General features: G+C 70.4%; 95 protein-coding genes, 9 tRNA genes, 1 other RNA gene and 3 pseudogenes (2 of these 108 cut by a window edge). 40 read left to right on the top strand and 68 right to left on the bottom strand.

What is annotated here, in order from left to right; genetic code table 11:
* The 3 genes from ACIO3R_RS32050 to ACIO3R_RS32040 all read right to left on the bottom strand — a co-directional run.
* A protein-coding gene (locus tag ACIO3R_RS32050) for a YceI family protein (RefSeq protein ID WP_402110512.1) crosses the window boundary here: on the bottom strand, positions 1-150 show its 5' portion. It extends 669 nt beyond the left edge of the window; 150 of the gene's 819 nt are visible here — the first part of the coding sequence; its start codon is at positions 148-150; the stop codon falls past the left edge of the window.
* Between the two features lie 177 nt (positions 151-327).
* Positions 328-2,823 (bottom strand): DHA2 family efflux MFS transporter permease subunit, encoded by a 2,496-nt coding sequence (locus ACIO3R_RS32045; protein ID WP_402110510.1) that lies wholly within the window; start codon positions 2,821-2,823, stop codon positions 328-330.
* Between the two features lie 23 nt (positions 2,824-2,846).
* Complete coding sequence (locus ACIO3R_RS32040) at positions 2,847-3,368, bottom strand: MarR family winged helix-turn-helix transcriptional regulator (RefSeq protein WP_385036326.1); 522 nt, start codon at positions 3,366-3,368, stop codon at positions 2,847-2,849.
* Positions 3,369-3,931: 563 nt separating this feature from the next.
* Between ACIO3R_RS32040 and ACIO3R_RS32035 the strand changes: the two genes are divergently transcribed.
* Positions 3,932-4,144, top strand: coding sequence for a hypothetical protein (locus tag ACIO3R_RS32035; protein WP_362961489.1), 213 nt, complete (start codon positions 3,932-3,934; stop codon positions 4,142-4,144).
* A gap of 29 nt (positions 4,145-4,173) precedes the next feature.
* Here the strand turns inward: ACIO3R_RS32035 and ACIO3R_RS32030 are convergent, their stop codons facing one another.
* The 7 genes from ACIO3R_RS32030 to ACIO3R_RS32000 form a co-directional block, all read right to left on the bottom strand.
* Complete coding sequence (locus tag ACIO3R_RS32030; RefSeq protein WP_402110509.1) at positions 4,174-5,037, bottom strand: hypothetical protein; 864 nt, start codon at positions 5,035-5,037, stop codon at positions 4,174-4,176.
* Positions 5,038-5,094: 57 nt separating this feature from the next.
* Positions 5,095-5,961 (bottom strand): RNA polymerase sigma factor SigF, encoded by an 867-nt coding sequence (locus ACIO3R_RS32025; RefSeq protein ID WP_123460544.1) that lies wholly within the window; start codon positions 5,959-5,961, stop codon positions 5,095-5,097.
* A 234-nt stretch (positions 5,962-6,195) separates the two neighbouring features.
* The gene (locus ACIO3R_RS32020; protein ID WP_385036324.1) at positions 6,196-7,134 is read right to left on the bottom strand and encodes an RNA polymerase sigma factor SigF; all 939 of its coding nucleotides are present in this window, start codon (positions 7,132-7,134) and stop codon (positions 6,196-6,198) included.
* A gap of 203 nt (positions 7,135-7,337) precedes the next feature.
* Positions 7,338-7,631: a Dabb family protein gene (locus tag ACIO3R_RS32015; RefSeq protein ID WP_362961493.1), complete on the bottom strand. Its 294-nt coding sequence runs from the start codon at positions 7,629-7,631 to the stop codon at positions 7,338-7,340.
* 11 nt (positions 7,632-7,642) lie between these two features.
* The gene (locus ACIO3R_RS32010; RefSeq protein WP_185092260.1) at positions 7,643-7,807 is read right to left on the bottom strand and encodes a hypothetical protein; all 165 of its coding nucleotides are present in this window, start codon (positions 7,805-7,807) and stop codon (positions 7,643-7,645) included.
* Between the two features lie 793 nt (positions 7,808-8,600).
* Positions 8,601-9,794 carry an epoxide hydrolase family protein gene (locus ACIO3R_RS32005; protein WP_402110507.1) on the bottom strand — a complete coding sequence of 398 codons (1,194 nt, stop codon included), beginning with the start codon at positions 9,792-9,794 and terminating at the stop codon, positions 8,601-8,603.
* Positions 9,795-9,858: 64 nt separating this feature from the next.
* Positions 9,859-10,449, bottom strand: a complete 591-nt coding sequence (locus tag ACIO3R_RS32000) for a TetR/AcrR family transcriptional regulator (protein WP_402110505.1) — start codon at positions 10,447-10,449, stop codon at positions 9,859-9,861.
* A 75-nt stretch (positions 10,450-10,524) separates the two neighbouring features.
* Between ACIO3R_RS32000 and ACIO3R_RS31995 the strand changes: the two genes are divergently transcribed.
* Positions 10,525-11,154: a pentapeptide repeat-containing protein gene (locus ACIO3R_RS31995; protein WP_402110503.1), complete on the top strand. Its 630-nt coding sequence runs from the start codon at positions 10,525-10,527 to the stop codon at positions 11,152-11,154.
* Between the two features lie 181 nt (positions 11,155-11,335).
* On the opposite strand, the gene ACIO3R_RS31990 is transcribed toward ACIO3R_RS31995, so the two are convergent.
* The 4 genes from ACIO3R_RS31990 to ACIO3R_RS31975 all read right to left on the bottom strand — a co-directional run bounded on the left by ACIO3R_RS31990 (position 11,336) and on the right by ACIO3R_RS31975 (position 13,087).
* Positions 11,336-11,420 (bottom strand) — tRNA-Ser (locus ACIO3R_RS31990).
* Positions 11,421-11,498: 78 nt separating this feature from the next.
* On the bottom strand, positions 11,499-11,999 hold the full coding sequence (gene tadA, locus ACIO3R_RS31985; protein WP_385036323.1) for a tRNA adenosine(34) deaminase TadA: 501 nt from the start codon (positions 11,997-11,999) through the stop codon (positions 11,499-11,501).
* A 9-nt stretch (positions 12,000-12,008) separates the two neighbouring features.
* Complete coding sequence (locus ACIO3R_RS31980; protein ID WP_402110501.1) at positions 12,009-12,581, bottom strand: hypothetical protein; 573 nt, start codon at positions 12,579-12,581, stop codon at positions 12,009-12,011.
* Positions 12,582-12,862: 281 nt separating this feature from the next.
* Positions 12,863-13,087: a hypothetical protein gene (locus tag ACIO3R_RS31975; RefSeq protein WP_385036321.1), complete on the bottom strand. Its 225-nt coding sequence runs from the start codon at positions 13,085-13,087 to the stop codon at positions 12,863-12,865.
* 103 nt (positions 13,088-13,190) lie between these two features.
* Here ACIO3R_RS31975 and upp point away from each other — a divergent pair, with 103 nt between their 5' ends.
* Complete coding sequence (upp, locus tag ACIO3R_RS31970) at positions 13,191-13,826, top strand: uracil phosphoribosyltransferase (protein ID WP_219573448.1); 636 nt, start codon at positions 13,191-13,193, stop codon at positions 13,824-13,826.
* Positions 13,827-13,869: 43 nt separating this feature from the next.
* Here upp and ACIO3R_RS31965 read toward each other — a convergent pair whose 3' ends face one another.
* The 5 genes and pseudogenes from ACIO3R_RS31965 to ACIO3R_RS31945 all read right to left on the bottom strand — a co-directional run bounded on the left by ACIO3R_RS31965 (position 13,870) and on the right by ACIO3R_RS31945 (position 18,409).
* Positions 13,870-14,478, bottom strand: a complete 609-nt coding sequence (locus ACIO3R_RS31965) for a LytR C-terminal domain-containing protein (protein WP_385036329.1) — start codon at positions 14,476-14,478, stop codon at positions 13,870-13,872.
* Positions 14,479-14,622: 144 nt separating this feature from the next.
* Positions 14,623-14,919, bottom strand: coding sequence for a type II toxin-antitoxin system VapB family antitoxin (locus ACIO3R_RS31960; protein ID WP_073736427.1), 297 nt, complete (start codon positions 14,917-14,919; stop codon positions 14,623-14,625).
* Between the two features lie 149 nt (positions 14,920-15,068).
* Entirely contained in the window at positions 15,069-15,701 is a 633-nt protein-coding gene (locus tag ACIO3R_RS31955; protein ID WP_385348160.1) for an HhH-GPD-type base excision DNA repair protein, read from the bottom strand.
* Between the two features lie 104 nt (positions 15,702-15,805).
* A pseudogene (locus ACIO3R_RS31950) lies at positions 15,806-16,129 on the bottom strand (sigma factor); the annotation flags it as partial.
* Between the two features lie 147 nt (positions 16,130-16,276).
* On the bottom strand, positions 16,277-18,409 hold the full coding sequence (locus ACIO3R_RS31945; protein WP_402110542.1) for a TerD family protein: 2,133 nt from the start codon (positions 18,407-18,409) through the stop codon (positions 16,277-16,279).
* Between the two features lie 264 nt (positions 18,410-18,673).
* Here ACIO3R_RS31945 and ACIO3R_RS31940 point away from each other — a divergent pair, with 264 nt between their 5' ends.
* Positions 18,674-19,366: a hypothetical protein gene (locus ACIO3R_RS31940; protein ID WP_402110498.1), complete on the top strand. Its 693-nt coding sequence runs from the start codon at positions 18,674-18,676 to the stop codon at positions 19,364-19,366.
* 43 nt (positions 19,367-19,409) lie between these two features.
* Here the strand turns inward: ACIO3R_RS31940 and ACIO3R_RS31935 are convergent, their stop codons facing one another.
* The 11 genes from ACIO3R_RS31935 to ACIO3R_RS31885 form a co-directional block, all read right to left on the bottom strand.
* The gene (locus ACIO3R_RS31935; protein ID WP_402110496.1) at positions 19,410-21,410 is read right to left on the bottom strand and encodes a hypothetical protein; all 2,001 of its coding nucleotides are present in this window, start codon (positions 21,408-21,410) and stop codon (positions 19,410-19,412) included.
* Entirely contained in the window at positions 21,407-23,512 is a 2,106-nt protein-coding gene (locus ACIO3R_RS31930; RefSeq protein ID WP_402110494.1) for a hypothetical protein, read from the bottom strand. Before ACIO3R_RS31930 ends, ACIO3R_RS31935 begins: the two co-directional genes overlap by 4 nt.
* Complete coding sequence (locus ACIO3R_RS31925; RefSeq protein ID WP_402110493.1) at positions 23,509-26,100, bottom strand: hypothetical protein; 2,592 nt, start codon at positions 26,098-26,100, stop codon at positions 23,509-23,511. Before ACIO3R_RS31925 ends, ACIO3R_RS31930 begins: the two co-directional genes overlap by 4 nt.
* The gene (locus tag ACIO3R_RS31920; protein ID WP_402110491.1) at positions 26,097-29,870 is read right to left on the bottom strand and encodes a tubulin-like doman-containing protein; all 3,774 of its coding nucleotides are present in this window, start codon (positions 29,868-29,870) and stop codon (positions 26,097-26,099) included. Before ACIO3R_RS31920 ends, ACIO3R_RS31925 begins: the two co-directional genes overlap by 4 nt.
* A gap of 106 nt (positions 29,871-29,976) precedes the next feature.
* Positions 29,977-32,220: a VWA domain-containing protein gene (locus ACIO3R_RS31915; protein ID WP_402110489.1), complete on the bottom strand. Its 2,244-nt coding sequence runs from the start codon at positions 32,218-32,220 to the stop codon at positions 29,977-29,979.
* Positions 32,221-32,329: 109 nt separating this feature from the next.
* A complete protein-coding gene (locus ACIO3R_RS31910; protein WP_402110487.1) occupies positions 32,330-32,881 on the bottom strand; it encodes a Pycsar system effector family protein in 552 nt (183 codons plus the stop codon).
* Entirely contained in the window at positions 32,881-33,921 is a 1,041-nt protein-coding gene (locus tag ACIO3R_RS31905; protein WP_402110486.1) for a hypothetical protein, read from the bottom strand. Before ACIO3R_RS31905 ends, ACIO3R_RS31910 begins: the two co-directional genes overlap by 1 nt.
* A complete protein-coding gene (locus tag ACIO3R_RS31900) occupies positions 33,914-36,469 on the bottom strand; it encodes a hypothetical protein (protein WP_402110484.1) in 2,556 nt (851 codons plus the stop codon). The genes ACIO3R_RS31905 and ACIO3R_RS31900 overlap by 8 nt, the downstream gene beginning before the upstream one ends.
* Positions 36,470-36,474: 5 nt before the next feature.
* The gene (locus tag ACIO3R_RS31895) at positions 36,475-37,365 is read right to left on the bottom strand and encodes a hypothetical protein (protein WP_402110482.1); all 891 of its coding nucleotides are present in this window, start codon (positions 37,363-37,365) and stop codon (positions 36,475-36,477) included.
* A 95-nt stretch (positions 37,366-37,460) separates the two neighbouring features.
* Complete coding sequence (locus tag ACIO3R_RS31890) at positions 37,461-38,171, bottom strand: Crp/Fnr family transcriptional regulator (RefSeq protein ID WP_385035559.1); 711 nt, start codon at positions 38,169-38,171, stop codon at positions 37,461-37,463.
* Positions 38,172-38,612: 441 nt separating this feature from the next.
* A complete protein-coding gene (locus ACIO3R_RS31885; protein ID WP_402110479.1) occupies positions 38,613-39,023 on the bottom strand; it encodes a MerR family transcriptional regulator in 411 nt (136 codons plus the stop codon).
* 538 nt (positions 39,024-39,561) lie between these two features.
* Here ACIO3R_RS31885 and ACIO3R_RS31880 point away from each other — a divergent pair.
* Positions 39,562-41,043: a SulP family inorganic anion transporter gene (locus tag ACIO3R_RS31880; RefSeq protein WP_385035581.1), complete on the top strand. Its 1,482-nt coding sequence runs from the start codon at positions 39,562-39,564 to the stop codon at positions 41,041-41,043.
* A gap of 15 nt (positions 41,044-41,058) precedes the next feature.
* Here the strand turns inward: ACIO3R_RS31880 and ACIO3R_RS31875 are convergent, their stop codons facing one another.
* Positions 41,059-42,018 (bottom strand): phosphorothioated DNA-binding restriction endonuclease, encoded by a 960-nt coding sequence (locus ACIO3R_RS31875; protein ID WP_402110477.1) that lies wholly within the window; start codon positions 42,016-42,018, stop codon positions 41,059-41,061.
* 195 nt (positions 42,019-42,213) lie between these two features.
* The gene (locus tag ACIO3R_RS31870) at positions 42,214-42,972 is read right to left on the bottom strand and encodes a S1 family peptidase (RefSeq protein ID WP_385347885.1); all 759 of its coding nucleotides are present in this window, start codon (positions 42,970-42,972) and stop codon (positions 42,214-42,216) included.
* Positions 42,973-43,300: 328 nt separating this feature from the next.
* Between ACIO3R_RS31870 and ACIO3R_RS31865 the strand changes: the two genes are divergently transcribed.
* Positions 43,301-43,945, top strand: a complete 645-nt coding sequence (locus tag ACIO3R_RS31865) for a response regulator (protein WP_402110475.1) — start codon at positions 43,301-43,303, stop codon at positions 43,943-43,945.
* A gap of 68 nt (positions 43,946-44,013) precedes the next feature.
* Here the strand turns inward: ACIO3R_RS31865 and ACIO3R_RS31860 are convergent, their stop codons facing one another.
* From ACIO3R_RS31860 to ACIO3R_RS31825, 8 genes are all read right to left on the bottom strand, one after another.
* Positions 44,014-45,399: a sensor histidine kinase gene (locus ACIO3R_RS31860; protein ID WP_402110473.1), complete on the bottom strand. Its 1,386-nt coding sequence runs from the start codon at positions 45,397-45,399 to the stop codon at positions 44,014-44,016.
* A 519-nt stretch (positions 45,400-45,918) separates the two neighbouring features.
* Positions 45,919-46,695: an SDR family NAD(P)-dependent oxidoreductase gene (locus ACIO3R_RS31855; protein ID WP_402110472.1), complete on the bottom strand. Its 777-nt coding sequence runs from the start codon at positions 46,693-46,695 to the stop codon at positions 45,919-45,921.
* 224 nt (positions 46,696-46,919) lie between these two features.
* Positions 46,920-48,125, bottom strand: coding sequence for an ABC transporter permease (locus ACIO3R_RS31850; RefSeq protein ID WP_402110470.1), 1,206 nt, complete (start codon positions 48,123-48,125; stop codon positions 46,920-46,922).
* 89 nt (positions 48,126-48,214) lie between these two features.
* A complete protein-coding gene (locus tag ACIO3R_RS31845) occupies positions 48,215-48,916 on the bottom strand; it encodes an ABC transporter ATP-binding protein (RefSeq protein ID WP_371777164.1) in 702 nt (233 codons plus the stop codon).
* A complete protein-coding gene (locus ACIO3R_RS31840; protein WP_402110468.1) occupies positions 48,913-50,433 on the bottom strand; it encodes a peptidoglycan-binding protein in 1,521 nt (506 codons plus the stop codon). Before ACIO3R_RS31840 ends, ACIO3R_RS31845 begins: the two co-directional genes overlap by 4 nt.
* Positions 50,430-51,389 carry a hypothetical protein gene (locus tag ACIO3R_RS31835; RefSeq protein ID WP_402110467.1) on the bottom strand — a complete coding sequence of 320 codons (960 nt, stop codon included), beginning with the start codon at positions 51,387-51,389 and terminating at the stop codon, positions 50,430-50,432. The genes ACIO3R_RS31840 and ACIO3R_RS31835 overlap by 4 nt, the downstream gene beginning before the upstream one ends.
* A 64-nt stretch (positions 51,390-51,453) precedes the next feature.
* Positions 51,454-52,245: a hypothetical protein gene (locus ACIO3R_RS31830; RefSeq protein WP_402110466.1), complete on the bottom strand. Its 792-nt coding sequence runs from the start codon at positions 52,243-52,245 to the stop codon at positions 51,454-51,456.
* Between the two features lie 2 nt (positions 52,246-52,247).
* The gene (locus ACIO3R_RS31825; protein WP_385041530.1) at positions 52,248-52,847 is read right to left on the bottom strand and encodes a SigE family RNA polymerase sigma factor; all 600 of its coding nucleotides are present in this window, start codon (positions 52,845-52,847) and stop codon (positions 52,248-52,250) included.
* 949 nt (positions 52,848-53,796) lie between these two features.
* Here ACIO3R_RS31825 and ACIO3R_RS31820 point away from each other — a divergent pair.
* The 3 genes from ACIO3R_RS31820 to ACIO3R_RS31810 all read left to right on the top strand — a co-directional run bounded on the left by ACIO3R_RS31820 (position 53,797) and on the right by ACIO3R_RS31810 (position 57,101).
* Positions 53,797-55,680 (top strand): PrsW family glutamic-type intramembrane protease, encoded by a 1,884-nt coding sequence (locus ACIO3R_RS31820; protein ID WP_402110465.1) that lies wholly within the window; start codon positions 53,797-53,799, stop codon positions 55,678-55,680.
* Positions 55,681-55,837: 157 nt separating this feature from the next.
* On the top strand, positions 55,838-56,341 hold the full coding sequence (locus ACIO3R_RS31815; protein ID WP_402110463.1) for a hypothetical protein: 504 nt from the start codon (positions 55,838-55,840) through the stop codon (positions 56,339-56,341).
* 196 nt (positions 56,342-56,537) lie between these two features.
* Positions 56,538-57,101, top strand: coding sequence for an HD domain-containing protein (locus ACIO3R_RS31810; protein ID WP_402110461.1), 564 nt, complete (start codon positions 56,538-56,540; stop codon positions 57,099-57,101).
* On the opposite strand, the gene ACIO3R_RS31805 is transcribed toward ACIO3R_RS31810, so the two are convergent.
* Together ACIO3R_RS31805 and ACIO3R_RS31800 are read right to left on the bottom strand one after the other, a co-directional pair.
* Positions 57,089-57,556: an NUDIX domain-containing protein gene (locus ACIO3R_RS31805; RefSeq protein ID WP_364581320.1), complete on the bottom strand. Its 468-nt coding sequence runs from the start codon at positions 57,554-57,556 to the stop codon at positions 57,089-57,091. The two genes, ACIO3R_RS31810 and ACIO3R_RS31805, sit on opposite strands and share 13 nt — an antisense overlap.
* Positions 57,543-58,316: an XRE family transcriptional regulator gene (locus ACIO3R_RS31800; protein WP_402110459.1), complete on the bottom strand. Its 774-nt coding sequence runs from the start codon at positions 58,314-58,316 to the stop codon at positions 57,543-57,545. The genes ACIO3R_RS31805 and ACIO3R_RS31800 overlap by 14 nt, the downstream gene beginning before the upstream one ends.
* 98 nt (positions 58,317-58,414) lie before the next feature.
* Between ACIO3R_RS31800 and ACIO3R_RS31795 the strand changes: the two genes are divergently transcribed.
* Both ACIO3R_RS31795 and ACIO3R_RS31790 read left to right on the top strand, forming a co-directional pair.
* Entirely contained in the window at positions 58,415-59,107 is a 693-nt protein-coding gene (locus ACIO3R_RS31795) for an HAD family hydrolase (RefSeq protein WP_402110457.1), read from the top strand.
* Between the two features lie 108 nt (positions 59,108-59,215).
* Positions 59,216-60,118 (top strand): radical SAM protein, encoded by a 903-nt coding sequence (locus ACIO3R_RS31790; RefSeq protein ID WP_402110456.1) that lies wholly within the window; start codon positions 59,216-59,218, stop codon positions 60,116-60,118.
* 639 nt (positions 60,119-60,757) lie between these two features.
* Here the strand turns inward: ACIO3R_RS31790 and ACIO3R_RS31785 are convergent.
* From ACIO3R_RS31785 to ACIO3R_RS31760, 6 genes are all read right to left on the bottom strand, one after another.
* Entirely contained in the window at positions 60,758-62,443 is a 1,686-nt protein-coding gene (locus ACIO3R_RS31785) for an AIPR family protein (RefSeq protein WP_402110454.1), read from the bottom strand.
* Between the two features lie 508 nt (positions 62,444-62,951).
* The gene (locus ACIO3R_RS31780) at positions 62,952-63,494 is read right to left on the bottom strand and encodes an NUDIX hydrolase (protein WP_402110452.1); all 543 of its coding nucleotides are present in this window, start codon (positions 63,492-63,494) and stop codon (positions 62,952-62,954) included.
* A gap of 5 nt (positions 63,495-63,499) precedes the next feature.
* Positions 63,500-64,621: an adenosylhomocysteinase gene (locus ACIO3R_RS31775; RefSeq protein ID WP_402110451.1), complete on the bottom strand. Its 1,122-nt coding sequence runs from the start codon at positions 64,619-64,621 to the stop codon at positions 63,500-63,502.
* 51 nt (positions 64,622-64,672) lie between these two features.
* Complete coding sequence (locus tag ACIO3R_RS31770; RefSeq protein WP_402110449.1) at positions 64,673-65,143, bottom strand: hypothetical protein; 471 nt, start codon at positions 65,141-65,143, stop codon at positions 64,673-64,675.
* Complete coding sequence (locus tag ACIO3R_RS31765; RefSeq protein WP_402110540.1) at positions 65,140-65,541, bottom strand: ATP-binding protein; 402 nt, start codon at positions 65,539-65,541, stop codon at positions 65,140-65,142. Before ACIO3R_RS31765 ends, ACIO3R_RS31770 begins: the two co-directional genes overlap by 4 nt.
* Before the next feature lie 8 nt (positions 65,542-65,549).
* Positions 65,550-65,978, bottom strand: a complete 429-nt coding sequence (locus ACIO3R_RS31760) for a hypothetical protein (RefSeq protein WP_402110447.1) — start codon at positions 65,976-65,978, stop codon at positions 65,550-65,552.
* A 153-nt stretch (positions 65,979-66,131) separates the two neighbouring features.
* Between ACIO3R_RS31760 and ACIO3R_RS31755 the strand changes: the two genes are divergently transcribed.
* From ACIO3R_RS31755 to ACIO3R_RS31735, 5 genes and pseudogenes are all read left to right on the top strand, one after another.
* Positions 66,132-67,232, top strand: a complete 1,101-nt coding sequence (locus ACIO3R_RS31755; protein ID WP_402110445.1) for a helix-turn-helix domain-containing protein — start codon at positions 66,132-66,134, stop codon at positions 67,230-67,232.
* 14 nt (positions 67,233-67,246) lie between these two features.
* Positions 67,247-67,915, top strand: coding sequence for a YdcF family protein (locus tag ACIO3R_RS31750; RefSeq protein ID WP_402110443.1), 669 nt, complete (start codon positions 67,247-67,249; stop codon positions 67,913-67,915).
* Positions 67,881-68,309: pseudogene (locus ACIO3R_RS31745) on the top strand (WbqC family protein); the annotation flags it as partial. The gene ACIO3R_RS31750 and the pseudogene ACIO3R_RS31745, both read left to right, overlap by 35 nt.
* A 2-nt stretch (positions 68,310-68,311) precedes the next feature.
* A pseudogene (locus ACIO3R_RS31740) lies at positions 68,312-68,615 on the top strand (helix-turn-helix domain-containing protein).
* Complete coding sequence (locus ACIO3R_RS31735) at positions 68,612-70,369, top strand: tyrosine-type recombinase/integrase (RefSeq protein ID WP_402110442.1); 1,758 nt, start codon at positions 68,612-68,614, stop codon at positions 70,367-70,369. The pseudogene ACIO3R_RS31740 and the gene ACIO3R_RS31735 overlap by 4 nt, the downstream one beginning before the upstream one ends.
* A gap of 84 nt (positions 70,370-70,453) precedes the next feature.
* Here ACIO3R_RS31735 and ACIO3R_RS31730 read toward each other — a convergent pair whose 3' ends face one another.
* On the bottom strand, positions 70,454-72,787 hold the full coding sequence (locus ACIO3R_RS31730) for a hypothetical protein (protein ID WP_402110440.1): 2,334 nt from the start codon (positions 72,785-72,787) through the stop codon (positions 70,454-70,456).
* Between the two features lie 92 nt (positions 72,788-72,879).
* Between ACIO3R_RS31730 and ACIO3R_RS31725 the strand changes: the two genes are divergently transcribed.
* Positions 72,880-73,035, top strand: coding sequence for a hypothetical protein (locus ACIO3R_RS31725; RefSeq protein ID WP_402110438.1), 156 nt, complete (start codon positions 72,880-72,882; stop codon positions 73,033-73,035).
* A gap of 91 nt (positions 73,036-73,126) precedes the next feature.
* On the opposite strand, the gene ACIO3R_RS31720 is transcribed toward ACIO3R_RS31725, so the two are convergent.
* A tRNA-Ser gene (locus ACIO3R_RS31720) sits at positions 73,127-73,214 on the bottom strand.
* Between the two features lie 120 nt (positions 73,215-73,334).
* Between ACIO3R_RS31720 and ffs the strand changes: the two genes are divergently transcribed.
* The 6 genes from ffs (at position 73,335) to ACIO3R_RS31690 (ending at position 82,322) form a co-directional block, all read left to right on the top strand.
* Positions 73,335-73,431: signal recognition particle sRNA small type (gene ffs, locus ACIO3R_RS31715), an RNA gene on the top strand.
* A gap of 119 nt (positions 73,432-73,550) precedes the next feature.
* Positions 73,551-75,746 carry a DNA polymerase III subunit gamma and tau gene (locus ACIO3R_RS31710; RefSeq protein WP_402110436.1) on the top strand — a complete coding sequence of 732 codons (2,196 nt, stop codon included), beginning with the start codon at positions 73,551-73,553 and terminating at the stop codon, positions 75,744-75,746.
* Positions 75,747-75,962: 216 nt separating this feature from the next.
* Complete coding sequence (gene purD, locus ACIO3R_RS31705) at positions 75,963-77,213, top strand: phosphoribosylamine--glycine ligase (RefSeq protein ID WP_402110435.1); 1,251 nt, start codon at positions 75,963-75,965, stop codon at positions 77,211-77,213.
* 346 nt (positions 77,214-77,559) lie between these two features.
* On the top strand, positions 77,560-79,371 hold the full coding sequence (locus tag ACIO3R_RS31700; RefSeq protein WP_402110433.1) for a hypothetical protein: 1,812 nt from the start codon (positions 77,560-77,562) through the stop codon (positions 79,369-79,371).
* A 435-nt stretch (positions 79,372-79,806) separates the two neighbouring features.
* On the top strand, positions 79,807-81,270 hold the full coding sequence (locus ACIO3R_RS31695) for a N,N-dimethylformamidase beta subunit family domain-containing protein (protein ID WP_385039745.1): 1,464 nt from the start codon (positions 79,807-79,809) through the stop codon (positions 81,268-81,270).
* A gap of 137 nt (positions 81,271-81,407) precedes the next feature.
* Positions 81,408-82,322 (top strand): phosphoribosylaminoimidazolesuccinocarboxamide synthase, encoded by a 915-nt coding sequence (locus tag ACIO3R_RS31690; protein ID WP_402110431.1) that lies wholly within the window; start codon positions 81,408-81,410, stop codon positions 82,320-82,322.
* Between the two features lie 81 nt (positions 82,323-82,403).
* On the opposite strand, the gene ACIO3R_RS31685 is transcribed toward ACIO3R_RS31690, so the two are convergent.
* From ACIO3R_RS31685 to ACIO3R_RS31650, 8 genes are all read right to left on the bottom strand, one after another.
* Positions 82,404-82,476: transfer RNA gene (locus ACIO3R_RS31685), tRNA-Gly, on the bottom strand.
* A 22-nt stretch (positions 82,477-82,498) separates the two neighbouring features.
* Positions 82,499-83,110 (bottom strand): response regulator transcription factor, encoded by a 612-nt coding sequence (locus ACIO3R_RS31680; RefSeq protein WP_123460567.1) that lies wholly within the window; start codon positions 83,108-83,110, stop codon positions 82,499-82,501.
* Positions 83,107-84,474, bottom strand: coding sequence for a sensor histidine kinase (locus ACIO3R_RS31675; RefSeq protein ID WP_402110430.1), 1,368 nt, complete (start codon positions 84,472-84,474; stop codon positions 83,107-83,109). Before ACIO3R_RS31675 ends, ACIO3R_RS31680 begins: the two co-directional genes overlap by 4 nt.
* A 13-nt stretch (positions 84,475-84,487) precedes the next feature.
* A complete protein-coding gene (locus tag ACIO3R_RS31670; RefSeq protein ID WP_402110428.1) occupies positions 84,488-85,300 on the bottom strand; it encodes an ABC transporter permease in 813 nt (270 codons plus the stop codon).
* Positions 85,297-86,292: an ABC transporter ATP-binding protein gene (locus ACIO3R_RS31665; RefSeq protein WP_402110427.1), complete on the bottom strand. Its 996-nt coding sequence runs from the start codon at positions 86,290-86,292 to the stop codon at positions 85,297-85,299. Before ACIO3R_RS31665 ends, ACIO3R_RS31670 begins: the two co-directional genes overlap by 4 nt.
* A 153-nt stretch (positions 86,293-86,445) precedes the next feature.
* Positions 86,446-86,518, bottom strand: a tRNA-Gly gene (locus tag ACIO3R_RS31660).
* A gap of 81 nt (positions 86,519-86,599) precedes the next feature.
* Positions 86,600-86,671 (bottom strand) — tRNA-Gly (locus ACIO3R_RS31655).
* A gap of 165 nt (positions 86,672-86,836) precedes the next feature.
* Positions 86,837-87,172 carry an Lsr2 family protein gene (locus ACIO3R_RS31650; RefSeq protein WP_385041794.1) on the bottom strand — a complete coding sequence of 112 codons (336 nt, stop codon included), beginning with the start codon at positions 87,170-87,172 and terminating at the stop codon, positions 86,837-86,839.
* A 429-nt stretch (positions 87,173-87,601) separates the two neighbouring features.
* Here ACIO3R_RS31650 and purS point away from each other — a divergent pair, with 429 nt between their 5' ends.
* The 5 genes from purS (at position 87,602) to ACIO3R_RS31625 (ending at position 92,493) form a co-directional block, all read left to right on the top strand.
* Entirely contained in the window at positions 87,602-87,868 is a 267-nt protein-coding gene (gene purS, locus ACIO3R_RS31645) for a phosphoribosylformylglycinamidine synthase subunit PurS (RefSeq protein ID WP_078617732.1), read from the top strand.
* The gene (gene purQ, locus ACIO3R_RS31640) at positions 87,865-88,545 is read left to right on the top strand and encodes a phosphoribosylformylglycinamidine synthase subunit PurQ (protein WP_385041791.1); all 681 of its coding nucleotides are present in this window, start codon (positions 87,865-87,867) and stop codon (positions 88,543-88,545) included. The genes purS and purQ overlap by 4 nt, the downstream gene beginning before the upstream one ends.
* Positions 88,542-90,791 (top strand): phosphoribosylformylglycinamidine synthase subunit PurL, encoded by a 2,250-nt coding sequence (gene purL, locus ACIO3R_RS31635; protein WP_385347935.1) that lies wholly within the window; start codon positions 88,542-88,544, stop codon positions 90,789-90,791. The genes purQ and purL overlap by 4 nt, the downstream gene beginning before the upstream one ends.
* 159 nt (positions 90,792-90,950) lie before the next feature.
* Positions 90,951-91,484, top strand: a complete 534-nt coding sequence (locus tag ACIO3R_RS31630; protein WP_402110424.1) for an ArsR/SmtB family transcription factor — start codon at positions 90,951-90,953, stop codon at positions 91,482-91,484.
* Between the two features lie 100 nt (positions 91,485-91,584).
* Positions 91,585-92,493 (top strand): M23 family metallopeptidase, encoded by a 909-nt coding sequence (locus tag ACIO3R_RS31625; protein ID WP_402110423.1) that lies wholly within the window; start codon positions 91,585-91,587, stop codon positions 92,491-92,493.
* Here the strand turns inward: ACIO3R_RS31625 and ACIO3R_RS31620 are convergent.
* Entirely contained in the window at positions 92,481-94,271 is a 1,791-nt protein-coding gene (locus ACIO3R_RS31620) for an MFS transporter (RefSeq protein WP_402110421.1), read from the bottom strand. The genes ACIO3R_RS31625 and ACIO3R_RS31620 overlap by 13 nt on opposite strands.
* A gap of 118 nt (positions 94,272-94,389) precedes the next feature.
* Here ACIO3R_RS31620 and ACIO3R_RS31615 point away from each other — a divergent pair, with 118 nt between their 5' ends.
* The 4 genes from ACIO3R_RS31615 (at position 94,390) to purM (ending at position 99,096) form a co-directional block, all read left to right on the top strand.
* Positions 94,390-95,058 carry a TetR/AcrR family transcriptional regulator gene (locus ACIO3R_RS31615; protein WP_385041053.1) on the top strand — a complete coding sequence of 223 codons (669 nt, stop codon included), beginning with the start codon at positions 94,390-94,392 and terminating at the stop codon, positions 95,056-95,058.
* Positions 95,059-95,068: 10 nt separating this feature from the next.
* Positions 95,069-95,869 carry a sterol carrier family protein gene (locus ACIO3R_RS31610; RefSeq protein ID WP_385041050.1) on the top strand — a complete coding sequence of 267 codons (801 nt, stop codon included), beginning with the start codon at positions 95,069-95,071 and terminating at the stop codon, positions 95,867-95,869.
* A 566-nt stretch (positions 95,870-96,435) separates the two neighbouring features.
* On the top strand, positions 96,436-97,962 hold the full coding sequence (gene purF / locus ACIO3R_RS31605; protein WP_385041047.1) for an amidophosphoribosyltransferase: 1,527 nt from the start codon (positions 96,436-96,438) through the stop codon (positions 97,960-97,962).
* A 60-nt stretch (positions 97,963-98,022) separates the two neighbouring features.
* Positions 98,023-99,096 (top strand): phosphoribosylformylglycinamidine cyclo-ligase, encoded by a 1,074-nt coding sequence (purM, locus tag ACIO3R_RS31600; protein ID WP_385041044.1) that lies wholly within the window; start codon positions 98,023-98,025, stop codon positions 99,094-99,096.
* A 144-nt stretch (positions 99,097-99,240) separates the two neighbouring features.
* Here the strand turns inward: purM and ACIO3R_RS31595 are convergent, their stop codons facing one another.
* Positions 99,241-99,498 carry a DUF3073 domain-containing protein gene (locus tag ACIO3R_RS31595; protein WP_385036395.1) on the bottom strand — a complete coding sequence of 86 codons (258 nt, stop codon included), beginning with the start codon at positions 99,496-99,498 and terminating at the stop codon, positions 99,241-99,243.
* A gap of 314 nt (positions 99,499-99,812) precedes the next feature.
* Positions 99,813-100,904 carry a Leu/Phe/Val dehydrogenase gene (locus tag ACIO3R_RS31590; protein WP_402110417.1) on the bottom strand — a complete coding sequence of 364 codons (1,092 nt, stop codon included), beginning with the start codon at positions 100,902-100,904 and terminating at the stop codon, positions 99,813-99,815.
* Positions 100,905-101,086: 182 nt separating this feature from the next.
* On the opposite strand from ACIO3R_RS31590, the gene ACIO3R_RS31585 reads away from it, so the two are divergent.
* Complete coding sequence (locus ACIO3R_RS31585) at positions 101,087-101,932, top strand: hypothetical protein (protein ID WP_402110416.1); 846 nt, start codon at positions 101,087-101,089, stop codon at positions 101,930-101,932.
* A 512-nt stretch (positions 101,933-102,444) separates the two neighbouring features.
* Positions 102,445-102,651 (top strand): developmental transcriptional regulator BldC, encoded by a 207-nt coding sequence (bldC, locus tag ACIO3R_RS31580; RefSeq protein ID WP_003949541.1) that lies wholly within the window; start codon positions 102,445-102,447, stop codon positions 102,649-102,651.
* A gap of 515 nt (positions 102,652-103,166) precedes the next feature.
* On the opposite strand, the gene ACIO3R_RS31575 is transcribed toward bldC, so the two are convergent.
* From ACIO3R_RS31575 to hrpA, 3 genes are all read right to left on the bottom strand, one after another.
* Positions 103,167-103,679: a DUF6274 family protein gene (locus tag ACIO3R_RS31575; protein ID WP_402110414.1), complete on the bottom strand. Its 513-nt coding sequence runs from the start codon at positions 103,677-103,679 to the stop codon at positions 103,167-103,169.
* 140 nt (positions 103,680-103,819) lie between these two features.
* A tRNA-Asp gene (locus ACIO3R_RS31570) sits at positions 103,820-103,894 on the bottom strand.
* Between the two features lie 114 nt (positions 103,895-104,008).
* The gene (gene hrpA / locus ACIO3R_RS31565) at positions 104,009-107,929 is read right to left on the bottom strand and encodes an ATP-dependent RNA helicase HrpA (protein WP_385036399.1); all 3,921 of its coding nucleotides are present in this window, start codon (positions 107,927-107,929) and stop codon (positions 104,009-104,011) included.
* Between the two features lie 171 nt (positions 107,930-108,100).
* Here hrpA and ACIO3R_RS31560 point away from each other — a divergent pair, with 171 nt between their 5' ends.
* From ACIO3R_RS31560 to ACIO3R_RS31550, 3 genes are all read left to right on the top strand, one after another.
* Positions 108,101-108,526 carry a hypothetical protein gene (locus ACIO3R_RS31560; RefSeq protein ID WP_402110412.1) on the top strand — a complete coding sequence of 142 codons (426 nt, stop codon included), beginning with the start codon at positions 108,101-108,103 and terminating at the stop codon, positions 108,524-108,526.
* 61 nt (positions 108,527-108,587) lie between these two features.
* Positions 108,588-109,478 carry a DsbA family protein gene (locus tag ACIO3R_RS31555; RefSeq protein WP_402110411.1) on the top strand — a complete coding sequence of 297 codons (891 nt, stop codon included), beginning with the start codon at positions 108,588-108,590 and terminating at the stop codon, positions 109,476-109,478.
* Positions 109,475-110,341 carry a cytochrome c biogenesis CcdA family protein gene (locus tag ACIO3R_RS31550; RefSeq protein WP_402110409.1) on the top strand — a complete coding sequence of 289 codons (867 nt, stop codon included), beginning with the start codon at positions 109,475-109,477 and terminating at the stop codon, positions 110,339-110,341. The genes ACIO3R_RS31555 and ACIO3R_RS31550 overlap by 4 nt, the downstream gene beginning before the upstream one ends.
* 38 nt (positions 110,342-110,379) lie before the next feature.
* On the opposite strand, the gene ACIO3R_RS31545 is transcribed toward ACIO3R_RS31550, so the two are convergent.
* The 4 genes from ACIO3R_RS31545 to ACIO3R_RS31530 form a co-directional block, all read right to left on the bottom strand.
* Positions 110,380-110,456: transfer RNA gene (locus ACIO3R_RS31545), tRNA-Phe, on the bottom strand.
* A 22-nt stretch (positions 110,457-110,478) separates the two neighbouring features.
* Positions 110,479-110,553, bottom strand: a tRNA-Asp gene (locus tag ACIO3R_RS31540).
* 38 nt (positions 110,554-110,591) lie between these two features.
* Positions 110,592-110,664 (bottom strand) — tRNA-Glu (locus tag ACIO3R_RS31535).
* A gap of 81 nt (positions 110,665-110,745) precedes the next feature.
* The gene (locus ACIO3R_RS31530) at positions 110,746-112,278 is read right to left on the bottom strand and encodes a metallophosphoesterase (protein ID WP_402110408.1); all 1,533 of its coding nucleotides are present in this window, start codon (positions 112,276-112,278) and stop codon (positions 110,746-110,748) included.
* 85 nt (positions 112,279-112,363) lie between these two features.
* Here ACIO3R_RS31530 and ACIO3R_RS31525 point away from each other — a divergent pair, with 85 nt between their 5' ends.
* The 3 genes from ACIO3R_RS31525 to ACIO3R_RS31515 all read left to right on the top strand — a co-directional run.
* A complete protein-coding gene (locus ACIO3R_RS31525) occupies positions 112,364-112,714 on the top strand; it encodes a metallopeptidase family protein (protein WP_385036404.1) in 351 nt (116 codons plus the stop codon).
* Between the two features lie 278 nt (positions 112,715-112,992).
* Positions 112,993-113,475, top strand: coding sequence for a hypothetical protein (locus ACIO3R_RS31520; RefSeq protein ID WP_402110407.1), 483 nt, complete (start codon positions 112,993-112,995; stop codon positions 113,473-113,475).
* A gap of 211 nt (positions 113,476-113,686) precedes the next feature.
* On the top strand, positions 113,687-114,851 hold the start of the coding sequence (locus ACIO3R_RS31515) for a DEAD/DEAH box helicase (RefSeq protein ID WP_402110405.1). Its footprint extends 1,184 nt past the window's final position; the window shows 1,165 of its 2,349 coding nt (coding positions 1-1,165); its start codon is at positions 113,687-113,689; its stop codon lies beyond the right edge, outside the window.

Here is a 114,851-nt window from a genome sequence, read left to right as displayed (position 1 = left end):
GCCGGCGGACAGCTGGGTGTCGGCCCGCACCGCCCCGTCCTCGTCGGCGGCGGCCCGCAGCACCTGCGTACCGGTCATGTCGGTGACCGTCACGACCGCGTGCTGGACGGCCCAGCCGTCCCGCGTCCGTACCTGTGCGCGAAGTCCCATCCCGTTTTCTCTCCTTGCTCAATGACCCGCCCGCTCACGGAACGGGTCACTCAATGAGTCGGGCCCCGGGGCGGGGACGACAGGCCGTCCCCTGCCTGCCGTCCCCGCCACCGGGGCCCATTTCCACCTGCCCGGACAGCCTCTCCGCTCGAAGCGCCGTCCCGCCAGGGGTCTTGACTACTCGCCGGGGTGGGCGAGCTCGATGTCGTGGCCGTCGATTCCTCGGCCGGCCACGGTCAGGGCGCCCGCCACCGGCGGGTATCCGGTCGCGATGACCGAGTACTCGCCCGCGTCCAGGTCGGTGAAGGCGTACGCCCCGTCCTCCCCGGTCGTGGAGTTGGCGATCACGTTGCCCGCCGCGTCGATCAGTGTGACGCGGGCGTCCGGCAGCGGCCGCAGACCGGAACCGGCCCGCACGACACCCTGCACCAGCGCACCGGACCGCAGTGCGGCGTCGACCCGGGTGACACCCTGGCCGCCGACCTCCACGGGCAGCGCCATCGGGCGGAACCCGGCCGCGTTCACCGCGACGGTCACCGAACCGGGGACCAGCTCACCGAAGGTGAACTCGCCCGCCTCACCGGACTTGCCGGTGGCCAGTACGTCGCCGCGCACATCGGTCACGATGATCATGGCGCCCTCGACCGGCGTACCGCCCTCGGCGGCCCGCACGGTTCCGGCCAGCCCGCTCGTACCGGCGAGCAGGATGTCGTACGCGAGCGGCTCCTCGCCGACGACCACGGTGGACGCCTGCGGCTGGAAGCCGTCGGCGGACGCGATCAGCACGTACGAACCGGCGCCCGGGGCGTCCAGACCGTAGCTGCCGTCGGCCTGCGCGGCCGAGAGGCCCAGCTGCCGGCCGCCCAGCGAGATCAGCGTGACGGCGGCGTGCCCGACGGGCGTGCCCTCGGCGCCGCGCACCACACCGTGTACGGCGGTGCCCTGCGGCGTCGCCACCGGAGCGGCCTGAAGGGTGTCGACCGCGGTGACCCCGGCCGTTCCCTCGGAGACCGGTGCCGCGGTACCGGACGGGACCTCGGCGAGGACCGCCGTGCCGGCCGGCTCCGCCGCCGCTGCCTCGGGCCGGACCGGGGCGTCGTTCGCGGCGTTCGTCCTCAGCGCGACCTCCTTGATGAAGATCGTGATCACGAAGGCGAGCAGTGCGGCCGGAGCCGCGTACAGGAAGACGTCACCGACGCCGTGTCCGTAGGCGGCCTCGACGACCGTACGGATCGGTCCGGGCAGCGTGTCCAGGTTGGGGATGCCCCCGCCGCCGGCGTCCATGGCCGCGCCCTGGGGACCGAGGTCCGTGAGGCCGTCCTTGACGTAGTGGGTGACGCGGTTCGCCATGACGGCGCCCAGTGCCGAGACACCGATGGCACCACCGAGCGAACGGAAGAAGGTGACGACGGAGCTGGCAGAACCGAGGTCCTTGGGGTCGACCTGGTTCTGGGTGGCGAGTACCAGGTTCTGCATCATCATGCCGACGCCGAGACCCATCACGAACATGTAGACCGCGATCTGCCAGTACGCGGTGTCGTACCGGATCGTGCCGAGCATGCCGAGCCCGGCCGTGATCAGGAAGCCGCCGCTGACCAGCCAGGCCTTCCAGCGGCCCGTCTTGGTGATGACCTGGCCGGAGATGGTGGAGGAGAGGAACAGACCCGTGATCATCGGGATCGTCATCACACCGGACATCGTCGGCGACTTGCCGCGCGCCAGCTGGAAGTACTGGCTGAAGAAGACGGTGCCCGCGAACATCGCGATACCGACGAACAGCGAGGCCAGCGAGGCCAGCGTGATGGTGCGGTTGCGGAACAGCCGCAGCGGGATGATCGGCTCGCGGGCCCGGGACTCGGTGAAGACGAAGAGCAGGGCGAGGAGCACGGAGCCGGCCAGCATCACGCCGGTCTGCCAGGACATCCAGTCGTACTTGTCGCCGGCGAAGGTCACCCAGAGGAGCAGCAGGGAGACGGCGGAGCTGATGAAGAAGGCTCCGGTCCAGTCGACCTTGACCTCGCGCTTGACGACCGGGAGCTTCAGGGTCTTCTGGAGCACGACGAGGGCGATGGCCGCGAACGGCACGCCGACGTAGAAGCACCAGCGCCAGCCCATCCAGCTGGTGTCGGTGATGACGCCGCCGAGCAGCGGGCCGCCGACGGTGGCGACGGCGAAGACCGCGCCGAGGTAGCCGCTGTAGCGACCGCGCTCACGCGGGGCGATCATCGCGGCCATCACGATCTGGGCGAGGGCGGAGAGACCGCCGACGCCGATGCCCTGCACCACGCGGCAGGCGATCAGCATGCCGCTGCTGGTCGACATACCGGCGACGACCGAGCCGAGCACGTAGATGATCAGGGCTATCTGGACCAGCAGCTTCTTGCTGAACAGGTCGGAGAGCTTGCCCCACAGGGGGGTGGTCGCCGTCATGGCCAGCAGCGAGGCCGTGACGACCCAGGTGTAGGCGCTCTGACCGCCGCCGAGGTCGGAGATGATCTCCGGCAGGGCGTTGGTGACGACGGTGGACGACAGGATCGCGACGAACATGCCGAGCATCAGCCCGGTGAGTGCTTCCATGATCTGCCGGTGTGTCATCGGCGTGCCGTCGGAGGAATCGTTCCCTCCGTGCTTGGCGTGGCCGCCCCGCACACCGGTTGGTGTGGTCGTAGCCATTTAAATCCTTGTCTTTGCTTCTGTTACACGGGTGTACGGGTGTACGAGCCGTCGTTGCTGTCGGCCGGCCGGGTGCGGCAGTCGCCGCTGTGCCGTCCGGGGGCGCACCCGCCGGAGCTGCGACAGGAGAAACTGTCGCGCAACCGGGCCAGCAGCGTGTTGAGCTGCCCGACCTCTTCGTCGGACCAATCCTCGAGGTGGTGGGCGAACATTTCGGTGGTCCGGCGGTTCAGGTCGCCGAGCACGTCCTCGCCCGCGGGGGTCAGCCGCAGGATCCGGGAACGCTTGTCCGCCGGGTCCGGGGACCGCTCGATCCAGCCGCGTTCTGCCACGTGGGCGACGTGCCGGCTGGTCACCGACATGTCGACGTCGAGCAGTTCGGCCAGTCTGCTGATCCGCATTTCGCCGTGCCGGCTCAGCAGAGCCAGTACGGCCGCGGAGCCCGCGGGGCATTCGGCCGGCAGGGTGCGGGCGAGTCCTCGTTTCACTGCGCCGATGGCGCTCAGCTGCCGGGCCAGTTCCTCGTACTGACTCCGTGCGGCCACGGGACCCCCAGACATCTTCACACCGGTCATGTTGTTGCTTAGGGCAACCATAGAAGCCGTTGGTTGTTGCAGGCAAACGAAAAAGGGCTTGCATAAGTAAAGGAACGCAAAAGGCTCCGTAGGGCCGGAGTCAAAGCCGCAGCGTGTGCGGTGCGCGAGTGGTGGATGTGTGTCGTGCCACACAGGGGGCGCGGGCGCCCCGGTCCGGAGCCCGCTCTCCGGGGGGACCGGTCCGCCCGAGAGGCGACGCGGCCGAGCCCGCGAGCGGTGTGCGACGGCCCCTCGCGCGTATATACGGGAGGGCCGGCGGGCGGGGGCGGCCGCGATCCCCAAGTGGCCCGGTACGCAACGGTGTTGTGTGTGAGGTGGGGCGCCGAGCCCGGCGCGGCGCACGGTGCGGGGGGCCGACGGGCTCCGCACCGCGTCTTCGCGTCCTCGCCGCCGCACACCTGGGGCCCGCGCCCCTCGCCCGCGCCTTCCGCGCGGGTTTCCCCGCCGCGGCCTCGCGCCTTCACCGCCCCGGGGGTTGGGCGCCCGCGCCGAGTTCGCTAGGGTCCTGCGACATGGCACACAACCCCCACGCCCCGCAGGGTCCCGAGGGCACAAGCGACCCGGCAGGCAACACGCAGATGTTCCGCGCCTTCGTCGACGAGGGCGAGCCGCAGCGCCGGCAGCAGCCCGCGGCCGTGTCGTCCGGCCCGAGGACCGGACTGATCGCCATCGTCGTCGCGGTGATCGTCGTCCTCGGTGCGGTCGCCTGGCTCGCGCTCGGCTGACCGGCCCCCGGTCAGCCCGTCCCCATCCGTCACTTCCAGACGGCGGTGACGTCCCGGGTCTCGACATGCATGCCCAGGGGCACCCGCCAGGCGTCCACACAGACGGTGTACGTCTTCTTCCGCGCCGCTCCCGCGCCGATCGGTGCGGGCAGCGGCGCTGTCGATTCCCGGGTCGCCCAGTCGATCCCCAGCCCGCCGATGATGTGCGTGGCGAAGGTGACGGTGCCCGAACGCGCCGGTGATCCACCGGTGTTGCGGAACTCCACGGTGACCTTCTCGCACCAGCGCTTGTCCGCCGCCGCCCGCTCGGGCGCTCCCACCTTCAGCACGGCCGCCCCCGCGGGGGCGGTGGAGCCCGGCGCGGACGGGGTCGCGGGACCGGTGGAGCCGGAGCCACCGGAGCCGGAGCCGCCCGTGGGGCTCGCGCCGCCAGCGCCGCCGCCGCTCGTGCCGCTCGTGGGGCTGGAGCCGTCCGCCGTACGGCCCGGCGTACCCGGCCGCCCCGCGGCGCCGCCCGAACCACCCGCACCGCCGTCCCCGCCGCCCGCGCCCCCGGCACCGCCCGCACCGTGTGACGCGGCCGAGGAGCCCGGTGCGGGCGAGGCGCCGCCGCGTCCGCCGTCGCCGCCCGCGTCTCCCTTGCCGCCACCGTCCCCGCCACCGTCCCCGCGCCCGTCCCCGTCCAGCGGGACCAGCGTGACCTTCCCCGAGGGCGCCACCGCCCCCGAGGGGGCCTCTGCGGGGGCCGACCGCGCGGCACCGACGGCCGTGTAGCCGTCGCCGCCCGTCCCGTTGCCACAGCCTGCCAGCGCCGCGCCCAGGCACAGCACGGCCGCCGAGGCGGCGATCACGGTGCCCCGGCGGCCGGGCGGGCCGAATGTCTGACGTCGCATCGCGCCAGTGTGGCTGACGGTCCGTCAATTCGGAACCCTTGCGCGGCTGCGCGCGGGTCAGTCGGCGATGAGGCCCTCCCTGAGCTGGGCGAGCGTGCGGGTCAGCAGGCGCGAGACGTGCATCTGCGAGATGCCGACCTCCTCGCCGATCTGCGACTGGGTCATGTTGGCGAAGAACCGCAGCATGATGATCTGCCGCTCCCGGGGCGGGAGTTTGGCCAGCAGCGGCTTGAGGGACTCGCGGTACTCGACGCCCTCCAGCGCCGCGTCCTCGTATCCCAGCCGGTCGGCCAGCGAGCCCTCGCCGCCGTCGTCCTCGGGTGAGGGCGAGTCGAGCGAGGAGGCGGTGTAGGCGTTGCCGACGGCCAGGCCGTCGACGACGTCCTCCTCGGACACCCCGAGCGCCTTGGCCAGCTCCGGCACGGTCGGCGAGCGGTCGAGCTTCTGGGCGAGCTCGTCGCTGGTCTTGGTGAGGGCGAGCCGGAGCTCCTGGAGCCGGCGGGGCACACGTACCGACCACGAGGTGTCGCGGAAGAAGCGCTTGATCTCTCCGACGACGGTGGGCATCGCGAACGTGGGGAACTCCACGCCGCGTTCGCAGTCGAACCGGTCGATCGCCTTGATCAGGCCGATCGTGCCGACCTGGACGATGTCCTCCATGGGTTCGTTACGGCTGCGGAACCGTGCCGCGGCATAACGCACCAGCGGCAGGTTGAGCTCGATGAGTGTGTCCCGCACATAGGCACGCTCGGGGCTGTCCGTTCCATCGGGACCCGGTGCGGGACCCAGTGCGGCGAGCCGCACGAACAGCGAGCGGGACAGCGTGCGGGTGTCGATGGCTTCCGACGAGCTGGTGAGCACAACGGGTGCGGGTGCGCTCTTGGTGAGCGTGAGCACCTTCGAGCTGCCCTGTTCTGCGGACATGCCACCCCCTTGAGGTCGCGGACGGTCGCGGTGGCCGCGACCATCGGAGGAACGCAGCCTCCACCTGAATACCGGAGGGGAGGCGGCGGCAAACGCGGTTCCCGCAGAATGTCACATGTCGGCAACACGCTGTAGTGACTTGTCGACAAGTCTTGGGGGAGTCTGTGCACTTAACAAAGGGTTTGCCGCATGTGTTTCGGTGGGAACGCCCGAGGAGCGGTCTACCCGATCCGGCTACGCCTCGATCCTGTTTGCGGATCGCAGTCGGGCGAAACTTCTGGCGAGGAGCCTTGACACGTGCATCTGGGAGACACCCAGTTCCGCACTGATCTGGGACTGCGTCAGATTGCTGTAGTAGCGCAGCAGCAGGATCCGCTGCTCCCGCTCGGGCAGCTGGACGAGCAGGTGCCGGACCAGATCGCGGTGTTCGACCCCGGCCAGCGCCGGGTCCTCGTAGCCGAGCCGGTCCAGCAGGCCGGGCAGTCCGTCGCCCTCCTGGGCGGCTTCCAGTGAGGTCGCGTGGTACGAGCGCCCCGCCTCGATGCAGGCCAGCACCTCGTCCTCGGAGATCTTCAGCCGTTCGGCGATCTCCCCGGTGGTGGGTGAGCGGCCGTGAGCGGTCGTCAGGTCCTCGGTGGCGCCGGTGACCTGGACCCAGAGCTCGTGCAGCCGGCGCGGCACGTGGACTGTCCGTACGTTGTCCCGGAAGTACCGCTTGATCTCGCCGACCACGGTCGGCATCGCGAAGGTCGGGAACTGGACGCCCCGTTCGGGGTCGAACCGGTCGATGGCGTTGATCAGGCCGATCGTGCCGACCTGGACGACGTCCTCCATCGGCTCGTTGCGGCTCCTGAACCGCGCCGCGGCGTACCGCACGAGGGGGAGGTTCGCCTCGATCAGCGCCGTCCGGACCCGGCCGTGCTCCGCCGTCCCCGGCTCCAGCCCCTTGAGCTGCCCGAAGAGGACCTGGGTGAGCGCCCTGGTGTCCGCGCCCCTGGTCCGGGCGGGCGTGACGGTGTCGTCGGGCGTCTCGGTCTCGATCGTCTGCACCGCCGCTTGCGGCTGGACGGCCTGCGGCTGCTGGGCGGTCTGCTCCGTCCGGGCGGTCGGTGCCGTCTGGACGGCGGACGCCGTCGGGGTCGGCTGCCCCGTCTGGGCGGTCTGGGGAGGCACTTGAGGCGCTGTACTGGCCGGCACGGTGACGCCACCCCTTTGCGGTCAACTTCGGTCAACTCATCCGTCAAAAGCGGTCATAGCATCACAAGACATGTCCACTATGTGCAAGCACCCTATTGCGCCGTGTTGGCCTCGAATCGGTTTAAACACAAAGAAAAGCCCCTCACCGCTGTGGTGAGGGGCTCGCAGGGCCGAAGGGGTCAGAACGGGTAGTCGGCGATCACCCAGGTGGCGAACTCACGCCACTGACCGGCGGCCGCCTGGTGGGCCGGATGCTCGATGTAGCTCTTCAGCGCGGCCTCGTCGGCGACGGCGGAGTTGATGGCGAAGTCGTACGCGATCGGCCGGTCGGTGATGTTCCAGGCGCACTCCCAGAACTCCAGCCCGGGGACCTTGTCCGCCAGTTCCTGGAAGGCCCTGGCCCCCGCGACGACCCGCGGATCGTCCCGCTCGACGCCGTCGTTCAGCTTGAACAGGACCAGATGGCGGATCATGGGGGTTACTCCTACTTCACGAGCTCGGACATGAAGTCACCGACGCTCTGCGCGGCACTCGAAACGCCCTCGAACCCTACTTGGACGAGATCGGCGGCCCGTGCCGGGGACGTGATGATCGTGTAGAGCACGAAGACGACTATCAAGTAGAGAGCGATCTTCTTCGCTTGCACCATCGGCCCCTGGCTCCCCTTCGATCTCGTGCGCGGTCGGGCGAGTCTATCCGCACGAATGGCCGTATCCGCCTGCTGTTTCCGATCACTCATCCGGACTTTAGGGACCAAGGACCCGGAGATCGGGGCCCTTTGCCCGGCCTCGCGGCTTCTGTGGGCAGGCAGGATGGATGGCGAGCCCGGCGGATGTGGCAGGAAGTCCGCGGGGCGAGGAACAGGACCCCTCTGTGGGGTCCTCGCCGCGGCACCCCCCCGATCGCGGCGAGGGCTGGTAGGGCCTGTTCTCATCGGGGGAAGCGGCTTGTCCCCCCGATGCCGCTTCCCCCGACCTGAGCAGCAGCACAGCACCACACGCAGGCCCCGGCTCCTTCCCGAGCCGGGGCCCGCGTCGTTCCGTGGGGCAGGCGGAACGGGCAGGCGGAACGCAGAGAAGGGACCGACCCGAACGGGCCGGCCCCTTCATCCGTCTGCGGTGGCGGAGGGATGCGAACCCGCCTATGTGACCCGCCTCACCTGCGGTCTTTCCTGAGAGTGGGACATGCCACCGTGTTTCTGTCCTGCCGAGTCCTGCTCGATCGGCCTCCGACGGTTCCCGTGCGGTACGTGCCGCACGGTGATGACCGGTCCGGCCGGTACCTTCGGCCTGCCTGCGCGCCAGCCGAACGCCTCGCCCACGAGACCGCCGATGACCCGGGAGCCGATGATGCCGGTCATGAGACCGATCTGGACGTTGGCGACGATCGGGGCCCGCTTCTCGGGCGGCGCGAGCTCGGAGGCCGGCCCGGATGCCGGCTGATCACACCGCTTTCTTCCCGTGGCCAGTGTTCTGCGGGACTCCGGGCAGCGCGCGGAAGAAGGCCCGGATGTCCGAGGTGAGCAGGTCCGGTTCCTCCATGGCGGCGAAGTGGCCGCCGCGGGGCATCTCCGTCCAGTGCACGATGTGGTCGAGCTCTTCGGCGAAGGCCCTCACCGGGAGGGTGACGTCGTGCGGGAACACCGCGAAGCCGGTGGGGACTTCGGACACCTCCGCCTCGGCCCAGGTGCGGGCGGACTCCTTGTAGAGGCGGGCGGAGGAGCCGGCTGTTCCGGTCAGCCAGTAGAGCGTGACGTTGCTCAGCATGTGGTCGCGGTCGACCGCGCTCTCTGGGGTGCCGGTGGAGTCGGTCCATTCCTGGAACTTCTCGACGATCCACGCCAGCTGGCCGACCGGTGAGTCGCTCAGGGCGTAGGCGAGAGTCTGCGGCCGGGTGGACTGCAGGGCCACGTAGCCGGAGGTCTCCGTCTGGTGGCGGGTCCAGCTGCCCAGGCGTTCGCGGTCGAGTTCGCCGAGCGTGGAGGCGTCGCCCGTGGGGAAGGTCGGCGGGCTGTTGAGGTGGATGCCGATCAGTCGTTCGGGGGCGATGAGGCCGAGTTCCCTGGATATCCCCGAGCCGAAGTCGCCGCCTTGTGCGCCGTAGCGGTGGTAGCCGAGCCGTTCCATCAGCTCGGCCCAGGCGCGGGCGACGCGGCGGTAGTCCCAGTGGGTTTCCCGCGTCGGGCCCGAGAAGCCGAAGCCGGGAATGGACGGGATCACGACGTGGAAGGCGTCGGCGGGGTCACCGCCGTGGGCCCGGGGGTCGGTCAGCGGACCGATGACGTCGAGGAATTCGAGGACCGAGCCGGGCCAGCCGTGCGTCAGGATCAGCGGCATCGCGTCCGGTTCGGGGGAGGTCACGTGCAGGAAGTGCACCTGGGCGCCGTCGATCTCCGTGAGGAACTGCGGATACTCGTTCAGCCGCGCCTCATGAGCACGCCAGTCGTATGCGGTGCGCCAGTGCTCGGCGAGCTCGCGCAGGTACGCGGGAGGAACCCCGTACTCCCAGCCGGCGCCCGGAAGGTCGTCGGGCCAGCGGGTCCGTTCGAGGCGGTGGTTGAGGTCGTCGAGAGCGGCTTGCGGCAGTGCCGCCCGGAAGGGGCGGATGTCGGTGGGGCGGGTGGTCGGTGAGTTCATGACGAGTGCTTTCGAGCAGTGTGCGTAGTCCGGGCCGTGGGCCCGGGACCTGGTGGTGGGCCGTTTACGGGTTACGGGGGCGGACCCGGTCGAGCAGGGCGTCCTCCAGTTGGCGCAGGGGGAAACCGGCGTCCTCCGCGGCAAGGACGAGTCCGCCCCGGATTCCCGCCATGAGGACCAGCCGGTCGCCCTCGGGGTCGGGAGAGCCGATCCGGAGCAGGGCATCGTCCAGCGCTCGCAACAGGTCGGCGGAGGCGATGTCGGCTCCCGCCGCACGCAGCACGTCCCGGGCCTGCGGGTCGGCCAGCAGCGCGGAGACCGCGCGCCCCTCGTCGATCTCCTCGGGAGAGGTGTCCAGTCCCAGGAGGGCCGAGCGGACGAGCAGCCGCAGCGTGACATCGGGGTCGTCGCCCTCGTGGGCGGCAAGCGCGACGCGGGTGCGTTCCCGCCAGCCGTCGGCCACGTCGATCAGCAGGCCGGCCTTGCTTCCGAAGTAGCGCGAGGGCAGGCCGTCGGCCACTCCCGCGCGGGCCGCGACCTGGCGCAGCGTGGTGGCCTGATAGCCCTGCTCCGCCATCAGCAGAACGGCTGCCCGGCGGATGCGTGCCCGGGTGGCATCCCGGACGGCGGCGGAGGCTTCGGGGGTACGGGGCATCAGCGGTGTCCTCTCTCCATCGGTTCGGTTCGGCTCCTCGCAACCTTTTCGGTTGAACGATGGTTCAATATAAACATGTCGACGAACACACCCGCATCCGCACCACCGCCAGTGCCGCCGTCACCGCTCCGCGAGGTCATCCGGTCGCAGGACTGGTACGGCCAGGACATATCCGACCGCCGCTACAGCCACCACGCCTTCATCGATGTCGACATGACGGAGGTGACCAACGAAGGAGCGGTCTTCGACCACTGCACTTTCAGGGGGGTGCGTTTCAACGTCTCGCGGCACTCCGGCGCCGCCTTCACGAACTGCACCTTCAGCCACTGCGTCTTCTTCGACACCCGGTTCGCCGACTGCAAGCTGGTCGGCAGCCTGTTCCAGCAGTGCACGTTCAGCCTCTTCGAGGTCAGCGGTGGCGACTGGTCGTTCGTCGGGCTCCCCGGCGCCGACCTGCGCAAGGCTTCCCTGCGGTCCGTGCGCATGCGGGAAGCCGATCTCACCGGCGCGCGACTGGAGGGCGCCGACGTCACCGACGTCGACCTGTCGGGTGCGCAACTGCACAGCGCGAACTTCATCCGCTGCGACCTGCGCGGCAGCGATCTCGCCTCGCTCGACCCCCTCACGGTCGAGCTGGGGCGCGCCACGGTCAGCCTGGAACAGGCCGCCGTACTAGTCACCGCGCTGGGGCTCCACGTCGCCTGAGCGGACCGCCCGACAGCCGGAACGCGCCCGCTTCGGCAGCCCACGGCCCACGGCCCGGGGCCTCAGGCGCGGCGATGTCGAGGGTGGTCCTGGTCGGAAGGCTGTCCGCCGGCTGATCGGAACTGAGACGGAGGCATGCACGAAGGGTCCGGCTCATCGAGCCGGACCCTTCATCCATCTGCGGTAGCGGAGGGATTTGAACCCTCGGTGAGTTTCCCCACACTCGCTTTCGAGGCGAGCTCCTTCGGCCGCTCGGACACGCTACCGAGAGAGAGCTTAGACCATCCCGGCCGTCCTTCGAAATCCGATTCCCGAAGGCACCGCCCGGACGCGGGGATGCCAGGTCAGCGGTGGCGGAAGAAGGCGGTGAGACGTGCCGCGCAGTCGGCCTCCAGCACGCCGGGGACCACCTCGGGGCGGTGGTTGAGCCGGCGGTCGCGTACGACGTCCCAGAGCGAGCCGGCCGCTCCGGCCTTCTCGTCCCGGGCCCCGTAGACGACCCGGGCCACCCGGGACTGCACCAGCGCGCCCGCGCACATCGTGCAGGGCTCCAGCGTGACCACCAGGGTGCATCCGGACAGCCGCCATGCGCCGAGCGCGGCGGCGGCCCGGCGGAGGGCGAGGATCTCGGCGTGCGCGGTCGGGTCGCCGGTCGCCTCGCGTTCGTTGTGTCCCGTGGCGAGCGCTGTGCCGTCCGGGGCGAGGACGACGGCGCCGACCGGCACATCGCCGGCCGCCGCCGCCCGGTCGGCCTCGTCCAGGGCGCGGCGCATGGCCGCCCGCCACGGGTTCCGTACGGGATCGTGCGGTGGGGGCAGGTCGTGCGGGTGCGGTGCTTCGGTCACCCGCGGACCTTAACGGACGGTCTCCAGGACCTCGGCCGCTCCCAGCGCGTCCGCGATCTCCACCAGTGCGTCCGTCCGCAGCATCAGCAGCTCCGCCTCGGGGAGCCCGAGGTCGGACAGGACCCCGGTGTCACCGAGCGGGCCTGCCGGTACGGCGTCGAGCCCGTCGTCATCGTCGTCGGTGGTGTCGTTGTGGTGGTGGTCGTCGTTGTGGTCGGGGGCGTTGTCCGGCTCGCCGTCCTCAGGACCGTCGAGTCCGACGAGCTCTTCGAGGGCGGCAATCGAGTCCTCGGCCCCGGGTTCGCGGCCGAGCAGTTCATCGGTGAGCAGGATCTCCCCGTACGAGGAGCGGGCGGCGGCGGAGGCGTTGGAGACGTAGATACGCGGGTCCTCCTCACCGTCCACCCGGATGACGCCGAACCAGGCGTCCTCCTGCTCGATGAAAACGAGCACCGTGTCCTCGTCAACCGAGGCTTCACGGGCCAGATCAGTCAGATCGGACAGGGTCTCCACGTCGTCGAGATCCGTGTCGCTCGCTTCCCACCCGTCTTCGGTGCGCGCGAGCAGTGCGGCGAAGTACACCGTGACTCTCCCACTGGTCTAGGGGCCTCTCGTTCCGATCAGGCCGGGCTCGCGGGGTCCGGCACGCGCGTCTGACCCCGCTCCCTGATCCGGCCTGGTCCGAACACAAGACCCTAGGTGTGTCGGTCCGGCGGGAGGGCAGTCGGTGGTCCGGCTGCCCTGAGTCCCGCCCATCGGAATCGTGGCAGAAACGAGGGCCCGGCGAGAGCAGTTCGGACGTTGCGTCGGCCATCAGTTCTCTCCGATGCCGCCACCGGGGGGTTCTTCCGCAGGCCGGACGGCTACCAGCGAAATGTCCGCATCCGCATCGCCTGGCGCATTCGGGCGGCCTTGACCCGCCGCGGCTGGACCCGGTCGCGCAGCGCCTTGGCCTCGTGAAGCTCGCGGAGGAACTGGGCGCGGCGCCTGCGGCGCTGCGCGTCCGTCTCCTGCGCGTCGGCCTCCTGCGTGTCCCCGGTCCCGGGACGGTCCGATCCGTCCCGCTTCCGCTGTGCCCCGTCCGGCATCGGCTCATCACCCCAAGGCTGGGTCCGTATGCCCCCACCTTCCCCCCGAACGTGTGGTTGATGCCAGCGCACGGGTACGGGAGGCGCGGCTACTCTGGGTCCCATGCGGATCCACGTCGTCGACCACCCGCTGGTCGCGCACAAACTCACCACCCTGCGCGACAAGCGCACCGACTCCCCGACCTTCCGGCGCCTCGCCGACGAGCTGGTCACCCTGCTCGCGTACGAGGCCACCCGCGATGTGCGCACCGAGCAGGTCGACATCGAGACCCCGGTGACACCCACCACCGGCGTGAAGCTCTCGTATCCGCGGCCCCTGGTCGTGCCCATCCTGCGGGCCGGCCTCGGCATGCTCGACGGCATGGTGCGGCTGCTGCCGACCGCCGAGGTGGGCTTCCTGGGCATGATCCGCGACGAGGAGACGCTACAGGCGTCCACGTACGCGACCCGTATGCCCGAGGACCTCTCGGGCCGCCAGGTGTACGTCCTGGACCCGATGCTGGCCACCGGCGGCACGCTGGTCGCGGCCATCCAGGAGCTGATCAAGCGCGGTGCGGACGACGTCACCGCCGTCGTGCTGCTCGCCGCGCCCGAGGGCGTCGAGGTGATGGAGCGCGAGCTGGCGGGGACGCCGGTCACCGTGGTCACCGCCTCGGTCGACGAGCGGCTCAACGAGCACGGCTACATCGTCCCGGGCCTCGGTGACGCGGGCGACCGGATGTACGGCACCGCCGGCTAGAGCCTGTCCCGGCTCCAGCCCGCTCGCCCGCCCCGCGCGGTCCTCAGCAGGAGGACGGCGCGGGGGAGGGCGCGGGGGAGGGCTTGGTCAGGGCGGTCAGGGCGGTGGAGGCCGCCTGCGGCGTGCTGAACGCCTTGAACTTCGTACCGATGATCAGATCGATGTCCGCCGACTTGCGGGCGTCGGTCTTCGTCGCGGCCCCCGGCAGCTGCGTGCCGAGCACCGGGAAGGTGCCGTTGACCGCGGTCGGAGCGCCCAGCAGTATGCCGGTCCCGGTGACCTTCTTGTCGTACGCGGCGGTTGCGTTGCCGACCTTGCCGATCGTGAACCCGCGTTTCTTCAGCTCATCGGCCGCCGCCTTCGCGAGCCCGCCGCGCGGGGTCGCGTTGTAGACGTTGACCTTGATCTTCGCGGGCTTCGGCAGTGCCACGGCGGGCGCGGACGGCTTGGCGGACGGGCAGTCCGCCTTGCGGTCGGCGGCGCTGGCCGTCTTGTCGCCGCCCGTGAAGACATCGATGAGCTGCAGCGTGCCCCATCCGGCCACCCCTAGGGCGACCACGGAGGCGGTGGCGGCGAGAACCAGTCTGCTGCGGCGGCGGGGGCGCCGCATGCGCGGGTACTTGTCACCCGTGATGCGGTATTTTCCGCCCATGCCGGGGGGAGTGAGCATGCTCATGGGCGCAGCGTAGTGCGGCCCGGTGATGATGCCTACTAAATGATCAATGGATCGCACCCGTCCGAGTGGGAAAACACCCGAACGAACCCCGCGGGGCGTGTTGTGGAGCGGTGTGTGGTCTCAGCCGAGTTCGAGCACGCGGGCGTGCAGTACCTGGCGCTGCTGGAGCGCGGCGCGGACCGCGCGGTGCAGTCCGTCCTCCAGGTAGAGGTCGCCCTGCCACTTCACGACGTGCGCGAACAGATCGCCGTAGAACGTGGAGTCCTCGGCGAGGAGGGTTTCGAGATCCAGCTGGCCCTTGGTGGTCACGAGCTGGTCGAGGCGGACCGGGCGCGGCGCGACATCCGCCCACTGCCGGGTGCTTTCCCGGCCGTGGTCGGGATAGGGCTGCCCATTTCCGATGCGCTTGAAGATCACACGGAAAGCCTACCGGTCAAGAGCCGCCGGGCGCAGCCACGGAGCGGGACTGCGGTGCGGGCTACGACGGCATATAAACGTCCATTCCGGAATTGGGTCCGTGAGGAGGCTGAGGAGATGGGAGCCGGGTACGACATCGCCGGGCCCGCTCACCTGCCCTTGGCGCCGGCCTTCGCGGCCTTGGCCGCCAGCTTGGCCGCCGCCTTGGTCTCCTGCTTGTACGCGCGGACCTCGGCGAGCGACTCGGGGCCGGTGATGTCGGCGACCGAGCGGTGCGAGCCGTCCTCCCCGTACGGCCCCGCCGCCTCGCGCCAGCCCGGCGGCCGGACGCCGAACTGCTTGCCCAGCAGCGCCAGGAAGATCTGCGACTTCTGGGTGCCGAAACCGGGCAGGGCGTTCAGCCGCTTCCGGAGCTCGGCGCCGGTGGCGGCGTCGCTCCACACCCTGCTCGCCACACCGTCGTACTGAGCCACCAGGTACTGGCACAGCTGCTGCACCCGCTTGGCCATGGAGCCGGGATAGCGGTGCAACGCGGGTTTGGCGGTGAACAGCTCGACGAACGCCTCGGGGTCGTACACGGCGATCTCATGGGCGTCCAGATCGTCCCCGCCCATCCGCCGCGCCAGGGTGTACGGGCCGGAGAAGGCCCACTCCATCGGCACCTGCTGATCCAGCAGCATGCCCACCAGGGCGGCGAGCGGACTGCGTCCGAGGAGTTCGTCCGCCTCGGGCTGCTGGGCGATCCGGAGGGTGATGTCCTGGCCTTTGTCGCTCTTGGTCATGGCCCGATCATCGCGAGCGCGGGGTGCGACGGCCAGCACCATCACCGCCCGCGGAGCTGTTGGCGGCCGATTGAAGCCGTTTGCCGCTCTTTGTAACCTTTTGGCGTGAGGGCGTCGTCGTCGGAGGGCGCCCGGCTCCCACCGGGCTCGTCGGCCCGAGGGGTGAGCGCCGCCACCGTCTCCTCACGCGCCCGCCGGACGTCGTCGCTGCGCGGCCGGTCCACGAGCCGCCGGGAGGCCACCTCGATCAGCCACCCGCGCGGATTGTCCGGCACCCCCTGCTCCGGCCACTGCCCGGCGGCGGCGAACAGCGCCTCCCGGACCGCGTCCTCGGCCGGGTCGAAGTGCCCGTACCGGCGTACCGGCGCGCCGAGGACCTGCGGGGCGTGCAGCGGCAGCAGGTCCTCGACCTCGCTCGTACGTCTCACACATCGCCCCCGCCGCCCCTCGTGGGCGGCTCTCACAGGGGACGTCGGATCCGGCGGACGGTCCTCGACACCGCGCCGGAAGATTCTCGCGGACACCCGAAAAGGTCCCGGAACGGCCCACACCCGCGCGCCGGCCCGGGACCGCCGTCAGGCCGGCACAGGGGCGGCGGACGGCGCGGCCGTTGCGGACCCCGGATCCGGCTCCGCCGACCGGCGCGCGGTGCGCCGTTCGGCCTGCGGAAGGTGCGCGACGACGTGTGCGTGGAACCGGTCCACGGCGTCGTCGACGCTGCGGATGAAGCCGGATTCGGCGTTGCCGCGCGAGCCGCCCATGCCCTTGAACAGGGAGAGCCGGAATCCGGCGATCCGGCTGCCGTCCTTGGGGAGCATGTCGCCCGGCTCCGGACGGAGGCGTTCCAGGGTGCCGCGCGGACCGCTGTGCCCCTCGACGAGCGTCTCGACGTGGAGGTCGGCGGGTGCCTCCGCCAGCTGCCGCATCAGACGCTTGGCCGAGCTGAGGGGGTACGCCCCCTCCGGCGCCGGGATCTCCACCGAGGTGCGCAGCTTCCCGGTCCGGAGGTCGGCCGTGATCGTGATGGTGCCGGGCGAACCGTCGACGCGCAGTTCGGCGGTCAGCCGGCCGTCCTCGCAGAGCTGGTCGGCGAGGACGGCCCGGCGCGACCGCGGAGTCGTGCCGCGCTGGGTGCGCTGCACGGGAAGGGCCTTCTGGCCCAGTTCGCCCCCGAGCCGCAGGCACACCTGACGGATGAGGCGTTCCCAGCTCTCGATGACCTCGACGGCGCGCGGATCGCCCTGGCTGAGCGTCTCCGTGTCGATGCCGTTCCGTACGGGGACCCATGCGGGCCCCATGTTCTGGAAGCCGTGACAGCCGGAGTTCTCGTGCTGGAGGTAGTGCAGGAGTTCCTGCAACAGCCAGGCGTGAGCGGCGTTCCCGACGCCCTCGTGCCGGATCAGCATGTGTGCCTGGTGGGCCACTTCGGCCCAGGACAGGTGCCAGAGCGCGACCTTGTGCTTGCGCCGCCCGTCGGTCTTGACGTCGACGAGCGGACTGCCCTCCAGAGCAACGTCGTTGGAGAGTGTGATCACTGCCTCGTAACCGCGGCGGGCGGCGATGTCCATGTAGTTCTGGACCTGCTCGGACTTCAGCCCGTTGCCGTTCGTCTTCGTCTCGACGAGGGCGGTCCACAGCTTGCCCGCCCGCTCCACCCGGATCACACCGTCGGGGCGCTTGGGAGTGTCCCCGTGCGGGAGGGAGACCTCGGTGAACGTCTGCATACGGCCGGCCGGAGCGCCGAACGCGGCGGTCAGCCGCCGCCCGAACTCCGGTACCTGCGTCATCACCGACAGCAGTACGGACGTCGCCCGCACCTCCCGCTCCCTGTCGCTCTTGAGCGTCGGGGCGGGGAACAGCCGGGCGGGCCTCCACGCGTCGTTCTCGGCCAGCGACTTCTTGGCCACGGCGGGCAGCGTCACCTTCTTCTTCGCGGTCCGGGGACCGCGCGTGCGCCCGGCCGGTCCCGCAGCCGGCCCGGCACCGCCGTCCTCGGCTTCGCGAACCGGCTGCCGGGGCAGGGGGACGGGCTGTCCGGCGGGCACCGGCGCAGCGGCCTCACCGGTGCGGGGCGAGGAACCTCCCGTGAGATCCCGCACGGTCTGCGGCTCCGCCGTGCCGTCGGGACCGGCACTCCCGTTTCCGCCGCCGTTCTCCTCCTCGTTCTCTCCCTCGTCGTCGACATCGATCCCGAAGTCCGTGGCGAGACCTGCCAGTCCGGTCTCGTACCCCTGGCCGATGGCCCGGTACTTCCACTCCGTGCCGCGCCGGTACAACTCACCGAAGATGAAGGCGCTCTCCACCCCGGCATCGGCGATCGAGAACCCGAGGAGCACCTCTCCGGTGCGGTCGGCGACCGTCATCCGCAGATCGTCCAGTTCACCGAAGCGCGAGCCGCCGTACCGGCTCGCGGCCACCACGAGGCGTTCGACGTCCGCGGGTACGGCGGTCAGGTCGAGGCTGATGCGGTCCTCGCTGCCGCTGTCGGTCGGCGTCTTGCCGAGCAACTGCACACTGCCGTCGGCCGCCGTGGGGTTGTTGTAGTAGAAGAAGTCGGCGTCGGTGCGGACCTTGCCGTTGCCGTCCAGCAGCAGCACGGACACGTCGGCGTCGCCGTCCCCGGCGTTGCTGCTCCAGCTCAGACTCGCGATGACCGATCCGGCCTCGTCGCTCAGGTCCGCGAGGCCGGCGTTGGCCCCCTTGGTCATTTCACGCATGCAGTCCCCCCAGACACGCAGCCGCGTCGGGACGCGCCCTGGCAACGGCGACATGTTGATCCGTGACACAGCGCAATCCGCTGCACACGAGGAGAACGGTAACGCCCGCAAGGGGGAGGCGTGAAGGATTCGTGAACTCCGGATGCGTGCCGTGCCAGGCCCGGGGCATCGGCTTCCGCCCGCCCCGCAGCCCGCACCGCCCGCAGTCGTACGCTCAGGTGCTGAGGAACGGGCGAGTGAGCAGGGGGAGCAGCGGTGGCGTTCGGCAGGAGCAGGAAGACCGAGGAGCCGCCGGTGGAGCCGGTGGCGTGGGCGGATGTCTGTACCTTCGTGGTCAGCAGCGAGGAGAAGCCGGTAACCGTCAAGCGCAAGAAGGGTGTTCGCGGGCCGCGTGCGGTGCGCGTCCCCAAGGGCGGCAAGGAGTTCCGGGTCAACGCCCCCTGCGCGTACCTCGCCCCCGCCTCGCGTGCCGCCGGACCGTCGGCCACCGGCCTCACCCTGTACGAGGACCCGGAGGCGCGGCAGTTGCTGTGTTACGTCGACGAGGCCCGGGACGTGGACGGGGAGCGGCACCACGTGGTCCGCGACGGGCAGGGCGGGGTCCTGGGCACGCTGCGCCGGATACCGCCGCGGCGGCCCTTCCGGCACACCTGGCGCATCGACCAGCCCGGACGCCCCGAGATCGTCGGGCGCAACGAGTGGGCGGCCGGTGACTCCGCGGCGGAAGCCGTCGGACGGGTCGCCGTCAAGGCGGCCATCGGGCTGGTGGGGGCGCTGGCGGACTTCGGTGCGGAGGGCGGCGACGAGCCGTCCGGGCCGCGGACGCTCGAATGGACCGCGGACGGTGAGGTGGTGATGGTCTCCGAGGGCAGCGAGAAGGTCACCGTGAAGGCGGACTGGGTCGACCGGCGGCTGGCGTTCGCCTTCGCGCTCGTGGGCGACCGCTGACGCCGGGGACGACGCGCGACCGCGGCCCTTCCGGCTGCCGCCGTCACACGAAGACGACCACACCCGCGATCAGCACGACGAGCAGTCCGAGGGTGCACCCCACCACACAGCCGGCCTCCGTCGTCCGTTCGCTGAGCCGGTCCCACAGGCGGGGGCGCTCCCGCACGGCCGTCGGCGAGACCGGCGCCTGGGCGGGGACGGGGGCAAGCGGGGACAGGGGCGGCTGCGGGGGCCGGGGAGCCTGGTACGGCGCCGGGGTCTGGGTGATCATGTCCCGCAGGAGCTGTTGCCACAGGACGGGCGGCAGATCGGGCGCGCTGCCGCCCGGAGGGTCGGTGATGCTCTGCCGCAGCCAGTTGCCCGCGGTGGGGTTGCGGTCGCGGCACATGCGGTGCAGCAGCTCCTGGAGATCGCGCAGATAGCGCCCGTCCCGGGCCAGCGGAGCGACGGCCCAGGTGAACAGTGCGGCCGCCCGTTCGGCCAGGAGCGTCCGCGGGACGGACTCCGCGCCCGGCCTGTTCGGCGCGAAGTACAGCCCGTTGCGCAGTACTTCCGCGCACAGCTCGTGGCGCATCGACTCCGTCCGCGACGAGACCCGGCTGAGGCTCCCCAGTTCGTTCAGCAGCAGCTCCACCGCCTCCTGCGGCAGCCCTTCCGACCGCAGTTCGTCCAGCAGTTGCCCGTCGGGGAGGCCGCGCACGCGCTCCGCGAGCACACTGCGTCCGACGGCGTCGTTGCGCCGGTGGGCGCGGAGGACCTCGTGGAGTGCTGTTTCGCCGGCGGGCGGGGGGACGAACGGCCCGCCGGGGTGCGGGGGCTGCGCCGGGACCTGGGGTGCCGGTGGCTCGTACGGGGCGGGTGGCTCGTACGGCGCGGGTGCGGCCGGGCGTTCGGCGGGTGCGGCCGGGGTTTTGGTGAGCAGGTCCGGGCTGTCGGACGGCACGGCCGGACCGGGGGCCGGTTCCTCGTCCGGGGCGCGGTCCGCTTCCGGGTGACGCTGCGGGGGAGCGGCCGCGCGGGTGCCGCGCCGGTGCTCTGCGTCCAGGATCTCCTTGAGCAGGCCGCGCCGCCGCTGCCAGCCCAGTGCCGCACCGTCCCTGAGCAGGTCGGCCAGTTGCGGCACCCCGGGGGCGGCGGCCGGGTGCGCGAGGAGGTGGTCCACCAGCCGGGCGGCCGCCATGTGTTCGAACTTCGGCTCGCCCGCCATCCGCCCCGTGATCCGGGCCAGCGGACCCGAGCCGCCCGCGTCCGGCTCCCAGCGCGACACGCACATCAGGCGCAGCTGATGGTGGTCGGCCGTGTCGTAGGTGGCGAACGTCCACTCCCGGCCCGGCCAGGAACCGAAGAGCCGGTACAGCCCCAGGTACACCAACGGCACGTCGTCCGCGTCGAGTCCGCCCTTCGGGTCCACCTCGTCCGTGAGGAGCGACACCCGCTGCTCCGGATCGCGCAGCCACTCCGCGGCGACCAGGATCAGCGCGCGCCGGACGCTCTCCAGCCGCTTCGTCATGCCGGGCAGCCGCTGGGACACCATGGAGGCGAGCTGGGCGTACTCCACCACCTTCAGCTCCCCCGAAGCCCGCTCGGCGGACTCCCGGCTGCTGCCCCAGCCGCCGTACGCGAGCCCGAGGCACTCCTCGGTCCCCAGGGTCCGCGCGTCACCGATCAGGACGTGACTGACCGTGCTGGGCCGGCCGCCCCGGTCCGTGGTGGGCCAGCGCCGGACGAGCATGACCCGGCCGTCGCCCGACAGGGTGCGCACGACGCTCTGCCGCGGGGCCGCCGTACCGGACACCCACAGCAACGGGCCCAGTTCCCGGCCCAGTTCGTCGGCGAGCTCGGCCGGGCAGGAGTGGGCGACGGCCTTCATGCCGGTGCCCTGGCGGCCCTGGTTGCCCTCCCAGCGGAAGACGGCCTGGTGCACCGGGCCCGGGGCGTCGCCGCGCCGGCCCGCCCGCTGCCCGTCCCGGGCGCCCTGCCCGTCCCGTCCGCGCGGGCCGGCCGGATCCCGGTGAGCGGGCCTCCGGTCCTGGAAGTCGCTCACGTCGTTTCCTCTCCCGGGAACTCACTCGCGTCCGACAGCGGTACCGCTTCCATCGCGGGCGCCTTGCCCACGGCGAACGCCTCCGCGCCGCCGGGTACTTCGATCAGACCGTGCATCGCCAGCACCGACAGCAGCGGCTCCAGCACCCGGCGGGGGCCGGCCCCCGCCGGGTAGCGGCCCTCGGCCTCCTGGCCGCCGGTGGCCGAGGAGACGTGCAGGGTGCACCGGCGGATCGTGTCGAACGGGCGCAGCCACGCCTGTCCGGCGTGCCGGCGCAGCAACGCGTAGACGTCCGCGCTCTCCGCGTGGGTCAGCGCCGGGTCGAGCGAGGTGGGCGCGGCCTCGCCCAGCCACCGGTCGACGGGGGGCTGGAACCGCAGGAGGTCGGCCTTGCCGAGCACCATCGCGGCCGCCACATCCAGGTACGGGCCACTCTTCGGCAGCCGGTCCAGGACGGTGGCGAAGGCGAGATCGCCGTCCCGGTTCACCTCCAGGCCCCAGTGCTGCCTGGCGTGGTCCAGCTGGGGCAGCGGGAGCGCGAGCGCCGGGTCGACGACGAAGACCATCGCGTCGACGCCGAGCAGGAAGCGGAGCGCGGAGTCGGTCCGTACGAGGTCCTCGCCGCCCAGGTCGAAGAAGGCGACCGGGCGCACCTGCCCCCGCGCGTCGGTGATCAGCAGGGACTCCACGAAGCGGGCGAAGCCGTCCAGGCCGACGCCGCTGGTGTGGTCGAGGACCCTGCCGTTGCGCAGCGGCTGCACCCGTTCCCGTACGAACCGCGCGTGCTGATCCGGGTTGACGGACTGCCACTTCAGACCGAACGGCTCCAGGCCGCCGTCGGTGATCGCCGCGATCATCTGGGTCAGCAGATGGCTCTTGCCGGTGGAGGACTGGCCGACCATCGCGACGGTCAGCGGCCGTCCGTACGTCAGATAGGGCACCGGGATGAAGTGCTCGGGGAAGTCCGGATCGGCCGTGCACTTCTGTACGGCGCCGCGCATGACGTCCTGGCGCCGCAAGGGGTTGGCGATGCCCGCGGGGTTCAGCGGCTGGTACTGCATCCTGCTGTCGGTGACGAACAGCGAGCCGAGGTCGAGCTGGATGGTCTCCAGGCAGTACGGGCAGACCACCTCCCCGGTGCCCTGCCCGTCCGGCTCCTCGCGGGGTTCGGGGACGGGCGCCTGCCGTTTGAGGCGCAGCGTCTGCTCGAACGCCTCCCGGTGCGGGCGCGTCTCGTCGGCCGGTACGTCGAGCGCGAGGCGCCGGGAGGTGCCCGGGGCCAGCAGGTCGAGCAGCCGGGCGGGCGTCGGCCGGTCCCGGGCGAGCGGGGCGAAGGCGCCCCGCAGGGTCTCGGCGAGTACCCGGTGCGAGGCGAGGTCGGCGGGCACCCGGTCGGCGGGGCCCGGCCGGCCGGTCACCAGCTGGTAGAGCACCTGGGCGGCGCTCCACACCCCGTCGCGGGGGTCGGCGAGTCCCTCTCCGCGGCGCTGTTCGGGCGAGCAGTAGGGCGTCCGGCCCCACCGGGTCCGCGGCCGCCCGGTGCGGACCACCGCCTCCAGCCCCCAGAGCTGGAGCGAGGTGCCGTCCCACAGCACGGTGCCCGGCGAGATGCCCCGCGGCACCAGGTCCTGGCTGTCCAGCAGGCACAGGGCCACCATCAGGTCGCGGGCGAGGACCCGCTGAGCGGTCGCGGACATCACATGGGTGCGGGCGGCGGCGGCCCCGCGCGGTGGCGCGTACAGCAGGTACGGCTCGGCCGTGTCCAGCTCATGGCCGATGATCCTCGGGAAGAGCGACGCGTACGGCGAACCGTCGAGCACCCGGTGCAGGTGCAGGGCGGTGCCCGCCTCCGTGTCCAGCAGGGCGCGCGCGGCCGGATGCGCGGCGTCGGCGGCGGTCAGGCGCACCTGGACGCACTGCTGGCCCTCGTCGTCGAGGAGGCCGTTGCGGATCAGCTGCGGCAGCTGCGGATCACGCCGGGACCCGCGTGCGCCGAAGCGGACCGGCGCGGTGCGGCGCCGGCCCGAGGGCGTGCTGAACGTGAGCGTGGCCCGCTGCGGGCTCTCCGGATCCGCCAGGTGCGAGTGAGAGGTGCTGGTCACCAGCGGTCGCCGTCCTTTTCCTCGTACTCCAGTGCTTCGTGCTCCAGCCAGTCGGACCCGGGGTCGCGGGGGCTCTGGTAGGGCCGGACGTTCTCCACCACGCCCATGCGCAGCGGGGTGAGCCGGATGAGGCCGGCGTACCGGCCCGACGACGTCCACAGCACGTCCTCCGGCTGGAGCGAACCGCTCGCCAGCCAGGCGGTCTCGACCTCGCCCCGCACGGCCTGCGGGGCGAAGCGGATCCACACCGCCGCCTCGGGGTCGCGGCTGAGCAGCGTGCCCTGCTCGGGTGAGGACAGCTGGACCACGGCCCGGTGGTCGGCCTCCGCGCCGACCAGTTCGGCCACCCCGTGCGGGTCGGTGCCCAGCAGGTTCGCCGAGCCGGTGCGGGTGCGGCGGCCGTCGGCGAACGGGGGTGGCGCCAGTACCCCGTTGCGCCGGAGGTGGCGGCGGGCCGCCGACAGCAGATCGCGTACCCGCTCCTCGGTGCGGCGGACGGCGAGGGCGCCGGTCTGGCCGTGTTCGACGGCGCCCCAGTACGGGGTCATCGCGACCAGGGCGGCGTCCATCAGGTCGTCGGCGAGGGTGGCGACCAGTTCGGAGCCGCCCTCGCCGCTCTCGCGGTCCAGCCAGCGCGGAGTCCCGGCCGTGCGCTCCTCCCACGGGTCGGCGGGCGGGGCGGCGGCGCCCGGACCGTTCGCCGGCTCGTCCCAGGACCGCTCGTCCTGCCAGGCGTAGGCGCTCGCCCAGTCGGCGTCCTCGTCGTCGGACGCGGCGAAGGCGTCGGACTCCAGGGCGGAGGAACTGTCCAGCCAGTCGTCCACGGACGGCGGTTCTGCGCCGGACCCCGCGTGGACCGCGTCCTGCTCGGGACCGGGTACCGCCTCGGCGTCCGCGGCGGCGGCCGTGGCCCGCAGCATCCCGGCGACGGACCGTGCCGCGTCGGCGCAGTACAGCCGCTCCTTCGCCGCCCAGTGCTCACGGACCACGTCGGCCAGCAGGCCGTCGAGCCCGTCCAGGGCCCGGCGGAGCGCCGTCGCCCCCTTGCCCGCGGCCCAGTAGGCGGCCGCCGCGTCCCAGAGCCTGCGTGCCGTCTCCACCGCGAGGACGAGCCCCACCAGCAGCCCGGCGGTGCTCAGCCAGAGCGGGGGGTCCGTCGTGTACGCGACGATCAGCCCGGCCGCGGCGGCGCAGAGTGCCGCGACCCGGGGACCGGTCGACCGGTGACCCGCCGGCTCGTCGCGCAGCCGGGACGCGCTGAGCCCCGCCACCCCGAAGAACACCAGCGGGACGAGGGCCGCGAGCACCGCGAGGGGCCCCTGCCACAGGGCGCCGAGCAGTCCGGCCAGGGCCGCGAGGGCCGTCGCCGTCGGACCGGTGACGAAGTCCGGCATCGGGCCGCCACGCGTCCCGGACCGCCGCGCCACGGCCTCGGCGGAGTGGTCGGCCAGCTTCGGCAGCAGCGCGGAGCCGGGGACCGGTTCCACCCGCCCGGCCAGCCCGGTGAAGCGCTGGGCCACCGCACGCAGGGACATCTTCTGGCCCATCAGCTTCCGGGCGAACTCCCGCAGCCCCTCACCGATCCGCTCGCCCACCCCCTCGGCCGAGGGCACCCGCAGCCCGAGCGCCGCGAGCCGGGCCGCCGCCTCCGCGGCGGAGGGCGCCGTGCCCGAGCCGCCGTCGCTGTGCAGGGCGGTGGTGACGAGCTCCCGGTACGCGTCGAGGGACTCGCGCGCCTGGTCGAGATCGGCCTCGAACGCCTCCCGGTGCGAGGCGCGCAGCAGCCCGGTCAGGGCCCGCAGCCCGGACAGGGTGCTCCGGGCCCGGTCCAGGGCCCGCGCGCACGAGACGTACGCGCTGTCCGCCATCCCGCCCGGTTCCCGGTGCCGCTGGTCGCGTCCTGACCGGCCGGTGGCGAGCCCCCGCAGCGGCTCCGGCAGATCCGCGCCGGACCACGCGGTCACCGGCAGGTCCGGCGCGAGTTCGGTGTCCTCGCCCGCGAACCGGCGGAGCGCGTCGCGCCAGGCCCGGTCACGTACCTCAGGGGGCAGGTCCTGCTCCAGCAGCCGCACCCCGGGTGTGCCGACGGCTTCCGGCAGCGCCCCGAGGTCGTCGAGCACCCTGAGGAAGACGTCCGGAACCGACAGCAGGTCCACCAGGACGGCCAGCGCGTCCGGTGCGTCGGGCGCGGGCTGTTCCAGCGCGGTGCGGGCGGAGCGCAGATCCCCGGCCCACAGCAGGGCGACGCCGGAGGCCCGCAGTATCGAGGGCCTCTCCAGCCGCCGGTCCGGCTGGAACGCGTCGTCCTCGTCGGAGTACGAACCGGGCGCACTGCCCACCAGCAGGACCAGCATCCTGATCTCGCCCACGGCGCGGTAGGTGGTGAGCAGCTCGTACTGCCGCTGGTGGTCCCTCAGCCCGGCCGGGGTGTCGACCACCAGGAACAGCGGGTGATCGGGTTCCGGCAGCCCGGCCAGGCCCAGTTGGCGGGCGACCCTGGCCCGCAGGGGCGCGGCGGCGTCGAGCTCCGCCGCTCCGGTGCGCAGGTCCAGGTGGACGACGTTGGCGACGTCCTCGCGCGTGATCACTCCGCATCACCGTCCAGGGACCTGCGGCGGTAACGGTCGCTGTCGCCGTCGCCCCGGTACGGGCTCCGGTCGCCGGGGTCGTCGTCCCAGGGCGCCGGCCTGCTGCCGGTACGGGGCGCGTCGCCCTCGGAACGGTCCTCCGGCGCACGCCGGGGGCTGCCACCGAACGGGTCGTCGTCCGGGGCCGGCCCCAGGGGGTCGTACGCCTCACGCCGGTCGTACGCCTCGCGCTCGCGCCGGGTGTCGGGCTCGGGTTCGGGTTCGGGTTCTGTGTACCGGGCGTGCTCCGGACGGGAGTTGGGCTTGGCGTACGGGTCGCGTTCCCGCCGCGCGTCGGGTCCGGGTTCGGGTTCGGCGTACGGGTCGCGCACGCGCCGCGCGTCGGGTGCGGGTTCGCGCCCCGCGTGCGCGTCGCGCTCGCGCCCGGTGTCGCGTCCGGGTTCCGCGTACGGGGCGCGTCCCGGCTCCGCGTACGGGTCGCGGGAGCCGTACGCCGCGCCGCCGCCGTCACCGGCGCGGGAGGCCGCGTAGCCGCTGGTGGCACCCGGTGCGGTGCCCCAGTCGTCGTCATCGGCCACGGGACGCCGGGGTTCCGGGAACTCCTTGCGGGCCCGGGGCTCCGGCGTACCGCCGCGCACGTGCTCCAGCAGGGTGCGCAGGGTCGGCTGGACCGCGCGCTGGTCCCCGAACTCGGCGTCCAGCGCGGCCGGCAGCGTCTCCGCCCAGAACTCCCACAGCGGCCGCACCCATCCCTCGACCCGCTCGCCGCCCCGCTCCCTGCGCTCCGCCAGCAGCTCCAGCTGGCGCGGGGCGATCTTCTCGATCAGCTCGACGAAGAGCGGGTGCGGTTCGCTGCCGGTCCTGGCCAGACCCAGCGGCTGGGCGCTCATCAGCCCCTGGCAGTAGTCCTCGACGGTCCGCTCGTCGTCCAGGACGGTCCAGCGCTCGTACGCCCGCAGCAGCTCCGCCCAGCTCGACACACCACCGGGGAAGTCGCCGAGCCGCAGCCGGACCCCGGGCACGCTGCCGCCCGTCTCGGGGAACAGCCGCAGCCGCACCCGGTCCGGCGACGCGGAGTCACCGTCCACGACATCCACCTGGCCGTTCCACATGCAGCACAGCAGCCGGTGCAGGATCGTGCGGCGGTCCTCCTCGCTGCTCACCATCCAGCTGTCGCGGTAACCGAGCCGCTGACGCCAGCGCAGCACGTCCTGGGCCTGCTCGGACTCCTTCGCCCTGGCCCACTGGCGCAGCACCTTGCGGGCCTCCGGCACCTGGGTGAGGCTCATCTCGCTGCGGAACAGGACGACGGTGATCGAGTCGCTCTCCACGCCGCGGAAGTCCACGGAGTTCTTCGCGTCGGCCGGCAGCCGCAGCGTCTTGCCGAGGTACTCCTTCACCTCGTCCACCGCCTGCACCCGCGGATGGGTGACCAGGACCCGCAGCGGCCCGGTGCCCTCCGGGGTGAAGCCCACCGGCAGCAGCCCGGTGAGCTTCCGGCCGAACAGGTCCAGGGCCTCCTTGCTGACCTGGTCCGCGGCGTCCGCGTCGCCCGCCGCGGCGGCCAGCAGGGTGCCCATGGGAGGCAACAGCGGCCGCTCCTCCAGCTGTTCGCCGCTCTCCGCGAACAGCCGGGTGATGCGGCCCTCCAACTGCGCCTTGATGACGGCGACGGCGTTGTCCGGGCTGCGCCGGCTGAGCGCGTGGACATGGCGCCAGGTGTCCCCGTCGATCATCTTGAGCAGCAGCGCGGCCTCGTCGTCGTGCTCGCGCAGCCCCTCCCGGCGGATCAGCCGGGTGACCAGGTCCTCGTAGAAGTGGTTGAGGGTGCGCTGGGGCGGCAGCAGGTACGAGATCCCGGTGCGGTCCTCGTACAGTTCGAGGCCCTTCTGCGCGGAGACCTTGCGCTCCTGGTCGGAGTGCTTGCGGAAGGCGTTCACCAGGCGGCCCAGATCGGTCCCCGCGGTGTCCGCGTGGGACTGCCAGCGCTGCTGCTGCTCCCGCCAGGCCTCGTGCCAGACGGTGCGGCTGCGCCACTGGTACCAGCTGTCCTGTGCCCGGAGCGCGGCCTGCACGTCGTCGTCGCCCCAACGGGCCGGGGACATCCCCGCCAGCCGGCCCTTGATCCGCGGGTTCTTGGGCGGCTGCTCCGTCACTCCCGGCGGGCGCTGGGGGGCGCCGGCCCGGCTGTTGAGCATGCCGAGGAACCCGAGCCGGGCGATCTGCTCGTCGCTCTTGGGGATGCCCCGCACGACGCGCTCGGCGAGGAAGGGGTCCACGGTCTGGAGGAGCTTGTCGATGGCGGGGCGCGGCGAGAACCGGTCGGCCATCGAGGCGGCCTGGCGGTCGGCCTTGGACTGGAGGTCGGACAGCAGCCGCTGCATGTCCGCGCTCCGCTCGGCCAGCGCCTGCTCGATGGCCTTGCTGCCGCGCGGCAGCGGATCGGGCTCCGGCACGTCCAACTGCTTGCGCTCCCACAGCTCTTCGAGCTGGGAGTCGGTGAACAGCTGCCGGATCATCGGTACGGCGCTGTCCCGCAGCGCGGCGCGCGGCCGTTCCGCCAGCTCGGTGACCGCCTTGCGCAGCAGCCGGCCGGCCACCAGGTCGGCGAGCTGGTCCATCGGCGCGGTCATGGAGGCCACCAGGCTGGTGGAGACGCCCTGTCTGCCGATCCCGGTCGGGGACACGGCGCTGCGCTGCACCCCCCGGTTGATGAAGCTCGCGGCGAACGTCTGGAAGTCGTCGTCGGCCGCCGTCGACCGCCCCCGGGAGCGCCCGTCGCCCAGCTCGGTGCCGATCAGCGACATCACCAGGGAGACGATGGAGCGGCGCAGGTCGTCCTGGCGGATGCCCGCGGTCGGGCTGAACAGGAACGCGGTGGGCAGAATGCCGGTCCGCAGCCGGATCGGCGTCATGCCCGGATAGCGGATGCCGAGCCCGGGGCTGTGGTCCAGGTCGCCGATCTCCTCCCCTTCCGTCGGCGCGTTCTGCCCGTCCACCAGCCGGAACAGGTCGACCAGGGCGCGGGCCGCGTTGAGCTCCGCCTCCCGGCCGCCACCGCCGGACGAGGAGAACGAGGACGGCATCACGACCAGCGGGTAGATCTTCACCCCGTCGAAACGGCGCAGCTGGAACGCGTAGTTGATCAGGTGGAGGTAGTCCAGGAAGATCCCCGCGCCGGTGCCCCCGGCCACGGAGAACGCGACGAACACATCGCAGCCGGTGGCCTTGCCGCCGCCGAGTTCGCTCAGCTCACCGGCGGACCTGGCGATCGCGTCGATCGCCTGGAGCAGGGGTTCCAGGACCGGGGCGAGGCTGTGCCTGAGCGTCGCGAAGAGAGCGGCCCGGCCGACGGTGGGCAGTTGGCCGGCGCCGTTGTGGAGCGGGGTGACCTTCGGTTCGTCGATGCGCGGCGGCAGCCAGTCGGAGACCTCCTCGCGCAGGCTCGCCCGCAGCATCTTGGTCACTTCGGGCGAACTGTCGAAGTTGGGCAGCAGGTTGTGGGTGGCCCGGGAGGTGCGGGAGTACGCGGCCCGCAGCGACGGGTCCACGTTGAACTGCGGCAGCCGCTGGAGGTCGGACTCGCTGTAGTCCGCGTACACGAACTGGAGGCAGTCCGGCAGTTGGTAGGGGGCGTGGCCGCCCAGGTGGCTGAGCGCGACACCGTCGGGACCGCACAGTTCGGTGCGCAGCTTGCGCTCCAGTTCCGCGCCGACCAGACCACCGGTGCCGCCCAGTCCGACGAAGAGCATCGGCTGGAAGATTTTCATGGGTTCCTCCCGCTTACGGCCGTCACGACGGCCGGTTCGTCCTCTGTGCGTCCATGGGGTTCCCGCGGCCGGGACGGGGTTCCGGCGCGCCGGCCCGCCCCGCGCGTCACAGGTAGGTCTCGTCGTAGGTGCTCGCGCTCCCGTTCGCGGCGGGCGGCACGGAGCCGTCCGCGGAGGCGCTCTCCGCCGGAGCGCCGAGGGCCAGGCTCAGCGTGTCCGTGAGCGGGACCCGGCCCTGGACGGGCAGCCTGGTCCGCCCGCCGCCGCGCTTGCGCAGCACGGCCCCGCCCTCCGGGCTGCGCTGGACGGCGTACGGGCCGCGGTCGCGGCGTTCGATGCGCGGGCTGCGATGGGGCTCCACGACGACGAACTCGTACCACTGCTGCTTGTTCCCGTGCCTGGCCGGGTGCTCGCTGAGGATGTCGCCGTCCTCGGAGACCAGTTGGAGCAGAAGGCCGTACGGGTCCCGGCGCCCGCGGCGCAGCCTGCGCCAGGCCAGTACCGCCACGGCGGCGAGCGCGAGGAGCACGGCGCCGGCCATGAACGCCCACCAGTAGGTGTCCCAGATCCCGGGCTCCGGCGTCACCCGCACCGACAGCGGGGACCGCACCAGCGCGCGGTGGGAGTCCGTGGCGTCGACGACGGTCAGGGTGCCGCCCAACCGGAGCCCGTCGTCCCCGAGCCGGGACCCGAAGACGTCCGCGGGGGCGACCTCGACGCTCACCTTCCGGGTGCCGGACTCGCCGGGCTTCAGCACGATCTCCGCCGGGGTGACCGTGAGCATGGCCCGGCCGATGTCGGCGACGGACAGCCGCAGGGTGTGCGGGGCGTCGCTGGTGTTGTGGACGGCCAGGGTGCCGTCGACCGAGGCGCCGGGATGGACCTCGGCGGTGGGCAGGGTGAGCGCGGCGACGACGTCCGGCTCGCCCGGCGGGACCGTGCCGGCCTCGCTGCGGACGTCGGCGGTGAGCCCCGAGGCCGTCAGGGTGCCGGTCACCTTCAGTGCCCCGTCGGCCGCCTCCGGGACCCGCACGGTCCCGGTGAAGGAGCCGTCGCCCTTCTCGGGGTCGGCTCCGGTGCCGTCGTCGGTGAGGTCCAGTTCCAGCGGCTCGAAACCGTCCCCCGTCAGCTCGCTCCGTACCCGCAGACCTTCGTAGTCGCGCGGATCCTTGATCTCGTAGCCCTCGCGGGTCTGGAGCCGCAGCGACACCTTGGTCTTCTGTCCGGCCTGCGGCGACGGCGGGTCCATCGTGATCGCCCCGCGCAGCTCGCCGTGCCAGAGCACGCTGACGCCGACGGGCAGCGAACGGTGCCCCTCGGGCGCCTCGACCTTCACCTTCCAGATGCCGGGCACCGGGTCGGTGATCTTCAGGGCCTCGACGGTGCCGCCGGCACCCGCCAGCTCGAACCTCGACCTGCGGTACGTCCCCGAGGTGGGCACCTTGTGGCCGCTCGGGTCGAAATAGGTCGCCGTCACCTCGGGATCACCCTTGTCGACCACGATGCTGCCCACGGTCGCCAGCGGCGAGACGCCGATCTCCAGTGTGGTGGGCGGCCGGTCGCTGGGGCCCCGGCTGTAGCGCAGGCAGTGGGCCGCGGCGAAGATCTTCTCCAGCATCGGGCCGACGTCCTTCGCCCCGGAGACCTTGCCGGCCCGCGGGCGCGCGGAGGGCAGTTCGACACAGCCCTTCTGGTAGCCGCCGGCCGCCATCCGGTCGAGCTGCGCCTTGTCCGGGGCGGAGCCGAAGCCCAGCGGCCAGACCTGGACCTGCTGGGCGGCGGCTTCCTTGAGCGCCGCGGTCAGCTGCCGCTCGCCCTCGGCCGCGCGGTGCGCCTCGCCGCCGTACTTCTCGCTGTCCGTGACGTCCATCCGGCCGTCGGTGAGGAGGAACAGCACGCGGGGCACCGACGGGTCGGTGCCGGCGCTCAGATCGTGCACGCCCTGGCGTATCGCGCTCGGGAAGTCCGTACCGGTGCCCTCGCTCCTCTTGCGGCTGCGCAGCCTGCCGACGCACGCGCCGATCGACTCGCGCCCTGCCGCGTCGAGTTCGGTGCGCGGGCACACCGGGTCCACCGCCCGCTGGTCGCCGGTCTCCGCGGCGGCGAAACCGAAGACGGTGACGTGCGAGGACGCGGAGACGTCACCGATCGCGATCCGCGACGCGGCGGCCTTCTCCGCCTTCATGTCCGCGGGCGCGAGGCTGGCGGACTCGTCCACGCCGACCGCGTAGTTGACGGCGGCGGAGGCCGGTTCGGACGACGCCGCCACCACCGGATCATGACTGGCGGGCGACAACAGGGACGCGAGCACGGCGGCGCCGCCCAGCGCGGAGACCGCCGCCCGGCGCAACCGGCCCCTTCCTGTCCGCCGTCCTGCCCTGACTCTTCCCACGGCCGTCCCCTTATTGAGTCTCTGTGGTTCTGTGTGGTGTGCGGTGTGACGCGCACGCGGCTGCCGCTCAGCGCGCGATCAGGCTCCAGCCCATGGCCAGCGCCGCCGCCGGGGCCAGCGTGCCGACGCCCCAGCGGATGGCCCGGTACTTGCGGGCCAGGATCGAGCTGACGTCCACCGCCTGGATGAGCAGCCACCGGGCCGGGTCGCGCCCGGCGTCGGCGACCTCCGCGGACAGCCGGACCAGGTCGTACGGGGCGAGCAGATCGCCGAAGTACGTCACCCCGCGCCCGCTGCGCACGGTGCCGGTACGCGGCATGAGCGCCCGGACCAGCGCGGTCACCGCGACGATCCAGAGCACCCCCGCGACGATCAGCGCTGCGTCGGCGGGCCCGTGCCAGTCGGGCGCCCCGTGCCGCCCGATCAGGAAGGCCGGCAGCGCCAGTGCCCCGGAGAGGAGCACCGCCGCCTTGGAGTCGGCCCGGCCGAGGTCCTCCCTGACCGTGTTGAGCAGCCGTTCGGCGATGCGTTCCCCCGTCCGGTCGTCGCCGTGCGGCCCCCCGCCCTGCACGGTGACGACCGGATCGGGGGAGGTCCGTGCCCCGCCGTCGGCGGTCATCAGCCCTCCTCCGCCCAGGACCATCCGTCGTCCGCGTCGCGGCTGCGGCTGCGGCGGCGCGGGCGCTCCGGCGTCTCGTCCTCCGGCTCCCTCGGGCCGGGCCGGCGGCCCGGCCCGGCGGGCGGTTCGTCCGCCAGCCAGTCGGGGGCGTACGGCTCCGGCGCCGCGGGCTCCAGCTGCGGGGGCCTGCGGTGGGCGGGCAGCGAGCCGACGGGTCCCTGCACGGGCCGGCGGCCCCGGTTGAGGAGGGCGAGCGCCTGTGTCTCCAGGTCGTTGGACTGGATCTGGCCGCTGTCGACCATGTCGAAGAGCCGCTCGACGCGGTCCTTCTCGTCCTGCCTGCCCTCCTGGCGGATCTTCTCCAGGAAGTCCTTGGCCGCCTCGGGCTGGGCCGCCAGCATGTAGCTGAGCTGGTCCAGTTCCCCGCCCTGCAACATGGCGCGGAACCTCTCCTGGTGCACCCGGGTCACCTCGGCCGAGTCACGCGCCTCCCGGATGTCGTCCATGTGCGTGATCGTCCGGTCGTCCACCCGCAGCCTGACGTACAGCCGTACCCGCAGGCCGACATCGGCGCCCAGGTCGTCCCAGCGCCCGCCGGCGCAGTGACCGGTGATGGCGCGGTTGGCCTGTTCGGCCTCGGCCACCGGGAAGTCCGACGACACCTCGCGCAGCCGCTCCAGGATCGGGGCGGTGAGCCGCTTGGCGACATCGGTCACCACCTCGGTGGCGGCCAGGTGCGGATCGGTCACGGTCCAGTGGATGTCGACCTCGGCCTTGAAGAACGAGGCACCGCCCTTGGCGGGCAGCTCCATCTGGAGCGTCGTCCCATAGGTGCCGAGCGCGATCTCGCACACGGTGTGCGGCCGGGCCAGCGCCCGCTTGTCGTAGTGCTCGACCCCGGAGACGGTGGCCACGCTGTAGCCGCCGTTCCGGTAGAACAGCACCGATGCCGTCCGCGCACTCGCCTGCCGGAACGGGCCGGTGGGCGCGTACTCCCGCAGGAGCGGACCCGCGGGTGCCGGGCCGTCGTCCTCAGCCATTTCTCTCCTCCTCGCCCTTCCGGCCCCGCGCCGGTACGGCGAGCCACCACAGGGCCCGCGCCTGCGCGTCGGGGAGCCGGTTCTCGGGATCGTTCATCATGCGGCGCAGCAGCCAGTCCAGCCGCCGCCTGTCCTGCTCCTCGGCCATGAGCACGGGCAGCAGTGCCGCCAGGCCCGGCCGCGCCCCCTCGGAGCCGTTCTTGCGCACGGCCGAGCGCAGCAGGGACTCCAGGGCGTCCATGGCCACGTCCCTCGACCGTGCGGTGTTCAGGGCCGTCCACATCAAGTCGGCCATCGGGCGCACCAGTTCGGGACGCGAGGCGGCGAGGGCGAGCGCCAGCGGGCGGTCGCCGCGTTCCCCGAGCGGGGAGACGGAGGTGTCGAACAGCACCTCGTCCACCGAGGTGAGCATCAGGCGGACGGTGGTCACCAGACCGAGGTCCTGGTACGTCACGTACTTGTGGTGCGTCCAGTCGTTCATCCGCCGCAGCACCCGGGCGCCGTCCGGGAGGGCCAGCAGGCGTACGACGTTGAGCGAGGCGACGGCCATCTGCTCGCCCTCGTTCCGGACCCCGATCCGGGCCAGGGCGTCCAGGGAGGCGTCCGTGGTGGCCGCGGCGTTCCCGTACCCGAGGGCCATCGCCGCGGACCAGCGCAGCGCGTTCGTCCCGCTTTTGACCCAGTCGTCGACCAGCTTGCGCACCGCCTTGCGGTGCGAGGCGTGGCCGGCCGCCTGGTCCATCATGGTCGCCGCGAAGAACCTGCGGCGCGGCGTGGACGCCTCGGCCAGCGGCCGTACCAGCTCCGCGTATCCGTGGTCGAAGTCCTGTACGCACAGTTCCCCGGCGGCGACCGCCGCGCGCATCCACACCTGGGGGCGCGGGTCGTCCGCCAGCAGCCGCAGCCAGCGCACGACCGGCGCGCGGGCGGGGAAGTGCCGGTCCCACACCTCGGTCAGCACCGCGGCGGGCAGGGCGGAGCCCCGGTACCAGATCAGCCGCGCAGCCACGTCGACCCCGGCCACCTCCACCAGTCCGCTCTTCAACTCGGCGCGGGACAGGGCCAGATCGGAGTCCGGATCGTCGCAGAACAGCGGCCGGGCCGGGGCGTTGTCCGGGTCGCACTGCACGGACAGTTCCCACGTCAGCAGGTGGGCCGCGGAAGCCACGGCGCTGTGCGAGGCGCCGCCCAGCACGGCGAGTGCGATACGGAACGCGACCGGGTGGAACAGCACCGCGGCCTGCCCCGTGCTCTTCTCCGTGGCGGCCGGGAGCGCGGCGAGTGCCCGGTCCACCCCGGCGAACCACTCCTGGGCCTGGCCGGCGGCCAGGCTCCGACAGCCGGTCAGCAACTCCTCGTAGGAGACGGTCTCCAGCACGTGCCCGGCCAGCAGCGAGGCGAACAACTCGGCCTCGACGGGGCGCAGATCAGTGAGCCCGACCGCGTCCCGTACCTCCTCGCGCTCCGCCAGTTCCTCCGCACGCGCCAGCAGTTCGGCCGTCGGCGGGCCGTCGGCGGCGGCCGCGTCGGGCCGCTCCTCCAGCCGCTCCCGGAGCCGGGTGGCGAGGAGCTCCCGGGTGGGCGCGGGCGGGCAGAGCATCCCGTACCGCCCGGCCAGCAGCGGGTTCGCCGCCGACCCGAGCGTCACCACGATCACGGCGAAGGCCCGGCAGGCGGCCAGGGCCGCGGCGAGCCGGTCCAGGCCGATCTCGTCCGGCGGCAGGACCCCGGGCCCGGTGACGGAGAGCTCCAGCAGATACCCGGTGCCGCGCCGCACCTCCGCGCCGCCCAGGGAGTCGGCCAGCTGCCGCACCCCGTCGTCCGGGTCGACCCGCCACACCCGGGAGTCCGCAGCGGGGTCGGTATCCGTGTCCGCGTCCGCCTCCGGCTCCGTCCTCCTGTTCGCCTCCGCCACCGCGAAGTTGGTGACGTCGTCGAGGAGCGAGAGCGCCGTGCTGGTACGGCCCGTGCCGGGTGCGGCGCCGAGGACCAGCAGCCGGCGTGCGCCGAGCGCGTTGCGCAGCCCCACGTACCCCTCGGGTGCCACATGGGCCCGGCGGAGCTCGCGCAGCTCATCGGCGGGCACGGGTCCGCTGCGCATACCCGCGCCCGACCGGCGCGCGTCCATCTGCAGGTACGTGTCGCCGATCTGGACACGGCCGATGCGCGGGCGGTCGAAGGTGTGCAGGTCCCGGCCGGTGGTGAAGATCAGCCGGGCGTCGCCGTGGGCGCGTGAGGCGGCGGCGAGACTGGTGGGGCCGTCCTCGCTCTCCTCCTCGGCGAGCGGGTCGCGGGTGTGTTCCCTGAACCGCCCGGCGGCGCGCTCCCGTTCCGACTCCTTGTCGTCCGCCTCGCTGTCGGCGGACTCCCCGTCGCCGTCGGCCTTCCCCTCGTCGGACGAGGGCTTGCCGCCCCTGCCCTTCTCGCCGCCCTTCTCCTTCTCCCTGTCCTTCTCCTTTTCCCTGTCCCGGCCGCCGTCCTTGTCCTTGTCGGCGGCCTCGGGGGGAGCGTCGTCCGGGGGACCGCCCGCGTGCTCCTCGTCGCTCATGCGGATCAGCCCTTCCGGCGGCCGGCGTCGCCGGTGCTGCGGCCGATGTGCACGGGCTGCTGGTAGACGTTGCCCGTGTGCTGGGACATGTCGCCCCGCACGTGGTACTGGGCGTCAGCGGGCCCGCCGGGAGCGTCGGGATCATCGAACGTGCCGGAGCCCCTGGAGCCGTCGGTGTCACCGTGGACGTCCGGGCGGGAGTCCTCGGTGCCGGTGGCTGTGCAGCCACCGGCACCGGACTCGCCCGCCCCCGTCACGGGCGTATGTGTGCCGTTGGCCGGCTGCGGATCATCGGCCGCGATGGCCGGGGCCGACCGTCCGGGAAGGTGGAACCAGGCGGTGACGTCGCCCTCCTTGAGCTTCAGACGGGCGGCGGAGTAGCGGGCGGGCTCGATGAACTTGCCGCCGCCGCTGACCACGTCCTCGTACAGCGAACGGGAGACCACCAGCACCAGGTCGGCCTGCTCGGCGTCCAGCAACTGCCGTGCGACGGCGGAATCGGCGAGCCGGCAGGCGAGGTCGACCGCGCGCCCGGCGATGCCCCGGTCGTCGTGCCGGACCGGTCCGACGTGCATGCCCACCCGCAGCCCCAGCGGTACGCGCAGGGCGCGGTTCTCGTCGCGCAGCTTCTCGTGCACCTCCACCATCCAGAGGCCGAGCAGTCTGGCGACGGGGACCTGGCCGGACACCGAGACGAGCACGCCGTCGCCGCGGTCCTCCAGGTGCAGGGAGTCCCGCGCGATCTTGGTGTGGGTGAACGCCGTCTCCAGGACCCGGTAGATCCGGGCACGCATCCGGGTCTTCTCGATGTCGTCGTACTCGCCGGAACGTCTGGCGTCGACGCTGATCACCAGCTCGTAGCGCGCTTCGGCGACATCCGTCACGTCGTGGTTCACCTCGTGCCCCTGTCCTGTTCGCTGTGCCGTCCCTCATCAGCCTCGGGCCCGGGACGAAGGCCGTCTGTAGTCGTTTACACACGACAGGCGGGGAATTACTCCTGATGACCGTCCGAGAGGAGTGCGAGCAGTTCGGGATCGAGGATCTCCACCAGCCGGGTTCCGGTCCGCACGATGCGCTGGTCCCGCAGCAGCCGCAGCGCCTTGGCGACGGCCTCCCGGGTGGCTCCGACGGTGGCGGCCAGCTCGTCCTGGGCCAGGTGGACGACGGTGCCGGCGGGCAGCGGCCGGGGCGCCGACGGCGTGTAGGGGCCGGTGGGTTCGGCGCGGGAGAGTTCGGTGAGCCGCCCGGCCAGGCGTTGCAGAACGGTGAGCGAGGCGAGCGCGGACCGCTCCTGGTCGGCGCTGCGGAGCCGGAAGGTGAGCTGCCGGATCACCAGCCCGCTGACCCGGGGGTGCTGGGCGAGGAAGCGGCGGAACGCGTCCCCCGGGATGACCTGGGCCACTATGGGGCCCAGCGCCCGCACCGTGGCGCTACGGGGGTGGCTGTCCAACGCCGCCATCTCGCCCAGGAGTTCACCGGGACCGCGCAGGCCGAGTATGAGCCGGGTGGCGCCGCGGTCCGTCGCCACGGAAACGGTCACCCACCCCTGAAGTATGATCATGACGTGACCCGACCGGTCCCCCTCCGACAGGAGATGGGCATCGGCCGCATAGGCCTTCCGGTTGCCGAGAGCCATGACGTTCTCGTGCTCGTGGGCTGTCAGAGCGCGTGCGAATGCCAGGTCGTTGCCGAGCAGCCCCATGGTCCCTCCCCCCGTGGCAGGTCCGGACGGCTGATTTTGATAGGCGTTGATGGTCGCAGAGGGCCACTTGCAAGGGTGTGCTTCACGCCACATCGCATATACCGGCCGGTAACGACGGAAATGCCAGTTGGGCGGCCTGAACGCCGCCACCCTCGGTACGCACCCTCACCACCCGCCCGCCCGGCCCCACGGGCGCGGCGCCCCCCTCACGCCCCGTCGCTCACCGTTGACCGTGAGGTCAGGGCCCGCAGACGGGCGGAGTCGGGCTCATCGGTGCACGAAGGGGCGCGAGAGGCGTACTTGGCGAAAACTCGGGTTTCCGCCAGGAGCGGGGCCTTGAGCCCGGTATGAAGGGGGGCGCCCATGCGCCCTTCGCAGAAGGGGTGTTGACGTACTGCCGGGCGCGGGGCGCGTCCGGATCCGCCAGGGCCGCCGGGTCTGTCAGAGCCGGCCGGGCGCGGCCTCGCCGAGCCGCTCGCGCAGGGTGCCGGCGAACTCCTCGGCCCGCCCCAGCTGCTTGCGCAGGTCGGCGACGCGCTCGGCGGCGGCCTGCTCGAAGTGGCGCACGCGCTCCAGGAGTTCCTCGCGCCCGGCGCCCGCCGGGGGCGGCACCGCGTCGAGGCGGTCGGTGGCGTCGAGGAGGTCCCGCATCTGGTCCAGGGTGAAGCCGAGCGGCTTCATGCGGCGGATCACCATCAGGCGGGCGACGTCGGTCTCGGTGTAGAGGCGGAACCCGCCCTGGGAGCGGGCCGAGGGGATGACCAGGCCGGTCTCCTCGTAGTGCCGGATGGTGCGCAACGACAGCTCGGTCCGCGCGGCGACCTCGCCGATCTGCATGTGCTCGCTGCTCACGCGGGTGCCTTTCCTCGTCTGCCGCCGGGGGCCGGGGCCGGGGGTGTGCTCGGGGGTGCGGTCGGGGGGTGCGGTCGGGTCAGGGGCATGGCCCGGTACCCGGCCCCGGTTCAGCGGCGGTCAGCGTCCCTCTCCACATCTCTACCGTTACGTTAGAGTAGAGTCGGCGGCTGTCAGGGTTGAGCACCGCTGTTCCGTGTCCAGGGTCCAGGCCGTTCCGTGTTCATGGTGCGGGACGGGTCGGCCCGTCGCCAAAAACCGTGTCGGGACCGACGACGCCCCCGGCGAAGCCCGATGCCGCAGGAGAGCGCGTGCGCATGCCCGTACGGTCCCGCGCCGCCGCCTTCCCGCCGTGACCCCTCGCCCCTGAGCGGCAGCATCCGGACGGCGTGCGGACCGTGCGCGGAAGGCCCGCGGAGCGTGCCGCTGCCCCCTGCTCCGTACTGTTCCGCACGCCCCCTCGGTGACGCCGCCGCCCGGTGACGCCGCCGGGTGGGCCCGAGCACGACAGGTTCCGCATCTCTTGACTACCTCCGCACTGTCCCCGGCCGCGCGGCTGCGCGGTCTGCGCCCCGACTGGCTGTCCGACCCGAAGGTCTGGCGCACCGAGGTCCTGGCCGGCCTGGTGGTCGCGCTCGCGCTGATCCCCGAGGCGATCTCGTTCTCGGTCATCGCCGGGGTCGACCCCGCCATCGGCCTGTTCGCGTCGTTCACCATGGCCGTGACCATCTCGGTCGTCGGCGGACGCCGCGCGATGATCTCCGCCGCGACCGGCGCCGTCGCCCTGGTCATCGCCCCGCTCAACCGCGAGCACGGCCTGGGCCACCTGGTCGCGGCGGTGATCCTGGCCGGCTTCTTCCAGATCGTCCTCGGGGCGCTCGGCATCGCGAAGCTGATGCGGTTCGTGCCCCGCAGCGTGATGGTCGGCTTCGTCAACTCCCTCGCCGTCCTCATCTTCATGGCCCAGGTCCCGGAGATGCACGACGTGCCCTGGCCCGTCTATCCGCTGATCGCGGCCGGCCTGGCTCTGATGGTGTTCTTCCCGAAGGTCACCAAGGTGATCCCGGCCCCGCTCGTGTCCATCGTGATCCTCACCGCGATCACCGTCGCCGCGGGGATCGCGGTGCCGACCGTGGGCGACAAGGGCGAGCTGCCGTCCGCCCTGCCCGTACCGGGCCTGCCCGACGTGCCCTTCACCCTGGACACGCTGACCACCATCGCCCCTTACGCGCTCGCGATGGCGCTGGTCGGCCTGATGGAATCGCTGATGACGGCCAAGCTGGTCGACGACATCACCGACACCCACTCCTCCAAGACCCGCGAGTCCATCGGCCAGGGCATCGCCAACATCGTCACCGGCTTCCTCGGCGGCATGGGCGGCTGCGCCATGATCGGCCAGACGATGATCAACGTGAAGGTGTCCGGTGCCCGCACCCGCCTGTCCACGTTCCTGGCGGGTGCGTTCCTGATGGTGCTGTGCATCGTCTTCGGCCCGATCGTCTCCGACATCCCCATGGCCGCGCTGGTCGCCGTCATGGTCATGGTGTCCTTCGCGACCTTCGACTGGCACTCCATCGCCCCGAAGACGCTGAAGCGGATGCCCGCCGGCGAGATCACCGTCATGGCCGTCACCGTGGCCTGCGTCGTCGCCACCCACAACCTCGCGATCGGCGTCGTCGTCGGCACCGTCACCGCGATGGTCGTCTTCGCCAAGCGCGTCGCCCACCTGGCCGACGTCACCGCCGTCGTCGACCCCGACGGCACCCAGGTCGTCTACGCGGTCACCGGTGAGCTCTTCTTCGCCTCCTCCAACGACCTGGTCACCCGGTTCGACTACGCCGGCGACCCCGACCGGATCGTCATCGACCTGACGGACACCCACATCTGGGACGCCTCCTCCGTGGCGGCGCTCGACGCGATCGAGACGAAGTACGCCCAGCGCGGCAAGTCCGTCGAGATCATCGGCCTCAACCGGCCCAGCGCCCAGATCCACGACAGGCTCAGCCGGCGCACTCCGTGACCGCCGGGTCGGTGGTCAGGCGGTCGTGGCGGTCGTGGGGGTCGTGGCGGGACGTGGGCTGCCGTGGAAGACCTGGCTGGTGTGCCAGGAACGGTGGGCGGCGGCGATGGGGCGGACGCCCGGCTGGGGGCCGATGAGCGGTCGGCCGGCGAGCGTGATGACGTGCTCGCGGGCGGCGGTGCTGTGGCCGACGAAGCTCTGCGAGACCAGGATGCGGTGGCTCTCGCCGTGGCTCTCGCCGTGGCCCTCACCATGGCCCTCACCATGGCCCTCGCCGAGACCGAGTACGCCCTTGTCGAACAGCTTGTGGTGCAGCGAGCACAGGCACAGCCCGTTCTCGACGTCGTCCGGCCCGTCGAACGCCCACCACCGCACATGAGCGGCCTCAAGCCCGACCGGCACCGCGCCGATCCTGCCGTCGTACCCGCAGAAGGCGCACCGGTACTCGTACGCCGTCAGGACCGTCTCCCGCATCCGCCGGTCCCGCCGCCGGCGTGCGGCCGAGAGCTGTCCGGTCTCGGCCTCCTCCAGCTCCAGGCCGACCGCTTCGCACAGCTCGCCGTGGAGGGAGGGCGGGAAGTTCAGATCGAGCAGCACCCGTGCCATCCGGCCGAGGAGGGACGGCTCCCGCCGCAGCGCCGCCCGCAGCTCCGGCGACAGCCGCCCGGCGGCGCCGCTGGCGCGCAGCTCCCCGACCCCGGTCCCGGGACTGCCCGGCCCGCGCTCGGTGCTCACCTCCCAGACGCCGTCACTCACCAGGTGATGGAACGGGTAGGCGGGAGTCGTCCGGTTACCGGGACCGTATTCGGCGAGCAGCCCCCGCAGGTCCTCCTCCACGGCGCTGTACCGCAGCTCGTCATCGGCGTCCTGCTGGAACCGGCTGAGCGCGTACAGGAACAGCAACGGCTTGTGCGCGGCCCGCGTCCCGCCCCTCGTCCACTGCCTCAACTGCGCGGTGCGCTCGACCCAGTTCATAGTCGGCGATCGTAGTGGCGACTCGTCGCGGCGCCTGGTCGCGGAGCCTGGTCGCGGGGCATCGCCCGGGTGGCCGGCCGGACACCGGGCCACGATGCGGATCGCGGCTACCCGGGCATGACGCTGTGGATACGGGCGAGGGCGAAGCCCCCTGCAGCTCGTCCCCCGTCCTCAAGGCGGACGGAGTCGAGCCGATCACTTCGCGGTGGCCCGCTTGATCCATGCGCGGTGGGCCGTCAGGTCGGTGTAGATGCCGGGGCCGGTGGCACATGCCGGATCGGCGTCGCCGTCGCGGCTGGTCGCCCCGATCAGTTCCCACCGCCCGGGACGGCCCTTGATCTGCGGCCCGCCGGAGTCGAGGATGCACGCCTGCGCGTTCTTGGTGGGGCTGTCGGTGCACAGCTCGTTCTCCGCGTCGTAGTCCTCGCTGCACCGGCCGTCGGGGACGATCTTGGTGTCCAGTTCCTGCAGACGGATCGGGAGGTCCGGGCACTCGCTGCCGTCCTCGCAGGTCATTCCCCAGCCGAGGATCCGAGTGCCGGCACCCGTAGACGCTGATTCAGCGGCCAGCTTGATGGGCTTCGCGTCCACGGGGTGGTCAAGCTTCATGACGGCCACGTCGTCGCGGAACGGCTCGTAGGAGAAGTTCGGGTGTGTGATGACCTTGGTGACCTTCGCTTCGGCCCCCTTCCTGCGATCGCGGTTGCCGACCCGTACGGAAAGCTGCTTGAGCTTGACGCCCACCGTGCAGTGCCCGGCGGTCACGATCCAGTCCGGTTTGATCAGGGACGCTCCGCAGTAGTGGTGGCCGTCCTTCTGCACGCTCACCATGAACGGGTACGGCGAGGTGGCGTCGTGTCCCCCGATGATCGCCGATGCCGACGGTGTCACTGCCATGGTGAGCGTGATCGCCCCCGCCGCTGCCAACAGTGCTGCCTTGCCACGCTTGGCCATCTGTCCTCCTGCGTCTCGTTCAAGCTGCGTCTCGTTCAGGGTTCCGGTCACCGGCGGAGCTCAAGAGGGCGCCGGAACGGAACCGGCTCGGGAAGCCCCGTCCGAACATCCGCGTCCGGCCCGGCCGGTTCCGACACCTTTGATCCTGTCCCGGCCGGCGCCCTCGGCGCGTCACCCTTCCCGCTCGGTCGGTCTGCCCGAAAGTCCTACGGCACGCCGGTCGGATCGTGCCGCGGGATGATCGCGAGGTGACGGGGGAGGCCGCCGGGCACGGCAGTACCGTGTGCAGAGGCGCAGTTGCCCGTGAGCGGACGAGGAGGTGATCTGGGTGACCGTCAGGGTGATCCTCCTCGACGACGAGGAGTTGGTGCGAAAGGGCATCCGGATGATCCTCCACGCCGAGCCGGACATCGAGGTGGTCGCCGAAGGCGGTGACGGCTCGGTGGCAGTCGACCTGATGGCCGAGCACCGCCCGGACGTGGTGCTCACCGACATCCAGATGCCCCGCGTCGGCGGCCTGGAGGTCGCCCGGCAGCTCGCCGCGCTGACCGATCCTCCCGCCGTCGCGGTGCTCACCACCTTCGACGTCGACGAGTACGTCTACGCCGCGCTCCAGCACGGCGCGGCCGGGTTCCTGCTCAAGGACACCTCGCCGCGCGAGCTGACCGACGCGGTACGGGTCCTCGCCCGCGGCGAGGCGATGCTCTCACCACGCATCACCACCAAGCTGCTGGCCGTCTTCGCCACGGCCGCGGTCGCCCCGCAAGCGCGCTCGCGGATGGCGGAACTGACCGCCCGCGAGCGCGAGGTCGCCGCGGCGGTCGCCCAGGGCCACAGCAACACCGAGATCGCCACCGACCTGTTGGTGAGCCAGTCCACGGTCAAGGTCCACCTCAGCCGGATCATGACCAAGCTCGGCGCCGCCAACCGCACCCAGGTCGCGCTCATCACCCATGACGCCGGACTGGCCTGAACACCTGGCTCATCGGCTATGTCGCCGAACGGGTTCCCCAGGCCGATCTGCCGCGATCCCCGGCGGAGTCACGCTACGGGCGTGCGGGCTCCGGGCACCGATGTGGGCAGCGCGGCGCCGATCCGGAAGCCGCCGTCACCGGTGGGCCCGGACTCGATGGTGCCTCCGGCCAGGCGCACCCGCTCCGTCAGACCGATCAGCCCGTGCCCCCCGCTGGGCAGCAGAGGCCCCCCGTCGGCAGCCGTGTCGACGGGCCTCCCGGCCGGGCCGTTGACGATCCGTACCCGAACGGTTCGCGGGTCGAATACGAGATGTATCCGCGTCGTGGCACCCGGAGCGTGCTTGTGCACGTTGGTCAGAGCCTCCTGCACGACCCGGTGTGCGGCACGCTCGACCGGCTCGGTCAGCGGCTGCGGCGCGCCCTCGACGAGCACCGTGACGGGCAGCCCGGCGGCCCGGGAGTTGTCGGCCAGTTCGGCGATCCTGTCGACGGCCGAGCCGGGGACGGGCCGCCGCTCGGCCGCCGCGGCAGGATGGTGCGCCGCGGCCTCTGACTCACCCTTCGCGGCGTCGCTTCCCGCGGGTGTCGGTGACTCCCCGGCTCCGTCGACCGGGCCACCGGTCGGACTGGTCCTGAGCACACCCAGCATCTCGCGGAGTTCGGTGAGCGCGCGCCGGCCGGCCGTCTGGATGATCTGCGCGGCCTCGCTCGTCACTTCCGGGTCGTGGGCGACAGCGCTGAGCGCGTTGGCGTGTACGACGATCAGGCTCACCTGGTGGGAGACCACGTCGTGCATCTCGCCGGCGATGCGCCGACGCTCCTCTTCCCGCGCGGCCTCGGCGACGAGCAGCTGTTCCCGCTCGGCGCGCTCCGCCCGTTCGACGAGACCGGCGACGACGGCGCGCCGTTGGCCCACGTAGAGCCCCAGGAGCAGCGGCATCAGACAGGAGAAGACGAAGTTCACCGCGAACCACGTCACCACTGATCCGATGCTGGACCATGCTGCCGCGTTCCAGGGCGTGATGACCACCAGGCCGACACCGGCCGAGGCCCAGGCGATCCGGCGGCTGTGCGGGCCGCGGTAGGCGCCCTCCGCGTAGTAGGCGAGGGGCGCTGCGAAAGGCGAGAACTGGAGAACCTTGGCGAGCAGTCCGACGGCGAGTGCCAGTTCGGGGGCCCGGCGCCGGGCGAGCAGTGGCAGAGCGCTCACCGCGGCGATCAGCAGGTTCACCCAGGGAGTGGCCGGCCCCAGGTAGGGGTTCTGGAAACTGTTCAACACCGCGAGCAGCAAAGCGATGCCCGTCAGCACCAGGTCCGCGGCGCGTGGCGACAGAAGGGGCGAGCGCGGTACGGGCCTCGTCGCGAGTCTCTGCGCGGTGCCCGCGTCGCCGGAAGGCAGGAGCACTAGGTTGAGCAGTGTGTTCCCGAGGCGGGTGCGGCTGGTGAGTATCACCTGGCGAGGATAGAAGGCCGGGACCGGACCAAGATCCGGCGGAGGTCCGTTCGTGCTGCGGCGGAAGCGGACAACGTCGCAGACCCCCGCAGCAAGCTGCGCGGATCTTCGACGTATTGCCCGGTGAGAGCAATGGCGGAGGATACGAGATTCGAACTCGTGAGGGGTTGCCCCGACACGCTTTCCACATGTTCGCCGGGGGTGCGGGAACGTACGAGAACGTCCTGACCAGCGGCGCGGCATGGTCGGGTGGGCCATCGAACGGTGCTGTACGCCGGTGAACGCAACCATGACTGCAACCACGGGCCCCGGCCTCTGCTCACGCCCTGCGCCAGGTGCTCAGCAGTTACTCGATGGCAGTGGCCTCTTCGGCGGTCAGCCAGAGGGACAGCGACCCCGATACGGGAAGCCCGATACGGGAAGGGTGGCGATGGATCTGCTGCCGCGGCCTTCGCTTCGAGGCACCCAGAGGCGTCGGCGAGCCGGGGTCGGTATGAGGCCCGGGTCGCCCGTGCTCGGCTATTCGGGGAATGGGCCGCGGACCGAGACCCCGCCGTCCAGCACGATCTGCTGACCGGTGATGTAGCGCGCCTCGTCCGAGGCCAGGTAGACGGCCGCAGCAGCCATTTCCTCCGACGTCCCGTATCGGCCTGCCGGGATTTCCGGGACCCATTCGTCGGAGGGACCGGCGTTGACAGCAGTGCTGATCGCCCCACCTGCGACGACGTTCATCCGGATGCCGTCGGCCGCGTACTCGGCAGCGACGGTCCGCGCCAGGCTGTACAGGCCGGCCTTGGCAGCGCCGTAACCGGCCTGCTTCGGCGCGGCCATGAATCCGGTGACCGAGCCGATGCTGACGATGTTCCCGCCGGTGCCCTGTTCCAGGAACAGCCGCAACACGCGCCGCACCGCGCGAGCCACGTAGCGCAGATTTACGTCGTAGACGGTGTCCCAGTCCTCGTCGGTCATCTCGTGCAGCTTGACCGCGGGTACGAACGCGACTTGCCCGCCGACCACCGTGATCAGGATGTCCAGCCCGCCGAGCCGTTCGGCCGCGCCGACCATCACGTCTTCGAGCTGCTCGCTGGAGCGGACGTCACCGCTCAGCGCATGGGAGACGTGCCCGGCCGCACGCAACTCGTCCGCCGCCTCGGTTGCCCGTACAGCGTCCACGTCGGCCACTGCGACTGTCGCCCCGGCGGCTGCACAGGAACGGACGATGCTTCGGCCGATCCCGGCCCCGCCCCCACCGATCACCAGAGTCCGTTTGCCGTCGAGCCTGCTCAATCCGGCCATGTGCCCTCCACCCTCGTCAAGTTGCCCAAAGTTAGTCGTGACGAGGCCGACGAGGAAACAAGAACGAGCTGAAGGAGTCGCGGAAGTGGTGTCAGGAAGCCCTCGTGCCTGTCGGCTGCGCTGCCGAGGAGCACACCGCCGTCCTCGGTCAACAACGTGACCGTGCAGGTCCCCAGGGCGCAGGCATCAGCACATCGCGGGCGTCCCGGGAGACCGGCAGGGCGCTACGACGGTGCGCGCAGTGCGTCGACCGGTTCCATGCGGGCGGCGCGCAGTGACGGGTAGAGGCCGGCGAGCAGGCCGACGAGGGCTCCGGCCACGGGGGCGCCGAAGGCGAGGCTCAGGTCGAGTACCGGGGTCCACTGTTTGAAGACGGCGACGCACACCACGACGGCGATGCCCAGGGCCGCGCCCACGATGCCGCCGAGCAGACCGATCGTCGTCGACTCCAGCAGGAACTGGCCGGCCACCTGTCGCCTCGACGCGCCCAGAGCGCGCCGCAGTCCGATCTCCCCGACCCGTTCCATCACCGTCACCAAGGTGACGTTGGCGATGCCGATCGCGCCCACCACCAGCGAGACCAGGCCGAGGACGAGGAAGAGGCCGTTGACGTCGTTCTGGACGCCGTCGCGTGCCTTGGACAGGTCGGGCGGCGCCACGACGGTGAGCGAGTCCTGGTGCCCGGGGGACAGGGCGATCGGTGCCTGGCGCGCCACCTGCTCGGCCGCCCCGAGCGCGGTGTTGACCAGTACGAGGCTGACGTCGCGCAGGCCGAGGCGGTCCGCGCCGGTGGTGGGCGGGATGATGACGGCGGTGGACAGGCGCTGCTCCCGCTCGATGCCGCCGAGGATGCCGATGACCGTGTACGACTGGCCCTTGAAGAAGACCGCGGGAGCATCCTCCACCCGGCTGATGCCGAGCAGCTGCGCGGCCTGGTCGCCGAGCACCACCACCTGGTCGTGCCGGGCGAGGTTGCCGGCGTCGTAGAACCGTCCCGCGGTCATCGTGCCGCGTACGGCGGCGGGCAGCCCGGCCGAGGCGGCGACGACGGCCAGGGTCTGTCCGGAGGTGTCGCCGGGTGCGTTCACGTCGTTGGCCCGGACCTGGACGCTGTTGGTCGTGGCGGAGTCCCCGAGGGCGGCGACCGATTCCACCCCGGCCAGCCGCCGGACCGCTTCGGTCCCCGACCAGTCCACCAGTGACCCGGTGTCGACCGAGCCGGGCTGCACCCGCGGCACCTTCACGGTCACCGAGGTCGCGGTGAGCGCGTCGAACCGGCCGACGATCTGGTTGCCCGCGGTGGAGGCCACACCGATGGTGATGACGAGCGTGGTGATGCCGAGCACCGTGCCCAGTGTGGTCAACGCGGATCGCATCGGGCGGGCGAGGACGCCGGCGAGGGCTTCCGTCCACAGGTCCCGTGGGTCCATCCGGGGGCGTTCGGAACGTGCCCCGGCCGCTGCCCCGGCCGCTGCCTCGGCCGCTGCCCGGGGCGCGGGCTTCGTGTGTTTCCCGCGTGTCATACGGCCTCCGGGGTGAGGCAGCCGTCGGTGATGCGGACGCGCTGGCTCGCCCGGCGGCTGACCGCCTCGTCGTGGGTGATCAGGACGAGTGTCATGCCCTGGGCACACAGGTCGTCGAAGAGTTCCAGTACGGAGAGGGTGTTCTCGCTGTCCAGGTTGCCGGTGGGTTCGTCGCACAGCAGCAGTGCGGGGTCGCCGATCAAGGCCCTTGCGATGGCGACGCGTTGGCGTTCGCCGCCGGACAGCCGGTCCGGCCGGAAGCCCGACCGGTGCCCCACCCCGACCCGCTCCAGGGCCTGGCGGGCACGGTCCAGCCGGGTGCCGCGTTCGTGTCCGGGGCGCGGTTTGCGGTACGCCTCGGCCACCATGACGTTCTCGTCCACCGTCCGGTAGGGCAGGAGGTGGAAGGACTGGAAGACGAAGCCGATCCGGCTGCCGCGCAGCGCGGTGCGTTCGAGGTCGCCCAGTCCGGTGGTCTCCACCCCGTCGAGCCGGAACGAGCCTGCGGTTGGCCGGTCGAGCAGGCCGAGCGTGTTGAGCAGGGTCGACTTACCGGATCCGGAGGGCCCGACAATGGACAGGTGCTCACCGCGCCGTACGGTCAGATTCACGCCGCGCAGAGCGTGTACGGGCGGTTCGGTGTCGAAGGTCCTCTCCACATCGGTGAGTTCGATGACGACGTCCGGGCCGGGAGTCACCTGCCCACCACCACGTTGTCGCCCTGCTTCAGTGCGCCGCCGACCGGCTTCACCTCGACGAGGCCGGCTGCGGACAGCCCGACGGTGACCTGTACATCGCTGACGCCGGAGTCGCGCTGCACCTGCACCCGGGCCTTTCCGTCGGCCGAGGTCCGTATCGCGGCGAGCGGCACGGTCAGCACCTTGCCGTCCGAGGCGCCGATCTTGATGGTCACCTTCAGCGAGGCCCCGGCCTGACCGGCCAGCGGCCCGGGGTCGGGTACGGAGATCCGCAGCGGGACCGGGGCCGAGGGGTCGCCGGCCGCCGGGGCTTCGGTGGTGGTGGCGTCACCGGATTCGGATTCGGTGCCCCCTGACGTCTCCCCCGTGGACTGCTCGCCGTCTCCCTCCGCCGTCGAGGGCGCTGCGTCGGCGCCGAGCGCGGAGACGGTTCCCCGGGCCTTCTCGCCCCCCGCCGTCGTCAGCTCGACGGCCATGCCCTTCTTGAGCAGTTCGCCGTCCGAACCGGGCACGACTGCCTGGACCACCAGCTCGGACCCGGTGACGGTGCCGATCTGGCCGGACGCGGAATCCCCGGTCTTCACCGTCACCTTGTCCAGCCGTACGGGCAGCTTCGGGAAGAAGACGGCCTCACCGGCGGGGACTTTGGTTCCGTAAGTGGTCTGATAGGTGCTGAGGGCGGCGTTCGCCAAGGCCAGCGACTTCTGGGCGGACTCCAGCTGGATCTTCCGGATCGCCCCGTCGTTGCTGTTGCTGTTGCTGTTGCTGTTGCTGTTGCTGTTGCTGTTGCTGTTGCTGTTGCCGTCGCCGTCGCCGGTCTCCGTGTCCGTGTCCTTCTTGGGGGCGGCTTGCGTCCCGCCGGTGCTTTTGCTGCCGGTCATCGTGAGGAGCGTCTCCTGGGCGGAGGACACCGACTGCTGCAGCTGGCCGAGCTGCTGCTGTTCGTCCGGGCTCGGCTGCTGCGCCTGGTATCCCTTGCTCGTGTACCACTGGGTGACCGCCGCCGCGGTGCCCTGGCCGTAGTTGCCGCTGATCGCGCCGGGCTCGAAACCGATCCGTCGCAGCGCTTGTTGGAGCTGTTTCACATCGTCGCCGGAGGTGCCGGGGCCCAGCGCGCGGTACATCGGGACCCGGCCGCTCAGCGCGAGTACGGGGCGGCCGTTGACCGCCATCAGAACATCGCCCTCCTTGATCTTGGCACCGGCGACCGGTGCCTTGGTGACCCGCTGCTCAGCACCTTCACCGGCCGTGGCGCCGGATGATCCGGTGCCCACGGAGCCGGCCAGTGAAAGCGGCTGGGGCGAGGCGAACTCGATGGAGCCGTTCGCCACCACGGTCGCGATGAGGGACTGCCGCTGGACACCGACGGTCACCGGGCCGGCTTTCGGCGCGTTGTGCGCGGCGGCGGCATCGGCGGGGGAGTGGACCTGGGTACCGGCGATCCAGCCGCCCGCGCCCACCAGAACCACCGCGCCGACCAGTGCGCCCAGCTGTCTGCGTCCGCTGAGATGTTTCACGCGCCGGAACCCCAGTACGGGTTGGCCTTCTCCTTGGGGAAGTACGCGGCCCGGAATTCCTTGCCGCACTCCAGGTCCTTCATGGCGATGGTGATGTCCTTGGTGAGCAGAGGCAGCGCCTCCGCCTGGGTCAGCTCCCGCCCGGGCTCCGGCATTTCATCGGTGAGGTCGAGCCGCACCATGTCGAACATGCCGGTCGGCTGGGTGGTGGAAACCGGAATGCCCTGCTCCTTCAGGCAGTTGGCGTACTTCTGTGCGAGCTGCACCAGCTCGGGGTCGCCGTTGAGCTCCAGCCCGTTCGCACGGTTCTTCTCCTCCTTTTCGGCCTGCTCCTTCATCTGATCCTTGATGCTCAGTTCCGGTCCGTACGCCTTGGCCCTGCCCTCGGCAGAGCACCCACCGGGCTGCTCTCTCTCCGCCTTCGTTGCCGTCGTGGGCCGGATGCCGTTCAACGCTTCGTCGTAGCTCTTCTGTTGGGCGGCGGTGAATCCCTTCTCGTCCCCGTCGTCGGGGGTGATGACCTTTCCGTGCATTTTTCCCTCGGTGTTGGCGCCGGGGGCGTTCGGGTCGGCGGGGTAGGCGGCGGCCGCGTAGGTGCCGAAGCCGTACTTCTGCCGCTGCTTCTTCTCCAGGGCGTAGTCCTGTCCGTCGCCCCAGACGAGGGAGTCGGCGGCCTCCGGACTCGCCATGTGCGGGGTGTAGGTGAAGCCCTTCTTCTTCATGCAGGCCGCGATGGCGTTCTCCTCGATGTACATCTTCTTGGTCGCGTCGTCCGTGCCGTCCGGGATGGTGAGTTGGGCGGCGCCGTCGACGGTCTTCGTACCGCTGTCGGCTGTGGAACCCGAACCGGCGTCGGGGCCGGCCGTGTCGCTCGAGCCTCCGCACGCGCTGAGCAGCGGCAGCATGGCGACGGCCAGGGCTGCGACCAGGGAGTTACGTAGGGTAAGTGTTGACATGCGCATGCCATGTATCCATTCGTGGTGCGGTACGGGTTGTCGTCAGTGGGTCGTCAGTGGGTCGTCAGCTGTCGGTCTCCTCGACGGCTTCGAAGATCCGAGGGTCGGTGGCCAGGTCGGTCAGTACGGACCAGTCCGAGGTCGTGACCACGTGGCCCTTGCCGCTTTCGTCATGGGGGCCCATGAGCGCCTGCACCTCCCAGCCGCCCGTTGTCACATAGGTGATGCCGAACGTGTACGAACCGCCCTGCTCGTCCGTGCGAGCGGGCAAGAAACGCACATCCGCGAAGTAGGCCAGCACACGGTCCCCCGACTGCGTCGACCTGACGGAGCATTTGAACGAGCGGCCACCCCCCGGGGAGGTGAACTCGGGACCACGACCGTCCCGGCATCTCGCCGGAAGCAGGGAAGCCCCGGTGGCGGACCGCGCCACCGACACGTACAGGTCGCTCACCAGCCCGGTCCTGGGGTCGGTCAGCCGGAAGTACGTTGCCGGGCGCCGCGAGTGGTGCGGCTGCGCGGCGTCGACCGTGCCGGCCGACGCCGGGACGATCGACTGCAGCAGCTTCAGCGAGGGATGCCAGACCGCCGGCGCCACGGCCGGCAGCGAGCGCCTGGTCTCCGGCGTCGGGGCGAGCACCCCGTACGCGCCGACCGACACCACCGCCGCCATGGCCGCGCTGCCCAGTGCCGCACCGATCCGGCGCCGCCGCCGGATCCGCGTACCCTGCACGATCGCGCCCGACACCAGATCCGGCATCGGCGGCTCCGGAAGGGCATCCAGCCCGCCCAGTGCCTCGCCCAGCGCCTCGGCCAGAGCGAACCCGTCCTCGCCACCGCCATGCCTGCCCGCCATGCTCACCACCCCGCCTTCAGATAACCGGTCCCGGATTCCATGCCCGCACCGGCGCGGGCCCCGCTCCCGGGCAGTGCCGCCGACGCCCGGTCGCCCAGGATGCGGCGCAGGGTCGCCAGCCCCCGGGAGGTCTGGCTCTTCACGGTGCCGGTGCTGCACCCCAGCGCCGCCGCGGTCTCCTCCACGCTCTGGTCCTCCCAGAACCGCAGGACCAGCACCGCCCGGCTGCGCGCGGGCACCTGCCGCAGGGCGGCCAGAAGCACCAGCCGCAGATCGGGGTCGTCCGCCGGGGCCGCCACGTCGTACTGGCGGGCACTGGGCCGCTCCCACCAGCGCCGCCGCCGGGTCTCGTCCACGAACGTACGGAACAGCACCTTGCGGGCGTAACTGTCGGGAGAGTCCATCCGTACCTTGCGCCACACCGCGTACAGCTTCGCCAGCGCGGTCTGCGTCAGGTCCTCGGCCAAGTGCCAGTCACCGCACAGGAGATACGCGGCACGACGCAACTGTGCCTGGCGGCTGCGCGCGAATTCGTCGAATTCGATGGCGATGTCGCCGCCGACGCCGACCGAGGAGACGCCCTGGTCGTCCGGTGTCCGGATCACAGACCGCCTCCGCCCGGCACCGCAACGGTGCGCGGTGAGAAGTACTTCATGCCGTACTGACGTGCTGGGCCGTACGGGAGGTTGTCACTGGTTCGAGAAGTCTTGTGGACGTCCGCGGCGGGCTCCGTGTCCAAGGAGCCACAGGCACGCCCTCGAAGCCGGGGATCTCCAGCCTGACGCCGGGCCAACAGCCGGAGCCGGGTACCGGGCGGGCATGAGACGGCCCGAAGTTTCCGGACGCCGGGCCAACAGGTCCGAATCCGGCGAGTTGTGCGGGAGCGGGTGAAGCCCACCGTGGAGGGCTCCGCAGAACCCAAGTGAGACGGAAACTGAGACGGACAACGTCGAAGGCCCCCGCAGCGAGCTGCGGGGGCCTTCGACGTATTGCCCGGTGAGAGCAATGGCGGAGGATACGAGATTCGAACTCGTGAGGGGTTGCCCCCAACACGCTTTCCAAATGTTCGTCCGGGGGTCCGGCGAGGGCCGTGCCAGTCCTGGCCTGCGGAGGAGTACGCGAGCCAGCCCCGTCCGAACAGGCTCGGACGAAGGTGAATGAGACCACGAATGAGACCGGCTCTGGGCGTCTGCCAGTGATCACTACGGGACGATTAGCCGAGTAGGAGATACCAACCTCCTTGGCTGGCAAGAAGATCTGGTGAGAGGCGTCGGAGCAGGAGGACGACGAGATGACTGCCGTCGAGCAGGAGATCGATCCCAGACACGCTCGGGCATCCTGCTCAAGGGCCCGAGTGAGGCACGCAGACAACGAGGCAAGCAGCTAACGCCGTTCAGGACCTGCCCCGCCGGTCTATGGCGGGAGACTGATTGGGAATGAGGCTCAGCCAGCCGACCGAGACCCATTGGATCTGCCTCTTGCCCTCCGCTAAGCACTCCCATAGCATTTCGTTCGCTAATGCGAACTGAATCTATCCGTGGGGGCTGCGTCGTGGCGTTGTTGATGGTGGCGGCTGCCGTGTGGGGTGTGCTGCAGCTGTTTGCGTTGGCGTGGCCCACGCGGTCGGTGCGGTTGTCTACGGTGTTGCTGGCCCTGATGGTGGGTGTGTACGGGTGCGGCGTGGTGGTGGCGCTTGTGGAGATGGCCTACACGCGGCTGTATGCGCATGGTTCAGGGCTTCCGGTGGCAGAGGTGGTAGACACCGGCAGTTACACGGTGGCGCCGTGGGTGGAGGAGTTGATCAAACTCAGCCCGCTGTTGCTGGCCGGACTGTATGCCAAGGTGCGTCGACAGTGGGGGCTGGCGGACTTCGTGGTGCTCGGCTCAGCCCTGGGGGCCGGGTTCGGGCTATTGGAGGCTTTGCTGCGATTTGCAGCTGAAGCCAAGCGGGCAATCCCCCGACCGCATGGCGGCTGGGTGATCCCCGACGGGCTGTCCCCGCCGTATGTGCCCGGCCCACACCAGGTGTTCAGCAGCTGGCTTCCGGCCCCTTTCGCTACCTTGGAGATGGGCCAGGAGGCTGTCTCTGCGACGTTCTCGCATCTGGTGTGGACGGCTTTGGCGGGCCTCGGCGTTGGGGTGTTGCTGCGCGGCCGCGGCTGGACACGGCTGTTGGCGGTGGTGCCGGTAGCGGGCGCGATCGGATACCACACGCTGAACAACTACGTGGCCCAGCACTACGACGCCACCGGCGCGGTGCAATGGCTGGAGAAGCTGGACGCCAAGTCGTGGTTGATGCCACTGGTCTGCCTGGCCCTGGCCATGCTCGTTGACTTGCGCCAACTACACCACGGGAAGAGCCGAATACCGGGCGTTCTGCTGGCCGCGGAACGCGAGGCCGGCGACAGCTCCGCTGCCCTCATCCGCTACGCCGCCTGGCGCCTGCCTTGGACCTTGCTGATCGCCGTTCGCTTCGTACGGCTGCGCCGCGCGTTGTGCTACATGACTGCCCTCGCCCCAGCTACGGAGACCGAGGAACTGCGTTGCCTTACCGCGAACATCGCCGCCCGCATCGACACCTCTGACCGTGCAGATGCCTGGCAAGGCTTGGACATCCGCAGCCTGCTGAGGAAGTCCCGCGCCGGCAGCGGACGTTGGAGATGGCAACTGGTCATTCCCTGTCTCCTTGCTCTGCCCTCTCTGATCTTCCTGGGTATCGGATCGTTCCACTCCACCTCTGGTCTGCAGACCTATATCGCCACTGGACCGCGTCCTAAGATCCTTCTCTACTCCGCTCCAGTAGCCCTGGCCTGGATCGCCTGGCAGCTGACCGCCCTGCTCCGCACCTGGCGGGCTACTGCGGCCCAACCCATCGGTGAGCAAGTGGCCCTGCACCGCTTCCGCATCACCACTGCCTTGGGTTCCGGCGCCGCCGGAGCATTCATGCTCCACCGCGGTCTGGGTGGCGCCGACGTCACCACCGACACGCTCCTCTCCCCGGCCCATCTACTGGAAGCCCTCGACCAGACTCTCTTCTGGGTCGGACTCCTTCTCCTTCTGGTCTCCCTGGCCGCACTCATCGGACCTGGTATGGGTTTTGCCGGTCTGGCCCTCGCTGGCGTGGGCGCCGTGGGCGGTCTGACCGTCGTAGCCGCAGTTAACGCAGCTCTTCTGGGCTCTGCGGGCATCGTGCTCATGGGGGCTTCGGCGACAGCGGGACAGGCGGGCAGGGTTCTCAATCATCGGGTGGGGGGGAAGTCAACTGGAAGCCGGCCAGCACCAAGACGTTCGGGCACAGCTTCAAGACGCACGGCCGGAAGCGCACTCTCCAGCAGATGGCGGATCGAGCGCGAGGGAAGGGAACGCCCCAAGGCCAATGGCTTGACGACAACGCGGCCGCCGACCTGTTGCGCCGAGAACATCGCTCCGGCCTGACAGGAACGGAGGATTCATACATCGTTCAGATTCCCAAGGGGATGGGGAGGGTTGTATTCGAAGACGAAACCTGGAAAGAGGCAACTCACGCTATCCTCGTTCCGGGGCGAAATGGCCTTTTCAGGTCCGCCTACCCAATAATTCCATGAGGAGAAAAATGTTTCACTTTCAATTTGAGGGGCCTTCGGGCGGTGTTTCGGGGAGGGGGCCGGAAGGCGGGCTGGAGGACAATGATGACTATCAGTACCTCGTCATCGAAGGGTGCTCCTCTCTGTCGGAGACTGATTGTCGGTTCGCGATTGGTGGATTCGGGCAGGACGACTGGAATTTCGACATTGAATACGACATGTCTTCCTTCCTTGAAGGTCTCCCCGAGCTACTCGCGGCACTTGAATCGGGTCGAGTCGTGGCGATAGACCTCTATCCGCAAGGGGTCGAACGTGTGCTCACGTTCACCCCCCAGGGTGATGTAGTCAGCGTTGAGTGCACATCGCGAACGTCGTGGACGCCAGACCCTCGAATGGAATGCCACGACTTGGCCGAGCTTCTCAGAATGGCCAGGAAGCTGGCAACGGACTTTTCTGAAGCGGTGAGTGCTGCCGCGCCGGAGATCGGGAGGCTAGAGCCATTCACCTCATGGAAGGCTGGGCAGTTCCACTAGAGGTATCTCGGTATGATGCAATGTGAGGCGGGTGGGGCAGTTCAGGGAAATCCAATCCGCTCGCGGCCGACGCGGGGAGCTGGAATTCGGTAGGCGTGCTGAGTTTGTTCGATGAGTGCAGGGTTTCGACAGTCCGTGAGATTTCGAATGTTTGCACCTTGCAGATGGGCGGCCCTCTATCCGGAAAGATTCATCTATGGACGAAGCAGCAGCAAGGCGAGCGTTCCAGGTGGCGGAAGTAGAGCTGCGTGAGCCCCTTCCGCGTCGATGGGCTCACTCCCAGGGAGTCGCTAAGCGCGCGGTCGAGTTGGCTGCGGTTCTGGGATCAAACGCCGAGCTGATGCTGTCTGCGGCCGTATTGCATGATGTCGGCTACGCTCCGCGGCTGGCCCTTACTGGCTTTCATCCGCTGGATGGTGCCCGGTTTCTTCGTGACGTCCATGGCGCGGATCGACGGCTGGTCCGGTTGGTAGCGAATCACTCGCTGGCCTTGCTGGAGGCTGAGGAGCGCGGCCTGCGGGACATTCTGGAGGCCGAGTTTCCGCTGCTTGAGGACCAGGTTCTTGTGGACGCCCTTGTGTTCTGTGACATGACGACTACGCCCGATGGAGAAGTCACCTCTGTCAAGGCCCGTTTAGCAGAGATCGCTGCCCGTTATGGAGCTGACAGCCTGGTGGGACGCTTCATCCGTAGGGCTGAGCCGGACATCCTCGCGGCTGTGAGCCGGGTGGAGGCGGCTTTGGCGGCTCAGCCCAGGTAGGGGTACGTGCCGGCGAGGTAGTCGCCGATCTGTTGGCGCATGCTGGGGTGGATGTCGTACTGGTCCAGGTCGCTCGGCAGGACGTAACGGACCCCGTCGGCCTCGTCGTTGATCGTGGGCTCGCCGCCCACCGGGCGGCCGATGTAGGTGTTCTCGTACTGCTGGCGAATCTCACCGTCGGTGTAGGCCACGATGTGGTTCGGGTTCGTGTAGACCCCCAGGAACCCCGTGACCTCGGCGATGATTCCGGTCTCTTCCAGGCATTCCCGCACGGCGCACTGGGCCGCCGTCTCGCCGATGTCCTGGGCTCCTCCGGGCAGGGCCCACTGGCCGGTGTCCCGGCGGCGTTGGAGCAGTATGGCGCCGTCGTCGTCGACGACGAGCAGGTTATTGGCGGGGATGAGCGTGTTCGCCTTTGGGGCCTTGGGGTCGTTGTAGTACTCAGTCCTGCCCATGTGGCGAGGGCTCCTCATGGTCTGGTGTCCAGGGCCGTGCGGTGGCCCAGACAGCTTCGAAACTCTGAGCGTAGTTGTCGAACCAGTCCGCCGTGTCTGCTCTGCGGAGATGGAGGAGGGGGTTGGCGCTGGCCGGCTGGCCCCAGACGTGCGGGTTGATCAGAAGGTCATCGTCGTACCGGAACATGGAGGTGTAGAGCGTGGTGTCGTGCAGGCGCACCTCGCAGCCGGCCTCGGACAACAGGGGCCGGTAGTAGGTGAGGGAGGCGCGGATTTTGGCGGCGAGTGTGTCGCCGATTCCTTCTTCGTGGCCTCGGATTGCTGCGGCCTGGCCCTTCGAGTCGCCGAAGCAGAGCCGAACTCGCACTCCGGTTGATGCGCGCTCGGCGAGCATCTTGGCCACGTGAGGGTTGGACTGGGCGAAGAAGGTGCCGGAGAAAACGAGGACGCTGATCTGTTCCTGGGCGCCGTTGAGCAGCGACAGCCACGTGTCGCGCGGGACGCTCGCCCGGTTCTGGTAGGTCCCGATCAGCTCCTGTCCTGAACCAGTGAGCTGCTGCTGCGTGCTCGGCGCCGGTGCGGGCCAGAGGAACAGTTCCTCCACCCGTAAGTGCTTGGCGACGCGGAAGCGGTGGCGAGGATGGGGAACGCGCCCGCCGAGCCACCGGCCAACGGTCTTGGGGTCCACCTCGCAGACTTCGGCGAGTGACTCGGGTGGGATACCGCGCTGGGCGAGCACGGAGTGCAATCGCTCGTTCACAGACGCCATAGAAGCCGAGACCGGTCAGGAGCGGCAAGGACGTTTCGGGACGTTCCACGGAAGGAGGGGGTCATGGCTGCTGTATTTACGCTGGATGCATGGAGCTCATCGTCCTGTGGGACATCGACCACACCCTCATCGAGAACGCCGGGGTCAGCAAGGAGATCTACGCCGCCGCCTTCACGGCCCTGGCGGGAAGGGCGCCTGCGGGGCCGGCGCGAACGGAAGGGCGTACGGACCGGCTGATCATGCACGACATGTTCCAACGAAACGGCCTGGCTGAGCCGGACTGGACAGCGGTCGAGAAGGCGCTTGCCGACGCAGGGGAGGCACGTCTCCACGCCCTCAGCCAGCGGGGGACAGCCCTGCCCGGCGTGCGGAAAGCCCTGAAGGAGGTCTCTGTACGCAGCAGTTGGGTGTCGTCGGTGCTCACCGGCAATATCGCGGACAACGCCCGCGTGAAGGTCGCGGCCTTCGGCCTAGATCCACTCCTCGACCTACCGGTTGGCGCCTACGGGGCCGATGCCCTTCAACGCCCCGAGCTGGTCGCTGTCGCCCGGGAGCGGGCCCGGCGGCTGCGGGGCGCCCAGGATGGCGTGCCCGTCGTGCTCGTCGGAGACACCCCAAGGGACGTGGAAGCCGCACTCTCCACGGGCTCCGAGATCATCGCGGTCGCCTCCGGCGTCCACAGCGCCCAGGAGCTGGCAGACGCCGGTGCCCATACGGTCCTGCCCGATCTCACGGACACCGGCCGTGTACTCGGGATCCTGGAGGGGCTTTCCGCACGCTGAAAACGTCCCAGGACGTCCTTACAGCGTCCCGATACGCGGTGACGAGGTCCGTACCTGTCCCGCCAATATCAGGTCTCCCACCAGGCAAGCGCCTCGAAGGAGACCCTCGTGATCAGCGAAGTCACCGGGATCCGCAGGATCCGGATGCTGTACCTGCAGTTGCTCTACCGCTGCAACTTCGAATGCCTGCACTGCTTCCACGGCAAACGGCTTCAGCACGCCGACGCCTTCACCACGGACGAGGCGGTCAACCTCCTTACGCTGATGCGCGACGAGTACGGCACCGAGGCCGTCACCCTGCTGGGCGGCGAGCCGTTCGTCTACCGAGACCTCGCCCAGGTCGTCCCGTACGCCAAGCGGGACCTGGGTATGCGAGTCGAGATCTGCACCAACGGCTACCGGATCGAGCGCCGACTCGCCGAGATCGCTCCCGACCTGGACCTGCTCCGGGTATCGCTGGAGGGCATCGGCACGACCAACGACAAGATCCGCAAGTTCGGAAGCTACCGGAGTGCCCTGAGCGCCCTCGAAATCGCCCAACAGCTCGGCGTCCGGACCGGCGCGACCATGACGGTCACCTCACGCAACATCGACGAGGTCCTGCCGCTCGCTCGCACGTTGCAGCACCACGGGGTGGAGCAGCTGAAACTCCACTGTCTCCGGCCTGTTGGCAACGCAGCGGATCACCCCGAGCTCCTCGTGAACGACGCCACGGCCTACACCCGTCTGCGGGAGGGCCTGGCCTCTGCCGAGCTGGACATCGAGGTGATCCTCGACGAGGACCTGTCCGAGCTGGGTGCGCCGGATGTCTGCCTCCCTGCCGGGGGCCCTGTGGAGATCGAGCGGATCGAGGCCGACCCTCGCGGCGCGCTCACCATGTCCTGCAAGGCCGTCGGCAAGGACTCGCACGCCTTCTGGTACGACAAGCTCGCCGATCACATCGACCACCGGCCGTCCGCCACCGACGAACTCACCCTCGCGGTGCCGGACGTGGTGTACGGACGTGTCTGACCCGGCGTCGTTCGAGTCCGTTGAAGGGCTCCGCGGCACAGGCAAATCCACCCTCGCCCCCATGCTCGCGGCCGCTCGTGGCGCGGTGCTGGTCCCGACCGTGAACCGACGCTCCTCTTCGCCGACGCCGACGCCGACGCCGACAAGCAGGAGCAGGCCGGGGCGGCCGCACCGAGCGAGTGATCTCGAGGGTCGGGCGGCTTCACCCTTACCCGGCCTGCCGGCCCAGCGGCCCGCGGTACGGGCAGAACGCGGCCATGTACTGCAACGTGTGCCGGGCAGTCCTCAACGGGCGGTAGCCAGGAACTGCAACCACCAACGTCGAAGGCCCCCGCAGCGAGCTGAGGGGGCCTTCGACGTATTGCCCGGTGAGAGCAATGGCGGAGGATACGAGATTCGAACTCGTGAGGGGTTGTCCCCAACACGCTTTCCAAATGTTCGTCTGAGGATACGGGGGTGGGCGGGAGCGTCCTGACCTGCGGTGGAGCGCTGGGTCGGCCAGCTCATGGACCCCTCCAGACGAGGGTGAATGAGACCACAACTGAGACCGACCAAGGCGTTGAAGTTCGACTGCATGGTTTGGCTGCTGTCCCACTCCGGTGGGGCCCACAGGTTCGCCGCCCGTGTGCCGCGCGCAGATCACCTACTGGTGGACAAGACCTCGTTGCCCAGGCTGGCGCATTTGCTTGCGTTCTTGAAAAGGCTTGCTGGATAGCCGGGGTAGTGGGCCTCGGCCTGGTCAATTAGAGTGGTCAAAGTTGACGCTGCCAGGCTATCCAGTTCAATAGTGGCAGTGCCCCAATCAAAGCGAGGGTCGTCGATCTTATTGGTCGGCAATTGGCGAAAGACTAGATGCAGCAGGAGGCGGTTGCTGTGAATGGCGATGCCGCGGGGGCGACCGTCGAGCTTCGCCTGTTCCTGTGCCAAAAATTCTTCAACGCGACGCAGTACGCCGACGGACCGCCAAATTCGCAGATAGGTAACCTGCGGGTTGAACAGCTTTGCATACGCGCCCCGTTCACCTGCGTCCCACAATCGGCTGATCTCACGCTTGGACTGGGTGGACAGATTCACATCCTTGCTGGCGCAGGCCAGTGCGACGGTGGCCTCGGTGACGCTGCAGCCGACCGAATCCTCAGGGTCGGACTCGCCTCTCTTGTATACGTAGGTGAGACCTTCGAGGAGAAATTCATCTTTTAGGCGCGCTTGGTGGGAATCCAAAGCGAGAAAGTCTCGCCCCGTGATGCGGTTTTGGGTGTTGGTCTTCCGGGTGACCTCGTACGCGAAATCATCACCGGAACCCTCCAGGGAGATGAAACGGACCGTGACCCGTGCCCGACTGACGTCGATGCCCTGTCGGGCAGCCCGTGAAATGGCACCGACGGTCTGGGCTCCGTTAACGATGTCGACCCCAGAGAACGAAAAGGAGCCGACGCGTCGATCAACGCCGTAGGCAGGGGATTTTGCGATACCCTGGCATAGGATTGTAATGCCGTTGTTGTAGTACCAAAACGCCTCTGGTTCGCTTTCGAGGGTACTCACCAGGGATTCGTTGACTTCTGAGTCGTGTAGCACCACGCGAACATTTTTGCCGAAAAGGTTGGTGCCGTGGTGCTCATGCCAGTCTGCGATTTGGCTGGCAGATACCTGGCCGTAGTAGGCACTGGGCTCTCCCTGGAACTGGCCCCAGTCGGCTAGGTCCACAGATAGATCGATCCGGGGCTTCTGATGGTCGTCGAGTAGTAGTTGATGCAGTTCGGCTTGTCCGAGGTAATGAAAGGAGCCAACATCCTCGGCAGAGTTGTCGTTAAGGGTCTCCGTGATGAACTCGTCCATACGTAGGCGGACATCCGGGGAGCACGAGCTTGTACCGGTGTGGGCGACGATCACCTCAATTCGGATGAGTGGGTTCAGTAGAGCCTCCTCCAACTCTTGCTTGCGGGCGGCGAGTTTTTCATTGAACCTATGCCACCGCAGTTGGACCAGGTCCGATATCCCCTCACGAAACTTGATCATGTCGTCAAGTGCAAGGCTGCCGCGTCCGTCCTGGGCCCACTTGGACTGCACGATCAACAACCGGCGGCCGTCGGAGGTGACGGCGACGGCGTCGATTCCGTTGTCGCCGTCACCGTCGGTGAGGGAGGCCGTCGCCCCCTCCCAAGAGAAGCCGCCCCGTTTTGCTAGGGCGAACGCAGCCAGAGCCCGACTGAGCTGGTTGATCCGAACGTCATCAGGGCGGTGCGACGCCTTGTCTGTCATATCGACCAAGGGAAACGTCGTAGCCTCCACGCGGTGTTGGATCTGTGTCAACTGCAGCAGTCCCATGAGCTCTCTCCCCGTGTTGTTGCGCCGATCAGCGGTCCCGCTCGGCCGCGCCAGGATCCCACAGCCCAGGCTTAAAGGTGGCTTGAGACGGCGGCACCGGCAGCAGGCCCTAGATACGGCTCGGGACTGGTCCGAGCGGATCTTTCGGCCCTGATCGTGGACAGGGGCTGGCGGAGCACGGTGCCCGCAGGGCGCCACCCGGCCGGTGACGCCCTGCGGCTCATTCGGCCCTGGACTGAGACAAGGGGCGGGCACAGCACAGGCACGATCATGGTGATCAAGTATCGAAGTTCATGAACACATGGCCAGCCTGATCCTGCGTCCTTCTTCCCACCTGCCTCGCTGGAGCAACCGGTCCAGATCGATCGGCTGAACAGGGAGGACGGTTCCGCCGGGAGGTGTTCGGCGGCGGTTTGGGCGGGCGAGCGGCGGGAGTGCAGCGCGTTGGCGGGTATCGCCCGTGTACACGGCATTGTGGTCGCGTTCAAAAGCCGACGGCCCTCGATGATCAGCGAACTGCTCGGGCAACCCGCTGCTTCAGGTGCTCGTCAGCGAGGCCATCCACAGTGCGCCACGCGGCGTCGGTGACCTCTTCGGTCTGCAGTTCGCCGATGTCGGCGGTCGTACGGAAGAGGAAGCGGAAGTCGAAGTGCTGGTGGGCGGGCTCGTCCTTGTCGGGGTTGGCGTCGATGGGGTGGACGTCGATGTGTAGTGGGATCTCGCTGTGCGGGGTGACGACGTAGGGCGGGATGCCGGTCTCCTCGGCGAGCTCACGGCCGGCGGCCTGAAGGAGCGTGTCGTCCGAGGGCTCGATGTGACCGCCGGGCAGCAGCCATTTGCCGGTGGCGTTGTGGAGGATGTGCAGGACACGGCCGTCGCGGCCGACGAGGATCGCGCCTGCGGTGACGTGTCCTGGCAGGGCCTTGCGGCTGGTGAGGTCGTCGCCGTCGTCGAGGAGGCCCTGAACGACGGCGATCTCGCGCTTGTCCTCGGGGTGCTGGTCGAGGTACGCGGTGATGGTGGTGCGGATGTGCTGGGCCGTGATGGGCATGGTGATCACCTGTTGAAGTAGGAGAGCCAGGTCGCCGCGATGGCCTCGCGGTCAGGTGCGGGGACCTCGTGGATGCCAGGGGCGAGGTCCCCGCGGGTGAGCATCTTGATCGCGGCGAGGATCTCGGCCTGGATCAGGAAGATGAAAGGTCCAACGCTCGCGCCGTGGATGAAGTTGACGGCATTGCCGCCGTTCGCCAGATAGAAGTAATGACCGGTGGTCTGGTAGCGGGTGACGTGGTCCCCGACGACCGTGCGGGTGTAGACGTCCGGCAGGCCGGCGAGGTCGAGCTCGTCCTCGCTGGAGGTGACGGTGGCGACGTAGGCGCCGTTGCGCAGGTGGGAGAAGTCCTCGCCGCGCAGGGAGACCGCGCCGGTCGCGCAGAGCACCAGGCCGGCGCCGGTGAGCGCGGTCTCGCGGTCGCGGGCGACGGTGAACCCCTGGGACAGGGCCTGGGTGCGGCGTACTGGGTCGATGTCGAAGACGGTGACCTGTACGCCCTTGGCGTGCAGGAGCCGGGCAATGGAGGAGCCGAGCTTGCCGAAGCCGATCACGAGGGCGGGGCGGCCGTGGAGGATGTCGCCGCGGCCGCGCATGACGGCCTCGGTGGAGAACACGACGGACTGGCCGACGAGGTAGTCCTCGGGGTCCTTGAGCGGGGAGCGGGCCACCGAGATGACGGGGCAGGGCAGTTTGTCGAGGGCTTCGTAGCGGCGGTGGCCGTTCTCGGTGTCCTCGACGACACCGACCAGGCGGCCGGTGAAGCGGCTATGGATGTCGGTGAGGGTGGGGGCGAAGTAGCCGCCGACGTCGAGGAGGGAGACAGGTTCCCCGGCGGCCCGGGATTCAAAGTAGTCCAGCGCGGTGTCCGGGTCGGTGAACAGTTCGCGGGTCAGGGTGTCGACGGCGACGGTCCGCTCGGTCTCGCGCTGGGCAGCCGGATGGACGGACTTCGGCTTGGGCAGCACCGCCGTGAGCCGCGTCATCGCGGCAACGGCGCGGACGAACGCGGGGCGCTCGGCCAGGAGGTGGGTGATCAGGAACGACGAGGTCTGCTCGTCGGGGGCGAACTGGACGGCGATCCGGGCGAAGTATGCGTCCAGCTTGGCGCGTTCGAAGGTTTCCACGGCAGTTGCCTCTCATCCGTGCAGCAGGGGCGTGCAGGAAGTTCCAGGGGGTCAGCGGCTGCGGGCAAGCCCGAACAACAGCCGGTCGGCCCCGCTTGCGGTATCCAGGCAGGTGTCGAGCTGAGAGGCGCTGGCGGACTGCGACAGCGGTTCCAGACCGAGCAGGAGAACGGCCGTGCCGGTACGGGCGACCAGCGCCGTCCAGTCGGGGCGGCTCGGCAGGCGCAGCCTGCGGGAGGCACCTGTGAAGTGCAGAAACACATGGCCGCCGATGATCTGCAGGCAGTGGCCGGCGTCCGGGACCACGTCCGCCGCCCGGCCCATTCCGCCGAGGCTGTCCGCGAGACGCCGCATGCGGGCTTCGGGCGCGCCAGCATTGTCGGGGAGAGCAGAGGCAGACCCAGGGGCGATCAGGATGTGGGCGATCTCGCTGTCGTCCGGACCGGTCCCTGGCCAGCTCCATGCGGCGAGCGAGACCAGCAGCCGAAGCTCGGGGCCGGTCGGAGTGAGGATGCTGCTCACGTGGTCGTCCCTCCTGCGGTCTTGAAGCAGGACCAAACGATCTTTCCGAGTGGTGTTCGGTCCTGCACTCCCCAGCCGTCGGCGAGCGCGGCCACCAGGACCAGACCGCGTCCTGACACGTCGGTGTCGGCGGCCTGGCGAGTCTCAGGGCACCGACGGCGGCTGTCGTGCACCTCCAGGCGTACGACGTCGTCCTCGGCGTCAAGGCGGACCAGGAACCCGCGGTCGGGGACAGTGCCGTGGACCAGCGCGTTCGTTGCCAGCTCGGAGACGCAGAGGCGGATGTCGTCGATCCGTTCCGCGATGTCCCATCCGGCCAGGGTTGTGGAGGCGAATTCCCTGGCCTGTCCCACGGATTCGGGATGGGCCTCGAAGAACCGCTGCACCGATTCGATCATTGCTGCCCTCATGACTCGGTCTCCAGGAGGCGGGTGGTTCCCGGGCTGTGCGGCGGGATGTCGTGATGGAGGTGGCTGGTCGCGCATGCGCGGCGGGACCGGCGTATCAGGAGAAGTCGGGAGCCGGCCGCCTCGATCCGCCGACCGCGTTCAGCGGCTATCGCCTTCGGGCCAAGGTGTGATGCGGCCGGGGCGAGTACGCCGTAGACGTCCGGCAAGGCCAACACGTCCAGCAGACCGGTGAAGGCCACCGAACCGGGGCCGGCACTCGCCTCGCGATCGGTGAAGACACCGGACAGTTCCAGCTCGTGGCTGCGGCAGTACTCGGCGAGCGAGGCGACCAGAGCCTCCTGCCGGGCTTCGGAGACCCGCACCAGCCGCAGAAAGCCGTAGACGACAGGCCCGCTGACCAGGCGATGTTCCGTGAGGGGTTCCATGCGGGGGACCGTCCAAAGGGTCGACAAGTGGTGACGATTCTGAGCATGGATGTCGCCGAACTCCTGGCCAATCACCTGCCGTTCTACTTCCGTTCCACTTCCGTCCCGCCGCCCTCAGGCATCTGCTTCGATGACAGTGGAAGGGAGTGAGGCGTGGCAACCGTGCACCACTGGACCGGCCTGGAGGCCAGGGCACTGCGTCTCGCCCTGCGCTTGAGCGTGCGGGCCTTTGCCGAGCACCTCGGCGTGGCCGTCGCGACGGTCTCGAAGTGGGAGAGCAAGCGCGCCGAAATCGAGCCCAGACCCGACACCCAGGCCATCCTCGACACCGCCCTCGGACGCGCGGACGCCCCCGCCCACCTGCGCTTCGAGACGCTCCTGTCCGAGATGGCCAGCACCGTGCAAGGCGCCGGACGGCGCGTCACCCCCGCCGGCCCCCGAGCCTGGGAGTACGAATCGTGGGCAGACGACCTGGACCGCGTCATGGTCGCGCTCTCCCGTCAGAACTTCGCCTTCGCCGACAGCCTGCTCAGCCGATGGTTGGTGCGGTTCAACGCCCGGGAACTGGACGAAAAGGGCCTGTACCTTTTCGCCCGCTCGACCGCGCTGCTCGGTGACCTCAAACGCGACCAAGGCTCTGTGCTCGGCCCACTCTCCGCCCAGCACTCCTACGCCGGGGCTCGCGCGGTCTTCATCCAGCTCGACATTCCGCGACGTGTCGCCCAGCTCGACCTCTCCCTCGCCGTGGTCACGGAAATGTCCGGCAAGCTGGAGGTCGCCGCCCGCCACTACGAAACCCTCGCCGTCGACGACCGGCTATCCCGTCGCGACCGTGCCAGGGCCCGCCTGTGGGTGGGCACGGCGCTCAGCAAGAACGGTCGCCACGACTACGCGACCCGCGTCATGCAGGCCGCGACCCGCGACTTCGAGGACCTCACCGAACCCGACGACTGGTCGGTCGCCCACCAGAAACTCGCCCTCGCCCGCCGTGGTGCCGGCGACCTCGCCCAGGCCCTGCACTTCATCGACATCGCACGCAGCAGCGGGGCCGCGGACTCTCCGATGCAACGCGTACGGCTGGACACCGCTCATGGCCACATCCTGCTCTCCGACGCGGCGACCCGGGATGATGGAATCCTCGTCCTCGATCAAGCCACCCGCACGGCCGCGCAGTACGGACTCGTGCACCAACTGCACAGTATCGAGGGCATCAAGGCCATGAACGAGGGGCCGAACGGCCCCCGGCGACGGTGACCAGGGAGAGACGCGTGAGCGACAACCAGCAGGCCATCACCGAGGACCAGCGGCACCGGGCCGTGCTGATCTGGGACTACCACCAGATGCACCACCAGCTGCGGCCCGTCGACGTGGCAATCGGGCTGGGCAGCCACGATCTCGGTGTCGCGACCCACTCCGTCGAGCTCTACCGCGCCGGGCTGTTCTCGACCCTGGTCTTCACCGGCGGCAACAGCCCCACCACCGCCAAGGTGTTCCCGCGCGGCGAGGCCGTCCATTTCCGCGAGCATGCCATCGACCTCGGCGTCCCCGCCGAGGCGATCCTGCTGGAACCGGAGGCCGGCAACACCGGGCAGAACGTGACTCTCTCCCGAGAGGTCCTCGCCGCCGCCGGCATCACCCCGACGACGGTGATGCTGGTCTCCAAGCCCTACATGGAACGGCGGTCGTTCGCGACCGCCCGCAAGCTGTGGCCCGACGTCGAGATCCTCTGCGCGTCGGAGCCGCTGGAGTTCGACGACTACGTGAAGTCCATCGGCGACGAGAAGCTCGTCCTGGACATGCTCGTCGGCGATCTCCAGCGGGTCATCGAGTATCCGAAGCTCGGATTCGCCATCGAGCAGGAGGTCCCGGAGGACGTGCATGCAGCGTATGAATCCCTCATTCATGACGGTTTCACCAGCCGTCTCATCTCTTCCTGACCTGCCCGAGTCGGGCGGACTGTGCGCAATTCACCAGCCCAATCTGTTCCCGAGACTGACCACACTGGCCAAGCTGTTCGCGGCGGGCTACTGGATCGTCCTGGACGACGTCCAGTTCACACGCCGCGATTACCAGCACCGAGCCCGCCTCGGTGCCCTCGACGAACCGGATCGTCGGCAGTGGCTCACCGTCCCTACACACCTTCCCCGCGGACGGCCGACTCTCATCCGGGAGGCGCTGATCGATGATCCTGACCGGGCCCGCCGGAAAACTGAGGCGATGCTGCGGCAGTACTACGGTGCGAGCCCTTACTGGCCTGTGCTCGCACAGGCTCTGGCCCCTGTACTGGACGCCTTCGGCGCAGGCAGGACCGCCATGGTTGCCGAGATCTCCCCATGCCGCAGTCCGCCCTGCCCATTTCCCAGATAGCCCAGCTCTTGGATGTCCCCGAAGACGCCCTGCGTACTCTGATGGCCGAGCGCCGCCCCAGCGGCGACCAGCGACACGACCCTGGTCGCCCTCACCGTTACCGAGGCCGCCCGCCGGATCGGCATCGGCCGCACCAAGCTGTACGAGTACGTCACCTCGGGCGAGATCGCCTCGGTCAAGATCGGCAGCTTGCGCCGCATCCCAGCGGAGGCGGTGAATGACTTCCTGGCCCGGCAATTTGCGGTCGGCGACTTCGGGACCGCAGCATGACGCGCGCCTCCACGCCGAAGTCCCGCCAGCCTAACGGCGGCTCCTCGATCTTCCAGGGCAAGGACGATCGTTGGCACGGCTACGTCACCGTCGGCGTCACGGACGATGGCAACCCTGACCGGCGCCACGTCAGCCGCAAGACCCGCCCCGAGGTCACGAAGGTTGTCCGCGAGCTGGAACGGCAGCGTGACAAGGGCACCGTCCGCAAGGTCGGCCAGAGCTGGACGCTGGAGATGTGGCTGACGCACTGGGTGGAGAACATCGCAGCCTCGCACGTCTCGGAGAACACCATCGACGGCTACCGCGTCGCAGTGAACCACCACCTCATCCCCGGCCTCGGCGCCCACCGCCTGGAGAAGCTCCAACCCGAACACCTGGAGCGCTTCTACAAGAAGATGCAGGAGTCCGGCAGCGCTGCCGGCACCGCCCACCAGGTTCACCGCACCGTGCGCACCGCCCTCAACGAAGCGGTCCGCCGTACCCACCTCACCGTTAACCCGGCCACGATCGCCAAGGCCCCGCGCCTGGAAGAGGAGGAAGTCGAGCCGTACACGGTCGAGGAGGTCCAGTGCCTGCTCGCCGAGGCTGCCAAGCACCGCAACACCGCGCGCTGGGTCATCGCGCTCGCCCTCGGTCTGCGGCGGGGTGAGGTCCTCGGCATGCAATGGGACGACGTCGACTTCGAGCTCGGCGTCATCCGCGTACGCCGGGGCCGGCCACGGCCCCGCTACCAGCACGGATGTGGTGACTGCTGCGGACGCAAGCCGGGCTTCTGCCCCCAGAAGATCAACACTCGCCGCGAAACGAAGAACGCCAAGTCCCGCGCCAGCCAGCGCCCAATCGGCGCCCCCAACGAACTCCTCCAGCTCCTGCGCCAGCACCGCGAGGAGCAGGCCCGCGAGCGAGCCCGCGCCCGCGACCTGTGGACGGAGAAGGGGTACGTGTTCACCTCGCCCACCGGTGAGCCCCTGAACCCGAACACCGACTACCACAAATGGAAGGAGCTCCTGAAAGCCGCCGGCCTCCGCGACGCCGGCCTCCGCGACGCCCGCCACACCGCAGCGACGGTCCTGCTCATCCTGGGCGTCTCCGACGCGGTCGTCGACGCCATCATGGGCTGGGAACCCGGAAAGTCCGCCCGCCGCTACCAGCACCTGACCAGCCGCGTCCTCAAGGACACCGCCGCCAAGGTCGGCGGCCTCCTGTGGGGCACGGACCAGACGGTGGGAAACGCTGCGCCGGAGGCTGGCCGGAGCCCCGTTCCCGCAGAGCTGGTGGTCCACGTTGCCCGCCTCGGCGAGCGCCGCGTGCCCTTCCTCCATCGAGAGCACGCCGATGAGGTCGTTGCACGGTGGAGCGAGGACTGGCCCGACCACCCTGTCGAGGTCGAGGAATGGGACCGCTGGAGCTGGGAGCACCAGGGCCCGGATGGCGCGAGCGCCATCCGCGACGGCATACCGGAGCGGACCGTGGTCTTCCACGCCCGAACCATGTTCCTCCCCGGCGGGGAACGCGGGGCGCTCGGATTCCCCGAGCAGTGGTCGGTGCCAGCCTGGGACTTCGAGACCGACCGCTACACCGACCGCGCCTCGGCCTGGCGCACGGCCCGCCGCCCCGGAGCGGGCCAGGAAGTCGAGGCCCAGGTGCGAGGCACAGACAAGAAGGCCGTGGAGACGGCCTTCGCCGAAGTATGTGCAAAGGCTGTAGACCGGGCTCGGAACCCGGGAAAGTACGGCGACGCCGACGAGTGGTAGCCGCTCTGCGCGAGAGAACGGCTGAGCGCGCCGATTGGGGTCTGGCGGCTGAAGAGAGCCTTGCCGCCGTGGTCTCTTTCTAGATCACGGCGGCAGGCAGACGCTGGTCGGCCGGAGGTTACGGCGGCAGCTCGCCAGAGCGAGGCCAGCCAGTCCGTCGTGGCAGGTCCATCGGTGTGGGTGCTTCTCTGAGAGCTGTGGCTGCTTCAGATCGGGGCCCGTGAGCACGATGGGAAGCACCGGTCGGACAAACAGGCCGTTGACGTTCACGCCCATGAGCGGGCGCGTGCACAGTTTCTCCAGCGCGTCGCGTTCGCTGGGTTCGAGCTGGTCGCGCATCACGGCAATGAGCAGGAAGCACTCGATCCCCTGGTTCCGAAGCCAGGTCTGGATTTCGGTGAGCAGGCCGACGTCGTCCTCGTTGATGAGATCACCGGGACCAGTGCCGAGGCCGCCTTTGACCTCGGCGACGACGACCACAGGCTGAGCTCCGTCGTCTAGCACCGTCACCAGGTCGACTTCGCGTGGTCCGGTCGGAAGCCGAAACGTGATGCCCAGGGCGCAGGTCATCGTGGTCCCACTCGACGCTGGGAACAGTCCGGTGGGGAAGAGCTCCCGGTGATAGGAAGCGAGGACGGACACGGTCGCCATGACCGGCCGGGTCTCGGTAATCAGGTTCTTGGTTATGCCGCCGGTGAGCTGGAAGCGCCAGTCGAACTTCCGCCCCGCCTTGCCGAGTGCGTATCCGAGCGGGAACTGGCGATGGCATCGTGGGCAGCCGACGTGCGGTTCCAGCCGTAGCGCCTGGACCTTGATAAACCCCTGGCATTCCGGACAGTGGAGAGGGGCAACCGGCTCCAGCAACTTCCGTCCCTGCAATGCCAAGATCAGGTTCTTGGCATAGCCCTTGCGGTCGCTCGGACTCGAGAGCGGGCCCGGCCAGTCCTCACGGTGTTTGTTGGCCATGCCCTCAAGCTGGCTCTGAGTCTTGCCGTCAGCGCTCTTCAGAGCTTCACGGAGCACGCCCCATAGAGCTGGCTCGCATCCTGCCGCACTGCCCGTGCCACCCAGTTTGCTGATCAGCTCCGTCACATTGCGGCCGTTGATCTCCTGCCGGGGGGCCCAGTTCGAACCTTTGAATACGGCGTCGAGGATGTCGGCGTTCTCCAAGAGACGGAAACGAACCTCATCGCTTTCGCTGTCGGCCAGGACCCCGCAGACTCTCCCACCGCGGGCAGGTCTGTGGAAGGGCTCCGAGCGGTTGGCGGGCCACTGGGCCAGCAGAGTGCTCAGCGAGCGCAGGTTGGGCAGCACCAGCGTTCGGTCAGGGTGACCAGGGATCACGCTGTTGATGGTGACGTGGGCGGCGACGATGCCAGCGTAGTGCCGGTCCGGGCGCCAGCGTGCCGGCCCGACGCGCGGCATCGGCAATACCAACTGGGTCTGCTCAGGAGTGAGAGGAAGGGCGAACTCCTTGACGGAGGAGGTCAGGAACGGGTGTCGTCCGCGCTGGGGGACGGCATACGTCAGGTGGCAGGTCGGGACGGCGGTGATCTTCAAGCCCTGGAGCAGAGCGGCAACGTCATCAGGAACGCGGCGGTGCCGTGTGATCAGCGTGATGGTTGCCCCAAGATCGAGACCATCGCCGCGCACCGAGCGTGCGAGGGCGCCCTCGTCTGACGCATTGCGCAGCCAGCATTCCGCTGCGCTGAGGACCCGGCTCCCATGCGTGGTCGGCCAGGGCAGGACGCGGTGGCCAGCCGCGCGGGCGGTCCAGAAAAGGATCAGGTCAGCAGGGTCCGTTACGTCGATGAGGACGATGTATGTGCCGCAGTCGTCCGAGTCGTACTGCATGTCGAGGCCGGTCAGCCCAACCGGGGTGATGAAGCGATCGAAATCAGGCACAGTGTCGTCGATGCCGATCGTGCGGACCTCGGCGTTCCTCGCGAACCGGGAACGCAATTCGACAGCGGCGGGATAGTTCCCGTAGCGGCCGAACCACACCTCGAACAGTGGGCTAAGAGGGTCATCCGCGTCCCACTGAGGCAGTACGAACTTGTGGTGTGGTGCGGGCTCGTCCAGCAGCCACTCCACCGGCAGGACGCCGGGACCGTGCAGCTCATCGTGGCTGCCAAAGGGAGTGCCCTGTTTGGGGTCCCACCGGTATCCCGTTGTGCCGGCGAGTTTCTCCGCGGCCGGGTCGTGCGCCACCGGATAGAAGACGTCGACGGACAGAGCGTCAGCGGTCCTGAACGCGTCCGGGTCGTCAGGAACCAGCCACGGGTAGTGCATTCCGCCCCAGACGCAGGTGGACGCCTGCGCCGCACTGGACACGGCCTCGGCGGACGGCTGGAGGACCATGCCAACTCGGACCGGCCGAATGCCGATCGTCCCCGTGACGTGTCCTGTGTGAAGCATGTTCGCAATCCACCCCTCACTTGGTTGAGTGAGGGCGACGCTACTCGCTGCGACCGGTGCTGCGGGATCGCTTTTCGGGAAGATCGGTTCAGATGCCGATGGCCACCGTGGAGCGCGCCGCCGCCGTGCTGGGGTGCCCGTCGTGGGAGCTCGGGCTGTGCGTCGGCTGCGGCCAGCTGATGCAGCGCTACGGACGGAACGCCGCCATGTACGGCAACGTGTGCCGGGCCGCCCTCAACGGGCGGTAGACGGGAACTGCAACCAAAACTGCAACCACGCACGTCGAAGGCCCCCGCTGCAAGCAGCGGGGGCCTTCGACGTATTGCCCGGTGAGAGCAATGGCGGAGGATACGAGATTCGAACTCGTGAGGGGTTGCCCCCAACACGCTTTCCAAGCGTGCGCCCTAGGCCACTAGGCGAATCCTCCGCGGCAAACAATACAAGACGTTGAGGAGTGCTCGCGAACCCGTTCCCCGTCGGCGGTCCCGGCGGGGTCCTGAGGGGTGGGGAGGTGGACTTGCGGGGGCGGGGATCGGCTAAGGTGGGCGTCAGCCCCTCACGTGGCGCTATCTGACTGAACTCCCCCAGGGCCGGAAGGCAGCAAGGGTAGGTTGGCTCTGGCGGGTGCGTGGGGGGTCCTTACGTTTCCGGGGCCGTCCGGTACGTGTCCGGGGCGTCCGGTCTTCGGCGTGTGATGCTCTCGGGGCCGGTGGTGTGCCCGGCCCGGGGCCGGTTGTCGGTCCGCCCCTATAGCCTCGTATGTGTGTCGTCCCTTGCGCTGTACCGCCGCTATCGCCCCGAGTCGTTCGCCGAGGTCATCGGTCAGGAGCATGTCACTGACCCCTTGCAGCAGGCCCTGCGGAACAACCGGGTCAATCACGCGTACCTGTTCAGCGGGCCGCGCGGCTGCGGCAAGACGACCAGCGCGCGCATCCTCGCCCGCTGTCTGAACTGTGAGCAGGGGCCCACGCCCACCCCGTGCGGGGAGTGCCAGTCCTGCCAGGACCTCGCGCGCAACGGGCCGGGCTCGATCGACGTGATCGAGATCGACGCCGCTTCGCACGGTGGTGTGGACGATGCCCGTGATCTGCGGGAGAAGGCGTTCTTCGGGCCCGCGTCGAGTCGTTACAAGATCTACATCATCGACGAGGCGCACATGGTCACCTCGGCGGGGTTCAACGCCCTGCTGAAGGTGGTCGAGGAGCCGCCGGAGCACCTCAAGTTCATCTTCGCGACCACGGAGCCCGAGAAGGTCATCGGCACCATCCGGTCGCGTACCCACCACTATCCGTTCCGGCTGGTGCCGCCGGGGACGCTGCGCGACTATCTCGCCGAGGTGTGCGCCAAGGAGGACAGCTTCGTCGAGGACGGAGTGCTTCCGCTGGTGGTGCGGGCCGGCGCGGGCTCCGTGCGTGACTCGATGTCGGTCATGGACCAGTTGCTGGCCGGTGCGGCCGATGACGGTGTGACGTATGCCATGGCGACGTCCCTGCTCGGTTATACGGACGGCTCGCTGCTCGACTCCGTCGTGGATGCCTTCGCCTCGGGCGACGGGGCGGCGGCGTTCGAGGTCGTGGACCGGGTCGTCGAGGGCGGCAACGACCCGCGGCGCTTCGTCGCCGACCTGCTGGAGAGGCTGCGCGACCTGGTGATCCTGGCCGCGGTGCCGGATGCGGGGGAGAAGGGGCTCATCGACGCCCCGGCCGATGTCGTCGAGCGGATGCAGGCCCAGGCGTCCGTCTTCGGGGCCGCCGAGCTGAGCCGCGCCGCGGACCTGGTCAACGAGGGGCTCACGGAGATGCGCGGGGCGACCTCGCCGCGGCTCCAGGTCGAGCTGATCTGCGCCCGGGTGCTGCTGCCCGCGGCCTTCGACGACGAGCGCTCGCTCCAGGCGCGGCTGGACCGGCTGGAGCGTGGCGCGTCCTTCGCCACCACCGGACCGGGGCCCGCCATGGGGTACACCCCGGGCCCCGAGGCTCTGGCCCACGCCCCCGTCGCCCCGCAGGCCCCGCAAGCTCCTCAAGCCCCTGCCCCCGCGCCGTACCCCGCCGCGCAGCCGGACGCCGGGTCGGGGCCCGCCGCCGCGCGTGCCGCCGCACGCGGGGAGGCCGCCCCGCCCACCCCGGCCCCGCCCACCCCGGCCCCGCCCACCCCGGCCCCGCCCGCCGAGCCCGTACAGCCCCCGCCCGCCGAGGCCCCCGCAGCCGGTCAGCGGCCCGGTGCCTGGCCCGCCGCGGCCGCGCCCGAGCAGGGGCGCCGGCCCGGAGGCTGGCCGACCGCCTCCGCCCCCGGCCAGGCACCCGCCCCGCAGGCCGCCCCCGCACCGGCCGCGCCCGTGGCCCCCGCTCCCGGGCCCGCCGCCCCGGAGCCGGCCCCGGGTATGACGCAGGGCGCCGGACAGGTGCGCAACATGTGGCCCGACATCCTGGAGGCGGTCAAGAACCGCCGCCGGTTCACCTGGATCCTGCTCAGCCAGAACGCCCAGGTCACCGGCTTCGACGGCACCACCCTCCAGATCGGCTTCCTCAACGCGGGTGCCCGCGACAACTTCACGAGCAGCGGCAGCGAGGACGTGCTGAAGCAGGCACTGGCCGAGCGGTTCAACGCCCAGTGGAAGATCGAGGCGATCGTCGACCCGTCGGGCGGCGCCGGACAGCCCCCGCAGACCGGCGGCGGCCGCCCCTCGGCCCCGCCCGCACCGCAGCGCCCGGCGCCGCCCGCGCCGCAGCAGTACGAGTCCCGGCCGGCCCCGGAGCGGCAGCAGCAGGGGGGCGGCGAATCCTCCGCAGCGCCCGCGTCACCGTCGTACACCGCTCCCGAACCGCCCCGTTCGGTCGCCCCGGAGGACGACACCGCCGAGGCCGACGACCCGGACCTGGTCGACTCCGCGCTCTCCGGCCACGACCTGATCGTCCGCGAACTGGGCGCCACGGTCGTCGAGGAGTTCACCAACGAGTAGGGCGCGCCACGGGGGCTGTGGGGCACGGTGGCGGGCGCCGGAGCGTCTCGACGGCGGAGTTGTCGGGGGCGCCGGGGTATTCGGTGACGCGGCGCATTGCGGAGCCGGACGACAACCGCGCCCGTACGGCCCGGATCCGGCGGGCAGGCCCCGGCCCGGTGTCCACGGACCGGCGCCCGTCAAGGCCGCCCTGCCCCGGCGGCTAGGCTGCACCCCGTGAAGGTCCTCGTCATCGGCGGCGGCGCCCGCGAACACGCCCTGTGCCGCTCTCTCTCCCTCGACCCCGACGTCACCGCTCTGTACTGCGCCCCCGGCAACGCCGGCATCGCAGAGGTGGCCGAACTGCACCCGGTCGACGCACTCGACGGCACCGCCGTCGCGCGCCTCGCCACTGAACTGGGCGCCGAGCTGGTGGTCGTCGGCCCGGAGGCACCGCTTGTCGCCGGGGTCGCCGACGCCGTGCGCGCCGCCGGCATCCCCTGCTTCGGCCCGTCCGGTGAGGCGGCCCGGCTGGAGGGCTCCAAGGCGTTCGCCAAGGACGTGATGGCCGGGGCAGGCGTTCCGACCGCCCGCAGCTACGTCTGCACCACCTCCGCGGAGATCGACACGGCCCTCGACGCGTTCGGTGCTCCGTACGTCGTCAAGGACGACGGTCTCGCCGCCGGTAAGGGCGTCGTCGTCACCGATGACGTCGAGGCGGCCCGTGCCCACGCGCTGGCCTGTGACCGCGTGGTCATCGAGGAGTTCCTCGACGGTCCCGAGGTGAGCCTCTTCGCGATCACCGACGGCACCACCGTGCTGCCTCTCCAGCCCGCCCAGGACTTCAAGCGCGCCCTCGACAACGACGAGGGCCCGAACACCGGCGGCATGGGCGCGTACTCCCCGCTGCCGTGGGCCGACCCCAAGCTGGTCGACGAGGTCATGCAGTCGGTCCTCCAGCCGACCGTCGACGAGCTCCGCCGCCGCGGTACGCCCTTCTCCGGGCTGCTGTACGCGGGTCTCGCGATCACCTCGCGCGGCGTACGGGTCATCGAGTTCAACGCCCGCTTCGGCGACCCGGAGACCCAGGTGGTCCTGGCCCGTCTGAAGACCCCGCTGGCCGGTGTCCTGCTGGGCTCCGCCAACGGCACCCTGGACGAGCTGCCCCCGCTGAAGTGGCGCGACGACGCGGCCGTCACCGTGGTCATCGCCTCCCACAACTACCCGGACACCCCGCGAACGGGTGACCCGATCGAGGGGCTCGAAGACGTCGCGGCACAGGATGCCCCGCATGCGTACGTCCTGCACGCCGGGACCCGGCGGGACGGCGACGCGGTCGTCAGCGCCGGCGGCCGGGTGCTCTCCGTGACCGCGACCGCCAAGGATCTCGCGGGCGCCCGTGAGCGCGCCTACGAGGCGGCGGCCCGGATCCGCCTCGACGGCTCCCAGCTCCGTACGGACATCGCGAAGAAGGCCGCGGAGGCCTGAGCTGCAGAAGCACCTGGCGGAGAAGGCCGGGGGCCTGATCCGTTCACCGTCGAGAGGGCGCGGAGGTCCGCGCCCTCTCCGACCCGGTCCGTACCCGGTCCCGAGCAGGGCCCTGCCTCCGCCGACGCGCCGTTGACCCATGGACAGCGGCGCGTCAGCAGCTTTACCCAAAGCCATTCCATCGAGTGACGGCTGAGCCATCCGGATGACGCCCGCCGAAGCCCCAACTAGGGTGCGGCGGAAGCTTTCCGGCACTTGGCCCACCGGCATTGCGATGTCAGTGACGGGTGCCACAGTGGGGGAGTGAGCAACACCGTCGCGAGGGCAGAGGGGGTGACATCCAGCCGTGTCCGGTACCGGTACAGGTGAGGAGTTGGGTGCGCAGGCTGCGCGTGCCCGTGCGCTCGCGCTGTTGCGCATCCGCAGCAGGGCGACGGCAGTGGCGCTGCTGCCCGCGGCCGTCGCCGTCGTGCTGTTCGCCGCGGGCGCACAGGGATTCGCCGACGGCGGGGCCTGGGAGGCGGTGCGCTGGGCCGTGACGGCCTGCGCCGTCGCCGTCCTGCTGGTCGCGGCGGCCACCGCGATCGCGGTGGTACGGGCGAAGCCGGCGGTCAGCCCGACCGTCCCGCTCAGCGAGAAGGCGGCCCCGGATCTCTACCGGCTGGTCCGTGATCTAGCCGATCGCCTCGACGTCCCCGCGCCCTCGGCCATAGCGCTGACGCCCGACTGCGACAGCTGGCTGGAGGACCGCACCCACCCGGCCGCCGACCGTGCGGCCAGGGAAGCCGCCCGCAGGGATCCGGACGGCCCGGGGACGGGTCCGGGACGCCGCCGCAGAGTGCAGGCCGCGCCCGTGCTGGTGATCGGTTCGCCGTTCCTCTGGTGGATGCGCGTCGCGGAACTGCGGGCCGTGCTCGCCCCGGTCGTCGCGGGCACAGGCCCCTCCGCCCACCCCGACATAGCCGCGGCCCGGCGCTTCGTGCGGGGACTGGACGGGGCCGTCGCCGACGCGGCCGCACCCGCCCAGGGGCCGCTGAGCAAGGTTCTGCGGCTGCCGCACGCCTTCATCGGCCGGATCGCCCGGCTGCTGCTGCGCAGCTGTCACAGCCATGCCGCGGAGATGGAGCGCGGCGTCGCCGCGGCGGCTTCCACCCGCGCCCAGGCGGTGGACTACGGGCTGCGGATAGTCGCCCAGGAGCAGGTCGGGCTCGCCTACGCCGGCTGGGACAGGCTGCTCACGCGGGTCGCGCTGCCCGCCTGGCGGATGGGGCGCTGGCCGTCCCGGCTGGACGCCGGAGTCGTCTCCGCCCTCACCGAGCTCTCCCGGCGCGACCGGCTCGCCGACGGGTTCACCTCCCGGCTCGGCGAGCGGCCCGCCTGCGACCTCCTGGAGGAACCGGGAGCGGCCGACGAGGCGGCGTCCCTGCTGGCCGCCCGGCTCTTCCACGGCGGTCCCGCGGAGACGGGGCCCGACTGGTCCCCGGTGGACTGGCAGCAGTATCCGGAAGAAGTCGTCGACCGGAAGTGGCGCACGGAGGCGGCCCGGCTCCACCGCGTCCTGGACGACATGGGCGTACCGCCCGCGTCCTCCGCCGGCGCGTCCGACGTGGCAGGTGCCGCGGTGCCCACACTGGCCCGCGTCGTCGAGCATCTCGGCTCGGGCAACGGCAGTGGCAACGGCGACGGCAGTGGCAACGGCAGAGGCGAGGAGCTCGCGGCGGGGATCAGCGCCGCCGTGGCCCGTGACGAGGCCCAGGCGCAGGCCCAGAGCCAGGGACACGCCCAGGGACAGGCCCAGGGCCAGTCCCCGCAGCCCGTGCCCGGCGGTTTCGCCGGGGCCGGCGGGTCCGGTGGTGACGTGCTGGACTTCTGGGGGCCCGACCCCCTCCCGCTCTTCCCGCTCCAGCCGCCCCGTACGGGGACCGAGCTGCTCGCCGACCACGTCGCGGCGATGGTCTGCTGCGCCGCGGTCGACACGGCGGGCGCGGCCCCCGGCCTCGACTGGCTCGACGGCCCCGCGCTGCTGGTCGACGGCGCCCGCAGGTCCGATCTCGGCACCCCGGTCCTCAGCCTCGTCGAGGACGGCGACGCCGGCCCCCTGCACTCCTGGCTCGCCTCCGTCGGTGTGCGCACCGACAAGCCCGTCCGCCTCGTCTGAAACGGGTCCGAACCCGCACGCACCCCGGGCGCAACGAAGGCGAGCCCCGCACGCACCCCGCACGCACCCCGCACGCGCCCCCGCGCCTGTTCCGCCCGCACGCTATACACGTTCCGCCCGCACGCTATACACGTTCCGCCCGCACGCCACACGCGTCCCGCTCCCACGCCACACGCGTCCCGCGGGCACCTCCGCACACGTCCCGTGCGTATGCCACGCCGCTCGTGCGATTCCGCTGCGTTCCTCGGTGCAACTGGGGTGTAATCAAGGCATATCCTCACTCCTCACCTCCCAATACCCGGAAGAGTAGGTTCCGTTAACGTCAATTCGCGACGAACGGTGACGGAGTGGATGCGTTATGTGATGTGCTGGGGACCGGCGCTGACAGTCAGCGCACCACTGTTGTTCCGGGGGCCTGAGAGAGGGAAGCGCGTTATGGGGGCGGAGCAGATTCGTCGTTGGGAATCAGGTGCCCTCGCGCACGCCGTCACCGACCCCTTCGGGCAGGGGCCCCTCCCGTGGCTGCGCGGCAGTGAGAACTACTTCGACGACACCGGCCAGGTCGTGCCCTGGTACGCCGATCCCACGCTGCCCCGCGGCTCCACCGGCGGCGGCACCCGTACCGCCGACGACGTGCACCGGCAGATCAAGGGTTTCAGTTCCACCGGCGCCGCGGCCCCCGGTGAGGCGATCGACTTCCACATCACCGTGGACCCACCCCAGCAGTTCTCCGTGGACATCTACCGCATCGGCCACTACGGGGGCGACGGCGCCGCCAAGATCACCACGAGCCCCCGGCTCTCCGGCATCGTCCAGCCCGCGCCCCTCGCCGCCGACCGCACGGTCTCCTGCCACCACTGGTGGCAGTCCTGGCGGCTCCAGATCCCCACCTACTGGTCGATCGGCGCGTACGTCGCCGTGCTCACGACGGTCGACGGATACCGCTCCCACATCCCGTTCACGGTCCGCGACGACCAGCCGGCCGATCTGCTGCTGATCCTCCCGGACATCACCTGGCAGGCGTACAACCTCTATCCGGAGGACGGCCGCACCGGCGCCAGCCTCTACCACGCGTGGGACGAGCAGGGCCGGCTGCTGGGCGAGGAGGACGCGGCGGTCACCGTCTCCTTCGACCGCCCGTACGCCGGCGCGGGCCTCCCGCTGCACGTCGGCCATGCCTACGACTTCATCCGCTGGGCCGAGCGCTACGGCTACGACATCGCCTACGCCGACGCCCGCGACCTGCACGCGGGGCGCATCGACCCGACCCGTTACCGGGGCCTGGTCTTCCCCGGCCACGACGAGTACTGGTCGGTCCCCATGCGCCGCACCACCGAACGTGCCCGCGACAACGGCACGTCCCTGGTCTTCCTCTCCGCCAACACCATGTACTGGCAGGTCGGCCTCGCGCCGTCGGCGTCCGGCGTCCCCGACCGGCTCCTCACCTGCCGGAAGCGGCGCGGCCCGGGGAAGGCCGCCCTCTGGCGCGAGGTCGACCGCGCCGAGCAGCAGCTCCTCGGCATCCAGTATGCGGGCCGGGTCCCCGACCCCCACCCCCTCGTCGTACGGAACGCGGAGCACTGGCTGTGGGACGCGACCGGCGCGGGCGAGGGCGACGAGATCGACGGCCTGGTCGCGGGCGAGGCCGACCGCTACTTCCCGCGCACCACGCTTCCCGAGCACGACAACCGCATCCTCCTGGCCCACTCCCCGTACCAGGACACCGAGGGGGTGACGCGTCACCAGGAGACGTCCCTCTACCGGGCCCCGTCCGGCGCGCTCGTCTTCGCCTCCGGCACCTTCGCCTGGTCCCCGGCCCTGGACCGCCCCGGCCATGTGGACCCGCGCATCCAGCGCGCCACGGCCAACCTCCTCGACCGCATCTGCAAGCGCGCCTGAGGACCACGGCACCCGCCCTCGCCGGGCCGCGTCCCCGCCGTATCCCTGCTTCACCCCTGCCGCACCCCTGCGCAGCCGTCCGCACCCGGATACGGGACAATCGGAACGACTCCTGGATCAACCTACGCGGAGGCAGCGTGTCCGGATTTGTAGAAAAGCCCGAGCCCGTACAGGTACCGGGGCTCACCCACCTGCACACGGGCAAGGTGCGCGACCTGTACCGGAACGAGGCCGGTGACCTCGTCATGGTCGCCAGCGACCGGATGTCCGCGTACGACTGGGTCCTGCCCACCGAGATCCCGGACAAGGGCCGTGTGCTGACGCAGCTCTCGCTGTGGTGGTTCGACCAGCTCGCCGACCTCGTGCCGAACCACGTCCTGTCCACCGAGCTGCCGGCCGGCGCCCCCGAGGAGTGGGCCGGCCGCACGACGATCTGCAGGTCGCTGCGGATGGTCCCGGTCGAGTGCGTCGCCCGCGGCTATCTGACGGGTTCCGGCCTGGTCGAGTACAACGCCTCGCGCACCGTCTGCGGCCTCGGCCTGCCCGAGGGCCTCGTCGACGGCTCCGAGCTCCCGGGGCCGATCTTCACCCCGGCCACCAAGGCGGCCGTCGGCGACCACGACGAGAACGTGAGCTACGAGGAAGTCGCCCGCCAGGTCGGTGCCGAGACGGCGGCGCAATTGCGCCGCACGACGCTGGACGTGTACGGCCGGGCCCGTGACATCGCACGCGAGCGGGGGATCATCCTCGCGGACACGAAGTTCGAGTTCGGCTTCGCGCCCACCGCCGACGGCGGCGAGGAACTGATCCTCGCGGACGAGGTGCTGACCCCGGACTCCTCGCGCTTCTGGCCCGCCGCCACCTGGGAGCCGGGCCACGCCCAGCCGTCGTACGACAAGCAGTTCGTGCGCGACTGGCTGACCTCGCCGGTCTCCGGCTGGGACCGCAGGAGCGAGCAGCCGCCGCCGGCGCTGCCGCAGGAGATCGTGGACGCGACCCGGGCCAAGTACCTGGAGGCGTACGAACTCCTCACCGGCATGCCCTGGAAGTAGCCGCCCCGGCGCACGAAGGCGTCCGTCCGGCACACGAAGAAGCCCCCGGTCTTTCCCGACCGGGGGCTTCTTGCTGAACGGAGCGGACGACCAGGTTCGAACTGGCGACCTCAACCTTGGCAAGGTTGCGCTCTACCAACTGAGCTACGTCCGCAAGCGCCGAAGCGCGAGAACCACTATACCCAACCCCGCTCGCGCGCGAGACGCACCGCCGCATGGCGGTTCTCGGCCCCGAGCTTCGAGGCCGCGGACGAGAGGTAGTTCCGTACCGTTCCCTGCGTCAGCGAGGCCCGCTCCGCGATCTCCGCGACCGGCGCCCCGTCCGCCGCCAGTTCCAGCACCTCGGCCTCGCGCACGGTCAGCGGCGAGTCCCCGGCGGCGATCGCGTCGGCCGCCAACTCCGGATCCACGTAACGGTTTCCGGCGTGCACGGTACGGATGATCCCGGCCAGCTGCCGGGCGCTGACGGTCTTCGGCACGAACGCCCGCACGCCCGCGGCGAGGGCCCGTTTCAGATGTCCCGGCCGGCCGTGACTGGTCACGATCATGGTCCGGCAGCCCGGGAGTTCGGACCGCAGTGATGTGGCGACGCTCACACCGTCCGCCCCCGGCATCTCCAGGTCCAGGACCGCCACATCGGGACGGTGCGCACGGGCCATGGCAAGCGCCTCCGGCCCGGTCGCCGCCTCCGCGACCACCACCAGGTCGTCCTCCAGCGCGAGCAGCGCGGCGAGCGCGCCCCGGATCAGGTGCTCGTCGTCGGCGAGCAGCACCCGCACCGCAGTCATCTTCGCTCCTCCAGAAAGGCCGTACGCGTATCCGCGCCCGGTACATCAGCGGAAGCCGTACGCGCCGGGGCCCCGGAGGGCGTACGTGACACGGCACCGGGCTTCCGGCCCGGGTCCGGGCGGGACCGCGGGATTCTCGCGGTCAGCCGGAAGAGTCCGCCGCCGGCCGGTCCCGCGTCCAGCGAGCCGTCGAGCGAGCCGAGCCGTTCGCGCAGTCCGGTCAGCCCGGAGCCGCTCCCGCCGGAACCGCACTCCCCGCTCGTGGCCGTGGTCGTCGTCGACGCGCCGTCGTTCTCCACGTCCAGCACCACCTCGTCGGCCGAGGCGGTGAGCCGGATCGTGCAGCGTCGGGGGTCGCCGTGCCGCAGTACGTTGGTGGCCGCCTCGCGCACCACCCAGCCGAGGGCGGCCTGGACGGGTGCGGCCAGTTCGGCACCGCTGTCGCCCACCACCGCGCACTCGATGCCGGCCGCCCGCAACACGCCCTTCGCCCCGGCCAGTTCCGTACTCAGATCCGCCTCTCGGTAGCCCCGTACGACATCGCGGACCTCCTGCTGGGAGGCGCGGGCGATGCGCTGCACCTCGACCATCTGGTCCACCGCCTGGGGCCTGCCGCGCTGGGCCAGCTCCACCGCCAGCTCGCTCTTGAGCGCGATCACGGCGAGATTGCGGCCCAGCACGTCGTGCATGTCCCGTCCGAACCGCAGCCGCTCCTCGGCGACCGCGAGCCGGGCCTGCACGTCACGGGCCTCCTCCGCCTGCCACATCACGCTCAGGCTCCAGGTGCTCGGACGTACGGAGATCAGGACCAAGATGCAGCCGAAGAGCGTGGCCGGCACCACGCCGGCCAGGATTCCGCCCCGCGCTCCGGCGGCCGCGAGAATGCCGGTGGTCAGCCCGACGAGGACGAGCGACTGGACCAGGAACGTGCGGACCGGGACCAGCAGGACCTGCGTCATCACCAGCGCCATCGGTGCGTTCATGGCCATCATCAGCAGCCCCGCTCCGCCGACCCCGTCCACGGCGGCCAGTGCCGCCAGCAGCCCCAGCCCCACCAGCAGCAGGGTGAGCGGCGCGATCATCCGCTGCCGGGGGAACACGGAGGTGCCGAGGTAGTGCTCGTACGACGGCCGCACATTGCGGCTGCTCAGCACGCACTGCGCCAGGCAGACCACGAGCAGGGCCAGGCCCAGCGCCAGCGGGAGCGGCTCATGGCGGATGTCCTTCTTCAGCGGAGCCAGCTGCCACGTCAGGGTGAAGATCCAGGGCATCGCCGACATGGTCAGCCGCGAGTACAGGTCGATCCGTTCCAGTTTGCTGCGTTCCTGCCAGCCGCGGCGCCAGCCACGTATACGCGTCAGCACTGCACCACACCCCTCAGCGTCGCGGATCCCAGCGGAACCACCGCTTGACAGCAAACACCGCGAGCACGGTCCAGACCAACCCGGTCAGCGCGGCCCGCAGCAGGTCGGTGCTGTCCGCGCCGCCGAGCCAGCCGGCCCGTACGAGGGTCATCACTCCGGTCAGCGGCAGCAGCTCGCACACCGAGGCGAGCCGGTCCGGAAGGATCGCGAGCGGTACGAAGAGTCCCGAGCCCATCAGTGAGGCGAAGAACAGCGGGAGGGTCGTGAGCTGAGCGGTCTGCACGGTGCGGGTGATCAGCGAGGTGGCGGCGGCCAGTGCCGTCAGCAGCACCACGCCCATCACCAGCCCCAGCAGGAGCAGCTCGGGGTGTTCGGGCGCGCCGAGGCCGAAGAAGGCGGTACCGGCCACGACGATCATGATGGTCTGTGCCAGGGCGAGCGCGGCCGCCGGCAGCGCGGTTCCGGTCAGGATCTCCCCGTCGGTGACCTCGCCGGTACGCAGCCGTTTCAGGACCAGTTCCTCGCGGCGCGCCACATAGGCGGCGACCATGTTCATGTAGACGGCCTGGAGCAGCACCGTTCCGATGCCGCCGGTGAGCGCCGCTCCGGCCACGGTCAGCCCGGTCCCGCCGAGGTCTATCTGCTCGAACGTCGACTTCATGGCCATGACCATCACGGCGGGCATGAACAGCGCGACGAAGACGGCCGTCTTGTTGCGGAGGAGCAGCGTCAGTTCGGCCCGTCCGAGGGCGGTCAGCCGGCCCCGGGCCGTCGTGGTCGGGGATCCGGTCGGCGGGGTGTTCGCACGCGTTGTCGCGGTCGTCATGCCACAGCCACCTTCTCGGTTCCGGTTCCGGTTCCGGTCTTGTTCTCGTCTTCGTGCTTATGGTTCTCGGTCGCCGCCGCGGACCTGGCGATGTCGAGGAATGCCTCTTCGAGTGAGGCGGACCGCGCATCGAGCCCGATCAGCCGGACGTCCGACTCCGTTGCCCAGCGAAGCAGTTCGGCCAGCGACTCCTGGAGGCGGTGGGTACGGATCTCGATCCGCGGGCCGTCGGCGGCGGCGCGCAGGCTCAGCGGCAGCTGCCCCGCGGCGGTCCCGTCGGGCAGCTCGAACCGGATCCGCGACGGCCGCGCGGCCGTCACCTCCGCGGTGGTGCCCGAGGTCACGATCCGTCCCCGGTGCATGATCGCCAGCCGGTCGGCGAGTGCCTCGGCCTCCTCCAGGTAGTGCGTGGTGAGCAGCACGGTGATGCCGCCCTCCTGGAGCCGTCGCACCAGCGCCCAGGTGTCGCGCCGCCCCTCGGCGTCGAGGCCGGTGGTCGGTTCGTCGAGGAAGAGCACCTCGGGCCGGCCGAGCAGGGCCAGCGCCAGATCCAGCCGCCGCCGCTCACCGCCGGAGAGCTGTTTGACCCGGACGCGCGCGCGGTGGCCGAGCCCCACCAGGTCCAGGGCCTCGCCGGTGGGCCGGGCCCCGCTGGTGCAGCCGGCCCACATCCGTACCGTCTCTGTGGTCGTCAGGTCGGAGGGGAAGCCGCCCTCCTGGAGCATCACCCCGATCCGGGGGCGGACGGCGGCGCGTTCCTCGAACGGGTCGTGGCCGAGCACCCGAACCGTTCCGCCGTCGGGACGGGCCAGACCCTCCAGCAGTTCGACGGTGGAGGTCTTGCCGGCGCCGTTCGTGCCGAGCAGGGCGAACAGCTCGCCGCGTGCCACGGAGAAGGAGACGCCGGTCACGGCCTCGAAGCCGCCCGCATAACTGCGTCGGACACCGTCCGCCTCGATCACGCACTCATGGGGAATTTCGTCGAAGGTCATGACTCAAGACTTCTTCCCGGACGGCGCCGGGAGCAGTGCGAGCTGTCATCGCACTCCATGACAAACGTCATGGGGGTGCGGGTGGTGTGGATATGACCGGGCTCGCACACGAAGAAGCCCCCGGCCGAAAGACCGGGGGCTTCTTACTCAACGAGCGGACGACCAGGTTCGAACTGGCGACCTCAACCTTGGCAAGGTTGCGCTCTACCAACTGAGCTACGTCCGCATTGCAGCCACTCGGCTTTCACCGGTGGAGCGAGCACTACTCTACCTGATCCACTGAAGTGGCTGAGGAAGAGCGATGCAGAGCGGGTGACAGGAATTGCACACTGCGCCTTCCCCCTGGAAGGGGGATGTTCTACTACTGAACTACACCCGCACGCTGCTTGGGGCCCGGCTTTTCGGCCTTGCCCTTCGGCGTGCTCCAGACTCTAGCCGACCTGCGGGGGTGTCGCGCAAGTCGGCTCCCGCGAGGTGTCGTCGGGACGGCCGGTGCCGGGCGGTCCGACACCCCCGCCCGGCACCGGCCGTCCGGCGTTTCCGCTCAACTGGCTTCTTGGAACGCCTCGTAGACCTTCTTGGGAATCCGGCCGCGGGCCGGCACCTCCATCCGGTGTGACCGGGCCCAGGCCCGCACGGCCGCCGGGTCGGGCGCGAGCGAGGTGTGCCGGTACGAGACGGGAACCTTGCCGTGCTTGCTGGCATTTGTCTGCTTACGGCCGGCCGCCACGTACGGGGCCAGGGCCTTGCGCAGTTTCTTTGCATTGGACGGATTGAGGTCGATCTCGTACGACTTCCCGTCCAGCGCGAAGGCGACCGTTTCCGCTGCCGCTCCCCCGTCGATGTCGTCGGAGAGCGTGACCACTACGCGCTGAGCCACGGATATCGGTCCTTTCCTGCGGCATCTGCGCGTCTGACATGCGCGGATGCCGGCCTTCCGGCTGAGAGCGCGGATGAGGGCCGGCTGGTGCCGGCCGTTCCGGGGCAATGCGACTTTCCCCGGTAATCATTTGTACAGCGATGGGCACCGCATTGTGAAGCCCACCCAATTACGTGCGCGTGTCAGCCTGCTATGTGTGCTGCTGGTGGGGATTTTTTTCACAGGATTTTTCGTATCCGTTGCCACATCCGTTCCCGCATGCGTTCCCGGTTCCGTTGACGCTTCCGCGGTCGCGGCCGATATCTCGGCGTGATCCGGGCCGTTCGATATCTACCCGCGTAGAATTTCTGGACAGGTACGCTGGCAGGACCCGCGGGGGTCCTGGGGAACCCCCCGGAGAAACAGCCGCACCACACCACCACACCGGGAGTGCCAGTGGCACGCGTCGTAGTCGACGTCATGCTCAAGCCCGAGATCCTCGACCCGCAGGGACAGGCTGTGCAGCGTGCGCTGCCCCGTCTCGGCTTCGAGGGAATCGCGGACGTACGTCAGGGAAAGCGTTTCGAGCTGGAGGTCGAGGGGCCGGTCGACGAGGCCGCCCTCACCCGTATTCACGAGATGGCCGAGACGTTCCTCGCCAACACCGTCATCGAGGACTTCACCGTGAAGGTGGAGAAGGCCGAGGAGTCGAAGTGACTGCTCGTATCGGAGTCGTCACCTTTCCGGGCACCCTCGACGACCAGGACAGCCTGCGGGCCGTACGGGTGGCGGGCGCCGAGCCCGTTTCGCTCTGGCACCGCGACAAGGATCTGCACCAGGTCGACGCGGTCATCCTGGCGGGCGGTTTCTCCTACGGCGACTATCTGCGCGCCGGAGCCATCTCCCGCTTCTCGCCGGTCATGGAGACCGTGATCGAGCAGGCGAGGGCGGGGATGCCGGTTCTCGGTATCTGCAACGGCTTCCAGATCCTGACCGAGGCACATCTGCTGCCCGGCGCGATGCTGCGCAACAACCACCTGCACTTCATCTGCCGCGACCAGAAGCTGCGCGTCGAGAACGCGGACACCGCCTGGACCTCGGACTACTCCGAGGGCCAGGAGATCTCCGTTCCCCTCAAGAACATGGACGGCCGCTACACCGCCGACGAGCACACGCTCGACGAGCTGGAGGCCGAGGGCCGCGTGGCGTTCCGTTACGTGGACGTCAACCCCAACGGCTCGCTGCGCGACATCGCCGGCATCTCCAACGCCGCGGGCAACGTCGTCGGTCTGATGCCGCACCCCGAGCACGCCGTCGAGCCGCTGATCGGCACCGGTCGCACCGACGGTCTCGGTTTCTTCACCTCGATCATCAAGAAGCTGGTCAACGCATGAGCCTGGACACGGTCAAGCACGCGGCCGAAACCCCGGACACCGAGCAGCCCTGGAAGGAACTCGGCCTCAAGGAGGACGAGTACGCCAAGGTCCGCGAGATCCTGGGCCGCCGTCCCACCGGCGCCGAGCTCGCCATGTACTCCGTGATGTGGTCCGAGCACTGCTCCTACAAGAGCAGCAAGGTCCACCTCAAGCAGTTCGGCGAGAAGGTCCCCGCCAACGACGCGATGCTCGTCGGCATCGGCGAGAACGCCGGTGTGGTCGACGTCGGCCAGGGGTACGCGGTCACCTTCAAGGTCGAGTCGCACAACCACCCCTCGTACATCGAGCCCTACCAGGGCGCGGCCACCGGCGTCGGCGGCATCGTCCGCGACATCCTCGCCATGGGCGCCCGCCCGGTCGCGGTCGTCGACCCGCTGCGCTTCGGCGCGGCCGACCACCCCGACACCAAGCGCGTCCTGCCGGGCGTCGTCGCGGGCATCGGTGGTTACGGCAACTGCCTGGGCCTGCCGAACATCGGCGGCGAGGTCGTCTTCGACGCCTGCTACCAGGGCAACCCGCTCGTCAACGCCGGCTGCATCGGCGTGATGAAGCACGAGGACATCCACCTCGCCCAGGCCTCCGGCCCCGGCAACAAGGTGATCCTCTACGGTGCCCGCACCGGCGGCGACGGCATCGGCGGCGTCTCCGTGCTGGCCTCGGAGACCTTCGAGTCGACCGGTCCGGCCAAGCGCCCGGCCGTCCAGGTCGGCGACCCGTTCCAGGAGAAGCTCCTCATCGAGTGCACCCTGGAGATCTTCAAGGAGAAGCTCGTCGCGGGCATCCAGGACCTCGGCGGCGCCGGGCTCTCCTGTGCCACCTCCGAGCTGGCCTCGGCCGGTTCGGGCGGTATGCGCGTCGAGCTGGACACCGTGCCGCTGCGCGACTCCTCCCTCTCGCCCGAGGAAATCCTCATGAGCGAGTCGCAGGAGCGCATGTGCGCGATCGTCGAGCCGCAGCACGTGGACCGCTTCCTGGAGATCTGCGAGAAGTGGGACGTCATCGCCACCGTCATCGGTGAGGTGACCGAGGGCTCGCAGCTGGAGATCTTCTGGCACGGCGAGCAGATCGTGGACGTGCCGCCGCGGTCCGTCGCCCACGAGGGCCCGACGTACCACCGCCCGTACGCCCGGCCGTCCTGGCAGGACGCGCTCCAGGCCGACGACGCCGGCAAGCTGGCCCGTCCGGCCGACGGCGCCGAGCTGCGCGAGCAGGTCCTGCGGCTCGTCTCCTCGCCGAACCAGGCCTCCAAGTCCTGGATCACGGACCAGTACGACCGCTTCGTGCAGGGCAACACCGTGCTCGCGATGCCCGAGGACGCCGGCATGGTCCGCATCGACGAGGAGTCCAACCTCGGCGTGGCCATGTCGACCGACGGCAACGGCCGGTACGCGAAGCTCGACCCGTACACCGGCGCGCAGCTCGCGCTGGCGGAGTCGTACCGCAACGTCGCCGCCTCCGGCGCCAAGCCGCTCGCCATCTCGGACTGCCTGAACTTCGGCTCGCCCGAGGACCCGGACGTCATGTGGCAGTTCGCCGAGGCCACCCGTGGTCTGGCCGACGGCTGCCTGGAGCTGGGCACGCCGGTCACCGGCGGCAACGTGTCGCTGTACAACCAGACCGGTGAGACGGCGATCCACCCGACGCCGGTCGTGGCCGTGCTCGGCGTGATCGACGACGTCACCCGGCGCACGCCGGTCGCCTTCAAGGAAGAGGGCCAGCTCCTCTACCTGCTCGGTGACACCCACGAGGAGTTCGGCGGCTCGGCCTGGTCCGAGGTCGTCCACAACCACCTCGGCGGTATGCCGCCCAAGGTCGACCTGGGCCGCGAGAAGCTGCTCGGCGAGATCCTGATCTCGGCCTCCCGCGACGGCATGATCGACGCGGCGCACGACCTGTCCGACGGCGGCCTGATCCAGGCGGTCACCGAGTCCTGCCTGCGCGGCGGGAAGGGTGCCCGGCTGGTCGTGCCGGACGGACTGGACGCGTTCACCTTCCTGTTCTCCGAGTCGGCGGGACGCGCGATCGTCTCGATCCCGCGCAGCGAGGAGCTCCGCTTCAACGACATGTGCGGGGCGCGGGGTCTGCCCGTGGCCCGGATCGGTGTCGTGGACGGCGAGGAGATCGAGATCCAGGGTGAGTTCGCCATCCCGCTGAGCGAGCTGCGTACGGCGCACGAGGGGACGATCCCCGCGCTGCTCGCGTAGTCGGCCCGCGCACTGCCGCAGAGGCCCCCACCCGGTCGTTTCCGTCCGGGTGGGGGCCTTTCGGCTTTCCGCTTCCGCTTCCGCTTCCGTTTTCCACACGCCGGTTCTCGTGGGCTGCCCCCTCTTGCGCCAGATTACGTAATTACGTAATCTGGCGGAATGGAACTGGAAGAGCGCGTCTCGGAGCTGGAGCGGCGGCTTGAGGCGCTCGTGGGCGACCGCCCGGATGCCCCGCGCCCGACGGGGGCCGATTTCTGGGCCCTGGAAGGGCTGAAACAGCAGCTCTCCGAGGCCGGGACCGCGGATGGCGGTGTGCTGTACACGGGCGCGGTACGACTGCCGACGGGCGAGCGGTACGAGTGGCAGTACAGCGCGCTCACGGAACAGCTGCTGGAGGACGGGGAGGCGGCCGATCCCGGGGAGCCGGGCGCCGACTGGTCGGATGCCGCGGAGTCGTTCGCCGCGCTCGGGCATCCGGTGCGGCTGCGGCTGCTGCGGGAGATCCTCGGCGGCCGACGCACGGCCGCAGAGCTCGCCGCGCTCGACGAGACCGGCACGACGGGCCAGATCTACCACCATCTGCGTCAACTGACCGGTACGGGCTGGCTGCACACGGCGGGGCGGGGACGGTACGAGGTCCCCGGCGCCCGGGTGGTGCCGCTGCTGGTGGTCCTCACGGCGGCCAGATCCTGAGGAACGCGTACGGGGAAGACAGCACATTCGAGGAACGCGTACGACGAAGCGGGTAATTCGGGGAACGCGCACGACGCAACAGACGATCCAGGGGGAAGTCATGTCCGTCCGTAAAGCTGTCATGGTGCTGTACCGGGTCTGCTGGATCGCCTGCTTCGTGATGGTGGTCATCAGCCTCTTTCCCCGGCCGCCGTTCCCGTACTGGCTGACCTGGGTGCCGGCGGCCGCCGCGGTCGCCCTCGGTCTGGCGACGGGGCGCAGGGGCCGGGCAGCGGTGGCGGACCCACGGCCCGCGGTGGAGGTCGAGCCGCCGGTGACGGGGCGCTGGACGGCGCTGAACAGCCCGGCGGACCGGGTGCCCAGCCACGGGGTGCACGCCTACGGACAGACGTACGCGATCGACATCGTGGCCGAGCCGGAGCCGGGGCCCGGGACGGATCGTGGGCCCGGGGCCGCCCCAGGAGGGCGCACCGCCCTGTCCCGTCCGAAGTTCCGCGTGCTGTGGCCCGTTGCCCGGCGCAACCACCACTTCCCGGCCTTCGGAGCTCCGCTCCTCGCGGTGGCCGACGGCACGGTGGTGCACGCCTCGCACGGCCGCCGCGACCACCTCAGCCGCAACTCGGTCCCCGCGCTCGCCTACTTGATAGTGATAGAGGCATCCCTGCGGGACGCGCGCGGCGCGGGAGCCATCGTCGGGAACCACATCGTGCTGGACCTGGGCGACGGTACGTACGCCATGTACGCCCATCTGCGGCAGGGCTCGATCCGGGTCCGGGCAGGGGAGAAGGTCCGGGCCGGGCAGCCTCTCGCCGAGTGCGGGAACTCCGGGAATTCCACCGAACCACATGTGCATTTCCAACTGATGGACGATCCGGATCTGGATGTGGCGGTCGGAATTCCGTTCACCTGGCGGGGGATAGGTGTTCCGGCCAACGGTGAGGCATTCACGGCCGGGGCGGCTGTTCACGGAAGTCCGGCCGGGGAGTCGGGAGGGGCTCAGATCCCCTGAGTCCGGGCGGCCCCGGGCAGTCGGGTCGCCAGGAATACGGCGAGGACCATCACGCCGGCGGCGCAGGAGAAGACCACGTTGGTCGAGGAGGTGAAGGCGTTCAGCGCCTGCTGGCGGGCGGCTCCCGTCAGCTCACCGATTCCACCGGCCGACCCGCCCGGCCCGCGGGCCGCGTACACCCGGCTCAGCACGGTGCCGAAGACGGAAGCGCCCAGGGCGCTGCCGAGGGTCTGGAAGAAGCGGACCCCGGTGGTCGCCACGCCCAGTTGGTGGGCCGGGGCGGTGTCCTGGACCAGCTGGATGAGCTGCCCGACCAGCTGGCCGAAGCCCAGGCCCATCATCAGCATCGCGGCACGCACCGTCCACAGGCTGGTGTCCGTCGTGAGGGTGGCCAGCAGGGCGAGGGCGGCAGAGGCGCAGACCGTGCCACTGACGACGAACGTCTTCTGCGACCAGCCGGCCGCGGTGAGACGCCCAGAGGCCAGTCCGACGACCGTCATTCCGACGGCCATCGGGAGCAGGAAGAGCCCGGCCGAGGATGCGGCGACCCCTCGTACGACCTGGAGATAGATCATGACGTAGACGATCGCCCCCATCATCGCGGCACCGACGAGACCCTGGATGGCGAAGGCGTTCCGCATCGTCCGGACGGTGAACAGGGAGAGCGGAAGGATCGGCTCGGCCGCGGTCGCCTGGCGCCACAGGAAGAGCCCGAGGGTGACGGCCGCGGTGACGAGGAGGCCCGCGATCAGCGCCGAGGACCAGGCGTACCGCTGACCGCCCCACTCGGAGACCAGGAGCAGCGTGGTGGAGAAGGCGGCGGCGAGAGCGGCGCCGAGGAAGTCGATGCGGCGACGTGTGGTGTGGGCCGGGAGCTTCAGCAGGGTGATGGCGGCGACCAGTACCGCGATGCCGACCGGAAGGTTGACGTAGAAGATCCACCGCCATCCGGCGTGGTCGGAGAGGGCCCCGCCGATCCAGGGTCCGAGCGCCATTCCCGCACCGGCGATGACGCCGCCGAGGTTGCCGCCTTTGCTGTCGCCGGCACGGCTGTCGCTCGCGCTGTCGCTCGCGCTGTCGCTGTTGTTGATGTTGTTGCTTTCTCTGCCCCCGGCCTTGGCGCTGCCCGCGCCGGTGCCGTGGTCCGCGCCGTCGGCCTCGTCCTTCGGCCTTCCGAGTTGGCGCAGGACGACCATGGTGACGCTCATCAGGCCGCCGCCGCCGATGCCCTGGAGGGCGCGGGCGGCGATCAGTTCGCCCATGGACTGGGCCATTCCGCACAGGGCCGAGCCGGCCAGGAAAGTGGCGAGTGCGCCGATGAAGACGTTCTTCGAGCCGAGCGAGTCGCAGAGCTTCCCGTACAGCGGGAGCGCGGCGGTCGCGGCGAGCTGGTAGGCGGCGATCAACCAGGCGATCCGGTCGACGCCGTGGACCGGATCGAGATCGCGGACGATCGGCACGGTCGCCGAGGAAACGATGTTCGAGTCGAGTACGGCCAGCAGGATCGTGGTGATGCAGAGGACGAAGCCGAGGGTGCGGTTCCGGCCGGCGGATCGTGAGCCGCTGCACTGCGAGCGGCCGGAGCTGCCGGAGCGGCCGGAGCGGCCGAACTGCGATTCGCTGGACTGCGAGCTGCCGGAGCTGTCGGACTGCGAACCTGTGGGTTGCGAATCGGTGTGATGCCGGGCCGTAATGGCCGTCTTCCCGGTGTCGGTCCCGGTGTCGGTCCCGGGCTCGGTCTCCGTCCCGGTCTCTGTCCCGGACTTCGTTTCGGGCATGGCGGGGCTCCCCTCCGGAGCGGCATGGCGTCGCTGTGGCGGCCACCACTCTCTCGATCAAAATAGACCCAGTCAAGTTTTCATCCAGGACTAAGTTTCATCCTGGTACAGTGATGTCATGACCGAGGGGCTGAGCCTGCGTGAGCGCAAGAAGATCCAGACGCGACGCCGTCTGCTGACCGAGGCCACGAAGCTCTTCACCGAGCGGGGCTTCGACCAGGTCTCGGTCGCGGAGATCGCCGAAGCGGCCGATGTGTCGAAGATGACGGTCTTCAACTACTTCGACAGCAAAGAGGACCTGGTCTTCGCGCCGATGGAGGAGCACATCGGTGATGTCGCTCAGGTGGTGCGGAACCGGGAGCCCGGTGAGTCCGCGGTGGCCGGCGTGCGCCGCCACTTCCTGACGTCCATAGAGAACCGCGACGCCTCGGTGGGGATGAGCGCTTCGCCGGTGGCGCTCGGACTCCTCCAGCTGATCCAGCAGACGCCCGCGCTGCTCACCCGGGCCCACGCCTTCTTCGTGCTCTCCTTCGACCAGCTGACCGACGTCCTGGTCGAGGAGGGCGAGGAGCCGGCCATCGCGCGCATCGTGGCCGCCCAGCTCATCGGCACCCGCAACGCCCTGATCACCGAGAACCACCGGCGGCTGCTCGCCGGGGAGCCGGTCGAGGAGATCGCCGCGGACGCGGTGGTGATCGCCGGGCGCGGGTTCGACCTGCTCGAAAAGGGGCTGGGCGACTACGCGACCCGCACCCAGCCCCCGCAGGGGCCAGGGGCGAAGCCGTAGGCTCCTCGTCATGCCGCCGTCCCAGAAGCGCGCCCGCCGCTACGACCCGGTCCGGACCCGCACCGCGGTCCTGGCGCAGTTCGCCCTTGTCCGGAAGGCCGTTGGCGCCCTCACGGCCCAGCAGCTGGACGGGCCGAGCGGCCTCGGTGACTGGACGGTGCGCGAGCTGGCCGTCCACCTGACCATGGCGCTCTCGCACGTCAGCCGGAATCTGGAGCAACCCGAGCCGGCCCTCGCCAAGCCCGATGTCACGCTCCTGGAGTGGCCGTTCTCGACCGCCGCGCGGGCCGGACGGATCGCGGACGACACCGCGGCGCTCGCCGTCGGCCACCCGGATGTGCACGCGCTCTACGGGCAGGTCGCCGACCGCTTCGAGTCGCTCGTGGCCGGCGCGTCCGAGGACCGGCTGCTGCCCACCCGGGTCGGCGCGATGCGCCTCGGCGACTTCCTGGTCACCCGGACCGTGGAGCTCGTCGTCCACACGTACGACCTCAACGAGGCGGCCGGGCTCGACATCCCGTACGACCGTCAGGCGCTCGCCGCCTGTACCCGGTTGCTCGCCGACGCGCTGGCGGAGAGGGCGCCCGGTGGTTCGGTCGAGGTGAGGGTCCCGCCGTTCGCCGTCGTCCAGTGCGTCCAGGGGCCGAAGCACACCCGGGGCACCCCGCCCAATGTCGTCGAGACCGATCCGGTCACCTGGTTCCGACTGGCCACCGGGCGGACCGAGTGGGCTCGGGCACTCGACGCGGCGAAGGTCAGCGCCAGCGGCGAGCGTGCGGACCTAGCCGCGCTGCTGCCCTTGATGAGCTAGCCCCCGAACCCCTGCGCCGACCGGCGGCAAAGACGTGCGACCGACCGGCAGTCAAGGCTCGCGACCGACCGACCGACCCGACCGACCGGCCGATCACCAACGTACGAGACCGACCGACCGGTCTGCGACACCCCGGCCCCCGGCCCCCGGCCCCGGCCCCCGGCCCCCGCCCCACGGCCCGCGCCCCCGAGCGCCGCCACGGCCCCCGCCCCCGAGCAGCCCCTCACCCCGCCCCCAGATACCGCATACCGGTCGCCCCGGTGTGAGGCTCACCACGAAACGAGCGTTCGGCCACCCCGCCGCGCGGGCCCGGGGACCGGCTCACGGAGTGCCACGAACCGGTCCGGCGGGGCCTCGGGCCCTGGCCTGATCCGGTCGGTAATCCGCCGGTGATCCGGGCGACAACTGCCCTGCGGCCCTCGCGGCGGGCCGTCCGCCCCCGCGCGGTGATCACTCCGAGTGACCGCCCCTGCGGCGTCCGGAGGCGGGCGCGGTGGCGCTCGCCCCGTGCTCCGGCCGGGTGTCCCCATTCGGACCAGTGGTCGATCTCGCCTACACTCGGTGGCGTGCCTCGTGGTGATGGACGACTCAACCACGACCTGCTCCCCGGAGAGAAAGGCCCCCAGGACGCTTGCGGCGTCTTCGGTGTCTGGGCTCCGGGCGAAGAGGTCGCCAAGCTCACCTATTTCGGACTGTATGCCCTGCAGCACCGTGGACAGGAGTCCGCGGGCATCGCAGTGAGCAACGGGTCCCAGATCCTGGTCTTCAAGGACATGGGACTGGTCTCGCAGGTCTTCGACGAAACTTCTCTGGGATCACTCCAGGGCCATATCGCGGTCGGTCATGCCCGCTACTCCACCACCGGTGCCTCGGTGTGGGAGAACGCGCAGCCGACGTTCCGTGCGACCGCGCATGGCTCGATCGCCCTGGGTCACAACGGCAACCTGGTCAATACGGCCCAGCTCGCCGAGATGGTCGCCGACCTCCCCCGCAAGGACGGTCGCGCCACCCAGGTCGCAGCGACCAACGACACCGATCTGGTGACCGCGCTGCTCGCCGGCCAGACCGATGACGAGGGCAAGCCGCTCACCATCGAGGAAGCCGCCACCAAGGTGCTTCCCGAGGCGAAGGGGGCCTTCTCCCTCGTCTTCATGGATGAGCACACCCTCTACGCCGCCCGTGACCCGCAGGGCATCCGCCCGCTGGTGCTGGGCCGGCTGGAGCGTGGCTGGGTGGTGGCCTCCGAGTCCGCCGCCCTCGACATCTGCGGTGCCAGTTTCGTCCGCGAGATCGAGCCCGGCGAGCTCGTCGCCATCGACGAGAACGGCCTGCGCACCTCACGGTTCGCGGAAGCGAAGCCCAAGGGCTGTGTCTTCGAGTACGTCTACCTGGCCCGCCCCGACACCGATATCGCCGGGCGGAACGTCTACCTCTCCCGGGTGGAGATGGGCCGCAGGCTGGCCGCGGAGGCTCCCGCCGACGCCGATCTGGTCATAGCGACTCCGGAATCCGGCACTCCCGCCGCCATCGGTTACGCGGAGGCCAGCGGAATCCCGTTCGGTGCCGGACTGGTCAAGAACGCCTACGTCGGCCGGACCTTCATCCAGCCGTCCCAGACCATCCGGCAGCTGGGCATCCGTCTCAAGCTGAACCCCCTCAAGGAAGTCATCAAGGGCAAGCGCCTGGTGGTCGTCGACGACTCGATCGTCCGCGGCAACACCCAGCGCGCGCTGGTCCGGATGCTCCGCGAGGCGGGCGCCGCCGAGATCCACATCCGGATCTCGTCGCCGCCGGTGAAGTGGCCCTGCTTCTTCGGCATCGACTTCGCGACCCGCGCCGAGCTGATCGCCAACGGCATGTCCGTCGACGAGATCGCCACGTCGATGGGGGCCGACTCGCTCTCGTACATCTCGATCGACTCGATGATCGAGGCGACGACGATCGACAAGCCGAACCTCTGCCGCGCCTGCTTCGACGGCGAGTACCCGATGGAGCTTCCGGACCCGGAGCTGCTCGGCAAGCAGCTGCTGGAGACCGAGCTGGCGGCAGGCCCTGCGGCGACCGCCGCGGCCGACGCGCTGCGCCGTCCGTGACCCGGACCGTCCGGCAGCCTTTCCACCAGCCCCGTATCTCCACACGAAAGATCCCAGGCAATGTCTGAGACAACAGGTGCTTCCTACGCGGCAGCGGGCGTCGACATCGAGGCCGGCGACCGTGCCGTCGAGCTGATGAAGGAGTGGGTGAAGAAGACGCAGCGCCCCGAGGTCGCGGGCCTCGGCGGCCTCGGCGGCTTCGCCGGACTCTTCGACGCCTCGGCCCTCAAGCGTTACGAGCGTCCGCTGCTCGCCTCCGCCACCGACGGCGTCGGCACCAAGGTCGACCTCGCCCGCCAGATGGGCGTGTACGACACGATCGGCCACGACCTCGTCGGCATGGTCGTGGACGACCTGGTCGTCTGCGGTGCCGAACCCCTCTTCATGACCGACTACATCTGTGTCGGCAAGGTGCACCCCGAGCGTGTCGCGGCCATCGTGAAGGGCATCGCGGAAGGCTGTGTGCTGGCGGGCTGCGCACTGGTCGGCGGCGAGACCGCCGAACACCCCGGTCTGCTCGGCCCGGACGACTTCGATGTCGCCGGCGCCGGTACCGGTGTGGTGGAGGCCGACCGTCTGCTGGGCCCCGACCGCATCCGCAAGGGGGACGCGGTCATCGCGATGGCGTCGTCCGGGCTTCACTCCAACGGGTACTCGCTCGTCCGCCACGTCGTCTTCGACCGGGCCGGCTGGACGCTGGACCGCGAGGTCGAGGAGTTCGGCCGGACGCTCGGCGAGGAGCTCCTGGAGCCCACCAGGATCTACTCCCTGGACTGCCTGGCGCTGACCCGTACGACCGAGGTGCACGGCTTCAGCCACGTCACCGGCGGCGGCCTGGCCAACAACCTGGCCCGGGTCGTCCCGGACGGACTGCACGCGACGGTGGACCGCTCCACCTGGACGCCCGGCGCGGTCTTCGACCTGGTGGGCAAGGCCGGTCAGGTCGAGCAGCTGGAGCTGGAGAAGACGCTCAACATGGGCGTCGGCATGATCGCGATCGTCCCGGCGGAGTCGGCCGACGCGGCCCTGACGACACTGGCGGACCGCGGTGTCGACTCCTGGATCGCCGGAGAGATCACCGACCGCGGTGCGCACGCGACGGGTGCGGAGCTCGTGGGCGGGTACGCGCGCTGAGCGTGGACACGCGGGACAGCACCGGTACGCCGGGCGGGCCGGGTCGGCCCGCCCGGCGTACCGGGACGGCACACGCTCCGGATCGGGACAGCACAGAACCCGGTCCGGGACAGGCCCGGACCGGGTTGATGTGTCAGCGCGAGGTCAAGCGCCGCGGCGCTGTGACGACGGACCGGACTGATCGTCCTCGCCCTCGTCATCGTCGTCGTTGTACTGATCCGCGTACTGTGCGTACGGGTCATCTTCCTCGTCGTCGTCCTCGAACGGCTCTGCGTTCGGTGGTTGACTCGAAGGTGATGCGCCCAGCTCATTGGCCAGACGCGACAGGTCAGTCCCGCCGCTGCTGTACTTCAGCTGACGGGCGACCTTTGTCTGCTTGGCCTTTGCCCGGCCGCGCCCCATGGCTCGACCCCCTCGGTGACGGGGCTCGACGGCCCCAGAGTCTTGACACGCGTTCATGTTTCAGGACGGACTCTCGGTAGAGAGACCGTGCCTGTAGAGCTTTAACGGTACCTGCTTCCGCGGCCCTACGGTACGCCGCCCGCATCACACGCCCCGGAAGAGGACCCGCGAGGAGCCCCGTCCTCGCTGGTCAACTGCGATTTTAACCTCTTCTGGGCATGCGACCCGCCGACCGGGGTGAGGCATGTCTCCCCGATCGGCGGGTACAGCGAGCCCTGCGCAGGGAATGACGCCCCGTAGGGCCCCTGCCGCGGTCAGCGACGGCGGGCGTCGGCCATCCGCTGCTCGGCGATCCGGTCGGCCGCCGCTGCCGGGGGAATGCCGTCACTCTTCGCACGTGCGAATATGGCCAGCGTCGTGTCGAAGATCCGTGCCGCCTTGGCCCGGCACCGGTCGAAGTCGAAGCCGTGCAGCTCGTCGGCGACCTGGATGACGCCGCCGGCGTTCACCACGTAATCGGGTGCGTAGAGGATCGAGCGGTCCGCGAGATCCTTCTCGACGCCCGGGTGCGCGAGCTGGTTGTTGGCCGCGCCGCACACCACGGAGGCGGTGAGCACCGGAACGGTGTCGTCGTTCAGCGCGCCGCCGAGCGCGCACGGGGCGTAGATGTCCAGGCCCTCGGTACGGATCAGCGTCCCGGTGTCCGCCGCCACGGCGACCTCGGGGTGCTTCTCGGTGATCCGGCGCACGGACTCGTCCCGCACATCGGTGACCGTGACCCGGGCGCCGTCCGCCAGCAGGTGCTCGACGAGGTGATGGCCGACCTTGCCGACTCCGGCGACCCCCACTTTTCGGCCACGCAGCGTCGGGTCGCCCCAGAGGTGCTGGGCCGAGGCCCGCATGCCCTGGAAGACGCCGAACGCGGTGAGCACCGACGAGTCGCCGGCGCCGCCGTTCTCGGGGGAACGGCCGGTGGTCCAGCGGCACTCGCGGGCCACGACGTCCATGTCGGCGACGTACGTGCCGACATCGCAGGCCGTCACGTAGCGGCCGCCGAGCGAGGCCACCGCCCGGCCGTAGGCCAGCAGCAGTTCGGTCCGCCGGGCGCCCTCGAAGGACTCCGGGTCGCCGATGATGACGGCCTTGCCGCCACCGTGGCCGAGCCCGGCCAGAGCGTTCTTGTACGACATGCCGCGCGCCAGGTTCAGCGCGTCCGCGACGGCCGCCTCCTCGGAGGCGTACGGATAGAAACGAGTGCCGCCCAGGGCCGGGCCCAGGGCGGTGGAGTGGATGGCGATGACGGCCTTGAGGCCGCTGGCACGGTCCTGGCAGAGCACGACTTGTTCGTGGCCCCCCTGATCCGAGTGGAACAGGGTGTGCAGGACGCCGTCGGTCACATCGGTCACTGTGGTGACTCCCCATTACGAAGCGGCGGGAGGACCCTCCTGAAGGTGGGGAGAGCCCCGGACCGACCGGCACGGACGGTCCGTGGGCATGAGCTTAAGGCCGCTCGTCCCGCGGGGACGGAGATGTGATCAGGTGCCGCGGATCACCCACGACCGGAGTACGGGCGTGACACGATCGCTGCATGTCGGTGGTGTCTTCTGTGCCCGTTCCATACGCGTCCTACCTCAGGGTCTACGAGCCACTGGCGGCCTTCCCGGAGGCCGAACGCGCGCACTGGGCGCGCTATGCGGGCCGTGCCCGGATGCCCACGGCCCAGGACGAACTGCGCCGTTCGCTGGCCGACCTGGTGGCGACCCCGCCGGTGGGTGTCCCGGCGCACGAGAGCGCCGACGCGTTCGTCGCCGAGGTGGACGGTGTGGTGTGCGTCTGCCCGTGGCGGACCCGGCTGCGCGGCTGGCTGGCGCTGGACGGTCTCGCGGACATGTTCCCCGGGCCGGTGCTCGACGCGGTGCTGCCGCCGGTGGTGCGCGGGCAGGCGCTCGCCGACCACGAGCGGTGGTCGGAGCGCAATCCGGACGCCCGGCCCTGGATCAGGACGGCGGTGTGGCAGGTCCCGGTGCGCTGGTTCGTCCTCGTCTCGGACGAGGAGCGCGAGCACCGGCCGGCGGGGGAGGACGGTGAGCCGGCCGTGCTGCGCTACCGGACGCCGATGGTCCAGGCGCGCCGCCGGCTGGCGCGGGCGCTGAAGACGTTGCGCGAGGCGATGGACGAGGGGCCGCTCACCGACGGCCTGGTGGATGTCGGCCGCTGGCTGGAGGAGTTCCATCCGCGCGCCCTGGTCGAGCTGGACTACGGCGGGCTGGTGCACGCCCTGCCGGCGCCGCACCTCGCCGAGGACCGGAGTGCGGCGGACGTGGCGGAGGGCATCGAGGCGCTGCGGTCCGGTGACGCCGAGGGGGCGAGTGCGGCGTACGCCCGTCTTTCGGAGCGCTGGAGGTCCGTAAGGGATCGTCAGTTCGCGAACTGACAAGCGATGAACCTGCGTCCTGTGTGACACGTGAGGGTGAAGAGGCGGAAGAGTACTCCTGATGTGTCAGGACCTACGTCCCGAACCGGGCCTTTGCCTCAAGCGTGATGGATAGCACTTACGGGGCCCTTGCGCCCTTACCTACTCCTCGTGCCAAAATAGGACAAGGAGTCCGGGGAGGGCTCCATTCGTCCAATTATGGGCGGAGTGCTCTGCATTGCGTTCTACGGGGGGTCTGACGACTCCTGATCGCTCTGTGACTGATCGTCACGGTGGTGTGACTGTCCGCTATGGCATGGTCCATCGGCTTCCGTCGCTGATGAACACCTGGGAGGGCAATTCCATCGGTTTGGCCGACGTGGCTGGACGGATGGTGTAGTTGTAGTGCCGAGGACAAGCCGTTCGTCCTATAACCGACTCGGCCCGCGTCCGCCATTTCGGGCAACGTGGGTCAAGGTGCAGAATTTAGAGGAAAGAACCGAGATTGTTCGGTTCTCCCGAGGAGGCCGCTCATGACCGCTCGCACCCCTGATGCCGAGCCGCTGCTGACCCCGGCTGAGGTTGCCACGATGTTCCGCGTGGACCCGAAGACGGTTACCCGTTGGGCCAAGGCAGGCAAGCTCACGTCCATCCGCACGCTCGGTGGACATCGCCGGTACCGCGAGGCAGAGGTCCGCGCACTGCTTGCGGGTATTCCGCAGCAGCGCAGCGAGGCCTGACCAACCCCTGTCGCCGCAGCACAACCGGGCTTTTGGGTCCCCCAACCCAGGTAGCCCGCCCATAGCTCCATATGACGGGCGCCCGCCCCAACGGGCGCCGTACCTGTGTCGTACAGGTCACGTCGTCAGATCGCGCTGGACTCCGCCGGGTCCAGCGCGATCTTTTTTGTGCGTTCACGGCCGGCCGGTCACGCGTGCTCGGGGCCGCGGCGCCCTGCCTGTTCAGGCCACTGGAAACCGGACGCCCGGTTGGCTCCCGATGGGTCTCGTGCGGGCTTGCTCGGGTCTGTGCGGGACTGTGTGACCTCGTCCCGGGAAGGCCTGGCGCGGACGGTTCGGTGGCTCCTGGGCGGGTCCCGTCCGAGTGGTGCAATTGCACATATTAAATTCGCCAGTTGTAGGAAGGGTGTAAAGTCACCCCTTCTCAAAACGGATTCAGTGACTCCCGTCACATGGCATGACTCTTGCCAAGTACGAGCCTGCCACTGCATAGGGGTGCGGCAGCACGCCATTGGTCACGTGGCGGGAGGACTTTCGTCCCGTGCTTGCCGGGGGGTGGACCGGCCGTCGTGGACCGGTTCCGGGCCTCCCGGCGCCGGCGCTTCGCCGGGAGGCGCTCCGAGGGCCCGCACGGCGGCCTTCCGGGGCCCTGTGGGCGCCCTGGAAGGGCCGGGTGGCTCCTCGGTGGGGTCTGCCGCCTGAGAGGCCGTCACGGGGTCCATGGCGAGCCGCAGCAGCCGGGCGCAGACCGCGCAGTGCCGGGTGAGGTGGCGGAAGCCGGTGGCGGCCGCCAGATGGGCGCGCAGCAGGGCGCGGATCTCGTGCCGGGGTGTCCTCCGCCGGGCCCGGGGCAGCGGCCGGGCCGGTTCGGGGGCGCCGCCCCCGTCCGTCCGGAGTTCCACGGGCGCCCGCAGTCTCTGCTCCGTCCGGAAACCGGTGTCCGGCCGGAAACCGTCATGCGTCCCCGGCTCCCCGTCCGTCCGGAAACCCTCGCTCGTTCGAAATCCCTCGCCCGTGGATGCCGCCATCCGCGCCACCTCCCGGTGGATGCGCGCTGTCCCGCGCCGAGAAAACAGGGACAGCCCCTGTTTTCTGAGTACTCGTCGGCGGACACCGGAGTCAATACGCGCGAAAGCCCGGATCCAGGGGATCCGGGCTTTCGTTACTGCGGTCCTGACGGGATTTGAACCCGCGGCCTCCACCTTGACAGGGTGGCGAGCACTCCAAACTGCTCCACAGGACCAGGTTTTCGCTGCTGCCTCGCGGCTGGCTGCGAAGACAGACTGTACAGGAGGTCAGAGGGTGCGGTCGACCTCACTTCCGGTGGCCGGCCGGTTACCCGGCCACCGGCGGACGGCTACGGGGCGGCGGCGTCGATCGCCTTCACGATCCGCTTGTCGGAGACGGGGAACGCGGTGCCCAGCGCGTGCGCGAAGTAGCTGACGCGCAGTTCCTCGATCATCCAGCGGATGTCCAGGACCTCCTGCGGAACGGGCCTGCCCTGCGGCAGCTGTTCGAGCAGCCAGGCGTACTCGTCCTGCATCTCGTGGACCTTCTCCATGCGCGAGGTGTCGCGCTGGACGTTGGTCGGCATCTGCTGGAGCCGGCGGTCCTCCGCGACCAGGTAGCGCATCAGGTCGGGCAGCCTGCGCAGCCCGGTCGCGGTGACGAACCCGGGCGGGACGAGACGGGCGAGGTGCTCCCGTACGTCGGTGACGTTGTTGATCAGGACCAGGCTGTTGGTGGCCTTCAGCCGGCGCTCGCACGCCTGCCAGGCCGCCAGGATCTGCTGGACCTGCCCGATCGTGCGGACGGTGAGGTCCACCAGATCGGCGCGCACCTTGTCGTACAGCTTCCGGAACGACGCCTCGTCCCAGGCGGGGCCGCCGTGCGCGGCGATCAGCCGGTCGGCGGCGGCGGTCGCGCAGTCGTCGAAGAGCGCCTGGACGGAGCCGTGCGGGTTGCGGGACAGGGCCAGCTTCTGCTGGTTCGTCAGCTTGTCCGAGGCGAACTTCGCCGGGTTCACCGGGATGTTCAGCAGGATCAGCTTCCGGGTGCCGCGCCACATCGCCTGCTGCTGCTCGGCCTCGGTGTCGAAGAGCCGTACGGCGACCGTCTCGCCCTGGTCGACGAGGGCCGGGTAGGCCTTCACCGGCTGGCCGGCCCGCCGGGTCTCGAAGATCCGGTCCAGGGTGCCGATCGTCCAGTCCGTGAGGCCGGAACGCTCGATGGACTCGCCCGTGGGCCCCGCGGTCGCCGCCGCGGCCTGGGAGAGCGCCTGCCGGGCCTTGGGCCGCAGCTGGATCTTCAGCGCCTCCAGGTCCTTGTCCTCCGCGACCTTGCGGCGCCGCTCGTCGACGATCCGGAAGGTGATCTTCAGGTGGTCCGGGACACGGCTCAGGTCGAAGTCGTCCGCGGTGACCGGGACGCCGACCATCCGCTGGAGCTCGCGGGCGAGCGTGACCGGCAGCGGCTCCTGGAGGGGCACGGCCCGGTCGAGGAACTTGTCCGCGTAGTTCGGGGCGGGGACGTAGTGCCGGCGGATCGGCTTGGGCAGGGAGCGGATCAGCTCGGTGACCACTTCCTCGCGCAGGCCCGGGATCTGCCAGTCGAAGCCCTCCGACGTGACCTGGTTGAGCACCTGGAGCGGGATGTGGACGGTCACGCCGTCGGCGTCCGCGCCGGGCTCGAACTGGTACGTCACCCGGAACTTGAGCTTCCCCTGCCGCCAGGAGTCCGGGTAGTCGTCCTTGGTGACGTTCCCGGCCTTCTCGTTGATGAGCATCGAGCGCTCGAAGTCCAGCGCGTCCGGCTCGTCCCGGCGCTTCTGCTTCCACCAGGAGTCGAAGTGCGCACCCGAGACGATGTGCTCCGGGAGCCGCTGGTCGTAGAAGTCGAAGAGCGTCTCGTCGTCCACGAGGATGTCGCGGCGCCGGGCACGGTGCTCCAGCTCCTCGACCTCGCCCAGGAGCTTGCGGTTGTCGTGGAAGAACTGGTGGTGCGTGCGCCAGTCGCCCTCCACCAGGGCGTTGCGGATGAAGAGGTCCCGCGAGATCTCCTGGTCGATACGGCCGAAATTGACCTTGCGCTGGGCGACGATCGGTACGCCGTACAGCGTGACCCGCTCGAACGCCATCACCGCCGCCTGGTCCTTCTCCCAGTGCGGCTCGCTGTAGGTGCGCTTCAGCAGGTGCTGGGCCAGCGGCTCGATCCACTCCGGCTCGACGCGCGCGTTGACCCGCGCCCACAGCCGGGACGTCTCCACCAGCTCGGCCGACATCACGAACCGCGGCTGCTTCTTGAAGAGCGCCGACCCCGGGAAGATCGCGAACTTGGCGTTGCGGGCACCGACGTACTCGTTCTTCTCGGTGTCCTTCAGTCCGATGTGCGACAGCAGACCGGCCAGCAGCGAGGTGTGCACCGACTGCTCGGGAGCGTCCTCGTCATTGAGCTCGATGCCCATCTGCTTGGCGACCGTGCGCAGCTGTGCGTAGATGTCCTGCCATTCGCGGATGCGCAGGAAGTTCAGGTACTCCTGTTTGCACATCCGGCGGAAGCTGGAGGAGCCGCGCTCCTTCTGCTGCTCGCGGACGTAGCGCCACAGGTTCAGGAACGCCAGGAAGTCGGACGTCTCGTCCTTGAACCGGGCGTGCTGCTGATCGGCCTGCGTCTGCTTCTCGGACGGGCGCTCGCGCGGGTCCTGGATGGAGAGCGCGGCGGCGATGACCATGACCTCGCGGACACAGCCGTTGCGGTCGGCCTCGATGACCATCCGGGCCAGGCGCGGGTCCACCGGCAGCTGGGAGAGCTGACGGCCCAGCGGGGTGAGCCGCTTCCTGGGATCCTTCTCCTCCGGATCCAGCGCCCCCAGCTCCTGGAGGAGCTGCACACCGTCGCGGATGTTGCGGTGGTCCGGCGGATCGATGAAGGGGAACTTCTCGATGTCGCCCAGACCGGCCGCGGTCATCTGGAGGATGACGGAGGCCAGGTTCGTCCGCAGGATCTCCGGGTCCGTGAACTCCGGACGGGTCAGGAAGTCGTCCTCGGAGTACAGCCGGATGCAGATGCCGTCCGACGTACGGCCGCAGCGGCCCTTGCGCTGGTTGGCGCTGGCCTGCGAGATCCGCTCGATCGGCAGCCGCTGGACCTTGGTGCGGTGGCTGTAGCGGGAGATACGGGCGTTGCCCGGGTCGATCACGTACTTGATGCCGGGCACGGTCAGCGAGGTCTCGGCGACATTGGTCGCCAGCACGATCCTGCGACCGGTGTGGCGCTGGAACACCCGGTGCTGCTCGGCGTGCGACAGACGTGCGTAGAGGGGGAGCACCTCGGTGTGTCTGAGGTTGCGCTTGCCCAGCGCGTCCGCGGTGTCGCGGATCTCCCGCTCCCCGGAGAGGAAGACCAGGACGTCGCCGGGCCCCTCCGACTGGAGCTCGTCGACGGCGTCGCAGATCGCGGTGATCTGGTCGCGGTCGGAGTCGTCGCCCTCCTCCTCCAGGAGCGGGCGGTACCGCACCTCCACGGGGTACGTACGGCCGCTGACCTCGACGACCGGGGCCTCGCCGAAGTGGCGCGCGAAGCGCTGGGGGTCGATCGTCGCCGAGGTGATGACGACCTTCAGATCCGGGCGCTTGGGCAGCAGCCGGGCCAGATAGCCGAGCAGGAAGTCGATGTTCAGCGACCGCTCGTGGGCCTCGTCGATGATGATCGTGTCGTACGCGAGCAGCTCGCGGTCCGTCTGGATCTCGGCGAGCAGGATGCCGTCCGTCATGAGCTTGACGAAGGTCGCGTCCTGATTCACCTGGTCGGTGAAGCGGACCTTCCAGCCCACCGCCTCGCCCAGCGGCGTCTTCAGCTCCTCCGCGATGCGCTCGGCCACCGTGCGCGCCGCGATCCGGCGGGGCTGGGTGTGCCCGATCATGCCGCGGACGCCACGCCCCAGCTCCATGCAGATCTTGGGGATCTGGGTGGTCTTGCCGGAGCCGGTCTCACCGGCGACGATCACGACCTGGTGGTCACGTATCGCCTCCAGGATCTCGTCCTTCTTCTGGCTGACCGGAAGCTGTTCGGGGTACGTGAGGGCAGGCAGCCGCCCGGCCCGCAGTGCGAGCCGTCCCGCCGCCTTCGTGGCCTGGGCGGCGATCTCGTCCAGCACACCTTGCTGGGCCTCGGGCTGACGAATGCGGCGCGCGCCTTCGAGGCGGCGGCCGAGCCGGTGGGCGTCGCGCAGCGAGAGCTGCCCGAGCTGGGACTGGAGATCGGCGAAGGAAGTAGACATACGGGTTCCAGGATCTCACCCGGGCCCGAGGAACGGCGAACGTATTTCGCGCGGGCTCGGTCACGGAGTCGGCACGGCGGGGGGCGGCGCGATCACAGCACGTACCATTCCGGACAGTTGAACCCCCGTGAACCCCGTCCGCAGAACAGCCCGCAGGAAGGCCGGCCGCCCGTGACCCGTTCGCAGTGGTGCTGCCTGGTGGCGGCCCTCGCGGTGGTCCTCGGCCTGTTCTGCGGACAGTCGGCGGTGGCCCGGACGGCGGCCGCCGCGGCGGTCCCGGCGGCGGTGGTCGTGCCGTCCCCGGTGTCCGGCCCGGTATCCGCCCACGTATCCGACCGGGATCCGGCGCCGGTCGCAGTCACCGCGGACAGCGGGGACGGGATTCCGGGCTGCGGCAGGGGCGGGAAGCGCCAGGGCAGCGAACCCGCAGTTCCCGGCCGGTCCCGCACGGCCCAGGACCAGGCGCCGGGCCTCGCCGAATGGGGCCTGCCCGTCGCCACCGGGCCGGGGCCGGTCCGGCCGCCCGCTCCGACGGCGCTGCGCGGTCCCGACGCGACCGCGCCCACTCCGGTGGAGCTCTCCGTACTGAGGGTGTAGACGGCCCGCCTCGCCACGGCCGTCCGCTCACCCCGCCCGCATCGCCAGCACGGAGTTCCGCATGTCCAAGCCCATGCCCAAGCCCGCGTCCAAGCCGTCCCCGAAGTCCCGTACGACCGGCAGGCCGAACAAGGCCGCCAGGTCCAGGAAGCCGCTCGTCTACGGCGCCGGGATCGTCGTGGCCGCGGCCCTGCTCGGTTACGTCTCCTACCGGGCCACCGCCCCCGACGCCCCGGGCTCCGGCTCCTCCGCGGTCGCCGAGGTCAGCGCGGACCCGGAGGCCGGCGTCTACCCGGAGCTGGCGAAGCTGGCCAGGCGCGACGCCGGCGACAAGCTGGCACAGGGCCGGCCGGACGCGCCCGTCGTCCTCATCGAGTACGCCGACTTCAAGTGCGGCTACTGCGCGAAGTTCGCCCGCGACACCGAACCCGCCCTGGTGAAGAAGTACGTCGACAACGGCACCCTGCGCATCGAGTGGCGCAACTTCCCGATCTTCGGCGCCGAGTCGGAGACCGCGGCGCGCGCTTCCTGGGCCGCCGGACAACAGGGGCGCTTCTGGCAGTTCCACAGCGCCGCGTACGCCGAAGGGGTCAAGGAGAAGGGGTTCGGCAAGGACCGCCTGAAGGCGCTCGCCCAGCAGGCGGGGGTGGCCGACCTGGACCGCTTCCAGGCCGACACGGACGGCGCGGCGGCCGCGGCCGCGGTGAGCAAGGACCAGGAGCAGGGGTACGGAATCGGCGCGACGTCCACCCCGTCCTTCCTGATCAACGGCCGCCCGCTCGCCGGAGCACAGCCGACGCAGACCTTCGTCGACGCCATCGAGCAGGCGGCGGAGCAGGCGAAGAACGCCGGCGGCGCGGGCGAGGACGCCAAGGGCGCCGAGCCGTCCACCGGCAGCACCGGCAGCACCGGCAGCACCGGCAGCACGGGCTCCGCGGGCGCGACGAAGTGACGGCCGGGATCGGCTACTTCGCCGCACTCCTCGGCGGACTGCTGGCGCTGCTCAGCCCGTGCAGCGCCCTGCTGCTCCCCGCCTTCTTCGCGTACTCCATCAACTCCACCTCACGGCTCCTCGCCCGGACCGGGATCTTCTACGCGGGCCTGGCCACCACCCTCGTCCCGCTGGGCGCGGCGGGTTCGTACGCCGGACGGCTCTTCTACAGCCACCGCGACGCCCTCGTCCTCGGCGCGGGCTGGCTGATCATCGTGCTCGGCGTCGCCCAGATCGTCGGTCTCGGCTTCGCCTCGCGGCGGATCGCCGCCCTCAGCGGCCGGATCCGTCCCACCACCGCCGTATCGGTCTACGCGCTCGGCGCGGTCTACGGACTGGCCGGATTCTGCGCGGGGCCGATCCTCGGGAGCGTGCTGACCGTGGCGGCCGTCAGCGGCAGCCCGGCGTACGGGGGACTGCTCCTCGCCGTCTACGCCCTGGGCATGGCGGTGCCGCTCTTCCTGCTCGCGCTGCTCTGGGAACGGTTCGAGCTGGGCCGCCGCGCGTGGCTGCGCGGGCGGGTCGTGCGGCTCGGCCGCTTCGAGCTGCACACCACGTCGCTGCTGTCGGGGCTCTTCTTCATCGGGCTCGGCGCCATGTTCCTGGTCTACGACGGGACGACCGCGCTGCCGGGACTGCTGGACGTGGACCAGTCGTTCGCCGTGGAGCAGTGGGCCCAGGGCGTCGGCGAGCATGTGCCGGATGTGGTGATGCTGGTCGCGGTGGTGGCCGTGGTGCTGTTGATGCTCGCGGTACGGGCCGGGCGCCGCCGCCGTGCGGAGGCCGCGGACGCGCTGAACACCGCTGACCGGGAGGGTGCCTGACACGGCGAAGGCCCCGTCCACCGGACGGGGCCTTCGGGTGGTGGCTGGGGCCGGGATCGAACCGGCGACCTATCGCTTTTCAGGCGATCGCTCGTACCAACTGAGCTACCCAGCCACGCAGCTCATACGGGCTGCAGCGGTCCTGACGGGATTTGAACCCGCGGCCTCCACCTTGACAGGGTGGCGAGCACTCCAAACTGCTCCACAGGACCAAGCTATGTGCGAGACGAGTCTCGCACACGTTTTAGCGTGCCCCCAACGGGATTCGAACCCGTGCTACCGCCTTGAAAGGGCGGCGTCCTGGGCCACTAGACGATGAGGGCTAAGGGCCCACCTGCGCGCTTTCCCAGCGCGTCGGGGACGTCAGAAGCATATGGGATGGCGGCAGCTATCGCCAAAACGGTTTACCGGGACGTCGTGGGAGCCGTCGGGAGCGGGGTCGGGAGAGCCGGTTTCTCCTCCGGGAGATGGCGGCTGACCTCGGCCGTCGTCAGGCCGAGCCCGCCCAGGGTGATCTCGTCCCAGGCCTGTAGGCGCCGGGTGGAGCGGTCCAGGTAGAGCACGGACGCGAGCACCTGTTCCGGCTTCTTGTTCTGTACGGCGCGCAGCCCGCCGCCGCCCGTGGAGCCCTCGACCTTCAGCCGGGTGCCGAGCTTCATCACCTCGTTCTGCCGGTGGTGCACATGGCCGGCCAGGACGAGCGGGACCGTGCCGTCCGTCTCCCGGGCCGCCGCCGGCTCGTGGGTGACGGCGATGTCGACCGGGGTGCCGGCCCGCTGCTGGCCGCGCAGGGCGGCCGCCAGCCGCAGGCCCGCCGTCCGTTCGACGTCCTCGGCCTGTTCGGGCCCGGTGCGGTCCGGGGTGAACTCCGGGTCCCCGATGCCCGCGACCCGCAGTCCGCCGACGTTCACCGCCCGGCCCTCGTCCAGCACGTGCACGTTCTTGAACCGTTCGGCGTGCTCCAGGTACTTCTGGGTGGTCGCGGAGTCGTGGTTCCCGCGGACCCAGACGTAGGGGGCGCCCAGATCGCTGACGGGGTCGAGGAAGTTGTTCTCGACGGCGGCGCCGTGGTCCATCGTGTCGCCCGAGTCGATGATCACGTCGATGTCGTACTGCTCGACGAGCGAGCCGATGATGTGCCAGGCCGCGGGGTTCAGATGGATGTCGGAGACGTGCAGGACGCGGAGCGTGGCGGGGTCCGGGCTGTAGACGGGGAGCGTCGAGGTGGCGTCGTACAGCTTGGTGACGTTGGTGACCAGCCGGGCCAGCTCCCGCTGGTAGACGTCGAAGTCGGTGACGATCGAGCGGGCGTCGCCGACGACGGAGGGGGCGCTGGAGAGCAGGCCGGAGAACCGGGGTTCCAGGACCGACTTCGGGTTCCAGGTGGCGTACGCGGCGACCCCGGAGGCGGCCAGCAGCGAGAGCGCGAGCCCGCCGGCCGCCAGGGCGCGGCGGGGCCTGCGGTAGACCGCGAGGCCCAGTGCGGTGGCTCCGGAGACGACCGCGACGCAGGAGCGCAGGGCGAGCTCACGGGTGCCGGCGGCGACGTCCGCGGTGACCTCGTCCTCCAGGCCCGACAGCCGTTCGGGGTGCTGGACCAGGGCCTCGGAGCGGACCGGGTCGAGTCGGTCGACATCGACGTCGAGCCGGACCGGGGCGCGGTGCGAGTCCAGTTCCAGGGCGCCGAGCGGCGACACGTTGATCTTGGTGCCGCCGCTGAGCGAGGGGCGCAGGGTCATCGTCGTGTCCATCGGGCCGACGGTCGTACGGACGCTGCCGACGGCCAGCAGCCCGAGCCAGGCACCGAACAGCACGACGGTGACCAGACCCAGCGCGCGGACGAACGGGCGCGGCGGGGCGACGGGCGTGCCGCCGGCGCGGCGGACGCGGAGGCGGCGGACACGGGCTGCTGCGGCACGGAACGGGTCGCGGGCCATTGGGCGACTGTGCCCCGGTCCGCGGGGAGGTATGCGCTCCGGGCACCTCGGGGCACTTCCGGCCCCGGTACGTGACAATGACGGGGTGCTGGAGATGACGCGGGAAGAGTTCGAGGAACTGGTCGGCGAGGCCCTGGACCGGATCCCGCCGGAGCTGACCCGGCTGATGGACAACGTCGCGGTCTTCGTCGAGGACGAACCGGAAGCCGATGATCCGGATCTGCTCGGGCTCTACGAGGGCACGCCGCTGACCGAGCGCGGTGAGTGGTACGCGGGCGTGCTGCCGGACCGGATCACCATCTACCGGGGGCCGACGCTGCGGATGTGCGAGTCGCGCGAGCACGTCGTCGCCGAGACGGAGATCACCGTCGTCCATGAGATCGCCCACCACTTCGGCATCGACGACGAGAGGCTCCACGCGCTCGGTTACGGGTGAGGTGCGGGGGTGGCCGGGGCCGGCGGTCCGGATCGTGCGGGTTCGCGGCGTCCGGTGCCCGACGCGGACCCCCAGGTGTGAATGAGGTGTGCGGGCCGGGGCCGGGGCGTGTCCCCGGCGGGGCGGCGGGAGTTGGGCACAGCGCTCCCCGGCTCGTTTCCGTACCGCCTCGTCCCTCTTCGTGCCCCCGGAGGTGCCCCGTGCGCCCGTTGTCCGTCCCTGTCCCCGTCCGCTGGGCGGCCGTCACCGTTGTGACGATCGCCGCGTCCACAGGCTGTATGAGCGTCGGCGACGGCGGAGGGAAACCGGCACCCTCGCGGTCCGCCGCACCGAAGGGGGTGACGGCCGGCCCCGACGGCTCCACCGCGGCCGGCACCGGCCGGGCCCGTACCGGCGCCACCGAGGCGCACTCCGAGCGGGAGGCGGCCGAGTCCGGCGCCCCGAGCGCCTCCGCGGAGCCCTCGGGCAGTCCCGGCACGGGGTCCGCCGAGCCCGGTCGGGTCCGGATCGGCCGGATGCCGGCGCCGCCGCTCCCGTCGTCGGAGCCCGGGGTCCCGCAGCGGCCCGACCCCCCGGCTCCGTCCGAACCGCAGGCCCCTGAGCCGTCGGCTCCGCCCGAGCCCGAGCCGCAGCCCTCGGAGCCGCCGGAGGTGCCCTCGGCGTCGCCCGCCGCTCAGCTCCGTACGGACGCGATGGGTGCGCTGGACAACGTGGACGAGATGCGGACCCCGGAGGCATCGCCGCAGGTGGGACCGGCTTGACGGGGTGGTCGTCGGGGGGCCGGTTTGCACGATGCGGGGGTGAGTGCGTATGGTAGTAGATCGTTTGATCCATTGCCCGGCGCCGACACAGAAGAGCGCCGTGTGGCGCGTACTCTCCCTTGCCGTGGCTGGACCGCATTGAGGCGGTCGAAATTGCGAAAACACGGAGTTACGGGCGCGTGCCGAGACTCCGGAAGGTTTCGCATTTCGCATGTCAATTTCCAGTTCTGACCACACCGTGCTGCCCGAGAACATCGAGAACGACGAGCTCGTCGAGGCCGCAGAGGCCGTAGTCGCCGAGTCCGCCGTCTCCATCAAGGACTACATCGCGGCCCCCCAGGCCGACACCGACGCCCCGCAGGCCGAGAGCGACGCCCCCCGGGCCGAGAAGGCCGCTCCGGAGGCCGAGAAGGCCGAGCAGAGCGTCTCCGACGCCCCGCAGGCCGACGCCGGCACGGACACCGACTCCGCCGCCGACGAGGCGGACGCCGAGCCGACCGTCACGTTCGCCAGCCTGGGCCTGCCCGACGGCATCGTCCGCAAGCTCGCGCAGAACGGTGTGACCGCGCCCTTCCCGATCCAGGCAGCGACCATCCCGGACGCCCTGGCCGGGAAGGACATCCTCGGCCGCGGCCGTACCGGCTCCGGCAAGACCCTCTCCTTCGGTCTGCCGACGCTGGCCTCGCTGTCCGGCGGGCACACCGAGAAGAAGAAGCCCCGCGCGATCATCCTCACCCCGACGCGTGAGCTCGCGATGCAGGTCGCGGACGCCCTCCAGCCCTACGGCGACGTGCTCGGCCTGAAGATGAAGGTCGTCTGCGGCGGTACGTCGATGGGCAACCAGATCTACGCGCTGGAGCGCGGTGTCGACGTCCTCGTCGCCACCCCGGGCCGGCTGCGCGACATCATCAACCGGGGAGCCTGCTCCCTGGAGAACGTCCAGGTCGCCGTCCTCGACGAGGCCGACCAGATGTCCGACCTGGGCTTCCTGCCCGAGGTCACCGAGCTGCTCGACCAGATCCCCGGTGGCGGCCAGCGGATGCTCTTCTCCGCCACCATGGAGAACGAGATCGGCACCCTGGTCAAGCGCTACCTGAGCAACCCGGTCACCCACGAGGTCGACTCCGCCCAGGGCAACGTCTCGACCATGTCGCACCACGTCCTCGTCGTGAAGCCGAAGGACAAGGCGCCGGTCACCTCCGCCATCGCCGCCCGCAAGGGCCGCACGATCATCTTCGTCCGCACCCAGCTGGGCGCCGACCGCATCGCCGAGCAGCTCGTCGAGGCGGGCGTCAAGGCGGACGCGCTGCACGGCGGCATGACCCAGGGCGCCCGTACCCGCGTTCTCGAGGACTTCAAGAAGGGCTTCGTCAACG

Source organism: Streptomyces sp. NPDC087428, from assembly GCF_044744085.1.
GTDB lineage: Bacteria > Actinomycetota > Actinomycetes > Streptomycetales > Streptomycetaceae > Streptomyces.
This window is presented reverse-complemented; position numbering and strand designations above follow the sequence as displayed.

What these genes read in the sequence shown, in the direction of transcription:
- ACIO3R_RS32045 (WP_402110510.1), bottom strand. Translation starts at nt 2,823, where the DNA reads ATGGCTACGACCACACCAACCGGTGTGCGGGGCGGCCACGCCAAGCAC.
- ACIO3R_RS32035 (WP_362961489.1), top strand. Translation starts at nt 3,932, where the DNA reads ATGGCACACAACCCCCACGCCCCGCAGGGTCCCGAGGGCACAAGCGAC.
- ACIO3R_RS32030 (WP_402110509.1), bottom strand. Translation starts at nt 5,037, where the DNA reads ATGCGACGTCAGACATTCGGCCCGCCCGGCCGCCGGGGCACCGTGATC.
- ACIO3R_RS32025 (WP_123460544.1), bottom strand. Translation starts at nt 5,961, where the DNA reads ATGTCCGCAGAACAGGGCAGCTCGAAGGTGCTCACGCTCACCAAGAGC.
- ACIO3R_RS32015 (WP_362961493.1), bottom strand. Translation starts at nt 7,631, where the DNA reads ATGATCCGCCATCTGGTCCTGTTCAAGCTGAACGACGGCGTCGAGCGG.
- ACIO3R_RS32010 (WP_185092260.1), bottom strand. Translation starts at nt 7,807, where the DNA reads ATGGTGCAAGCGAAGAAGATCGCTCTCTACTTGATAGTCGTCTTCGTG.
- ACIO3R_RS32005 (WP_402110507.1), bottom strand. Translation starts at nt 9,794, where the DNA reads ATGAACTCACCGACCACCCGCCCCACCGACATCCGCCCCTTCCGGGCG.
- ACIO3R_RS32000 (WP_402110505.1), bottom strand. Translation starts at nt 10,449, where the DNA reads ATGCCCCGTACCCCCGAAGCCTCCGCCGCCGTCCGGGATGCCACCCGG.
- ACIO3R_RS31995 (WP_402110503.1), top strand. Translation starts at nt 10,525, where the DNA reads ATGTCGACGAACACACCCGCATCCGCACCACCGCCAGTGCCGCCGTCA.
- ACIO3R_RS31975 (WP_385036321.1), bottom strand. Translation starts at nt 13,087, where the DNA reads ATGCCGGACGGGGCACAGCGGAAGCGGGACGGATCGGACCGTCCCGGG.
- upp (WP_219573448.1), top strand. Translation starts at nt 13,191, where the DNA reads ATGCGGATCCACGTCGTCGACCACCCGCTGGTCGCGCACAAACTCACC.
- ACIO3R_RS31965 (WP_385036329.1), bottom strand. Translation starts at nt 14,478, where the DNA reads ATGGGCGGAAAATACCGCATCACGGGTGACAAGTACCCGCGCATGCGG.
- ACIO3R_RS31955 (WP_385348160.1), bottom strand. Translation starts at nt 15,701, where the DNA reads ATGACCAAGAGCGACAAAGGCCAGGACATCACCCTCCGGATCGCCCAG.
- ACIO3R_RS31945 (WP_402110542.1), bottom strand. Translation starts at nt 18,409, where the DNA reads ATGACCAAGGGGGCCAACGCCGGCCTCGCGGACCTGAGCGACGAGGCC.
- ACIO3R_RS31920 (WP_402110491.1), bottom strand. Translation starts at nt 29,870, where the DNA reads ATGAAAATCTTCCAGCCGATGCTCTTCGTCGGACTGGGCGGCACCGGT.
- ACIO3R_RS31910 (WP_402110487.1), bottom strand. Translation starts at nt 32,881, where the DNA reads ATGACCGCCGACGGCGGGGCACGGACCTCCCCCGATCCGGTCGTCACC.
- ACIO3R_RS31905 (WP_402110486.1), bottom strand. Translation starts at nt 33,921, where the DNA reads ATGGCTGAGGACGACGGCCCGGCACCCGCGGGTCCGCTCCTGCGGGAG.
- ACIO3R_RS31900 (WP_402110484.1), bottom strand. Translation starts at nt 36,469, where the DNA reads ATGAGCGACGAGGAGCACGCGGGCGGTCCCCCGGACGACGCTCCCCCC.
- ACIO3R_RS31890 (WP_385035559.1), bottom strand. Translation starts at nt 38,171, where the DNA reads ATGGGGCTGCTCGGCAACGACCTGGCATTCGCACGCGCTCTGACAGCC.
- ACIO3R_RS31875 (WP_402110477.1), bottom strand. Translation starts at nt 42,018, where the DNA reads ATGAACTGGGTCGAGCGCACCGCGCAGTTGAGGCAGTGGACGAGGGGC.
- ACIO3R_RS31870 (WP_385347885.1), bottom strand. Translation starts at nt 42,972, where the DNA reads ATGGCCAAGCGTGGCAAGGCAGCACTGTTGGCAGCGGCGGGGGCGATC.
- ACIO3R_RS31855 (WP_402110472.1), bottom strand. Translation starts at nt 46,695, where the DNA reads ATGGCCGGATTGAGCAGGCTCGACGGCAAACGGACTCTGGTGATCGGT.
- ACIO3R_RS31850 (WP_402110470.1), bottom strand. Translation starts at nt 48,125, where the DNA reads ATGGACCCACGGGACCTGTGGACGGAAGCCCTCGCCGGCGTCCTCGCC.
- ACIO3R_RS31835 (WP_402110467.1), bottom strand. Translation starts at nt 51,389, where the DNA reads ATGTCAACACTTACCCTACGTAACTCCCTGGTCGCAGCCCTGGCCGTC.
- ACIO3R_RS31830 (WP_402110466.1), bottom strand. Translation starts at nt 52,245, where the DNA reads ATGGCGGGCAGGCATGGCGGTGGCGAGGACGGGTTCGCTCTGGCCGAG.
- ACIO3R_RS31815 (WP_402110463.1), top strand. Translation starts at nt 55,838, where the DNA reads ATGTTTCACTTTCAATTTGAGGGGCCTTCGGGCGGTGTTTCGGGGAGG.
- ACIO3R_RS31810 (WP_402110461.1), top strand. Translation starts at nt 56,538, where the DNA reads ATGGACGAAGCAGCAGCAAGGCGAGCGTTCCAGGTGGCGGAAGTAGAG.
- ACIO3R_RS31805 (WP_364581320.1), bottom strand. Translation starts at nt 57,556, where the DNA reads ATGGGCAGGACTGAGTACTACAACGACCCCAAGGCCCCAAAGGCGAAC.
- ACIO3R_RS31795 (WP_402110457.1), top strand. Translation starts at nt 58,415, where the DNA reads ATGGAGCTCATCGTCCTGTGGGACATCGACCACACCCTCATCGAGAAC.
- ACIO3R_RS31785 (WP_402110454.1), bottom strand. Translation starts at nt 62,443, where the DNA reads ATGGGACTGCTGCAGTTGACACAGATCCAACACCGCGTGGAGGCTACG.
- ACIO3R_RS31780 (WP_402110452.1), bottom strand. Translation starts at nt 63,494, where the DNA reads ATGCCCATCACGGCCCAGCACATCCGCACCACCATCACCGCGTACCTC.
- ACIO3R_RS31765 (WP_402110540.1), bottom strand. Translation starts at nt 65,541, where the DNA reads ATGATCGAATCGGTGCAGCGGTTCTTCGAGGCCCATCCCGAATCCGTG.
- ACIO3R_RS31760 (WP_402110447.1), bottom strand. Translation starts at nt 65,978, where the DNA reads ATGGAACCCCTCACGGAACATCGCCTGGTCAGCGGGCCTGTCGTCTAC.
- ACIO3R_RS31735 (WP_402110442.1), top strand. Translation starts at nt 68,612, where the DNA reads ATGACGCGCGCCTCCACGCCGAAGTCCCGCCAGCCTAACGGCGGCTCC.
- ACIO3R_RS31730 (WP_402110440.1), bottom strand. Translation starts at nt 72,787, where the DNA reads ATGCTTCACACAGGACACGTCACGGGGACGATCGGCATTCGGCCGGTC.
- ACIO3R_RS31725 (WP_402110438.1), top strand. Translation starts at nt 72,880, where the DNA reads ATGCCGATGGCCACCGTGGAGCGCGCCGCCGCCGTGCTGGGGTGCCCG.
- ACIO3R_RS31695 (WP_385039745.1), top strand. Translation starts at nt 79,807, where the DNA reads ATGGGGGCGGAGCAGATTCGTCGTTGGGAATCAGGTGCCCTCGCGCAC.
- ACIO3R_RS31680 (WP_123460567.1), bottom strand. Translation starts at nt 83,110, where the DNA reads ATGACTGCGGTGCGGGTGCTGCTCGCCGACGACGAGCACCTGATCCGG.
- ACIO3R_RS31670 (WP_402110428.1), bottom strand. Translation starts at nt 85,300, where the DNA reads ATGACGACCGCGACAACGCGTGCGAACACCCCGCCGACCGGATCCCCG.
- ACIO3R_RS31665 (WP_402110427.1), bottom strand. Translation starts at nt 86,292, where the DNA reads ATGACCTTCGACGAAATTCCCCATGAGTGCGTGATCGAGGCGGACGGT.
- purL (WP_385347935.1), top strand. Translation starts at nt 88,542, where the DNA reads ATGAGCCTGGACACGGTCAAGCACGCGGCCGAAACCCCGGACACCGAG.
- ACIO3R_RS31630 (WP_402110424.1), top strand. Translation starts at nt 90,951, where the DNA reads ATGGAACTGGAAGAGCGCGTCTCGGAGCTGGAGCGGCGGCTTGAGGCG.
- ACIO3R_RS31625 (WP_402110423.1), top strand. Translation starts at nt 91,585, where the DNA reads ATGTCCGTCCGTAAAGCTGTCATGGTGCTGTACCGGGTCTGCTGGATC.
- ACIO3R_RS31620 (WP_402110421.1), bottom strand. Translation starts at nt 94,271, where the DNA reads ATGCCCGAAACGAAGTCCGGGACAGAGACCGGGACGGAGACCGAGCCC.
- ACIO3R_RS31615 (WP_385041053.1), top strand. Translation starts at nt 94,390, where the DNA reads ATGACCGAGGGGCTGAGCCTGCGTGAGCGCAAGAAGATCCAGACGCGA.
- ACIO3R_RS31610 (WP_385041050.1), top strand. Translation starts at nt 95,069, where the DNA reads ATGCCGCCGTCCCAGAAGCGCGCCCGCCGCTACGACCCGGTCCGGACC.
- purM (WP_385041044.1), top strand. Translation starts at nt 98,023, where the DNA reads ATGTCTGAGACAACAGGTGCTTCCTACGCGGCAGCGGGCGTCGACATC.
- ACIO3R_RS31595 (WP_385036395.1), bottom strand. Translation starts at nt 99,498, where the DNA reads ATGGGGCGCGGCCGGGCAAAGGCCAAGCAGACAAAGGTCGCCCGTCAG.
- ACIO3R_RS31585 (WP_402110416.1), top strand. Translation starts at nt 101,087, where the DNA reads ATGTCGGTGGTGTCTTCTGTGCCCGTTCCATACGCGTCCTACCTCAGG.
- bldC (WP_003949541.1), top strand. Translation starts at nt 102,445, where the DNA reads ATGACCGCTCGCACCCCTGATGCCGAGCCGCTGCTGACCCCGGCTGAG.
- ACIO3R_RS31575 (WP_402110414.1), bottom strand. Translation starts at nt 103,679, where the DNA reads ATGGCGGCATCCACGGGCGAGGGATTTCGAACGAGCGAGGGTTTCCGG.
- hrpA (WP_385036399.1), bottom strand. Translation starts at nt 107,929, where the DNA reads ATGTCTACTTCCTTCGCCGATCTCCAGTCCCAGCTCGGGCAGCTCTCG.
- ACIO3R_RS31555 (WP_402110411.1), top strand. Translation starts at nt 108,588, where the DNA reads ATGTCCAAGCCCATGCCCAAGCCCGCGTCCAAGCCGTCCCCGAAGTCC.
- ACIO3R_RS31530 (WP_402110408.1), bottom strand. Translation starts at nt 112,278, where the DNA reads ATGGCCCGCGACCCGTTCCGTGCCGCAGCAGCCCGTGTCCGCCGCCTC.
- ACIO3R_RS31520 (WP_402110407.1), top strand. Translation starts at nt 112,993, where the DNA reads ATGAGCGTCGGCGACGGCGGAGGGAAACCGGCACCCTCGCGGTCCGCC.